Annotated in this window: 102 protein-coding genes, 1 tRNA gene, 1 other RNA gene and 2 pseudogenes (1 of these 106 only partly in view); 40 read left to right on the top strand and 66 right to left on the bottom strand. The window is 67.6% G+C overall.

Annotated features, from left to right (window positions below; all coding sequences use genetic code 11):
- Together V9K91_RS13290 and dbpA are read left to right on the top strand one after the other, a co-directional pair.
- Positions 1–173, top strand: the 3' end of a protein-coding gene (locus V9K91_RS13290) for a YeiH family protein (RefSeq protein WP_095364209.1). Its footprint begins 892 nt before the window's first position; the window shows 173 of its 1065 coding nt (coding positions 893–1065); its start codon lies beyond the left edge, outside the window; it ends in the stop codon at positions 171–173.
- Between the two features lie 16 nt (positions 174–189).
- On the top strand, positions 190–1566 hold the full coding sequence (gene dbpA, locus V9K91_RS13285) for an ATP-dependent RNA helicase DbpA (RefSeq protein WP_068851234.1): 1377 nt from the start codon (positions 190–192) through the stop codon (positions 1564–1566).
- Here the strand turns inward: dbpA and V9K91_RS13280 are convergent, their stop codons facing one another.
- From V9K91_RS13280 to V9K91_RS13260, 5 genes are all read right to left on the bottom strand, one after another.
- Positions 1567–2103: an adenine phosphoribosyltransferase gene (locus V9K91_RS13280; RefSeq protein WP_336443370.1), complete on the bottom strand. Its 537-nt coding sequence runs from the start codon at positions 2101–2103 to the stop codon at positions 1567–1569.
- Between the two features lie 40 nt (positions 2104–2143).
- Positions 2144–3709 (bottom strand): protein adenylyltransferase SelO family protein, encoded by a 1566-nt coding sequence (locus V9K91_RS13275; protein WP_336443369.1) that lies wholly within the window; start codon positions 3707–3709, stop codon positions 2144–2146.
- Between the two features lie 37 nt (positions 3710–3746).
- The gene (locus V9K91_RS13270; protein ID WP_095364207.1) at positions 3747–4439 is read right to left on the bottom strand and encodes a glutathione S-transferase; all 693 of its coding nucleotides are present in this window, start codon (positions 4437–4439) and stop codon (positions 3747–3749) included.
- Between the two features lie 103 nt (positions 4440–4542).
- Positions 4543–4752, bottom strand: coding sequence for a cold-shock protein (locus V9K91_RS13265; RefSeq protein WP_068851222.1), 210 nt, complete (start codon positions 4750–4752; stop codon positions 4543–4545).
- Positions 4753–5073: 321 nt separating this feature from the next.
- Complete coding sequence (locus V9K91_RS13260) at positions 5074–5958, bottom strand: pseudouridine synthase (protein ID WP_249834102.1); 885 nt, start codon at positions 5956–5958, stop codon at positions 5074–5076.
- A 42-nt stretch (positions 5959–6000) separates the two neighbouring features.
- Here V9K91_RS13260 and V9K91_RS13255 point away from each other — a divergent pair, with 42 nt between their 5' ends.
- From V9K91_RS13255 to V9K91_RS13245, 3 genes are all read left to right on the top strand, one after another.
- Positions 6001–6555, top strand: coding sequence for a YaeQ family protein (locus V9K91_RS13255; protein ID WP_093534369.1), 555 nt, complete (start codon positions 6001–6003; stop codon positions 6553–6555).
- Positions 6556–6565: 10 nt separating this feature from the next.
- Positions 6566–7750, top strand: coding sequence for an NAD(P)/FAD-dependent oxidoreductase (locus V9K91_RS13250; RefSeq protein ID WP_095364205.1), 1185 nt, complete (start codon positions 6566–6568; stop codon positions 7748–7750).
- Between the two features lie 90 nt (positions 7751–7840).
- The gene (locus tag V9K91_RS13245) at positions 7841–9910 is read left to right on the top strand and encodes an EAL domain-containing protein (RefSeq protein WP_336443368.1); all 2070 of its coding nucleotides are present in this window, start codon (positions 7841–7843) and stop codon (positions 9908–9910) included.
- A 472-nt stretch (positions 9911–10382) separates the two neighbouring features.
- On the opposite strand, the gene fabV is transcribed toward V9K91_RS13245, so the two are convergent.
- The 6 genes from fabV to queA form a co-directional block, all read right to left on the bottom strand.
- On the bottom strand, positions 10383–11639 hold the full coding sequence (fabV, locus tag V9K91_RS13240) for an enoyl-ACP reductase FabV (RefSeq protein ID WP_336443367.1): 1257 nt from the start codon (positions 11637–11639) through the stop codon (positions 10383–10385).
- Positions 11640–11811: 172 nt separating this feature from the next.
- Positions 11812–12792 carry a protein translocase subunit SecF gene (gene secF / locus V9K91_RS13235; protein WP_249834098.1) on the bottom strand — a complete coding sequence of 327 codons (981 nt, stop codon included), beginning with the start codon at positions 12790–12792 and terminating at the stop codon, positions 11812–11814.
- 16 nt (positions 12793–12808) lie between these two features.
- Positions 12809–14665, bottom strand: a complete 1857-nt coding sequence (gene secD / locus V9K91_RS13230) for a protein translocase subunit SecD (RefSeq protein WP_093534361.1) — start codon at positions 14663–14665, stop codon at positions 12809–12811.
- Between the two features lie 61 nt (positions 14666–14726).
- Positions 14727–15071: a preprotein translocase subunit YajC gene (yajC, locus tag V9K91_RS13225; RefSeq protein ID WP_068851197.1), complete on the bottom strand. Its 345-nt coding sequence runs from the start codon at positions 15069–15071 to the stop codon at positions 14727–14729.
- 153 nt (positions 15072–15224) lie between these two features.
- On the bottom strand, positions 15225–16355 hold the full coding sequence (gene tgt, locus V9K91_RS13220; RefSeq protein ID WP_093534359.1) for a tRNA guanosine(34) transglycosylase Tgt: 1131 nt from the start codon (positions 16353–16355) through the stop codon (positions 15225–15227).
- 58 nt (positions 16356–16413) lie between these two features.
- Positions 16414–17445 (bottom strand): tRNA preQ1(34) S-adenosylmethionine ribosyltransferase-isomerase QueA, encoded by a 1032-nt coding sequence (gene queA, locus V9K91_RS13215; RefSeq protein ID WP_337308192.1) that lies wholly within the window; start codon positions 17443–17445, stop codon positions 16414–16416.
- Between the two features lie 248 nt (positions 17446–17693).
- On the opposite strand from queA, the gene V9K91_RS13210 reads away from it, so the two are divergent.
- Both V9K91_RS13210 and V9K91_RS13205 read left to right on the top strand, forming a co-directional pair.
- Complete coding sequence (locus V9K91_RS13210) at positions 17694–19190, top strand: aminotransferase class III-fold pyridoxal phosphate-dependent enzyme (RefSeq protein ID WP_336443365.1); 1497 nt, start codon at positions 17694–17696, stop codon at positions 19188–19190.
- 41 nt (positions 19191–19231) lie between these two features.
- On the top strand, positions 19232–19831 hold the full coding sequence (locus V9K91_RS13205) for a TIGR00730 family Rossman fold protein (RefSeq protein ID WP_068851186.1): 600 nt from the start codon (positions 19232–19234) through the stop codon (positions 19829–19831).
- Here the strand turns inward: V9K91_RS13205 and V9K91_RS13200 are convergent.
- Positions 19821–22706, bottom strand: a complete 2886-nt coding sequence (locus tag V9K91_RS13200) for an EAL domain-containing protein (protein WP_095364202.1) — start codon at positions 22704–22706, stop codon at positions 19821–19823. The genes V9K91_RS13205 and V9K91_RS13200 overlap by 11 nt on opposite strands.
- Before the next feature lie 205 nt (positions 22707–22911).
- Between V9K91_RS13200 and V9K91_RS13195 the strand changes: the two genes are divergently transcribed.
- The 5 genes from V9K91_RS13195 (at position 22912) to V9K91_RS13175 (ending at position 27030) form a co-directional block, all read left to right on the top strand.
- Positions 22912–23466 carry an RNA polymerase sigma factor gene (locus V9K91_RS13195; RefSeq protein WP_068851180.1) on the top strand — a complete coding sequence of 185 codons (555 nt, stop codon included), beginning with the start codon at positions 22912–22914 and terminating at the stop codon, positions 23464–23466.
- Positions 23463–24395: a hypothetical protein gene (locus tag V9K91_RS13190; protein ID WP_306989009.1), complete on the top strand. Its 933-nt coding sequence runs from the start codon at positions 23463–23465 to the stop codon at positions 24393–24395. Before V9K91_RS13195 ends, V9K91_RS13190 begins: the two co-directional genes overlap by 4 nt.
- Before the next feature lie 10 nt (positions 24396–24405).
- Positions 24406–25014, top strand: coding sequence for a YigZ family protein (locus tag V9K91_RS13185; RefSeq protein WP_249834095.1), 609 nt, complete (start codon positions 24406–24408; stop codon positions 25012–25014).
- Positions 25007–26773, top strand: a complete 1767-nt coding sequence (locus tag V9K91_RS13180) for an ABC transporter transmembrane domain-containing protein (RefSeq protein ID WP_306989011.1) — start codon at positions 25007–25009, stop codon at positions 26771–26773. Before V9K91_RS13185 ends, V9K91_RS13180 begins: the two co-directional genes overlap by 8 nt.
- Positions 26774–26841: 68 nt before the next feature.
- Positions 26842–27030 carry a hypothetical protein gene (locus tag V9K91_RS13175; RefSeq protein WP_095364199.1) on the top strand — a complete coding sequence of 63 codons (189 nt, stop codon included), beginning with the start codon at positions 26842–26844 and terminating at the stop codon, positions 27028–27030.
- A gap of 116 nt (positions 27031–27146) precedes the next feature.
- On the opposite strand, the gene V9K91_RS13170 is transcribed toward V9K91_RS13175, so the two are convergent.
- The 6 genes from V9K91_RS13170 to hrcA form a co-directional block, all read right to left on the bottom strand.
- Positions 27147–28259: a prephenate dehydrogenase gene (locus tag V9K91_RS13170; protein ID WP_336443364.1), complete on the bottom strand. Its 1113-nt coding sequence runs from the start codon at positions 28257–28259 to the stop codon at positions 27147–27149.
- Positions 28256–29164, bottom strand: a complete 909-nt coding sequence (pdxY, locus tag V9K91_RS13165; RefSeq protein ID WP_336443363.1) for a pyridoxal kinase — start codon at positions 29162–29164, stop codon at positions 28256–28258. The genes V9K91_RS13170 and pdxY overlap by 4 nt, the downstream gene beginning before the upstream one ends.
- A gap of 108 nt (positions 29165–29272) precedes the next feature.
- The gene (gene dnaJ, locus V9K91_RS13160; protein WP_068851162.1) at positions 29273–30400 is read right to left on the bottom strand and encodes a molecular chaperone DnaJ; all 1128 of its coding nucleotides are present in this window, start codon (positions 30398–30400) and stop codon (positions 29273–29275) included.
- Between the two features lie 160 nt (positions 30401–30560).
- Positions 30561–32495: a molecular chaperone DnaK gene (gene dnaK, locus V9K91_RS13155; protein ID WP_336443362.1), complete on the bottom strand. Its 1935-nt coding sequence runs from the start codon at positions 32493–32495 to the stop codon at positions 30561–30563.
- 130 nt (positions 32496–32625) lie between these two features.
- Positions 32626–33141 (bottom strand): nucleotide exchange factor GrpE, encoded by a 516-nt coding sequence (gene grpE / locus V9K91_RS13150; RefSeq protein ID WP_068851157.1) that lies wholly within the window; start codon positions 33139–33141, stop codon positions 32626–32628.
- Between the two features lie 82 nt (positions 33142–33223).
- Entirely contained in the window at positions 33224–34291 is a 1068-nt protein-coding gene (gene hrcA, locus V9K91_RS13145) for a heat-inducible transcriptional repressor HrcA (protein WP_068851154.1), read from the bottom strand.
- Between the two features lie 92 nt (positions 34292–34383).
- Here hrcA and recN point away from each other — a divergent pair, with 92 nt between their 5' ends.
- Positions 34384–36048 carry a DNA repair protein RecN gene (recN, locus tag V9K91_RS13140; protein ID WP_336443361.1) on the top strand — a complete coding sequence of 555 codons (1665 nt, stop codon included), beginning with the start codon at positions 34384–34386 and terminating at the stop codon, positions 36046–36048.
- 45 nt (positions 36049–36093) lie between these two features.
- On the opposite strand, the gene V9K91_RS13135 is transcribed toward recN, so the two are convergent.
- Positions 36094–37011: a LysR family transcriptional regulator gene (locus V9K91_RS13135; protein ID WP_336443360.1), complete on the bottom strand. Its 918-nt coding sequence runs from the start codon at positions 37009–37011 to the stop codon at positions 36094–36096.
- A gap of 96 nt (positions 37012–37107) precedes the next feature.
- On the opposite strand from V9K91_RS13135, the gene V9K91_RS13130 reads away from it, so the two are divergent.
- Positions 37108–38340, top strand: a complete 1233-nt coding sequence (locus V9K91_RS13130) for an SGNH/GDSL hydrolase family protein (protein ID WP_336443359.1) — start codon at positions 37108–37110, stop codon at positions 38338–38340.
- Positions 38341–38391: 51 nt separating this feature from the next.
- Here the strand turns inward: V9K91_RS13130 and fur are convergent, their stop codons facing one another.
- Positions 38392–38808: a ferric iron uptake transcriptional regulator gene (gene fur, locus V9K91_RS13125; protein ID WP_068851145.1), complete on the bottom strand. Its 417-nt coding sequence runs from the start codon at positions 38806–38808 to the stop codon at positions 38392–38394.
- A gap of 104 nt (positions 38809–38912) precedes the next feature.
- On the opposite strand from fur, the gene bamE reads away from it, so the two are divergent.
- A complete protein-coding gene (gene bamE, locus V9K91_RS13120) occupies positions 38913–39308 on the top strand; it encodes an outer membrane protein assembly factor BamE (protein WP_068851142.1) in 396 nt (131 codons plus the stop codon).
- A gap of 50 nt (positions 39309–39358) precedes the next feature.
- Here the strand turns inward: bamE and V9K91_RS13115 are convergent, their stop codons facing one another.
- A complete protein-coding gene (locus tag V9K91_RS13115) occupies positions 39359–39616 on the bottom strand; it encodes an RnfH family protein (RefSeq protein WP_336443358.1) in 258 nt (85 codons plus the stop codon).
- 3 nt (positions 39617–39619) lie between these two features.
- Complete coding sequence (locus V9K91_RS13110; RefSeq protein WP_336443357.1) at positions 39620–40048, bottom strand: type II toxin-antitoxin system RatA family toxin; 429 nt, start codon at positions 40046–40048, stop codon at positions 39620–39622.
- A gap of 56 nt (positions 40049–40104) precedes the next feature.
- Here V9K91_RS13110 and smpB point away from each other — a divergent pair, with 56 nt between their 5' ends.
- The 3 genes from smpB (at position 40105) to ssrA (ending at position 41538) form a co-directional block, all read left to right on the top strand.
- Positions 40105–40608: an SsrA-binding protein SmpB gene (gene smpB, locus V9K91_RS13105; RefSeq protein WP_068851133.1), complete on the top strand. Its 504-nt coding sequence runs from the start codon at positions 40105–40107 to the stop codon at positions 40606–40608.
- 69 nt (positions 40609–40677) lie between these two features.
- A complete protein-coding gene (locus tag V9K91_RS13100; RefSeq protein ID WP_210132311.1) occupies positions 40678–41034 on the top strand; it encodes a hypothetical protein in 357 nt (118 codons plus the stop codon).
- A gap of 111 nt (positions 41035–41145) precedes the next feature.
- Positions 41146–41538, top strand: a transfer-messenger RNA (tmRNA) gene (gene ssrA / locus V9K91_RS13095).
- A 67-nt stretch (positions 41539–41605) separates the two neighbouring features.
- Here the strand turns inward: ssrA and V9K91_RS13090 are convergent.
- Positions 41606–41917, bottom strand: a complete 312-nt coding sequence (locus tag V9K91_RS13090) for a hypothetical protein (RefSeq protein WP_095364192.1) — start codon at positions 41915–41917, stop codon at positions 41606–41608.
- 407 nt (positions 41918–42324) lie between these two features.
- Here V9K91_RS13090 and V9K91_RS13085 point away from each other — a divergent pair, with 407 nt between their 5' ends.
- The 4 genes from V9K91_RS13085 (at position 42325) to V9K91_RS13070 (ending at position 51602) form a co-directional block, all read left to right on the top strand.
- Positions 42325–45228: a hypothetical protein gene (locus V9K91_RS13085; protein ID WP_336443356.1), complete on the top strand. Its 2904-nt coding sequence runs from the start codon at positions 42325–42327 to the stop codon at positions 45226–45228.
- Between the two features lie 71 nt (positions 45229–45299).
- Positions 45300–49898 carry a deaminase domain-containing protein gene (locus tag V9K91_RS13080; protein WP_336443355.1) on the top strand — a complete coding sequence of 1533 codons (4599 nt, stop codon included), beginning with the start codon at positions 45300–45302 and terminating at the stop codon, positions 49896–49898.
- Between the two features lie 73 nt (positions 49899–49971).
- Positions 49972–50640: a hypothetical protein gene (locus V9K91_RS13075; RefSeq protein ID WP_336443354.1), complete on the top strand. Its 669-nt coding sequence runs from the start codon at positions 49972–49974 to the stop codon at positions 50638–50640.
- A 95-nt stretch (positions 50641–50735) separates the two neighbouring features.
- Positions 50736–51602 carry an endonuclease/exonuclease/phosphatase family protein gene (locus V9K91_RS13070; RefSeq protein ID WP_336443353.1) on the top strand — a complete coding sequence of 289 codons (867 nt, stop codon included), beginning with the start codon at positions 50736–50738 and terminating at the stop codon, positions 51600–51602.
- 73 nt (positions 51603–51675) lie between these two features.
- Here the strand turns inward: V9K91_RS13070 and V9K91_RS13065 are convergent, their stop codons facing one another.
- The 7 genes from V9K91_RS13065 to V9K91_RS13035 form a co-directional block, all read right to left on the bottom strand.
- Complete coding sequence (locus V9K91_RS13065; RefSeq protein WP_306298147.1) at positions 51676–51861, bottom strand: hypothetical protein; 186 nt, start codon at positions 51859–51861, stop codon at positions 51676–51678.
- 229 nt (positions 51862–52090) lie between these two features.
- Positions 52091–53521 (bottom strand): efflux transporter outer membrane subunit, encoded by a 1431-nt coding sequence (locus V9K91_RS13060; RefSeq protein WP_068851111.1) that lies wholly within the window; start codon positions 53519–53521, stop codon positions 52091–52093.
- Entirely contained in the window at positions 53515–54252 is a 738-nt protein-coding gene (locus tag V9K91_RS13055; RefSeq protein WP_068851108.1) for an SDR family oxidoreductase, read from the bottom strand. Before V9K91_RS13055 ends, V9K91_RS13060 begins: the two co-directional genes overlap by 7 nt.
- Positions 54253–54277: 25 nt before the next feature.
- Positions 54278–57448, bottom strand: a complete 3171-nt coding sequence (locus tag V9K91_RS13050) for a multidrug efflux RND transporter permease subunit (protein ID WP_336443352.1) — start codon at positions 57446–57448, stop codon at positions 54278–54280.
- Between the two features lie 128 nt (positions 57449–57576).
- Complete coding sequence (locus V9K91_RS13045) at positions 57577–58785, bottom strand: efflux RND transporter periplasmic adaptor subunit (RefSeq protein WP_336443351.1); 1209 nt, start codon at positions 58783–58785, stop codon at positions 57577–57579.
- Positions 58786–58878: 93 nt separating this feature from the next.
- On the bottom strand, positions 58879–59649 hold the full coding sequence (locus V9K91_RS13040) for an SDR family NAD(P)-dependent oxidoreductase (RefSeq protein ID WP_184124008.1): 771 nt from the start codon (positions 59647–59649) through the stop codon (positions 58879–58881).
- The gene (locus V9K91_RS13035) at positions 59646–59873 is read right to left on the bottom strand and encodes a hypothetical protein (protein WP_068851096.1); all 228 of its coding nucleotides are present in this window, start codon (positions 59871–59873) and stop codon (positions 59646–59648) included. Before V9K91_RS13035 ends, V9K91_RS13040 begins: the two co-directional genes overlap by 4 nt.
- A 141-nt stretch (positions 59874–60014) precedes the next feature.
- Between V9K91_RS13035 and V9K91_RS13030 the strand changes: the two genes are divergently transcribed.
- Positions 60015–61034: a LysR family transcriptional regulator gene (locus tag V9K91_RS13030; RefSeq protein WP_068854629.1), complete on the top strand. Its 1020-nt coding sequence runs from the start codon at positions 60015–60017 to the stop codon at positions 61032–61034.
- Between the two features lie 224 nt (positions 61035–61258).
- Here the strand turns inward: V9K91_RS13030 and V9K91_RS13025 are convergent, their stop codons facing one another.
- Both V9K91_RS13025 and V9K91_RS13020 read right to left on the bottom strand, forming a co-directional pair.
- A complete protein-coding gene (locus V9K91_RS13025; RefSeq protein ID WP_184124011.1) occupies positions 61259–61954 on the bottom strand; it encodes an OmpA family protein in 696 nt (231 codons plus the stop codon).
- A gap of 118 nt (positions 61955–62072) precedes the next feature.
- Positions 62073–63482: a deoxyribodipyrimidine photo-lyase gene (locus V9K91_RS13020; protein WP_336443350.1), complete on the bottom strand. Its 1410-nt coding sequence runs from the start codon at positions 63480–63482 to the stop codon at positions 62073–62075.
- 203 nt (positions 63483–63685) lie between these two features.
- On the opposite strand from V9K91_RS13020, the gene V9K91_RS13015 reads away from it, so the two are divergent.
- Positions 63686–64774 (top strand): catalase family protein, encoded by a 1089-nt coding sequence (locus V9K91_RS13015; protein ID WP_336443349.1) that lies wholly within the window; start codon positions 63686–63688, stop codon positions 64772–64774.
- 22 nt (positions 64775–64796) lie between these two features.
- Here V9K91_RS13015 and V9K91_RS13010 read toward each other — a convergent pair whose 3' ends face one another.
- The 3 genes from V9K91_RS13010 to V9K91_RS13000 all read right to left on the bottom strand — a co-directional run bounded on the left by V9K91_RS13010 (position 64797) and on the right by V9K91_RS13000 (position 67379).
- Positions 64797–65792: an NAD-dependent epimerase/dehydratase family protein gene (locus tag V9K91_RS13010; protein WP_336443348.1), complete on the bottom strand. Its 996-nt coding sequence runs from the start codon at positions 65790–65792 to the stop codon at positions 64797–64799.
- 83 nt (positions 65793–65875) lie between these two features.
- Positions 65876–66433: a TetR/AcrR family transcriptional regulator gene (locus V9K91_RS13005; protein ID WP_336443347.1), complete on the bottom strand. Its 558-nt coding sequence runs from the start codon at positions 66431–66433 to the stop codon at positions 65876–65878.
- A 55-nt stretch (positions 66434–66488) separates the two neighbouring features.
- A complete protein-coding gene (locus tag V9K91_RS13000; RefSeq protein ID WP_336443346.1) occupies positions 66489–67379 on the bottom strand; it encodes an AraC family transcriptional regulator in 891 nt (296 codons plus the stop codon).
- Between the two features lie 113 nt (positions 67380–67492).
- Here V9K91_RS13000 and V9K91_RS12995 point away from each other — a divergent pair, with 113 nt between their 5' ends.
- A complete protein-coding gene (locus tag V9K91_RS12995; RefSeq protein ID WP_336443345.1) occupies positions 67493–68272 on the top strand; it encodes an SDR family oxidoreductase in 780 nt (259 codons plus the stop codon).
- Positions 68273–68291: 19 nt separating this feature from the next.
- On the opposite strand, the gene V9K91_RS12990 is transcribed toward V9K91_RS12995, so the two are convergent.
- From V9K91_RS12990 to V9K91_RS12975, 4 genes and pseudogenes are all read right to left on the bottom strand, one after another.
- The gene (locus V9K91_RS12990; protein WP_095364181.1) at positions 68292–68927 is read right to left on the bottom strand and encodes an inorganic diphosphatase; all 636 of its coding nucleotides are present in this window, start codon (positions 68925–68927) and stop codon (positions 68292–68294) included.
- A gap of 8 nt (positions 68928–68935) precedes the next feature.
- Positions 68936–70228: pseudogene (locus V9K91_RS12985) on the bottom strand (metallophosphoesterase family protein); the annotation flags it as partial.
- Positions 70229–70311: 83 nt separating this feature from the next.
- Positions 70312–71424, bottom strand: a complete 1113-nt coding sequence (locus tag V9K91_RS12980; protein WP_336443344.1) for a phytase — start codon at positions 71422–71424, stop codon at positions 70312–70314.
- Positions 71424–73973, bottom strand: a complete 2550-nt coding sequence (locus tag V9K91_RS12975) for a TonB-dependent receptor (protein WP_336443343.1) — start codon at positions 73971–73973, stop codon at positions 71424–71426. Before V9K91_RS12975 ends, V9K91_RS12980 begins: the two co-directional genes overlap by 1 nt.
- A gap of 157 nt (positions 73974–74130) precedes the next feature.
- On the opposite strand from V9K91_RS12975, the gene upp reads away from it, so the two are divergent.
- Positions 74131–74766, top strand: a complete 636-nt coding sequence (upp, locus tag V9K91_RS12970) for a uracil phosphoribosyltransferase (RefSeq protein WP_068851060.1) — start codon at positions 74131–74133, stop codon at positions 74764–74766.
- A gap of 11 nt (positions 74767–74777) precedes the next feature.
- Here the strand turns inward: upp and V9K91_RS12965 are convergent, their stop codons facing one another.
- The 6 genes from V9K91_RS12965 to rsmD all read right to left on the bottom strand — a co-directional run bounded on the left by V9K91_RS12965 (position 74778) and on the right by rsmD (position 79555).
- Positions 74778–75665, bottom strand: coding sequence for an MBL fold metallo-hydrolase (locus tag V9K91_RS12965; protein ID WP_068851057.1), 888 nt, complete (start codon positions 75663–75665; stop codon positions 74778–74780).
- Between the two features lie 79 nt (positions 75666–75744).
- A complete protein-coding gene (gene ggt, locus V9K91_RS12960) occupies positions 75745–77490 on the bottom strand; it encodes a gamma-glutamyltransferase (RefSeq protein WP_249834075.1) in 1746 nt (581 codons plus the stop codon).
- On the bottom strand, positions 77487–77768 hold the full coding sequence (locus V9K91_RS12955) for a YfhL family 4Fe-4S dicluster ferredoxin (RefSeq protein WP_068851051.1): 282 nt from the start codon (positions 77766–77768) through the stop codon (positions 77487–77489). The genes ggt and V9K91_RS12955 overlap by 4 nt, the downstream gene beginning before the upstream one ends.
- A gap of 127 nt (positions 77769–77895) precedes the next feature.
- Positions 77896–78387, bottom strand: coding sequence for a hypothetical protein (locus V9K91_RS12950; RefSeq protein WP_068851048.1), 492 nt, complete (start codon positions 78385–78387; stop codon positions 77896–77898).
- A gap of 45 nt (positions 78388–78432) precedes the next feature.
- Entirely contained in the window at positions 78433–78942 is a 510-nt protein-coding gene (coaD, locus tag V9K91_RS12945) for a pantetheine-phosphate adenylyltransferase (protein ID WP_093534179.1), read from the bottom strand.
- Positions 78943–78949: 7 nt separating this feature from the next.
- A complete protein-coding gene (rsmD, locus tag V9K91_RS12940; protein ID WP_095364176.1) occupies positions 78950–79555 on the bottom strand; it encodes a 16S rRNA (guanine(966)-N(2))-methyltransferase RsmD in 606 nt (201 codons plus the stop codon).
- Between the two features lie 117 nt (positions 79556–79672).
- Here rsmD and htpG point away from each other — a divergent pair, with 117 nt between their 5' ends.
- The 4 genes from htpG (at position 79673) to V9K91_RS12920 (ending at position 84475) form a co-directional block, all read left to right on the top strand.
- Positions 79673–81571 carry a molecular chaperone HtpG gene (gene htpG, locus V9K91_RS12935; RefSeq protein WP_249834073.1) on the top strand — a complete coding sequence of 633 codons (1899 nt, stop codon included), beginning with the start codon at positions 79673–79675 and terminating at the stop codon, positions 81569–81571.
- A 229-nt stretch (positions 81572–81800) separates the two neighbouring features.
- On the top strand, positions 81801–83105 hold the full coding sequence (gene ftsY / locus V9K91_RS12930) for a signal recognition particle-docking protein FtsY (RefSeq protein ID WP_093534173.1): 1305 nt from the start codon (positions 81801–81803) through the stop codon (positions 83103–83105).
- Positions 83105–84202: an A/G-specific adenine glycosylase gene (mutY, locus tag V9K91_RS12925; protein WP_336443342.1), complete on the top strand. Its 1098-nt coding sequence runs from the start codon at positions 83105–83107 to the stop codon at positions 84200–84202. The genes ftsY and mutY overlap by 1 nt, the downstream gene beginning before the upstream one ends.
- 3 nt (positions 84203–84205) lie before the next feature.
- A complete protein-coding gene (locus V9K91_RS12920; protein ID WP_249834071.1) occupies positions 84206–84475 on the top strand; it encodes an oxidative damage protection protein in 270 nt (89 codons plus the stop codon).
- Between the two features lie 14 nt (positions 84476–84489).
- Here the strand turns inward: V9K91_RS12920 and V9K91_RS12915 are convergent, their stop codons facing one another.
- The 10 genes from V9K91_RS12915 to V9K91_RS12870 all read right to left on the bottom strand — a co-directional run bounded on the left by V9K91_RS12915 (position 84490) and on the right by V9K91_RS12870 (position 91500).
- On the bottom strand, positions 84490–84948 hold the full coding sequence (locus V9K91_RS12915; protein WP_093534169.1) for a DUF6491 family protein: 459 nt from the start codon (positions 84946–84948) through the stop codon (positions 84490–84492).
- 86 nt (positions 84949–85034) lie between these two features.
- The gene (lolD, locus tag V9K91_RS12910; RefSeq protein ID WP_068851023.1) at positions 85035–85748 is read right to left on the bottom strand and encodes a lipoprotein-releasing ABC transporter ATP-binding protein LolD; all 714 of its coding nucleotides are present in this window, start codon (positions 85746–85748) and stop codon (positions 85035–85037) included.
- A complete protein-coding gene (locus V9K91_RS12905; protein WP_184124046.1) occupies positions 85741–86982 on the bottom strand; it encodes a lipoprotein-releasing ABC transporter permease subunit in 1242 nt (413 codons plus the stop codon). Before V9K91_RS12905 ends, lolD begins: the two co-directional genes overlap by 8 nt.
- A gap of 34 nt (positions 86983–87016) precedes the next feature.
- Positions 87017–87352: a hypothetical protein gene (locus V9K91_RS12900; RefSeq protein ID WP_249834070.1), complete on the bottom strand. Its 336-nt coding sequence runs from the start codon at positions 87350–87352 to the stop codon at positions 87017–87019.
- 52 nt (positions 87353–87404) lie between these two features.
- Positions 87405–87653: a succinate dehydrogenase assembly factor 2 gene (locus V9K91_RS12895; protein WP_095364171.1), complete on the bottom strand. Its 249-nt coding sequence runs from the start codon at positions 87651–87653 to the stop codon at positions 87405–87407.
- 149 nt (positions 87654–87802) lie between these two features.
- A complete protein-coding gene (locus V9K91_RS12890) occupies positions 87803–88588 on the bottom strand; it encodes a succinate dehydrogenase iron-sulfur subunit (RefSeq protein ID WP_093534163.1) in 786 nt (261 codons plus the stop codon).
- An 84-nt stretch (positions 88589–88672) separates the two neighbouring features.
- On the bottom strand, positions 88673–90463 hold the full coding sequence (gene sdhA / locus V9K91_RS12885; RefSeq protein ID WP_249834069.1) for a succinate dehydrogenase flavoprotein subunit: 1791 nt from the start codon (positions 90461–90463) through the stop codon (positions 88673–88675).
- A gap of 30 nt (positions 90464–90493) precedes the next feature.
- Positions 90494–90880, bottom strand: a complete 387-nt coding sequence (gene sdhD, locus V9K91_RS12880; RefSeq protein WP_068851005.1) for a succinate dehydrogenase, hydrophobic membrane anchor protein — start codon at positions 90878–90880, stop codon at positions 90494–90496.
- Positions 90877–91269: a succinate dehydrogenase, cytochrome b556 subunit gene (sdhC, locus tag V9K91_RS12875; RefSeq protein ID WP_068851002.1), complete on the bottom strand. Its 393-nt coding sequence runs from the start codon at positions 91267–91269 to the stop codon at positions 90877–90879. The genes sdhD and sdhC overlap by 4 nt, the downstream gene beginning before the upstream one ends.
- Before the next feature lie 57 nt (positions 91270–91326).
- Positions 91327–91500: a DUF1674 domain-containing protein gene (locus V9K91_RS12870; protein WP_210132290.1), complete on the bottom strand. Its 174-nt coding sequence runs from the start codon at positions 91498–91500 to the stop codon at positions 91327–91329.
- Between the two features lie 39 nt (positions 91501–91539).
- Between V9K91_RS12870 and V9K91_RS12865 the strand changes: the two genes are divergently transcribed.
- The gene (locus tag V9K91_RS12865; RefSeq protein ID WP_249834068.1) at positions 91540–92403 is read left to right on the top strand and encodes a folate-binding protein; all 864 of its coding nucleotides are present in this window, start codon (positions 91540–91542) and stop codon (positions 92401–92403) included.
- An 80-nt stretch (positions 92404–92483) separates the two neighbouring features.
- On the opposite strand, the gene ugpC is transcribed toward V9K91_RS12865, so the two are convergent.
- Positions 92484–93578, bottom strand: a complete 1095-nt coding sequence (gene ugpC, locus V9K91_RS12860) for a sn-glycerol-3-phosphate ABC transporter ATP-binding protein UgpC (RefSeq protein WP_093534519.1) — start codon at positions 93576–93578, stop codon at positions 92484–92486.
- Between the two features lie 332 nt (positions 93579–93910).
- On the opposite strand from ugpC, the gene zwf reads away from it, so the two are divergent.
- From zwf to V9K91_RS12835, 5 genes are all read left to right on the top strand, one after another.
- Positions 93911–95350 carry a glucose-6-phosphate dehydrogenase gene (gene zwf, locus V9K91_RS12855; RefSeq protein ID WP_093534159.1) on the top strand — a complete coding sequence of 480 codons (1440 nt, stop codon included), beginning with the start codon at positions 93911–93913 and terminating at the stop codon, positions 95348–95350.
- Positions 95347–96354: a glucokinase gene (glk, locus tag V9K91_RS12850; protein ID WP_249834067.1), complete on the top strand. Its 1008-nt coding sequence runs from the start codon at positions 95347–95349 to the stop codon at positions 96352–96354. Before zwf ends, glk begins: the two co-directional genes overlap by 4 nt.
- Positions 96351–97076: a 6-phosphogluconolactonase gene (gene pgl, locus V9K91_RS12845; protein ID WP_068850990.1), complete on the top strand. Its 726-nt coding sequence runs from the start codon at positions 96351–96353 to the stop codon at positions 97074–97076. Before glk ends, pgl begins: the two co-directional genes overlap by 4 nt.
- Positions 97077–97122: 46 nt before the next feature.
- On the top strand, positions 97123–99039 hold the full coding sequence (gene edd / locus V9K91_RS12840) for a phosphogluconate dehydratase (protein ID WP_210132286.1): 1917 nt from the start codon (positions 97123–97125) through the stop codon (positions 99037–99039).
- Between the two features lie 311 nt (positions 99040–99350).
- The gene (locus tag V9K91_RS12835; protein WP_249834065.1) at positions 99351–100010 is read left to right on the top strand and encodes a bifunctional 4-hydroxy-2-oxoglutarate aldolase/2-dehydro-3-deoxy-phosphogluconate aldolase; all 660 of its coding nucleotides are present in this window, start codon (positions 99351–99353) and stop codon (positions 100008–100010) included.
- 54 nt (positions 100011–100064) lie between these two features.
- Here V9K91_RS12835 and V9K91_RS12830 read toward each other — a convergent pair.
- From V9K91_RS12830 to ispG, 3 genes and pseudogenes are all read right to left on the bottom strand, one after another.
- Positions 100065–100712 (bottom strand): annotated as a pseudogene (locus tag V9K91_RS12830) (response regulator).
- A 223-nt stretch (positions 100713–100935) separates the two neighbouring features.
- Positions 100936–101643, bottom strand: coding sequence for a phosphatase PAP2 family protein (locus V9K91_RS12825; protein ID WP_093534152.1), 708 nt, complete (start codon positions 101641–101643; stop codon positions 100936–100938).
- Positions 101624–102889: a flavodoxin-dependent (E)-4-hydroxy-3-methylbut-2-enyl-diphosphate synthase gene (gene ispG, locus V9K91_RS12820; RefSeq protein WP_093534150.1), complete on the bottom strand. Its 1266-nt coding sequence runs from the start codon at positions 102887–102889 to the stop codon at positions 101624–101626. The genes V9K91_RS12825 and ispG overlap by 20 nt, the downstream gene beginning before the upstream one ends.
- A gap of 84 nt (positions 102890–102973) precedes the next feature.
- On the opposite strand from ispG, the gene V9K91_RS12815 reads away from it, so the two are divergent.
- Both V9K91_RS12815 and V9K91_RS12810 read left to right on the top strand, forming a co-directional pair.
- The gene (locus V9K91_RS12815; protein WP_068850973.1) at positions 102974–104200 is read left to right on the top strand and encodes an ATP-binding protein; all 1227 of its coding nucleotides are present in this window, start codon (positions 102974–102976) and stop codon (positions 104198–104200) included.
- Entirely contained in the window at positions 104197–104784 is a 588-nt protein-coding gene (locus tag V9K91_RS12810) for a response regulator transcription factor (protein ID WP_068850970.1), read from the top strand. The genes V9K91_RS12815 and V9K91_RS12810 overlap by 4 nt, the downstream gene beginning before the upstream one ends.
- 63 nt (positions 104785–104847) lie before the next feature.
- Here V9K91_RS12810 and pgi read toward each other — a convergent pair whose 3' ends face one another.
- The 6 genes from pgi to pcnB form a co-directional block, all read right to left on the bottom strand.
- Entirely contained in the window at positions 104848–106362 is a 1515-nt protein-coding gene (pgi, locus tag V9K91_RS12805; RefSeq protein ID WP_336443341.1) for a glucose-6-phosphate isomerase, read from the bottom strand.
- Positions 106359–106739: an aspartate 1-decarboxylase gene (gene panD / locus V9K91_RS12800; RefSeq protein WP_068850963.1), complete on the bottom strand. Its 381-nt coding sequence runs from the start codon at positions 106737–106739 to the stop codon at positions 106359–106361. The genes pgi and panD overlap by 4 nt, the downstream gene beginning before the upstream one ends.
- A 745-nt stretch (positions 106740–107484) precedes the next feature.
- Complete coding sequence (gene panC, locus V9K91_RS12795) at positions 107485–108327, bottom strand: pantoate--beta-alanine ligase (protein ID WP_068850960.1); 843 nt, start codon at positions 108325–108327, stop codon at positions 107485–107487.
- A complete protein-coding gene (panB, locus tag V9K91_RS12790) occupies positions 108324–109139 on the bottom strand; it encodes a 3-methyl-2-oxobutanoate hydroxymethyltransferase (RefSeq protein ID WP_068850957.1) in 816 nt (271 codons plus the stop codon). The genes panC and panB overlap by 4 nt, the downstream gene beginning before the upstream one ends.
- A 31-nt stretch (positions 109140–109170) precedes the next feature.
- On the bottom strand, positions 109171–109659 hold the full coding sequence (gene folK, locus V9K91_RS12785; RefSeq protein WP_210132281.1) for a 2-amino-4-hydroxy-6-hydroxymethyldihydropteridine diphosphokinase: 489 nt from the start codon (positions 109657–109659) through the stop codon (positions 109171–109173).
- Between the two features lie 3 nt (positions 109660–109662).
- Positions 109663–111033, bottom strand: coding sequence for a polynucleotide adenylyltransferase PcnB (pcnB, locus tag V9K91_RS12780; protein WP_068850951.1), 1371 nt, complete (start codon positions 111031–111033; stop codon positions 109663–109665).
- Positions 111034–111083: 50 nt separating this feature from the next.
- Here pcnB and V9K91_RS12775 point away from each other — a divergent pair.
- Positions 111084–111158 (top strand) — tRNA-Glu (locus tag V9K91_RS12775).
- A 63-nt stretch (positions 111159–111221) separates the two neighbouring features.
- Here V9K91_RS12775 and V9K91_RS12770 read toward each other — a convergent pair.
- Complete coding sequence (locus V9K91_RS12770; RefSeq protein ID WP_068850948.1) at positions 111222–112643, bottom strand: sugar porter family MFS transporter; 1422 nt, start codon at positions 112641–112643, stop codon at positions 111222–111224.
- Positions 112644–112892: 249 nt separating this feature from the next.
- Here V9K91_RS12770 and fdxA point away from each other — a divergent pair, with 249 nt between their 5' ends.
- Positions 112893–113216, top strand: a complete 324-nt coding sequence (fdxA, locus tag V9K91_RS12765) for a ferredoxin FdxA (RefSeq protein ID WP_184124067.1) — start codon at positions 112893–112895, stop codon at positions 113214–113216.
- Positions 113217–113727: the final 511 nt, after the last annotated feature.

Below are 113727 nucleotides of genomic sequence, written 5' to 3'. Positions count from 1 at the left end.
ACCTGGATACCGTGCTGCTGGCCATGGCGATGGCCGCGCTGGGCCTGACCACCCACGTGTCCGCCCTGCGCCGGGCGGGGCCGAAGCCACTGCTGCTGGCGCTGCTGCTGTTTGCATGGCTGCTCGGCGGTGGGTTGGGGATCAACCTGGCGGTTCACTGGCTGATCGGCTGAGCGGGTAGAATGTGGCATGAACGAATTCTCCGAACTGCCCCTGTCGGCCTCGCTGGCGGCGGGCATCGACGCGCTGGGCTATACCCAGATGACTCCCGTGCAGGCGCAGGCGCTGCCCGCCATCCTCGCCCGTCGCGACCTGATCGCCCAGGCGCCCACCGGCAGCGGCAAGACCGCGGCCTTCGGTCTGGGGCTGCTGCAGGCGCTGGACCCGGCGGTGATCCGCGCGCAGGCGCTGGTGCTGTGCCCCACCCGCGAACTGGCCGACCAGGTCGGCAAGCAGATCCGCAAGCTGGCCACCGGCATTCCCAACCTCAAGCTGGTGGTGCTGACCGGTGGCATGCCGCTGGCGCCCCAGCTGGCGTCGCTGGAAGCACACGACCCGCACGTGGTGGTCGGCACGCCCGGCCGCATCCAGGAACTGGGCCGCAAGCGCGCCCTGAAGCTGGGCGGGGTGACCACGCTGGTGCTGGACGAAGCCGACCGCATGCTCGACATGGGCTTTGAAGAACCGATCCGCGAAATCGCCGGGCGCACCAGCAAGGACCGCCAGACGCTGCTGTTCTCGGCCACCTACCCCGACGAGATCCGCGAGATCGCGCGCGTGCTGCTGCGCGATCCGGTGGAAGTGACCGTGGAAGGCGCCGACCACGCCCCGGCGATCCGCCACCTGTTCTGCGAAGTGGACCTGGCCAGCAAGCAGAAGGCGCTGGCCGGCCTGCTGCTGAAGTACACGCCGGAATCGACCGTGGTGTTCTGCAACACCCGCCGCGACGTGGATGACGTGGCCGTATCGCTGCAGCAGTTCGGCTTCTCCGCGTTGCCGCTGCATGGCGAAATGGAACAGCGCGACCGTGACGAAGTGCTGGTGCGCTTCGCCAACCGCAGCTGCAACGTGTTGGTAGCCAGCGACGTGGCCGCGCGCGGGCTGGACGTGCAGGACCTGGCGGCGGTGATCAATTACGAGCTGCCCACCGACATTGAAACCTACGAACACCGCGTGGGCCGCACCGGCCGCGCCGGCGCCACCGGGCTGGCGATCAGCCTGGTGACCCACCGCGAGCGCAACCGCGCCGACGCGCTGGAAGCGGCGCAGGGCAAGCCGCTGGACTGGCAGAAGACCCCGCTGGCCACGGCGCGCCCGGCGGTCCTGCCGCAGGCGGCGATGGAAACGCTGCGCATCGACGGCGGCAAGACCGACAAGCTGCGCCCCGGCGACATCCTGGGGGCATTGACCGGCGATGCCGGGCTGTCGGCCAAGGTGATCGGCAAGATCGACATCTACGCCACCCGTTCCTACGTGGCGATCGCCCGCGAACACGTGGGCAAGGCCATCGCCCGCCTGGAAGCGGGCAAGATCAAGGGCCGGCGTTTCCGCGTGCGGAAGATGTAATCAGTACACCAGGTTCGCGACCAGCGGCACATCGCTGGTCCAGCGTTCGCGGCCGCAGAGGCCAGCCAGTTCGACCAGCACGGCGGCGCCGAGCACCTCCACCTGCAGCTGCCTGGCCAGCGACAGCGCGGCCAGCAGCGTGCCGCCGGTGGCGAGCACGTCGTCCACGACCAGCACGCGCGCGCCCGGCGGCAATGCATCGGCATGCACTTCGATGCTGTCGGTGCGGTATTCCAGCGTGTAGTCCTGCTTCAGCGTGCGACCGGGCAGCTTGCCCGGCTTGCGCACGGGCACGAAGCCAACGCCCAGTACGCGGGCCATCGCCGCGCCGAGGATGAAGCCGCGCGACTCGATGCCCATCACCGCATCCAGCCGTGCCTCGCGCCACGGCGCGACCATCGCGTCGATGGCAGCGGCGAAATCATCGCCATCGGCCAGCAGCGGCATGATGTCCTTGAACAGGATGCCCGGCTTGGGGAAATCAGCGACGTCGCGCAGGCGGCTGGCCCATGCGGGCGTGGCGGGAAGATCGGTCATGGCGGGAGACAACGAATGGGTGGCATAGGGTAACCCGGCCTCATGAACTGCAGGACAGCATCGAGCAGCCGGCCTTGTTGCGCGCCCACTCCGGCCGCTTGGCCGCATAGTGTTCACGCCCGGGCTGGACCTCATACGGACGACGCAGCACCTCCTGCAGCGTGTGCACGCCACTGAGGTCGCCCTGCCCCGCCAGCTCGATGGCTTCCTGCGCCAGCCAGTTGCGCAGCACGTACAGCGGATTGGCCGCGGCCATGCGCTCCCGGCGCTGCACGGGGTCGAGGGCGTCTGCCTGCAGCCTGGCCGCATACCGCTGCAACCACTGCTGGAGCGCAGGCAGCACGGCCTCACGTCGTGCCTCGCTGTAGAACGCCTCTTCCAGTACGGCGAGCCGGGGCGCCTGCGGATCGAGGTCGATCAGGCCACGGAACGCGAGCGTCATGTCCATCTCGCCATCGTGCAGGAGCGTCAGCCAGTCCGCCATCAACGCCAGGTCCGCGTCCTGGCACTCGGCAAGGCCCAGCTTGGCGGCAATGTCGTCACGCTCGCAGCGCGCATGCACGGCCTGGAAACGCGCCAGGCCGTCGTGCAGCGGGGCCACGTCCTCGAACAGCGGCGACAGCGCCTGCGCCAGCCGGGTCAGGTTCCAGTACGCCACCTGCGGCTGGGTGCCGAAGCGGTAACGGCGGCCCTGCGCATCGGTGGTGTTGGGGGTCCAGTCCGGATCGTAGTCGTCCACCCAGCCATACGGACCGCAATCGATGGTGAGGCCGAGGATGGACAGGTTGTCGGTGTTCATCACCCCGTGCACGAAGCCGACGCGCATCCAGTGCGCCACCAGCTCCGCCGTGCGCTCGCAGACCTGCGCGAACCAGGCGGCGTACCGTTGTTCGCCGGCATCGTCCAGTTCGGGAAAATCGCGCGCGATGCACAGGTTTACCAGCTGCCGCAGCAACGCCACGTCACCGCGCGACGCCGGCAGCTCGAAGCTGCCAAAGCGCAGGAACGAGGGCGCCACCCGGCACACCACCGCACCCGGTTCCGCTTCGGGATGGCCGTCGTAGAACATGTCGCGCACCACGCTGTCACCCGTGGCCACCAGGCTGAGCGCGCGCGTGGTCGGCACGCCCAGGTGATGCATTGCTTCGCTGCAGAGGAATTCGCGGATCGACGAGCGCAACACGGCACGACCATCGGCCCCGCGCGAATAAGGTGTGCGCCCTGCCCCCTTCAGCTGCAGCTCCCAGCGCGCACCCTCCGGCGCCAGCAGCTCGCCCAGTGAAATGGCACGGCCGTCGCCCAGCTGGCCGGCCCAGTGCCCGAACTGGTGCCCGCCATAGTTGGCGGCCCAGGGCTGCATGCCGTCATACAGGGCGTTGCCGCCGAACACGCGGGCAAAATCCGGGCTGTCCAGCAGATCCTGGCCCAGGCCCAACTGCTCCGCGAGTTCAGGTGAGTACGCCAGCAGCCTGGGCGCGGCTACCGGCGTGGGCATCACTGCCGACCACGCCGCGCCGCGCACCTCGCGCACGCGGGGGCCGGTTTCGTCGTCGCCGGGCAGCTCCCGGATGAATCGGTTGTCGAAGCGCAGCGGTTCAGTGCTCATCACGACAAGGTGGGGGCGTCGGAACGCCCCCGCAAGCTCAGGCCGCGCCCGCGCCCAGGTCGAGCGGGCCACCGCGCTCCACGGCACGCTGGAACGCGGGGCGCTGTGCGATCCGGGCCAGGAATGCCTGCAGCTTGGGGTAGCGCTCCATGCTGCCGGCGCGCGAGGCCGCGGCCTGGATCGGGAAGCTCATCTGGATGTCGGCGGCGGTGAAGCGCTCACCCGCGAACCAGGGCGAGCTGGCCAGTTCGCGCTCCATCCAGTCCAGGTGCAGCTTCAACTGCGGGCCAACGAAGCCCTTCATCACCTTGTCGGCGATTCCGCGTGCGATGGGTTTGGCAAAGAACGGCATCGGCGCCTTGCGTACCCGCGCGAACACCAGGCTCATCAGCAGCGGTGGCATCGCCGACCCTTCCGCGTAATGCATCCAGTAGCGGTAGCGCACGCGCTCGGCGGCCTGCGCCGGCATCGGCTCGGGCGACAGCTGGCGGCCACTGTCGTAGCGGTCAGCGAGGTATTCCAGGATCGCGCCGGATTCGGCCAGGACCAGGGCATCGTCCTGCAGCACGGGCGATTTGCCCAGCGGATGGATGTCGCGCAGCGCCTGCGGGGCCAGCCAGGTTTTCGGGTCACGCTGGTAGGTAACCAGCTGGTATGGCAGGTTCAGCTCTTCAAGCATCCACAGCACGCGCTGTGAGCGCGAGTGGTCCAGATGGTGCACCTTGATCATCGGCAGGTCCGCAGGGGGGCAAACGCCCATGCTACCCGCAATAAAAAACGCCGGGAGCTTTCGCTTCCGGCGTTTATTGGCACCTTGCGGTGGCAGGAGCCTATTAGGCGGCCTGCACCTGGTCAGCCTGCATGCCCTTCTGGCCCTGCACGGCGACGAAGGTCACCTTCTGGCCTTCCTGCAGCGACTTGAAGCCGGTGCCCTGGATGGCACGGAAGTGCACGAACAGGTCCGGGCCGCTTTCCGGGGTGATGAAGCCGAAGCCCTTGGCATCGTTGAACCACTTGACGGTACCGCTCTGACGATCAGACATGTAACTAACTCCTGAAACATAAGTTGAAATAATCGCGACCACCGGATTTCCGGAGCCGAGACTGAGTTGCAGGCGTTGGTAAAGCGGATCGATGAGCGGATCGTGAGATCAACCGCATCAGGCCACGATTCACGGTGACCCTAGCAAACACAGTGTGGGGGACGATACGCGTCTTTTACCGAAAAAGCGATAGCTGGGTTATTCAGCCACCTCCCCCCTCCCGCCTGACAGGACAAGGGATTGGGGAATCCTACACGAATTCCGACACCCTATTCATGTATTTACCGCCTTAATTTCAGCCAAACGGCAGGCCCACCGGGCCTAAAGGTTCAGACCGCTGCTGAAGTGTCTTGGCTCGCCGGTCAACGGATCCTCGAAGGCGAGGGCTTTGGCCAGCAGTTGAAGCGCAGGTGCGGCAGCGCCCTGCCCGGCAGGGTTCAGTTCCGGATACAGGTCATCCCCGCAGATCGGCGCCCCCAGCGCGGCCATATGCACCCGCAGCTGGTGCTTGCGGCCGGTCTCCGGATGCAGGCGATAGCGCCAGAACGGGCCCGCCGCGTCGATCACCTCGACCCGCGTCCGCGCATTCGGCTCGCCCGGGGCCTCGGTCATGCGGAAGAACGGCTCGCCCGGCACCAGCCGGCTGCGCCGCTCCAGCGGAAACGCCAGCCCGGGCAGTCCCGGCGCGAGGGCCTCATAGGTCTTCACGATGCGCCGCTCACGGAACAACCGCTGGTACGCATCGCGCGTCTCAGGGCGAGTAGAGAACAGCACCAGACCCGCCGTCAGCCGGTCCAGCCTATGCAACGGCACCAGGTCGGGATTGCCGGTCCGGGCCACCAGCCGCGCCAGCAGGGTCTGCTGCACGTACCCGCCGGCCGGGGTCACCGGCAGGAAATGCGGCTTGTCGGCCACCAGCAGGTGCGCGTCGACATGCACGATGGCCTCCTGGTGCGGAATCACCGGCTCGTCCGCCACCTCACGGAAGTAGTGGATCTCCAGCCCCACCTGCCAGGGGTGGTCGGCCGCCAGCGCCCTGCCCTGCGCATCGCGCACCCGGCCGCGGGCGAACCGGTCCTGCCATTGGCCACGGTCGATGCGCGGGAACCGCGCGCACAGCCCATCCAACAGGCAGCGCCAGTCCCCCGGGGGCAACTGCAGGCGGCTGGCGGCAACGTGGCCGGTAATCGGATCGGACGGGTGCATAGCCCACGCATTATCATGGTGCTCTTTGTTTACGGTACCCCCATGGCCCTCACCGCCACCATCCGCAAGGCCGAACTGCAGATCAGCGACATGGATCGCGGCTACTACGCCACCCATAACCTGACCCTGGCCCAGCACCCGTCGGAAACCGATGAGCGCCTGATGGTGCGCATGCTGACCTTTGCCCTGAACGCCGACGAACGGCTGGAATTCGGTCGCGGACTGAGCGTGGACGACGAGCCGGACCTGTGGCGCCGGGACTACACCGGCGACATCGAGCTGTGGATCGACCTGGGCCAACCGGACGAATCCCGCCTGCGCAAGGCAAGTGGGCGTGCCCGCGCGGTGCAGCTGGTGATGTACGGCAGCAGCAACCTCACCGACACCTGGTGGAAGCGCAACAGCGCGGCGTTGAACAAGCTGTCGTCGTTGGAGGTCATGGACCTGCCGGGCGACCTCGTCACCGAGCTTGGCGAGCAGATCGAGCGCACCATGCGCTGGGACGTGATGATCCAGGACGGCGAAGTGCGGCTGATCTCGGACAAGAAGGAACTGACCTTCACCCCGACCTGGCGCAAGCAGAAGCCGCAGGCCTGATCCAGCGCCGATGAGTACGATCCGCTGCGATGTCCTGGTGATCGGTGCCGGCGCTGCCGGGCTGATGTGCGCGCTCACCGCCGGCCGGCGCGGGCGCATGGTGCAGGTGATCGACCATGCCAACAAGGTCGGCAAGAAGATCCTGATGTCCGGCGGTGGCCGCTGCAACTTCACCAACACCGGCACCACCCCGGCCAACTTCCTGTCGGCCAACCCGCACTTCTGCAAGTCCGCGCTGGCGCGCTACACGCCATGGGACTTCATCGACATGGTCGAGCGGCACGGCATCGCCTACCACGAGAAGGAGCTGGGCCAGCTGTTCTGCGACATCTCGTCCAAGCAGATCGTGCGCATGCTGGTGGACGAATGCACGGCCGCCGGCGCGCAGATCCGGACCGACTGCGCAGTGGAGAAGGTCGAGCGCGGTGCCGACGGCTTCCACGTGCAGACCGCGCAGGGCCGCTTCCATGCCGCCTCGCTGGTGGTCGCCACCGGCGGGCTGTCCATCCCCAGCCTGGGGGCCACCGGCTTCGGCTATGAACTGGCCCGCCAGTTCGGCCACGAAGTGCTGCCGACCCGTGCCGGGCTGGTGCCGCTGACCCTGAGCGGCAAGCACCAGGAGCGCTTCCATGACCTGAGCGGGGTCGCGCTGCCGATCGCGGCGCGCTGCAACGACGTGGAGTTCCGCAACTCGATGCTGATCACCCATCGCGGCATCAGCGGCCCGGCGATCCTGCAGATCTCCTCGTTCTGGCAGCCGGGCGACGACCTGCGCCTGGACCTGCTGCCCGGACAGGATGCCGAAGACTGGCTGCGCACCATGAAACGCGACCGGAGCGCGGCCGAGCTGCGCACGGTATTGTCCGAGGTGTTGCCACGCCGGTTGGCGCTGCGCCTGTGCGAACACTGGCTGCCGGACCGCCCGGTGCGCCAGATCGACGAGCGCGAACTGCGCCAGGCCGCCGCCCTGCTGCAGGATTTCCCACTGGTGGCCAGCGGCACCGAAGGGTACCGTACCGCGGAGGTCACGCTGGGGGGCGTGGACACCCGCAAGGTGTCGTCCAGCACGTTCGAGTCGCAGCTGGTGCCGGGGCTCCATTTCGTCGGCGAAGTGCTGGATGTCACCGGCTGGCTGGGGGGATACAACTTCCAGTGGGCCTGGGCCAGCGGCCATGCCGCCGGCCAGGTTGTGTAGCGGCCCTTTCATTCCGTGATCGGCGCCCGCCGCCGGCATGGACGAAGTCACATGCATCGTGTATCAAGTTTGCAGTCCGGGGAGTAGTGAATGCAGAACGCGAATGACATCACCGTCCGCCTGCTGATCGTGGATGACAGCGGGGAGAACGCCGAAACCATCGTCAGCATGCTGCGCAACAGCGGCATTGCCGTGCGCCCGGCGCGCCCGCAGAACGCCGAGGAGCTGGGCCAGATCATCGGCGGCCAGCCGATCGACCTGGTGCTGGCTGCGCCCGCGCAGAGCATCCCGCTGCTGCAGGTGACCCAGCAGATCGCGGCCAGCGGCAAGGACATTCCGATGATCCTGCTGGCCGAGACCATCAACGAAACCGAATGGGTGGAAGCCAGTGCCAACGGCATCCGCGCGGTAGCCCTGCGCAGCCGCCCCGAGCACCTGCTGGCGGTGGTGCGCAACGAGTGGACCGACCTGCACGCGCGCCGTGGCCTGCGCCGCATCGAGGCGCAGATGCGCGAGACCGAGCGCCGCTGCGACGCGCTGATCTCTTCCTCGCGCGACCCGATCGCCTACGTCCATGAAGGCATGCACATCCGCGCCAACGAGGCGTACCTGGAGATGTTCGGGTTCGAATCGTTCGACGACGTGGAAGGCATTTCGCTGCTGGACATGGTCGCCCCGCAGCACGTGGACGGCTTCAAGCAGCTGCTCAAGTCGCTGAGCAAGGGCGAAGCGCCGCCGCCGCAGTACCAGGTGGACGCGCGCAACCAGGACGGGGCGGTGTTCGCGGCCACGATGGAATTCACCCCGGCCACCTATGAAGGCGAAAGCTGCCTGCAGGTGGTGTTCCGCCGCCGCATGGAATTCGACCCGGAGCTGGCCCGCGAGGTGGAGGACCTGCGCCAGCGCGACCAGGTCACCGGCCTGCTCAACCGCCAGACCTTCATGCTGCACGTGGAAAACGCGGTGGCCCAGGCCGGCCGCAGCGAGGGCCGGTTCGGCCTGCTGCTGATTGAACCGGACCACTACGCGCGCCTGCTGCCGGATATCGGGCTGGACTCGGCCGATGCCCTGATCGCAGCGCTGGCGCGGGTGCTGGCCGACACCGTCGGCGACACCGCGCAGCTGGCCCGCTTCGGCGAGCACAGCCTGGCGGTACTGACCGAAGGGGCGTTCGCCCAGACCGAGGCACTGGCGGACCGGATCCGCGAGGCGTTCGCGGCGCAGGTGTTCAGCATCGGCGAGCGTTCGGCCACGGTCACGGTCAGCATCGGCGGTGTGCAGGTCGGCGAGAAGATCGCGAGCATCGGCCAGGTGCTGGCGCGCGCCACCGAATGCCAGCAGGCTGCATCGGAGCTGGGCAACACCAGCCGGATCTTCGATCCGGCGGCAGTGGACCGCGTGGAAGAAGAACGCATCCAGCGCTGGGTGGCCCGGATCAACGAGGCGCTGGCCGGCGACGGCTTCCAGCTGCATTACCAGCCGGTGCTCAACCTGGGCGGCGAACCGCTGGAGCTGTACGAGGCGTACCTGCGCCTGGACAACAACGGCGAGCTGCTCAGCCCGACCGCTTTCCTGGGCATTGCCGAGGAACATGGGCTGCTGGCAGACATCAACCGCTGGGTGGTGGCGCATGCGATCAGCGTGCTGGGCGAGCGCGAGCGCGCGGGCCATGCCACGCACATGATGGTGAAGATCACGCCGGAGTCGTTCAACGACCCGCAGATGGTGGCCACCATCCGCCGCGAGCTGCAGGCGCAGGGCGTACCGGGCGAGCGGCTGTGGCTGCATGCGCCGGAAGCAAAGGTGTTCACCCACCTGCGCAACGCGCAGCAGTTCCTGGCCGACGTGGCACCGCTGGGCTGCCGGATCGGCTTGGAGCAGTTCGGCTCGGGCCTGGATTCGTTCCAGCTGCTGGCGCACTTCCAGCCGCAGTTCCTCAAGCTGGACCGCGACTTCACCAGCGACTTCGCCCGCACCCGCGAGAACAGCGAGAAGATCGCCGAAATCACCACGCGCGCGCAGGAAGCCAACATCCGCACCATCGCCGAGTTCGTCGCCGACAACGGCTCGATGAGCCTGCTGTTCAGCGCAGGCGTTGATTACGTGCAGGGTGAGTTCGTTGGGCCGGCTGCGCCAGTGATGAATTTTGAGTTTGGGTGAGGTAGTGCGGTAAATCAAAACCGGCGGCCTGCGGTTTCACTGTGTTGGGCCGGCGGGGGTGGGTTTGCGGGACACGCCGTGAACCCATCCATGGGGGCTTGTAGAAAACATCCATGTTTTCTACAGTCCCGCAAACCCACCCCCGCCGACCCATTGACGGTTGGCTGGTGGCCAATGATGTAGAGCAACGCCCTGCGTCGCTGCTGCTGATCTTGATCTTGATGTTCCAACCGCACGTGGCCATCTGTCGGGGTCGGTTGGCGGGCAGCCCTCGTAGGGACTGTCAAAAACATGGATGTTTTTGCCAAGCCCCCATGGATGGGTTTACGGCGTGTCCCGTAGAGGGCTGCCCGCCAGCCGACCCACCCGCGGGGATCGAGACGCTGCTCTACGCGGAAGCCACAAACGAAAATGCCGCCCAGACCGGGCGGCATTTTGCTTTTCAGCTTTTCAGCTTTTGAGCAGACCAGACTCAGGTCAGATCAACCAGATTCGGAATGGCCACATCGGTAGCGACGTCCGCCTCGTAATCCACGCCTTCCACGCCGAAGCCGAACAGGCGCAGGAAGTCGGCCTTGTAGCCGGCCAGGTCGCTGATCTCGTACAGGTTCTCGTTGGTGACCTGCGGCCACAGCGCCACCACTTCGGCCTGCACGTCCGGCGCCATTTCCTTGTAGTCCGCACGCAGGCGTCCGGCTTCGTCGACCAGCTCCACCGTGCGGCCATCGGCCAGCAGCTGGTGGCGAAGGCGATCGGCCGCCGCGCCGCTTTCCTTGCCGCCGTAGATGATGTCGTAGAGCGTGTCGAGCTGCTCGATGCAGCCCTCGTGCGTGCCGCGCTCCTTCATCACCTTGAACAGCAGCGACAGGTACAGCGGCATGGTCGGGATCGCCGAGCTGGCCTGGGTCACCACCGCCTTGAGCACCGACACGCGCGCGTCGCCGTTGATCGGCGCCAGCTTGGCGCGGATGCCCTGCACCTTCTGGTCCAGGTCCTTCTTGGCCGCACCGATCGAACCGTTCCAGTAGATCGCCTGGGTGATCTCTTCGCCCACGTAGGTGAAGGCCGTGGTGGTGGCGCCGTCCGCCAGTACGCCGGCTTCCAGCAGCGCGTCGATCCACATCTGCCAGTCTTCGCCGCCCATCACCGCCACCGTGCCGGCGATCTCTTCCGGCGTGGCCGGCTCGATCGTGGTTTCGGTGATCACTTCCTTGTCCGTATCCAGCCCGCGCAGCGTGATCGGCGCGCCGATCGGCTTGAGCGTGGAACTGATCACTTCGCCGGTCTTCGGGTGCTTGCGGCGCGGCGCCGCCAGGCTGTACACCACCTGGTCGACCTGGCCCAGGTCCTGCTTGATCAGCTCGATCACCTTGGCCTTGACCTCGTCCGAGAACGCGTCGCCGTTCACGCTGCGCGCGTACAGGCCCGCCTGCTCGGCGTACTTCTGGAACGCGGCCGAGTTGTACCAGCCTGCCGTACCCGGCTTGGTTTCGGTGCCCGGACGCTCGAAGAACACGCCCAGCGTGGCCGCACCGCTGCCGAACGCGGCAGTGATGCGCGCGGCCAGGCCATAACCGGTGGACGCACCCAGCACCAGCACCCGCTTGGGACCGTTCGGCACCTTCGGCTGGGCCTGGATGTAATCGATCTGCTGCTTTACGGCTGCGTCGCAGCCGACCGGATGGGTGGTGACGCAGATGAAGCCGCGCACACGCGGTTTGATGACCATGATGACCTCGATGGGAATGGTGGGCCTCGGGAACGGCCGCACGCAACCCGGGAATCGTAGTGCGCACGGCCAGACAGCACAACCGACGCCCCGGTACGGTAGACATGAAAAAACCGCGCAGCGCGCGGTTTCTTCAGGTGCCATCAGAGTTGCCGGCTTGGGCCGGCAACCGTTACGGCCGGCGTTCCAGGGCCTCGATGTCCTTGGCCTTGGGCAGCAGGTCCTGCTTGCTCACCCGCAGGAAGCCGATGGTCAGCATCGGCACGGCCACCAGGATCGAGGACAGCACCACGATCACCGCACCCACCATGTGGGTTTCGGCCAGGCCTTCCAGCGAGGCACCGCCGTACATGTACAGGGCGAGTGCCGACAGGAAGAACATCACCGCGGTGATCACCGTACGCGACAGCGTCTGGTTGATCGAGCGGTTCAGCACTTCCAGCGGGTCGGCACGCAGGCTGCGGAAGTTTTCGCGGACGCGGTCGAACACCACGATGATGTCGTTGATGGCAAAGCCCATCACCGACAGCAGGCCGGCCAGCAGGTTCAGGTCGAACTCGCGGCCCATCAGCGACATGTAGGCCAGCGTCACCAGCAGGTCGAACAGCGCCACGATGCTCGCGGTAACCGCGAACTTCCATTCGAAGCGGAAGCCGATGTAGATCAGGAAGCCGGCCAGCATGAAGATCGTCGCGTACAGGCCGTTCAACGCCAGGTCCTTGCCGATCTGCGGGCCCACGAACTCGTTGCGCAGGATCGTGGCCGGGTTCTCGCTGGTGGTGATCGCCTTGAGTACGGCGTCACCGGTGGCCTTGTCTTCGGCGCTGGCCGCACCGGTACCCGGTGCGTGTTCGCCGTGCGGGGCCAGGCGGATCAGCACGTCGGTGTTGCCACCGAAGCTCTGCACCTGGGTGCCCTCGAAGCCATTGGCTTCCAGGCGCGAGCGGACCTCCTCGACGTCCATCTGGCGATCGAAGCGCGCTTCGATCAGGGTGCCGCCGGTGAAGTCCAGTGCGAAGGTGAAGCCCTTGATGCCGATGATGGCAACCGAGGCCAGGAACAACGCGATCGTGACTGCCATGGCGACATGGCGCCAACGCATGAAGTCGATCTTGGTGTCGTTCGGGAGGATGTGCAGCGGAAACAGTTTCATTGTGCGTGTCGTCCCGTCAGATGGCCACGTTCTGGAGCTTCTTGCGACGGCCGTAGATCAGCGTCGCAAGTGCGCGCGATACGGTGATCGCGGTGAACATCGAGGCGAAGATACCGATGATCATCGTCAGGGCGAAGCCCTTCAGCGGACCGGTGCCGAAGGCGAACAGCGCCACGCCGACGATCAGGCCGGTCAGGTTGGCGTCGAGGATGGTGCCGCTGGCGCGTTCATAACCGGTCACGATCGCGGTCTTGCCCGGCATGCCCGCACGCAGTTCCTCGCGGATGCGCTCGTTGATCAGCACGTTGGCGTCGACCGACAGGCCCACCGACAACGCCAGGCCGGCAAAGCCCGGCAGGGTCATGGTGGCACCGAACAACGACATCACCGCCACCACGATCAGCAGGTTGAACAGCATCGCCACCGAGGTGATCAGGCCAAACATGCGGTAGTAGATGGTGAAGAAGACCAGGGTGAACATGAAGGCGTAAACCACCGCGGTGATGCCGCGCTCCACGTTCTCCGCACCCAGGCTCGGGCCGACCACGCGCTCTTCCACGAAGTCCATCGGCGCGGCCAGCGAGCCGGACTTCAGCAGCTTGGCCAGGTCTTCCGATTCCTTCTTCTCCAGGCCGGTGGTCTGGAAGTTCTTGCCGAACACGCCGTTGATGTTGGCCACCGAGATCACTTCCTCGTTGACGCGGAAGCTGCGCACTTCCTTGCCATCAACCATGGTCACGGTCGGCACGCGCTCGGTGTACACCACCGCCATCGGCTTGCCGACATTGGCGCTGGTGAAATCGAACATGCGCTGGCCGCCGACGCTGTTGAGCGTCACGCTCACCGACGGGGTGCCGGTGGTGGCGTCGTTGACCGCCTGCGCGGCCACCATCTGGTCACCGGTGACGATCACGCGCTTGTTCAGCAGGATCGGGACGCCGCTGTCGCGACGCTTGTAGACCTTGGCTTCCGGCGGAATGCGGCCGGTGTCGATGGCGTCCTGCGCGTTGCCATCGACCACCGCGCGGTATTCGAGCGTTGCGGTCGCGCCGATCATGCGCTTGGCTTCGGCGGTGTCCTGCACGCCCGGCAGCTGCACGACCACGCGGTCGGCACCCTGGCGCTGGATGATCGGTTCGGCCACGCCCAGCTGGTTGACGCGGTTGCGCAGCGTGTTGATGTTCTGCTCGATCGCACCGTTGGTGATCTGGCTCAGCTCGGCGTCCGGCACGGTCACCGTCAGGCGCTTGCCCGACACGTCATAACCGAGGGTCGGCTGTGCCTTTACCAGCGCCAGCCGTGCACGCTCGGCGGCGGCATCGTCGGTCGACGGGCTCAGCGTGGCGACGATCGAATTGTCCGGGCGGCGCTCCACCGACTGGAACGGAACGCGCGCTTCGCGCAGCGTGCCGCGCACGTCTTCGGCGTAGGCATCCATGCGCTTGTCGATGGCCGCCTTCTGGTCCACCTGCAGCACGAAGTGCACGCCACCCTGCAGGTCCAGGCCCAGCACCATCGGGCGACCGCCCAGGCGCTGCAGCCAGTCCGGCACGGTCGAGGCCAGGTTCAGGGCCACCGTGTAGTTCTCGCCCACGCTGTCGCGCAGCTTGGCGCTGGCCGCCGCCTGCGCCTGCAGGTCCGGCAGGCGCACGATCAGGCTCTCGCCTTCCTTGTCCGCGCCGATGGTGTTGATCCCGGCCTGCTTCAGGTCGGCCAGCACGCGGGTGCGAAGGGCGTCATCGACCTGGCCGCCACGGTTGGCGGTGATCTGGACGGCGGGGTCCTTCTGGTAGATGTTGGGCAGCGCGTACAGCGCGCTGAGCGCCAGTACGATCAGGATGACGACGTACTTCCAGCGTGGAAATTCAAGCATTGCCAGGTTCCTGCGCGGCGCCAGTCCCGGCGCCGCGGTTGTGCTTCGGAAAGGGAGTGGCTTAGTTGGCCGACTTCAGGGTGCCGGTCGGCAGCACGTTGCCCACGGCGCCCTTCTGCACGCGGATGTTCACGTTGTCGGACACTTCGATGGTGACGAAGTTGTCGCCGATGGCCTTGACGGTGCCGGCAATGCCGCCGTTGGTCAGCACTTCGTCGCCGATCTTGATCTTCTCCAGCATCGCCTTGTGTTCCTTCTGGCGCTTCATCTGCGGGCGGATCATCAGGAAGTACATGATCGCGATCAGGATGATCGGGAACAGCAGCGTGGTCAGGCCCATGCCCTGCGGCTGGCCACCAGCGGCTTGGGCGTGGGCGGCGGGAATCAGGAAGGCGATCAGGTTCATGGTGTGTCCTTGGGTTGGGAGGCGCCCTACCCTTTATGGGGTCGGGTGTCGCCGCGAAACAGGGGTCAGCCGCGAAGTATGCCACGGCCCCGGGAGTTCGTCCTTGGGCCGTTTGGCAGGGTCCGCGCGCCGGATCGGGGCCGGGCCGGCCGCTTACAGCGGCGGCGTGGCCATGCCCCGGGCCGCATAGAAGGACTCGCGGAAGGCCTCGAAGGTTCCCGCCGCGATGGCCGCGCGCATGTCGGCCATCAGCTTCTCGTAGTAGTACAGGTTGTGGAGGGTGCCCAGCATCGGCGCCAGCATTTCGTTGCAGCGGTCCAGGTGGCGCAGGTACGAGCGGGTGTAGCCACTGGTGCAGGCATGGCAGCCGCAGCCCGGCTCGATGGTGTCCATGTCGCGCTCATAGCGGGCGTTGCGGATGCGCACGGTGCCGAACGAGGTGAAATAGTGGCCGTTGCGCGCGTTGCGGGTCGGCATCACGCAATCGAACATGTCCACCCCGCGGGCGACGCCTTCGACCAGGTCTTCCGGCCGGCCCACACCCATCAGGTAACGCGGGCGGTCGGCGGGCAGGATCGGGTGCATGTGGTCGAGCATCGCGTTGCGCTCGTGCTCGGGCTCGCCCACGGCCAGGCCACCGATGGCGTAGCCGTCGAAGCCGATCTGCTGCAGGCCTTCGGCCGAGCGGCTGCGCAGGTCGTGGTGGACCCCGCCCTGGACGATGCCGAACAGCGCCGCGTCATTGCCCAGTTCGTCGTGCGCGTTGCGGCTGCGCTGGGCCCAGCGCAGGCTCAGCTCCATCGAGGTGCGCGCCACCGGCTCGGTGGCCGGGTACGGCGTGCACTCGTCGAAGATCATCACGATGTCCGAATCGAGCACCTTCTGGATCTTCATGCTCTCTTCCGGGCCCAGGAACACCCGGGCACCGTCGGTCGGCGAGGCGAAGGTGACGCCCTGTTCGGTGATCTTGCGGCGGTGCGCCAGCGAAAACACCTGGAAACCGCCCGAATCGGTCAGGATCGGCCCGTTCCAGCGCGCGAACCCGTGCAGCCCGCCGTGGTCGGCGATCACGTCCAGGCCCGGGCGCAGGTACAGATGGAAGGTGTTGCCCAGGATGATCTCGGCGCCCAGGGCGCGGATCTGCTCCGGCAGGATGCCCTTGACCGTCCCATAGGTACCCACCGGCATGAAGGCCGGGGTTTCCACCGTCCCGCGCGGGAAGGTCAGGCGGCCACGGCGGGCGCGCCCGTCGGTGGTCTGGAGCTGGAACTGGAGTCGGGACATGGAGCGGGCATTCGGGCAAATAATTGCCGATTATCGCCGAAAACCGCCGCCGACGCGCTCAATCCGCCTGCGGGAACAACAACATGGCGTCGCCATAGCTGAAGAAGCGGTACTTTTCCTCGATCGCGGCGCGGTAGGCCTCGAACACCCGCGCCTGCCCGGCGAAGGCGGAAATCATCATCAGCAGCGTGCTTTCGGGCAGGTGGAAGTTGGTGACCATCGCGTCCACGCTGCGGATCCGGTAGCCCGGGGTGATGAAGATCTGGGTTTCGCCTGCGTATGGCAGCAGCTCGCCGTCGCGCATGGCGCTTTCCAGCGCGCGCACCACGGTGGTCCCCACGCCGATCACCCGGCCACCGGCGGCGCGCGTGCGGCGCACCTGCTGGACCAGTTCGGGCCCCACGTTCAGCCACTCGCGGTGCATCACGTGGTCCTTCAGGTCGTCGGCACGGACCGGCTGGAAGGTACCCGCGCCCACATGCAGGGTCACGTGGCCGAAGCCCACGCCCTGCGCGGCCAGCGCCGCAAGCAGGCCTTCGTCGAAGTGCAGGCCGGCCGTCGGTGCGGCCACCGCGCCCACTTCGCGCGCGAACACGGTCTGGTAGCGCTCGCGGTCGTCCAGCCCCGGTTCGCGCTGGATGTAGGGCGGCAACGGCAGCCTCCCCGCGTGGAGCAGCCACTGTTCCAGCGGCTCGGGCACGTGGAACCGCAGCACGTAGAACTCGCCATCGCGGCCCAGCACCTCGGCCTCGCCGCCGGCATCGAGCGCGATCCGGCTGCCGGGCTTCGGCGATTTGCTGGCGCCCACCTGGGCCCGGGCCTGCTGCGCGCCAAGCAGCCGTTCGATCAGGATTTCCACGCGGCCGCCGCTGGCCTTCTGGCCGAACAGGCGCGCCGGGATCACCCGGGTATCGTTGAATACCAGCAGGTCGCCGGCCTGCAGCAGCGACGGCAGGTCGCGCACCTGGCGGTGTTCGAACGCGGCCGGGGCCTGCGGCACCACCATCAGGCGGCTGGCCGAGCGCTCGGCGAGCGGGGCCTGGGCAATCAGTTCAGCGGGAAGGTCGTAATGGAAGTCGGACTTCTTCAAGGGAGCGCACGGCAACGTGTAGACAATGTCGGGCATTGTACGACTGGCCCCCGGTGGCAACGCGAGAAGCGCTGAACGTCGCGCAAAATGCTGCTTTGCAACAGTTTTTTGCGGGGTTATCGCGCGAAAAACCGCGTGATAGCATCGAACCGGAAGTCTGATGCATGAGCCGCATTGCCCCAGGCGCGCGCCCCCGGTCGCGCGTTTTGCATTTGCGCCATGCCGCCAATCGTTTCAGGAGATCTGCAATGAGCTTCATCGAACGCCTCGCCCCCCTTCGCGCCCAGCCCGGCACCCGCCTCACCGCCGGCCTGGATGACGCCACCCTTGAACGCTTGGCTGCCGGCCACCCGCAGCTGGTGGCCGCCGTTGACGCCGCCGCGGCCGAATTCGAGCGCGTCCGCGCCGACCTGGACGAGGTGCTGGCGCTGGATGAGCGTGCCCAGATCGATGCGATGCAGGACGGTTTCGTCAATTTCTACGCCGATGACGCCGTGACCCCGTACGTCGCCCTCGCCGCCCGCGGTGCCTGGGTGGTGACCCTCAAGGGTGCGGTGCTGTACGACGCCGGCGGCTACGGCATGCTCGGCTTCGGGCACACCCCGGAGGCGGTGCTGGAGGCGATGGCCGCCCCGCAGGTCATGGCCAACGTGATGACGCCGAGCCTGTCGCAGCAGCGCTTCATCAAGGCGCTGCGTGCCGAGATCGGGCACCGCCGTGGCGGCTGCCCGTATGCGCGGTTCATGTGCCTGAACTCCGGGTCCGAAGCGGTCGGCCTGGCAGCGCGCATCGCCGACGTCAACGCCAAGCTGCAGACCGACCCGGGTGCGCGCCACGCCGGCGCGAAGATCAAGCGGGTGGTGGTCAAGGGCAGCTTCCACGGCCGTACCGACCGCCCCGGCCTGTACTCCGATTCCAGCCGCAGGACCTACCTGCAGCACCTGGCCAGCTACCGCGGCGAGGACACGGTGATCGCGATCGCGCCGTACGACGAGGAGGCCCTGAAGCGGGTCTTCGCCGATGCCGAGCAGAACCACTGGTTCATCGAAGCGATCTTCCTGGAACCGGTGATGGGCGAAGGCGACCCGGGCCGTGCGGTGCCGCCGTCGTTCTATGCGCTGGCGCGTGAACTGACCCGCCAGCACGGCAGCCTGCTGCTGCTGGATTCGATCCAGGCCGGCCTGCGCGCGCACGGCGTGCTGTCGATCGTGGATTACCCCGGCTTCGAAGGCCTGGACGTGCCGGACATGGAGACCTATTCCAAGGCCCTGAACGCCGCGCAGTTCCCGCTGTCGGTGCTGGCGGTGACCGAGCATGCCGCGCAGCTGTACCGCAAGGGCATCTATGGCAACACGATGACCAGCAACCCGCGTGCGCTGGACGTGGCCTGCGCGACGCTGTCGTTGCTGACCCCGCAGGTGCGCGACAACATCCGCCAGCGCGGCGAAGAGGCCGTGCGCAAGCTGGAGCAGCTCAAGGCCGAGCTGGGCGGACTGATCACCAAGGTGCAGGGCACGGGCCTGCTGTTCTCCTGCGAGCTGGCCCCGCAGTTCAAGTGCTACGGCACCCATTCCACCGAGGAATGGCTGCGCAACCATGGCATCAACGTGATCCATGGCGGCGAGAACTCGCTGCGCTTCACCCCGCATTTCGGGATGGACAGCGACGAACTGGACCTGCTTGTAAACCTGGTCGGCCGCGCCCTGAAAGAGGGCCCGCGCCGGGAACAATCGCAGGCCGCCTGACGGCCGTGCGAGAATGGGAGGTTTCCAGCGGAAACCTCCCCATGAAATCCATCTGCGTCTACTGCGGCTCCAACGCCGGCAGCAAGCCCATCTACACCGAACGCGCCATCGCACTGGGCGACCGCATCGCCCGCGATGGCCTGCGCCTGGTCTACGGCGGCGGCAACGTCGGCCTGATGGGCACCGTCGCCAATGCGGTGCTGGCCGGCGGCGGCGAAGTCACCGGGGTGATCCCGCAGCAGCTGGCGGACTGGGAAGTGGCCCACCGCGGCCTGACCGAACTGGAAATCGTCGGCTCCATGCATGAGCGCAAGTCGCGCATGTTCGAACTGTCCGACGCGTTCGTGGCCCTGCCCGGCGGCTTCGGCACCATGGAAGAAATCTTCGAGATGCTCACCTGGCGCCAGCTCGGCATCGGCAACAAGCCGTGCGCCTTCCTCGACGTGGATGGCTTCTACGCGCCCTTGATCGGCATGATCGACCGCATGGTCGAAGAACGCTTCCTGCACCCGGACCAGCGCGCGGACCTGTGGTACGGCTCGGACATCGACGCCATGCTGGACTGGATGCGCGCCTATGAGCCGGCGCAGGCCTCGAAGTGGATCGACGAGAAGCGCCGTACCGCGCTGATCAACCCGTAACGAACGTGTCCATCGGCGCGGGGCGACCCAGCAGGTAGCCCTGGCCGTAGTCACAGCCCAGCTGCAGCAGGGTCTGCCGCTGGGCCATGTTCTCGATGCCCTCGCCCACTGTTTCGATGCCCAGCGTGCGCGCCAGTGACAGCACGCCCTGCACCAGCGCGTAGGTGCTCTGCAGGTCCTGCCCATGCAGGCCGGCGATGAAGCTCTGGTCGATCTTGAGCGTGGAGATCGGGAAGCGGTGCAGGTAGGACAGCGCCGAGAAGCCGGTGCCGAAATCATCCAGCTGCACCAGCACGCCGCGTTCGCGCAGCGTCTGCAGGATCCGCAGGGTACGCGGACCGTCGTCCAGCAGCGCCACCTCGGTGATTTCCAGCCGCAACCGGCGCGGGTCGGCACCCGCCGCTTCGATCAGCCCGAACAGGCGTGAGCTGAAATCGGCCGAACGGAAATGCCGCGGCGACACGTTCACCGACAGGTAGCCCTCGCCCCCGCGTGCGAGCTGGCCAATCACGTCTTCGTAGAGCAGCCAGTCGACCTGCTCGATCAGCCCGCTTTCCTCGCCCAGGTCCAGGAACGCGCTGGGCAGCAGCAGCCCGCGGCGTTCGTGGCGCCAGCGCAACAGTGCTTCATAGCCCACCACCTGGCCATCGGCCAGGCGCACGATCGGCTGGTAATACGGCAGGAAATCGCGGTTGTTGATCGCCCGGCGCAGGTCCGCTTCCAGGTCCAGGCTGCGCAGCGCCTCTTCCCGCATGGCTTCGTCGAACACCGCGAAGCGGTCCTTGCCCTGGGCCTTGGCCCGGTACATCGCCGCGTCGGCGTCGCGCACCATTTCCTCGCCGTTGCGGTAGCGTGGGCTCCACATCGCAATGCCCAGGCTGCCGGAGGGGAACAGCTCGCGGCCCTGCACCCACATCGATTCTTCCAGCGCCATCAGCATCCGCTGCGAGAACTCGCGCGCCGAGGCCAGCCCCTGCTCGCATTCGAGCAGGATCGCGAATTCGTCGCCGCCCAGCCGCGCGACCACGTCATCGCTTCCCACCATCGAGACGATGCGCTTGGCCACTTCCACCAGCATCTGGTCGCCGGCGGCGTGGCCGATGCTGTCGTTGACCAGCTTGAAGCGGTCCAGGTCCAGGAACAGCACGGCAAAGCGCAAGCCGTCACGCGAACGTGCGCGGGCAATGGCATCTTCCAGCCGGTCCAGCAGGTGCGCACGGTTCGGCAACCCGGTCAGCGCGTCATGCAGCGCCTGGTGGGTGAGCCGCTGTTCGGCGCGCAGGCGCTCGCCGATCTGGCCCAGCAGCTTGCCGTTGACGTCGGCCAGCTCGCGGGTGCGTTCCTCCACCCGTTTCTCCAGCTCGGCATGCGCGTTGCGCAGGCGCTCCTGGTCGCGCTGGCGGGCCAGCCCGTTGCCGATGTTCTGGGCCACGAAGGTGAGCAGGCGCTGGTCGTGGGCGGTGAAGCTGATCTCCGGCGAATAGCTCTGCACCACGATCACGCCGACCACGTCGTCATCGCTCAGCAGCGGCACCCCCAGCCAGCAGTGCGAACGTGCACCGAACTCGTTCACCGTGCCCGACGCGCGCAGTGCATCGATGTGCTCGCGCGAGGCCAGCAGCGGCTGCCGGTTGCGCACGATGTATTCGGTAAGGCCCTTGCTGAACGGTCGTGGCGCACGCGCCGGGTTGTACTCGTCCACAGAGTAGACGAACTCCAGGCCTTCGCCGGATTCATCGACCAGGGCGATGTAGAAATTGCGCGCATCGAGCAGCGTGCCCACCACCCCATGCACCTGCACGTAGAACTGGGCCAGGCTTTCAGCGCTCATCGCCATCTCGGCGATGTTGAACAGGGCCAGCTGCAGCTTCTCGGCGCGGCGGCGTTCGATCACCTCGTCCTGCAGGCTGTGGTTGGCCCGCTGCAGTTCCAGCGTGCGTCGCTCCACCTGGCGCTCCAGCTGCACCTGCGCCTGGCGCCGGTCCATCGCGGTGAGGATGTGCTGGGCCACGTAGCCCAGCAGCGTGCGGTCGGCTTCGTTGTAGCGCACCCGGTGTTCGTAGCTCTGCACCACGATCGCACCGCACACGCGACCCTCGCGCAGCATCGGAACGCCCAGCCAGTCCAGGCTCTCCGGCCCGCGGCTGGGGTCGTATTCGTCGCTCATCGCCGCCAGCAGTTCATTGGACGGCCCGCTCAGCGGCTGCCCATGGCGCAGCAGCGCGAAGGTCAGGCTGCGCGGCATTTCGTGTTCTTCGTAGCTGCGATCGGGATCGGCCACGAAGCTGTCGCGCTGGTCGGCGAAATACAGGAAGCGGATCCGGCGGCGTACATCGTCGTACTCGACGATGTAGCAGTTCTGCGCGTACATCAGGGTATTGAGCACGCGATGGAAGTGCCGCAGCATCTCGGCCATTTCCAGATCGGCACCGGCCAGGTCGGCGATCTCGTACAGCGCCTGCTGCAACCGCTTTGACGTTTCCAGCGAACGGATCTGCTCACGTTGCCGGGCCAGCGCCAGGGCGTCCTGCAGGCCGGTGCGGGCCGCCGCCCACCAGGCGCCATGGGGCGCGGCGCCGTCGGGCAGCGCCACGCGGATGGCGAGCTCGCCGCCCTGGTGCTGCCAGCGGTACAGCGCAGCGGTGTCCGGCGCTGGCGGCGTGCCCAGCAGCGCTTCCAGCAGCGCGTGCTCCGGTTGGGCCGACGGCGGGTGGCTGATGCAGCCCTCGCCCAGCGCGGCGTCGGACCAGCCCAAGGTGAGCTGCGCCCCCTCGGGCAGCAACGCGCACAGCGTCCGCGCAAGCGCGGTGGACACCACCGCGCCACGGTCCGGATGCCCCGAGGTCGTCACTACCTGGCTGGACAACATGTTCATCTCTTCTGGCACCGGAGAACCGGCACCTCCCCTGTACCCCGAGCATAACGCGCTCCCCGGGGGGCAATGGAAGCCCTTGACCCCATTGCCTGCCCTGGGCCGTTGTTCGCTGTGTCTTCCGGCCGGGTCCACCCTTGTGATTTCCGCTGCAGCCCCCGCTCCGCGCCGCTATGCGCAGGCCCATTCAGCGCTTACTCTGTGCGCCGTGGATGCCGCCGCCCTGCCAACCGATGAATCGCTGATGCTGGCCTGGGCCGGCGGCGACCTGCCTGCGTTCGAGGCCTTGTACGCCCGCCACCGCAACCGCCTGTACAGCTTCCTGCTGCGCCAACTGCGCGATGCGGCGCTGGCCGACGAAATGTTCCAGGACGTGTGGCAGCGGGTGATCGCGGCGCGTGCCGGCTGGCAGCCCGAAGCGGCCTTCACCACCTGGCTGTTCCGCATTGCCCATAATCGGCTCAATGATCATTGGCGGGCGTCACGCCATCGCCCCACGGCGCCCGGCGATGCCGAGGAGCGTGTGGCGCGGATGAGCGACACCCGCACCCCGGAGAGCCAGCTCTCTGATTTCGAACAGCGGCGCCGGCTGCAGCTGGCCATGGAGCAGCTGCCCGATGACCAGCGAACGGTGCTGCAGCTGCGGCTGGAGCAGGAACTGAGCCTGGAGGAGATCGCGCAGATCACCGGTGTCGGCCGTGAAACGGTCAAATCGCGGCTGCGCTACGCGATGGACAAGCTGCGCGCGGAGTTGAGCCCATGAACCGCCCTGATCCACTGACGCCGGAAGAACGCGAGCTGGCCCGCCTGCTCGGTCGCCCTGCGCCGGCGGCGCCGCCTGCGGCCGTGGACGAGGCGGTGCTGGCCGCCGCCCGCGCGGCAGTGCGCCCCGCCGCCGCCGCGGATGCCCCCGCGGCCGCCGCCCCGATGCGCAGCGCGACCCGCCCGCGCTCGCGCCTGCCTGCGGTGTTCGGCCTGGCGGCATCGTTGGTGTTCGCGGTGGGCATCGCCTGGCAGCTCAAACCCGAGGCGCCGCCGCCCGCTGCCCCGGTACCCGCGGCTGCGCAAGCCGCTGCGGATGCGCCTGCCCGTGCCCCGGCAGCTGCCGGTGCAGACGCCGCTGCCGCAGCCACGGCTGAAGCCGCCGCGCCGGTGAGTGCCGAGCCGGCACCGCCCGCTGCCGCGGCGAAACCACGGGCCGCGCGCGCCGCGCCAGCGCCGAACGCCGTGCCAGCGCCCTTGCCGCCGCCTCCGCCCGCACCGCCGGTTGCGCTTCGGGCCGAGGCGCCCGCACCGCCGGCTCCCATGGCGGCGCCGATGGCAGCGCCCAGTCCGCCCGATGCCAGCGTGCAGGCCGATCAAGCCTCCGCACTCGACCGCGTGGTGGTGACCAGCAGCCGCGTCGACGAATCACGTGAACGTGCGCAGGCCAAGGGCGCCCCGGGTGTCATGCGGCGCGCTGCACCGACCCCCGCTGCGGCGCCGGGCTACAGCCCGCTGTCGGCCAGCGCGATCACCGTGGCGGTGGATGCCGACGCAGCGTTGCCCCGCCGGCAGTGGATCAAGCGCATCCGCGAGCGCCGCGACGACCGCGACCTGGATACCGCGCGGGCCAGCCTGGAGCGTTACCTGCAGCAGTATCCGGAAGCGCGTATTCCCGAGGATCTGCGCGAGCTGCTCGACCCCCACTAGAATGGCGGGGATGCCCGATACACTCGCCACCGCCGTCAACCACAGCCTGGAAATCAAACACAGCCGTTTCGTCGCGCATGCCGCGCCGATCGGCTCTGCCGAAGACGGACTGGCGTTCCTGCAGCAGGTCGCGGTGCCCGATGCCACGCACAACTGCTGGGCCTACCGGCACGGCAACGAGTACCGTTCCAGCGACGACGGGGAACCGGCCGGCACCGCCGGCCGCCCGATCCTGGCGGCGATCGACGGCCAGGGCTTTGATCGCGTCATGGTGGTGGTGATCCGCTGGTACGGCGGCATCAAGCTGGGCGCGGGCGGGCTGGTGCGGGCCTATGGCGGCACTGCCGCCGAGTGCCTGCGCACCGCGCCACGGCTGCCGCTGGTGGCGCTGGCCGAGTTGACCGTGCAGGCCGCGTTCGAGGACCTGGGCGCGCTGCATGCCGCCCTGGCAGCGCACCTGGCCGAAAAACTGGACGAAACGTTCACCGCCTCGGGCGTGGAACTGCACGTCCGCCTTCCCGCCGATCAGGCCGACCCGTTGAAAACCCGCCTGCGCGACGCCACTCGTGATCGTATCCGCGTGCAACCGCGCACCGAACCAGGCCTTGTCCATGACTGAACCCTCTTCCGCGCCGGAACCGGCGCTGCGCCGGCTTGGCAGCCTGGGCACGCTGTGGCCGTTCGTGCGCCGGCACGGTGGGCTGTTCTCGGCTTGGCTGGTGGCGCTTGCCGTCTCTTCCACCGCCACGCTGAGCCTGCCCCCGGCGGTGAAGCTGATGATCGACCACGGGTTCAGCGGCAACGGGCAGATCAACCGCGCGTTCGCCCTGCTGTTGCTGGTGGCGGTGGTGCTGGGGCTGGCCACGGCCGCGCGCTTCTTCTTCGTTTCGCTGCTGGGCGAGAAGGTGGTGGCCGACCTGCGCAGCCGCCTGTATGCGCACCTGATCTCACTGGGCGCCGGCTTCCACGACCGCAGCCGCAGCGGCGAGCTGGTCTCGCGGCTGACCGCCGACAGCGAGCTGCTGCGCAGCGTGATTGGTTCCACCATGTCGGTCGCGCTGCGCAGCAGCGTCACCGTGGTCGGCAGCCTGGTGATGCTGTTCGTGACCAGCCCGCGCCTGGCCGCATGGTCGCTGGTCGGCATTCCGCTGGCGGTGCTGCCGATCGTCATCGGGGCGCGGCGCGTGCGCGGCATTTCGCGCGCCAGCCAGGACCGCATCGCCGATGCCAACAGCCTGGCCGCCGAAACGCTGGGCGCGGTGCGCACGGTGCAGGCGCACGCGCGCGAACCGTATGAACGCAACCGTTTCAACGAAGCACTGGCCGAATCGATCCGCGCCGCGCGGCGCCGCATCGGCGCGCAGTCGCTGGTGACGGCCACCGCCATCGTGCTGGTGTTCGGTGCCATCGTGGGCGTGCTGTGGCTGGGTGCGCATGACGTCAACGATGGCCGGATGACGGCCGGCACCCTGGGCCAGTTCGTGTTGTACGCGCTGATCGGCGGCGGCTCGGTCGGTGCGCTGGCCGAAGTATGGAATGAACTGCAGCGCGCGTCCGGCGGCATGGGCCGCATCGCCGAGCTGCTACACGAAGACATCGAAATCACCGCACCGACCGACCCGCTGCCGCTGCCCACCCCGCTGCGTGGTGAGATCCGCTTCCAGGACGTGGTCTTCCACTACCCGCAGCGCCCTGACACCGCGGCACTGGCCCATTTCGACCTGCATGTGCGCCCGGGCGAAACCGTGGCGCTGGTCGGGCCCTCCGGCGCCGGCAAGAGCACGGTGCTGTCGATGCTGCTGCGCTTCCATGATCCTGCCGCCGGCAGCGTGCTGGTGGATGGCGTGGACGTGCGCCAGGTCGATCCGGCGCAGCTGCGCGCACAGATGGCGCTGGTGCCGCAGCAGCCCACGCTGTTTGCCAGCAGCGCGCTGGAGAACATCCGCTACGGCCGGCTGGAAGCCAGCAACGAGGAAGTGCAGCGTGCCGCGGAAGCCGCCGAAGCCGATGAGTTCCTGCAGGCGCTGCCCGATGGCTACCTGAGCGAGCTGGGCGAGCGCGGTGCGCGCCTGTCAGGTGGCCAGCAGCAACGCATCGCGATCGCGCGTGCGCTGCTCAAGGACGCGCCGATCCTGCTGCTGGACGAGGCCACCAGCGCGCTGGACGCGCAAAGCGAGCGTGCGGTGCAGCAGGCGCTGGAGCGCCTGATGGCGGGGCGCACCACGCTGGTGATCGCACACCGGCTGGCCACGGTGCTCAAGGCCGACCGCATCGTGGTGATGGACCATGGGCGGATCGTCGCGCAGGGCACCCACGCCGAGCTGCTGGCCGAAGGTGGACTGTACGCTGAACTGGCCAAGCTGCAGTTCATCGATTGATGACGCACCGATAACGCGGCAGGTTGCATGGTGGCAGCGCCCCATGAACCTGCTGCAGGAGGTGTTTGATGTCGTTCCGTCAGTTTCCCGCGACCGATGCCAATGGCGAAGACCATGTGGTCATCGAATTCAAGGACGAGGCCGGCGATACCGCTGCCGACCCGCACGTCCGTTACGAATTGGCCGATGGCCGTCACCTGGTGCGCGAGGGCCGGGTGTTCCGGACCAGCGGTGGCGAGCTCACCCTGACCACCTGACTGGTCAATTATTCGCCACCCATCTTGACAGCGTTGCCCCACGGGGGCTGCGCACGGTTATCCACATGCTTGTCCGCATTTCATCCACACCCCCTGTGGATGAATGCGACAGGCTGTCAGCGCGGCAGTACCCGCCCGATGCTGGTGGCGTCGATTTCCACCGCCGCCCGCTGCAGCGCATCCAGGTCACTGCCGGCCACGAACCCCATCCGGAAATGCACTTCTCCGCCTGGCGTGCGCGACGAATGGATCGACGCCAGACTGACCCCATGCCGCTCGAACACATGCAGCAGCTCGCGCAATGAGCCGGGGCGATCCTCCGGCAGGTGCACGCTGATCGCGTTGCGCTCGGTCAGGTCGGCCAGCAGGTACCCCACGCGTTCGAAGGTGTAATTGCCCGCCTCCAGCAGAGCCTTGCCCTGGTGCTCACGGTTGTCCTGCAGCAGCTGCTCACGGAACGCGGCGCGCGCGGCATCATCGCCCTGCGCCACTTGCCCGCGCAGAGCGTGCAACTGGCCCAGCAGGCGGTCCAGCATTGGCGCAACGTGCGGGTTGCCGAACTGGATGTCTTCGTAGATGGCGGGATTGAGCGAGAGGATGCGCGCGATGATCGCGGTATCCAGTTCGAATGAAGCCGACCGGTACGGCATCAGTTCCGACAGCGGCCCCAGCAGCGGCGCGTATTCGCGCAGCACGCCCGCCTGGGCCAGATGGGTGGCATGCACCATGGCCTGCACCAGCGCCATCACCTGGTCGTGGTGTTCGGGCGTGGCGCGCACGCATTCGGCTTCCAGCGCCGCGCACAGCCCGCTTACCCACGGCTGCCATTGCGACAAGCGCGCTTCGCACACCACCATCACCCTGCCTTTCAGCGTGGGTGCCTTGGGCGGTGCGGTCATCGGGTGCAGCCCGACCACCTCGGCCCGCGAGGCCAGCATCGCAGCCACCGGCTCGCTCTTCACCGAGGTCACATCCAGCCACAACCGGCCGGCTTCGCGGCCGGCCGAACGCCTCACGTAATCGGCAATCAAGGCGGGCGTGTGCCGGATCGGCGCGGAGAACACCAGCACGTCCGCGCGCTCCAGCAGTGTTTCCGGATCGTCCGACTGCGGATCGGCCGGATCATGCCCGATCACTTCCAGCCCCAGGCGCTGCTCAAGGAACGTGCGCAGCCAGCGCCCATACGCGCCGGCGCTGCCGACGATGCCGACAACCGGGCGCAGGCTCACGCCAGCCGCTCGGCGCGGAAGCGGTGCGGCTGCGCCAGCGCGGCCGGTGCGGCGGCCAGCACGTCGAATTCCTCGTGGTCGTTGGCCAGGGTGGCCTCCAGCGCGGCGTGCACGCCCGAGATCGACCGCGACAGCGCCTGCTCGAAGCGCTCACCGCGCAGCAGGAACGCCACCAGCAGCGACATCAGCACGTCGCCGGTGCCGGCCACGTCCACCGGCAGGTGCGGCGAGGACCAGCGCCAGATCGCATCGCGGCTGACCGCCAGCGTGACCAGCTCACCCGGGTCGCCGCCGACGCTGTGCGCCAGCACCCATTCCGGCCCGCGTGCCAGCAGCGCCTGCGCGGCGGCAATCGCATCGGCCTCGGCCAGGCTGGGCATGCCGGTCAGCCGGCCCAGCTCGAACGCGTTCGGGGTGACCAGCCAGGCATGCGGCAGCAGGCGCTCGGCGAAGATGGTTTCCAGGCCCGGCTCCACGTAAGGACCGGTGTGGGTATCGCCGATCACCGGGTCCAGGCAGTAGCGCAGCTGCGGCGACGCCGGCAGCACCGTGTCAAGCCAGTCGGCGAACGCCGCGCCATTGCCGACGCTGCCGAAGTAGCCCGAAACCAGCATCTTCGCGCGTGCCGGCAGGCCGCGCTCGCTGGCGCCCAACAGCAGGTCGGCGAACCAGTCGGCCGGCAGCACGCGGCCGCGCGTGGTCGGATAGAACGGCGCATTGCTCAGCAGCGTGGTCGGCACTTCGGCCACGCGCACGCCCAGCGCACGCAGCGGCGGCACCGCCGCGCTGTTGCCGGCGTGGCCGTAGACCAGCTGCGACTGGACCGAGATGACGTCGACCGGCGACGGACCGTCCGGGCGCTGGCGGCGCCCATGGACCAGATGGCTTTCGAGGGTATCGTTCATGGCCCATTTTAGAGCGTACCGACCAACGGCCGGTACCTGCCCGCTGAATCGCAGGCACAAAAAAGCCGGGACGTGCCCGGCGTTTTCGTTACCGATGGAACCAACCGCTTACGAGGTCATGCGATCCCAGAAGCCCTTCACACCATCGATGAAGGTCGCCGACTTCGGCGAATGCTTGCGCGCTTCTTCGCCGGTGAAGGTGGTTTCGAACTGTTCCAGCAGCTTGCGCTGCTCGGCGGTCAGGTTGACCGGGGTTTCCACCACCACGCGGCAGTACAGGTCGCCTTCGCTGCGGCTGCGCACCGAACGCACGCCCTTGCCGCGCAGGCGGAACAGCTTGCCGGTCTGGGTTTCGGCCGGGATGCGGATTTCCGCATAGCCGCCCAGGGTGGCCACGCGCACGGTGTCGCCCAGCGCGGCCTGCGAAATGCGGATCGGCACTTCGCAGTGCAGGTCGTCGCCATCGCGCTGGAAGATGGCGTGCTCGCGCACCCGCACTTCCACGTACAGGTCGCCCGGCGGCGTGCCGGCCGGACCGGCCTCGCCCTCGCCCGCCAGGCGGATGCGGTCGCCGGTGTCGACGCCCGCGGGCACCTTGACCGACAACACCTTGTCTTCCTCTACCCGGCCATTGCCGTGGCAGGTCTTGCAGGGGTTCTGGATGATCTGGCCGCGGCCGTTGCAGTTATGGCAGGCCTGCTGCATGGCGAAGATGCCACGCTGGATGCGCACCTGGCCCTGCCCACGGCACACGCTGCAGGTTTCCACCTTGCCATCGTCCGAGCCGCTGCCGTGGCAGTCGTCGCACTCGGCCAGGGTCGGAATCTCGATGCGGCGCTCGATGCCACGCACCGCTTCTTCCAGGTCCAGCTCCATCACGTAGCCGATGTCGGCACCGCGACGCGCCTGGCGCGGACCGCCGCCGGCACCGCCAAAGATGTTGCCGAAGATGTCGCCGAAGATGTCGCCCATGTCCGGTCCACCGGGGCCGCCGCCACCGCCCATGCCGTGCTCGAAGGCCGCGTGGCCGTGTGCATCGTACATGCGACGCTTGTTGGCATCGGACAGGGTTTCGTAGGCTTCCTTGCACTCCTTGAAGGCCGCTTCGGCGGCGCTGTCGCCGGGGTTGCGGTCAGGGTGGTGCTTCATCGCGCAACGGCGATAGGCCTTCTTCAGTTCTTCTTCGGTCGCCGTGCGGGTAACACCCAGCACTTCGTAGTAATCGCGCTTGCTCATGGTGTGAATCAGTATCCGGAAGTCGGGATTCGTCAAAGCGGAAGAGCGGAACCAGGTCCGCTCTTTCGTCGGGCGCCCCGGCACACCGGGGTACGGCGGTCAGGACCCAGTGGAATGACAACGGGACGTTGCCTGCGCAACGTCCCGCGTCGTGTCCGGATCAGGACTTCTTGTCGTCCTTGACTTCGGTGAACTCGGCGTCGACCACATCGTCGTGCGCGCCGCCATTGTTGCCGGCGCCGGCATCGGCACCCGGTGCGGCACCGCCCTGCTCGGCCGCGGCCGATGCAGCGAACAGCGACTGGCCGGCTTCTTCCATCACCTTCGACTTGGCTTCGATCTGGGCCTTGTCGTCACCCTTCATCGCGGTTTCCAGGTCGGCCAGGGCCGATTCGACCTTGCCGATGACATCGCCACCGACCTTGCTGCCGTGTTCGTTGATCGCGGTACGGGTACCGTGGATCAGCGCGTCGGCCTGGTTGCGGGCCTGGACCAGCTCGTGGAACTTCTTGTCTTCTTCGCGGTTGGCTTCCGCGTCGGCGACCATGCGCGCGATCTCGTCCTCGGACAGACCCGAACCGGCCTTGATCTCGACCTTCTGTTCCTTGTTGGTCTTCTTGTCCTTGGCCGACACGTGCAGGATGCCGTTGGCGTCGATGTCGAAGGACACTTCCACCTGCGGCAGGCCGCGCGGGGCCGGCTCGATGCCGGAGAGGTCGAACTTGGCCAGCGACTTGTTGTAGCGGGCCTGTTCGCGCTCACCCTGCAGCACGTGCACGGTCACCGCCGACTGGTTGTCCTCGGCGGTGGAGAACACCTGCGAGGCCTTGGTCGGGATGGTGGTGTTCTTCTCGATGATCTTGGTGAACACACCGCCCATGGTTTCGATGCCCAGCGACAGCGGGGTCACGTCCAGCAGCAGCACGTCCTTGACGTCGCCGCCAAGCACGCCGCCCTGGATCGCGGCACCCAGTGCCACGGCTTCGTCCGGGTTGACGTCCTTGCGCGGTTCCTTGCCGAAGAACTCGGTCACGGCCTGCTGCACCTTCGGCATGCGGGTCTGGCCGCCGACCAGGATCACTTCGCTGATGTCGCTCGAACGCAGGCCGGCATCGTTCAGGGCGATGCGGCACGGCTCGATCGACTTCTTGATCAGGTCTTCCACCAGCGCTTCCAGCTTGGCGCGGGTCAGCTTGATGTTCAGGTGCTTCGGACCGGAGGCATCGGCGGTGACGTACGGCAGGTTCACTTCGGTCTGCTGGCTGGTCGACAGCTCGATCTTGGCGCGCTCGGCAGCATCCTTCAGGCGCTGCAGGGCCAGCGGATCCTTGCGCAGGTCGATGCCCTGGTCCTTGTTGAACTCGTCCACCAGGTATTCGATGACGCGGTTGTCGAAGTCTTCGCCGCCCAGGAAGGTGTCGCCATTGGTGGCCAGCACTTCGAACTGCTTCTCACCGTCGACGTTGGCGATTTCGATGATCGACACGTCGAAGGTGCCGCCGCCCAGGTCGTACACCACGATCTTGCGGTCCTTGCCGTCACCCTTGTCCAGGCCATAGGCCAGGGCAGCAGCGGTCGGCTCGTTGATGATGCGCTTGACTTCCAGGCCCGCGATGCGGCCGGCGTCCTTGGTCGCCTGGCGCTGGCTGTCGTTGAAGTAGGCCGGCACGGTGATGACCGCTTCGGTCACGGTCTCGCCGAGGAAGGCTTCGGCGGTCTTCTTCATCTTCTCCAGCACGCGCGCGGAGATTTCCTGCGGCGCCATCTTCTTGGCATCGCTGGTCTGCACCCAGGCATCGCCGTTGTCGTGGGCCAGGATGCCGTAAGGCACGTGCGCGATGTCCTTCTGGACTTCAGCGTCGGTGAACTTGCGGCCGATCAGGCGCTTGACGGCGTAGAAGGTGTTCTTCGGGTTGGTGACGGCCTGGCGCTTGGCCGAGGCGCCGACCAGCACTTCGCCATCCTTGGTGTAGGCGACGATGGACGGCGTGGTGCGGTCGCCTTCCGCGTTTTCGATGACGCGGGCCTTGCCGCCGTCCATGATCGCCACACACGAGTTGGTGGTGCCGAGGTCGATACCAATGATCTTGCCCATGAGGGAGACTCCTGAAAATTTGGGGAACATCCGGCAGCTGCCGGGTTATGAATGGGATGTGTGGGACGCTGCTGACACTTTCAACCCATCCATCGAACGCTGTGTCCGATGGCGGCCAAACGCGTTCAGGTCAGTCCCGGGCGACCACGACCAGGGCCGGCCGCAGCAGGCGATCGTTGAGCAGGTAGCCCTTCTGGAACACCTGGACCACGCTGCCCGGCGCCGCGCCGGGGGCGTCGACCTGGCTGATGGCCTGGTGGTGTTCGGGGTTGAAGGTCTGGCCGGTGGGGTCCAGCAGGGTCAGGCCGTTGTCGGCGGCGACCTTGAGCAGCTGCTTGTAGGTCAGCTCCAGGCCTTCGCGCAGCGGGCTGGGTTCGGCGCCGGCGGCATTGAGCCCGGCGTCCAGGCTGTCGAACACCGGCAGCAGCTCGCCCAGCAGCTTTTCGTTGGCGAAGCGGCGCGCCTGTTCAACGTCGCGGGCCACGCGCTTGCGCTGGTTGTCCAGGTCGGCGCGCTCACGCAGCGACTCGGACCGGAGCAGCGCCACTTCGTTGTGCAGGGCGTCGAGCTGCTGCTGCAGGGTATCGCCCGTGGCGGCGTCGCCGGCCGGGGTCTGGGATGCGATATCAGGCTGATCTTGGTTCATTTCCGGATCCTTGGCGGTGACTCTCCGCCTCCACCCACCCCAATGTGGGCGGCCGGACCCGATTCAAGAGCTGGGGGCGTGTTTAGGTGCGATCCCGGGACAATCCGCCGCCGGCCGGGGCATCCAGGGCCGCGCCGAGCACCTGGGCGGTGGCCTCCACCAGCGGAATCATGCGGTCGTAGGCCATCCGCTTGGGCCCGATCACCCCCAGCACGCCCAGCACCTGGCCGCCGGCCGAGTACGGGGCGGTCACCAGCGAGACGTTCTCCAGCGGCATCACCCCGGTTTCCTCGCCGATGAAGATGCGCACGCCGGGGGCCTGGATGGTGCGCTCAAGCAGCTGCAGGATCTCGCGTTTGCTGGCGAACAGGTCGAACAGCTCGCGCAGGCGGTCCAGGTCGGACAGGTCCTGCACCCCCATCAGCCGGGTCTGCCCGGCCAGCACCATGTCGTCGGCCGGCGGCGCCATCGCCTGTTCGGCCAGCTCCACGCTGTGCGCCAGCAGCTGCTCCATTTCCGTGCGCGCCTGGCGCAGCTCCACCAGCAGGGTGGCGCGGATCTCGGCCAGGGGGCGGCCGGCGCAATGGGCATTGAGGTAATTGGCCACCTTCTCCAGCTCGGCCGGCTCCCAGCTGCGCTTGGGCTCGATCACCCGGTTCTGCACCTCGTTGTCGGCGAACACCAGGATGGCCAGCACCCGGCGCGCATCCAACGCCACGAAATCGATGTGGCGGAACGCAAACTGTTCGCGCCGCGGCGCGCCGACCACGCCGACGAAATGGCTCATCGCCGACAGCAGCTCCGAGGCACTGCCGAGCAGCGCCTGGGTGCCTGCCCCGGTGGACAGCTCGCTGCGCAGGCGGCTCAGCTCGCTTTCGCCGGGCGGCTGCATCTTGACCAGGCTGTCGACGAACACCCGGTAGCCGTGCGCGGTGGGCACCCGCCCGGCCGAGACGTGCGCCGAGCTGAGCAGGCCCAGGTCTTCCAGGTCACCCAGGATGTTGCGGATGGTGGCCGGGCTGACGTCCAACCCGGCCAGCCGCGCCAGCGTCTGCGAGCCGACCGGCTCGCCGTCCTGGATGTGGCGCGCGATCAGCGTCCGCAGCAGATGGCGGGCGCGCGGCGCTAGATGGGGCGCGGAAGGGTGCATGGAATCAACCTGTGAGACGCGACGTTGGATAATGGCAGGAACACTGCCTGCCCCACCCATGCTAGCGTTGCGCGGCTCAAGAACCCAATACCATGCTCAGACATCTATCGATCAAGGATTTTGCCGTTGTCCGCGCCACCGAACTGGAATTCGGCGCAGGCATGACCGTGGTTTCCGGCGAGACTGGCGCAGGCAAGTCGCTGATGGTTGACGCCTTGGGCTTCCTGTCCGGGCTGCGCGCCGACAGCGGCGTGGTCCGCCACGGCGCGGCGCGCGCGGAGCTGTCGGCCGAGTTCGCGCCGGGCGAACACGCCCCGGCCCGGCAATGGCTGCGCGACAACGAACTGGATGACGAGGAGCAGTGCCAGTTGCGCCGGATCATCCGTGCCGACGGCGGCTCGCGCGCCTGGATCAACGGCCGCCCGGTGACCCTGTCCCAGCTCACCGAGCTCGCCGGCAAGCTGGTGGAAATCCACGGCCAGCACGAACAGCAGGCGCTGCTGGCACGGCCCTCGCAGCTGGCGCTGCTGGACGCCTACGCCCGCAACGAGGCCGAGCGCGTCCAGGTGCGCCAGGCCGCTGGCCGTTGGCAGGCCCTGGTCGACGAAGCCGAGTCGCTGTCGCGACAAGGCGATGTCAGCGACCGCATCGGCTTCCTGGAACACCAGCTGGGCGAACTGCAGCGCGAAGACCTGGAGCCGGCCTCGATCGCCGCCCTGGGCAGCAGCCACCGCCGCCAGGCCCACGCCGGGGCGCTGGTCAGCGCCTGCGACGTGGCCGCCGCCCGGCTCAATGGCGACGATGAGGTATCGGTGCTGCAGCTGCTGCAGCAGACCCGGCATGACCTGGCCCGCGTGGCCGAACACGACACCCGCCTGGGCGAGGTGGACGCGCTGCTGGACAGCGCGGTCATCCAGCTGCACGAAGCGCTGGCCCTGCTCGACCGGGTCCACGACGATCTCGACGCCGACCCGGAGCAGTTCGAGGACATCGAACGCCGCCTCGGCCGCCTGCACGACCTGGCGCGCAAGCACCGCGTGCCGATGGAAGGCCTGGCCGAACACCGCGATGCGATGGAAGCCGAAGTCGAGCAGCTGCGCGGTGCCGATACCCGCCTGCAGGCGCTGGCCGGCGAGATCGACCGCGCGGCCGCGCAATGGCAGGCCGTGGCAGACACGCTCACTGCCAGCCGCGCCACCGCGGCCAAGGCGCTGTCGGAGACCACCACCACGCTGATCGGCGAGCTGGGCATGGGCGGGGGCCAGTTCCTGATCGAGATCGAACCGCACGCGGCCGCCAGGCCGGACCCGAACGGCGCCGAGCGCGTTGAATTCCTGGTGGCGGCCAACGCCGGCCAGCCGCCGCGCGCCCTGCGCAAGGTGGCCTCGGGCGGCGAACTCTCACGCATCTCGCTGGCCATTGAAGTGGCCGCACTGGGCCTGGATGCGGTGCCGACCATGGTGTTCGACGAAGTCGATTCCGGCATCGGCGGCGCGGTGGCCGATATCGTCGGCCAGAAGCTGCGCGCGCTCGGCGAGAAACGGCAGGTGTTGTGCGTCACCCACCTGCCGCAGGTCGCCTCCAAGGGCCACGCCCATTACCGGGTCAGCAAGGCACCGGTGGAAGGCATGACCCAGAGCGCGGTGGAGAAGCTGGATGCCAAGGCCCGCGAGGAAGAGCTGGCGCGCATGCTTGGCGGCGTGGAAGTCAGCAAGGAAGCCCGCGCGGCCGCGCGGAAACTCCTGCAGGAGACCTGACGGCGTACCCACCAACGGTGGGTATCTGCCGATGGCCTGACCGGGTTACGCCAACGGCTTGGCCAGGTCCACCTGTTCCACCAGGAAATCCAGGAACGCCCGAACCCGCAGGGGCAGGTAACCGCCCTGCCCCACGAACACCGCGTGCACATCTTCCAGGTCGCCCGGGTTGGCCTGTTCCAGTACCGGCAACAGCCGTCCGGCGGCGACATCGGCCTGCACCTGGAACGCGGCCAGCCGCGCAATGCCCGCGCCGCCCAGCACCAGCCGCCGCAACGCCTCGCCATCGCTGGCACGTGCGTTGCCGCCGGTCGGCACCGTCAGCACCTGCCCGTGTTCGCGCACCGGCCAGCCGGTCTGCGCACGTGCATGACCGATATCCAGCCGGTTGTGCGCCAACAGCGCCGCCGCATCGCCGGGCAGCCCATGCCTGGCTGCATATGCCGGCGCCGCCACGATCATCATCCGGGTACTGCCCAGCCGCCGCGCAACCAGGCTGGAGCTCTTCAACGGGCCGGCGCGTACCGCCACATCGGTACGCTGCTCCAGCAGGTCGATCACCTCATCGGTCAGCATGAGGTCCACCCCCACCTGCGGGTGCCGCTCCAGGAAGGCCGGCAGCAGCGGCAGCAGGAAATGGTGGGCAAACGGCACGTTGCTGTTCACCCGCAGCCGCCCACGCGGTTCGGCATGCGCGCTGGCGCAGCGTTCGGCCTCGTCCAGGTCGGCGAGCACGCGCAGGCCACGCTCATAGAACGCGCAGCCTTCCGGGGTCAGCTGCAGCTGGCGGGTGGAGCGCTGCAGCAGGCGCGTGCCCAGCCGTTGTTCCAGCCGCGCTACCAGCTTGCTGACCGCCGATGGACTCATGTCCAGCGCGCGGGCCGCCGCCGAGAAACTGCCGGCTTCGATCACCCGCACGAAGATCTCCAGCTGGCCGGAGCGATTGATGTCGGGCGTGGGCATTGGATGAATTCAGTTCACAGATGATTGTCCACGGCCAGTCTATTTCACAGATGGTCCGCCGCGCACCATGGCCTCCTCTTCCACGGGATGGCCCGCATGAACCGCTTGATTCGCTTTGCCACCGGCACTCTGCTCACCATTTCAGCCGCGACGTCCGGCACGGCGTCTAGTGCCCCCGCGTCGCCGCACTGGGTTGCGAGCTGGCAGGCCAGCCCGCAGCCGGTCTGGGGCGACGACTTCCTGTTTCCGACCGGTATCCCGCAGGTGCTGGACAACCACACCTTCCGCCAGACCGCGCGGATCAGCCTGGGCGGGCCACGGCTGCGCGTGCGCTTGAGCAATGCCTACGGCACCACGCCCCTGCGGATCGACGCAGCCAGCGTGGCCGGCAGCGCCGGGGCAGCGCCGGTAGCGCTGTCCTTTGACGGACACCCGGGCACGGACATCCCGCCCGGCCAGGACCGTCTGAGCGACCCGCTTGCCCTGCCCATTGCCGCCCAGCAGGCCGTGCAGGTCGACGTGTACGTTGCGGGTCCCACGCCACTGCAGACCTTCCACTGGGATGGCCGGCAGACCAGTGCGATCGCCCCGGGCGACCAGACTGGATGCGTTGCGCTGCGCGGCAGCACCCCCACCACCGCGCGGCTGTTCCTGACCGGGATCGAAGTGGAGGCGCCGGCGGCGGCGCGCACCGTGGTGGTGATCGGCGATTCGATCACCGACGGCGCCACCGCCAGTCTCGACCGCGACCAGCGCTGGACCGACCACCTGGCTGCCCGGCTGGCGCCGCAGGGCATGGCAGTGGTCAACGCCGGCATTTCCGGCGGGCGGCTGCTGCGTGACGGGATGGGCGACTCGGCACTGGCCCGGTTCCAGCGCGACGTGCTGGGCGTGCCCGGCGTGGCCAGCGTGGTGGTGCTGGTCGGCATCAATGACATCAGCTGGCCCGGTACCGCCTTCGCCCGCGAGCAGCCGCGACCGTCGCTGGCTGAACTCCAGGCCGGCTACCGCCAGCTGGTCGAACGCGCGCATGCCCAGGGCGTGCGGATCATCGGCGCCACCCTGACCCCGTTTGCCGGGGCGCTGCCGGGCACCCCGCTGGACGACTATTACGCCGTGGACAAGGACGCCCTGCGCCAGCAGCTCAATACTTGGCTGCGCGAGGAGGCCCTGTTCGATGCCGTGATCGACCTGGACGCCGCCCTGCGCGATCCGGTCGACCCGGCCCGGATGGCACCCGCGTTCGACTCCGGCGACCACCTGCACCCGGGCGATGCCGGCAACCGGGCGATGGCCGAGGCGGTGGACCTGGCGGTGTTCGGGCAATAAAAAACCCGGGCGCGGCCCGGGTTTTCAGATCGGAAGGCAACGGCGAAGCCGTTACTTCCTTTTCTTGCGCACGTAGAGCACCAGCGAGTGCTCTTCCAGCTCGTAGCCGTGGTCGGCGGCGATCTTGCGCTGAAGTTCTTCGATCTCGTGGCTTTCGAACTCGATGATCTTGCCCGAGTCCACGTCCACCATATGGTCGTGGTGGCCGCCCCGGTCCAGTTCGTAAACGGCCTGGCCGCCTTCGAAATTGTGCTTCAGCACCAGGCCGGCGGCCTCGAACTGGGTCAGCACGCGGTAAACCGTCGCCAGGCCGATCTCGTCACCGTGCTCCAGGAGCTGGCGGTAGATGTCTTCGGCCGTCATGTGGTGCTGGTGCTTCTGGGCGTCGCGCTGCTCAAGCAGGGCAAGGATCCGCATACGCGGATGGGTCACCTTCAGGCCAACTTTGCGCAGGTCGTGGGTTTCCATAAGTCTCCGTTCATTGGCGATTTAGCGCCAGCTGCCTCGGATTGGGTCGCGGCGACACGTTCGGAGTGTATCATCGACTGGATTTCCCAAAACGCCATTCCCCGATGCGCAATCTCCTGCTGGTCGCCGCCGTTGCCCTGTCCACCACGGGCTGCGGCATCATCTATAAGCAACCCATCTATCAGGGCAACCTGATCCGGGAGCAGGCCGTCGGTCAGCTGCAGGTGGGCCAGAGCAAGCAGCAGGTCAACGCGCTGCTCGGCACCCCCTCCATTGACGACCCCTTCCACGCCCAGCGCTGGGACTACACCGCCAGCCAGCGGCTCGACCGCCTCGGCCGCACCGAAGTGAAGAACTTCGTGGTGTTCTTCGAAGGCGACCAGGTCACCCGTTGGGAAGGCGACTACTTCCCCAACAACGATGCCCAGCTGGCCCGGGACCAGGTGCGCCAGTTCGGCCGCAACCTGGCCAAGGACAAGAAGAAGCAGCGCAGCCGCTGATCCGGCGCACCGCCCGGCACTTCACTGACCGGGCGGGTGGCGACGCGGCATCAGCGCGCGCGGGCCCGCTTGCGCCGGTTGTCCTTCGGATCGGCCAGCAGGGGCCGCAGCAATTCCACGCGGTCCCCGTCGTTGAGCACCTGGCTGGCCTTGGCCAGCAGCCCATGCACGGCCACGGCCGGGCAGGCCGCGCTGCCCTCGATGGCGGCGGCGGCAACGGCGTCGGCTACGGTGGCGCCTTCAGCCAGTTCCAACGGGCGCGACTCGGCCCGGTCGGGCCAGGCCAACACCACTTCCACCCGGATCACGGCTCAGTCCTGCTCGTCGGCGACGCGGACGAAGTCATTGACCATGCGGTCGGCCAGGCCCTGGAAGCCCAGTGCCAGCGCCGGCCCCAACAGGCGTGAGTTGGGTTCGAACTCGAGCGTGAGGGTGACCTTGCAGGCATCTTCGGCCAGCGCATGGAATTCCCAGCGGCCGTGCAGGCACTTGAACGGGCCATCGCGCAGCTGCATGTCGATGTGGTGCGGACGCTGGAGGGTGTTTTCGGTCATGAACCAGGTGGAAAACGACCCCAACCCCAGGTCCAGCCGCGCCACCAGCCGGTCCGGACCGGATTCCAGGATCTGCGACGCCGAGCACCACCGGAAGCGGTGCGGGTAGGCCTCGATATCATTGACCAGGTCGAACATGCGGGCAGCCGAATGTTCGACCAGGGCACTACGTTTGATGGTTGGCATGCGAAGGCTTGGCTGGCGAATCGACCGCGGGGGCCCGAATCGGAGACAATAGGTAAATGAGCAAGAACAGCGGCAAGGATAAAGCAAAGAACGCGACGGCCAACAAAACCATCGCGCTCAACAAGCGTGCCCGCCACGAATACACCCTCGAGGACCGTTTCGAGGCCGGCCTGGCCCTGCAGGGCTGGGAAGTGAAATCGATCCGCGCCGGGCGCGGCAACATCATCGACGCCTACGCCTACGTCAAAAGCGGCGAGATCTTCCTGATCGGCGCCCAGATCACCCCGTTGATCCAGGCCTCCACCCACGTGGTGGCCAACGACCGCCGCGAGCGCAAGCTGCTGCTCCACCGCAGCGAGATCGACAAGCTGGTCGGCAAGGTCGAACGTGACGGCTACACCATCGTCCCCACGGCGATGTACTGGAGCAAGAACAAGATCAAGCTGGAAGTGGCGCTGGCCAAGGGCAAGCAGACCCACGACAAGCGCGACGCCGAAAAGGACCGCGACTGGGCCCGCGAAAAGCAGCGCACCATGCGCCGCCACAACCGCGACGCCTGAGATTCACCCCATCCGTAGAGCCGGGCCCTGCCCGGCTGCCCTACCCGCCCCAACTGTCCGGAGCACCGCGTGACCCAGGAAATCCCCCAGGAGACCGCCCCGAGCGCGGACTCCATCGCCACGCTGCAGGCCGACGTCGCCGCCTACGAGACCATCTTCGGCGAACTGGCCCGCGCCATGGACCCGGCCGCCCTGCTCAAGGTGCTGACCTACACCCTGCGCAACGCCAAGCGCGTGGCCTCGGAGGCCCAAAGCTACGACTCGCTCGAGCACCGCCGCCTGGTCGCCCGGATCGAAGCCCTGATGGCCCGGGCCGAACCCGAAGCCCGCAAGCAGGCCATGACCCAGCGCAACGCGCAGAACCACGACCGCAAGGTCCGGGCCAAGCACCAGGCCGACAGCAAGCGCCAGCGCGAAGGCCGGTAGATCCGACAGGGCCGTGACGTTTTCAGGTGACTGTTCAGCTGAATCGGAGTAGGATCAGTCCCATCAAGTAACGTCTGGGTCGCCAGACGCCTTGCAGTTCTTGAAGAAACCGGGGGTGCATTGGTTTCGACGGGGGTTGTGAAGTCACTTGGTGCATGCCGAGGGGGCAGCTTTCCTCGTTAATCCAGCAGCAAACTTCTAGTTGCCAACGACGACAACTACGCTCCGGTCGCTCTCGCAGCCTAAAAGCTGTTTGAGTTACCTTCTGCCGACTTAGGCGGAGCCCCGAACCCACTTGTGTCCATGCTCGTCGGTGTAGGGTCATTATCATGGAATCGGTCGTGATGGCTGCCTGTCAGTCGCGACCTAACCTAAAGCAGGCTGATCCTGGGGTGCGTTTCGCACACCGTACTGCCACAGGACGACACCAAACGGTGAGCTAAGCATGTAGAACTGGGGATGGAGTGCCTTCGGACGGCGGTTCAATTCCGCCCACCTCCACCAATGCGGGGTCTGAGAAGACCCTGGAAAGCCGAGAGATCCTTTGGGACTCTCGGCTTTTTTATTGCCTTCAGGGCAGCGTGAACTTCCGCGCCATGCGGGTCGGCCACAGCGAGGTGAACTGCGCACCGCCCTCCAGCCGGTAGGCGGCCGACACGCTGTGCAGCACGCCCAGCCGTTCCAGCACATCCTTGGCGCGACGGAAGGCCGGGCGCGGGTCGGCCGTGAACATGAAGAGGTTGATCTCCTTGGCGCTGACGTCATAACCGTCCAGCTTGGCCGCGCTGCCTAGGGCGGTGCCCAGTTCGGCCTCGAGCGTGGCCAGGAACGCTTCGTCGTCCAGCGACTTTCTCCAGAACTTGATGATCAGCTGGTAATCCATGCGGCGGGCCCGGGGTTGGCAATGAGGACTGCCCAGAGTACCCCTGTTCCTGCACCCGGGTATTGCTGTTCGGGAACAGCGAACCTGCCCGGCGACCGGGGCAGTTGAATGCGATGTCCGCCGCGTCTGCCCAGGTTGGCACGTCACTACAACAATTCCGATCCCGACACCGCGGCCCGATGGCGCACGGGTGATGATGGCCTGCCGGGATCCCGCGCCCTGCAACGACTTCGAAGCAGCGCTTGAATGCTTTGGTCAGGTTCGATTGATGTAGTCGATTGCAGCAGCAGAGCCCGTGCGTAGGATCGGCGCCCTTCCGCGCCCCCTGCGCCTGCCGCGACGCCCTGCCTGTGCCCACGATGTCTCCCTCCCCCGTCCTCTCCACTCTTTCAGCTGCGGTGGCATGCGTGCCCGCCATCCCGTCGCCGCCAACGCGCATGCCCAGCCCGGGCCAGGTGCACAACCGCACGGTGATGGGATCAGTGATCACGCTGCCGCTGCGTGGAGTACCCCACACGCAGCTGCGCGCGCTCGCCGACCGCCTGGCTGCGGCACCGATCGACACCACGCTGTTGCAGGCGCTGATCGAGGGGGGGTTACCGGGCACGCCACTTGGGGATGGCATCGCCGACTGGCTTGCAGGGCGCTGCGTGCTGCCAGTGTGCGCGAAAGAAGAAACACTGGCATGGCGATGCGTGCTGCTGCATGCGCTTCGACTGTCAGCTGCCCACTGGGAGGTTGAATGCATCACCGAACGGCAGCGGCTGACGGCGGCCACCGCCGCTGCAGACCCGTTTCTGCAGCGACTGCGCGATGCGCTATACCGCCCGATGCACGTCACACCCGTACAGTGGCAGGCACTGCTGCTTGAACGTCGCCAGCAGGACGGGAAGGCAGACGCGCGCGCGGTGGCGCTGGATGTTCAGAAGGACCGTCTCGGCGGAAAGAATGACAACCTCCGCTGGGCCTGGGCCCTTGCCCAGCTTCAAGCGGTGGCACCGGAAGCATCGCCGCGAACGCTGCAGCGGGCACTACGGCATGTGCGCCAGCAGCGCGATGCCGGTCTGGTCGAGCCGCGCGCCGGCCTGCCCCAGGTGTTCGACACGCTGGATGCGTCCTCGATCAAGGCGATTTACGCGCGCCTGGCGGCGCTTCATGGGGGTGCAACCGATGAAGGCCACGCATCGTCCGCAGGTGTCACACCCCACGCGCTGGCCCTGGAGCTGCTGGCGGTATCCCATCAATCCAGCCTCGACTGCCAGGCACAGGTAATGCCGCTGGGCCGCTATGACGGCGTCGCCCGCGCGTTGGTCAGCCTGTTGAGCGTGCCGTTGCAGTTGCCGCAGATGCTGGGCACCGGCTTCGGCGTGGCGTATGCCGGTGCGGTGGGTGCGCGCCTGCTGGGTCACACCGCACGGGCAGCGGATGCGGTTGTCGATGCCGCGCGGACGCTGGACCTCGATGGCGCCTGGATGCTTCCGTTGCAGACCGTCGCCTGTACACCGGCAGCTGGCGCCGCCACGCCTGCATCGAACAGCGATGCGCTGCTCGGTCGGCAGCGCCCCGGCACCGCGCTCGCGCAACCGGGCCAGTGCTGGGAAGAACGGCGCACCGTGCCAGGCCTGTTGCGCGCGCAGGCGGCGGCGATGGGTGCGCTGCTGGCACGCCAAGCACAACCTGCTGCAACTTCACAGCGGACGCCAATGCAGGCGATGGTACCCACTGCAGAGGCGCGCGCTGTGCATCATCCCGCTGTGCTGCCACTGGCACTGTCCGGTGCACTCACCGACATGGGCGTGCCGGCGTTCGTCCCGACTGGCACGCCGTCGCTGCTCGGCAGCGCAGCCGCCCAAGCCATGGTGCCGATGCAAGGTGCGCTGCCATTGGCGGTACTGGTCCCGCTGATGGACCGCATTCCGCCGCGGGACTGGTGGAGGGCGCTGGACTGGCAGGTCCCGCGCACGCCGGCCGGGCTGCATGCCGCCGTGACCGATGCGTTCGCTGCTGCCGGGCTCGACCTGCAGCAGCGCACGCCGACGCCGGCGGCGTTGGCAGCCTTCTTCGATACCGCTCCCGCGCGCGCATGGTATGCCGCGCTGCAGGATTTCGCGCTGCTGCCCGAAGGCGCCAAGCGCACGCTTGCAGGCGGCGACAGTGCTGCCGCCCGCGCCTATGCCTTTACCCGCATGCTGGACGTGCTGACCCACGGCCCGCACGAGGACGCTGATGCTGCCGCGCTGCATCGGCTGGCCCGCATCGGCAGCGCTGCCGTCGGCCATCTGCAGGCGCAGGAGGATGTCCCGCTGGCTGCAGCGCACGCGTATTTCGATGCGCTGGCCTGGCAGACCGATACCGTCGCCGGACGCCTGGCGCTGCCGATGACCGCGCCTAAGCTGGACGCCCACCATCGTCGCATGCGCCAAGCGTACGGCATGCCGGTCCCGCATCCTGGGGACCCGGCACAGACCCGGCGCTGGCTGGTCGAGGCAGAGCCCGCGTTGCTGGATGCCGCCGGCTTCGAGGTGCTGGATGCCGCCGACGCGCTGCTGGCCGACCTGTTGGTCAGCCTGCGCGGCATGGTCGATCCGTTGCGGTTCGGCGAAGGCTGGGAGTGGCGCGGCAGTGCCCCCGCGGTTGCCGACTGGCGTGATCATCTGGAACGCCGCGCGGCGATGGCGGGCACGCACTGGGCGACCGAACTGGGCGCGCTGTTCCATCACATTGCCGCGTCGTTGGCGCGCTACGACGACCTGGAACCGGCGCTGCAGTCGGTCATCGATCCGCGCCGCAGCGATCTGCGCGTGCTGACCCGGGAGCTCATCGCACCGGTGGTGCAGCTGTATGCCGGACTGGACATGCCGATGGATCGTGCCGATCCCTGGTACCCGGTGGCGTACAGCACCTGCGCGGCGTTCTTTGCGTGGGTGGGCGACACCCGTTCGTCGCCGGCACTGGACCTGCTCGAACGCATGGATCTGGGCGGCAACCCAATGCCGCTGCGCCGGCTGCTGCCGCCGATCAGCATCGGCCGGCCGCTGCCTGGTGCGGTGATCCGCCATCTACTGGTCAGCGAGCGCTACCCGGCCACGGCAGCGGAGCAGGAGCGCGCCCTGCTGCGGCTCATGCGCGGCGATGAAAGCCGCGAGCTGATCGCCTCGACGCTGGGCATTGCCAGGGAAGCGGTCACGCCGGAGCTTGCACACGGCTTCTTCCGCACCCTGGCGGCGTTGCCGGTGGTGAAACGCTGGGCGGCTGGCGAACTGCATTCGAGCGCGGTTCGACCTGGCACCTGTCACCCGCCGAATGGCTGACGCTGCAACCGGCCAGTGCGCTGGCCGCGTTATGGCGCGCCCCGGACGGCTACGACAACCGGCGCGGCCTGGTGAACGTGGTGAACCGCGCCAGCGCCTCGCGCGTGCAGACGCGCCAGGCGCAGGGCGTGCCGGAATTGTGGACGCGGATCATGGAAGGACCCGCTGCGCTCGATGACTGGTGCGGCAGCGACGACGCGCGCCGCACGGTCTGGCGCCATCTGCTGCGCCCGCTGCCGGGCGGCACCGCGCCGTCGCGACTGGACCATGCCGCTCCGCTGACGGCCGCCACCTGTACCGCGCTGCTGTCGGCCTCGGCACAGGCCCAGCTCGCACTGCCTGCGGAACTGGGCGGATGGGGCGAGCGCACGGCTGCCGACGACGGCGCACCGGTATTGTCGTTGGCGATCGCGCTGCGTGCACGTTACCCGGCATTGACCACCGACGAGGCCATCGCCTTCAGTACCGTGCTGCTGCCGCCCGGTGCGCGTGGAGCAAGCGGGCCGGACGCACACCTGCAGTTCCCGCTGCTGGCGACGCGCCACGATCTTCCCGCACCCGTCGATGCCATCGAGCGGGCGCTGCCGGAGTACGCACTGCGCGAAACGCCAACGCGCGCACCGGCCAAGTCCGGCCTCGACCCGGCCCGCCTGCCCGAACTGGATACCCTGCTCGACCGTTTTGGGCTTTCGCTGCTGCACCCACGCAGTGAGCGCGACAGCGATGCGGCGCCATTGGCGGCCGTGGACGCGTGGGCGCTGATGAGCCGTACCCGCCAGTTCGCCGAGTTCTGCCGGCCGCTGCTGGCCGAGGCCGGCTGGTACGGCGGCAGCGTGGGAGAGACAGCGTCGCCGCGCGGCGCGCAGTCGATGCTGGCAAGGTTGATGCTGGAACGCTATGTGGGCCTTGATCGGATCGACGTCCTGCGTGATCGATTCGCCTCGCCCAGCGTGGTCGATGCGCGCTTTACCGAGCTCGCCCGGGAACTGCGCGATGCGGTGCTGCAGACCAACCCGGGCGCATCGCCGGCGGCACTGGAGATCGTGTACTGGCTGCTGGCCAGCGAGCTGGAGCAGCTCGCGCTGCTGGTCAGCGGCATTCCGGAGTGGCTGGGCTATGCAAGCTCGCCCCTGAGCGTGTCGCTGCTGCATGCCGCGACGTTCGTGAATGCCATGCAGCCCGGTGCCTGCGGTCGACTCGACTTCGACACGGTCACCGCCCTGCCCGCGCAGCTGGCGAAGCCCGCGGATGCCGCAGGCGAGCACGATGCACTGCATGTGGCGTGGGCACGCACGCTGGTGCCGGCGGCGGTGGCCTATGCGAGCGCGCATGGCGCCATTCCCTCCGCCACCCGGCTAGATGCGGTAAGCGGGCAGCAGATCAGCGACGCACTCGACTTCCTGCAGGCGCAGCAGGGCCAGCACGCGTTGCATGTGGAGCAGCTGGGAAGCCCCGCACCGCGACGCATGGACGTTGCGGCACAAACGCTGCGCGAAGCCGGCGTGCCGCCAGCGCTGTGGTCGCAGCGCCCGGCGGATATCGGCGAGGACTACCTGGCGCAGCATGGCATCGTGCCGTCGCACCTGGTGGCATTCGAATCGCATCTCTACGCGTTGGGCAAACCCTCGGCTGCGGGCGGTGATCCGCCCGACGATCCGCAGCAGCGGATCCTGGTCACCAACGATGATTCACTGCAGGCACTGCTGGTGGCGGATGCCTATCTGTCCACCTCCGGACCCACCACCGCAGACCGCTACGCTGCCGAATTCGATACCTACCAGCGGCGCGTGGAGTCCGGCCTGGCCGGCCTGATCACCACGGCACTGGAAGGCCTGCCGGCGGAGGACCGCCAGCTGCTGCAGGAGGCGACGTGCAGCACGCTGCGGGTCAGCTGCGATGGCCGCCAGGCCGACCAGGGCCTGCTGTTGCGCTGCGATCCGGCCGGTAGCGATGACGCACCGGTGTATTACGAAATCGTGCCGCAGGCCGGCATGGCACGCCGGGCATGGGCGGACCCGGTGCTCGGGCAGCTGATCGATTTTGAAGGACTGATCAGCGGCGCGGTGCGGCGCACCCGCGATGGCAACGGCCTCAACCCGCTGCCGGGTCTGTCGCTGGTGTCCTCCGGCGTGGCCATCCGCGGCAGCGATGCGCAGAAGCTGGCCGGCATCGCCAAACTGGCCGCCACGCATCTGTGGCAGCCGGTGCTGGACCGCGTCCGCAGCGAGGAGCTGGCCCACCTGACCGGGCTGGAACAACGGCGGAAGCGCGAGCTGCATGTACTGAACGAGCTGGCCGAATTCGCCGTGCCAGGGTACGGCTGCGCCGAGCAGCTGCAGGCCGGTGACCTGTCAATGGGCACGCTAGCCAAGTGTGCGATGGACGCACCCGTGCTGGAGGTGGGCAGGTTCGTCGCCTGCACCGTGCGCATCGCGGAAGCGGCCGGCGAGCGCACCATCCAGTCGATTGCCGCCGAGGCCGGCAGCGCGCTGGTGACGCTGGGCAAGGACGTCGCGCGCAAGGGCGGCCTGGGCACGATCGAAACAGTTGGCAAGGGCGCGCTGTGGGCAGGCAGCCACGCCTGGAACAGTGCGCTGGAGGGCGCAGGTTGGCTGCGCCGGGCGCTGCGCAGCGGCACCGCGCTGGACGGATCAGCGCTGGCCGTGGAGCGCGCTGTTTCGCAGGGCGCTGCGCCGGCAGGCGCGGTGCAGGCCCTGAAGACCCGAACGCCATCGCTGGCCGAGGCCCGGCTGGCCGACGGCAGCGTGGCGCTGGTTGTCGCGCAGCGCACGTCCTGGCACCGCTTCGACCTGATCACAGGTCACGCCTATGGGCCGCCACTGGAGGAATTCACCTTCGAAGACGAGCTGCCGTCCACGATTCCGGCACGCCGCACGGAACAGGGCCTGCAGGTATCGGTGGGCGATACGCCCGTGCAGTTCCTCGCACACGGGGATGACGAGTGGGACGTGCTGCTGCAAGGCCAACGCTACCGCCTCAACACCGATGGCGACGCACTGGAAGCCCTGCCTGCCAACGCGCGGCCCACCGGGCCCGGTCACTGGCAGCCGCTGCCGGCCAGCTGCCGCCCGCGGCGTTCGCTGGAGATGCTGCCGTGTGCGCGGCAGTCGCGACTGCGCTTCGTCCCGGATGCGGCCAGCGACCTGGACGTCGGCACCCTTCCACCGGAGCGCATGGACGCCCTTGCCGCTGCCACCCGCGAGTTCACCCTGGACCTTGGCCACGTCTCCCCCGACACCGGTGAAACGCTGCGCCTGATGGTGCACAAGGGCGACATCTGCGCGTGGACCCCGTCGGCGAAGGGCGCACCGCCGACGTTGCCCCCGCTGCCGGCGGCGCTGCGCGATGCGCTCGGCCTGCCCGCCAGCGTGAGCTATCCCGACACGCTGCGCGGCACGCTGGTGGATGCGCCGGACTTCGGCCTGGGTGCGTCGGTGCATGCGGCAGATCTGACGCGCCTGCGGCAGGCGCTGCCGGTGGTCGACCTCGGCGCACTGGTTCCCGGTATCGCGGATGCGCGCCGCCTGCGCGCGATCCGGGTGGAAACACCCTTCCTGCGCGGGTTGTGCATCGAGCCCGATGATGGGGTGTTCTACCAGGCCGCGCTGCCGGATACCCTCGAGGCCGGCGCCGAAGTGCAGTTCACCCGCCTGCAGAACGAGCGCGACGCGGCAGCCATCCATGCCTACCTGCGCACCTCAGAAGGCTACCGGATGAACCTGCTGCGCCCGTACCTGGAACAGGACCGGGAAAACATCGCGCGCCTGGCGTACAGCTTCGTCCGCCCCGGCCTGAGCGAGGACCAGCTGGCACAGTTCCCCACCTACGACGCGTACGTCGACTACTTCGCCGCGCGCGGGCGCCCGGATGTGCTCAAGCGCTACGCTGACAGTGTGCTGACCGGCGAGCGCGAACAGCTCGGCTTCGTCCAGATCGCGCGTCGCCGCATCCCTGACTGGAAGGCGATGGGCAGCGCCACGGAAGAAGAACGCGGCCAGGTTGCCGACGTCCTCAATGCGCTGCTGCCGGCGACCGGTGGCAAGGGCACCTGGCAGCCGGTGGACGCGGCCGCGCTGGCCCTGCCGGATACCGGCCGGTTGATCCAGGCACACCTGAAGGGCGCCAACCTGGCGTTTGCCGAGATCATCGACGATGACGGCAAGCGGACCATCGAGTACGCGCTCTCCGGTGGGAAGCGGGGCCGCAACGTTCAATTGCGGCAAGACGCATCGCTCGGTGACGGCACCCGCTTCGTCGATGCCCGCCAGGCGATGCAGGGCGTAGCACCCTTGAAGACGATCACCAGCCTGCCGGTGGTGCGCAACCTCGACGATCTCGAAGGGCGTCCGTTCAGCCGCAAGCTGGATTCCGAGGCGCTGATCGCCAGCGCCATGAAGGACCACCCGCGCGCGATCTCGTTCAAGCTGTGGACGCTGCAGGACACCTGCCGCTCATGCGGCGGGGTAGTGATGCAACAGCTCCGCAACCGGTTCCCGGACGCCGAACCCTTCTCGGTGCGCTACATGGTGGACTACGGAGCCCCCGCGCGCGTGCCCGAACCACCGCCGGCCGCTGCGGAGCGGCTGGAGCCCGACGCAGGGTTGGTCACCTATTTCGACCAGTGGCGGCAGGACGCTGGCATGAGATAGCGCCTTGGGCCATGCTGGTATCGGCGGCGCCGCGTCCTGCGGCGTCGCACCCTGCCCCGCGCCCGAGGCCTGCATGGATTTCCTCAAGCTGCTGCGTTCGCTCGAAGAGTTCCTGTACGAGCTCTGCACCTGGTTCCTGTTTTTCCCGCGCACGCTGTACCGGGTGATCGTCCACCCGCGGCGGATGGCCCAGTACGTGAACACCGAACTGACCCAGAAGCTGGAGCGCCAGTTCGACGATGCGATCAGCCCGCCGATGTTCCTGATGCTGGCGGTGCTGGTCGCGCACGGGGTGGAGCTGCTGATGCACCAGACCGTGGCCGGCACCAGCGAGCTGTCGCGCACGGTGATGGGCAACGAGGAAAGCCTGCTGCTGTACCGCTCCATCACCTTCGCGATCTGGCCGCTGATCGCCACCGTGCACCTCCTGCGCCGCAAGCGCGTGCCGATGACCCGCGAATCGCTGCGCCGCCCGTTCTTCATGCAGTGCTACCTGACCGCGCCGTTCGCGGTGGCACTGTCCACCAGCATGGTGTTCGTGCGCCTGCCTGGCGAGCTCTCCACCACGCTCGGGATCGCCACCGGCGTGATCTCGGCCGGCTGGTACCTGGTGGTCCAGGCCGGCTGGCTGAAGGTCGCCCTGCAGCGCTCCTGGCTGAACTCGGTACTGTCGGCGCTGTGGGTGTTCGCGCTGGGGACGGCGATCAACATGACGGTCGGGATCGTGCTGCTGGGCAGCTGAGCCGCTGCCCGCCGCTGCCGCCAACGTCCGCATAGTCGGGCCCGGTCATTCCATGGCACCCTCTGCAAACGATTTCACGGAATGGAGGGATTCCCATGCTGTCTGCTTTTCGTCGTCCGGCCCTGCTGGCCCTGATCGCGCTGGCGTTGCCGCTCGGCTCCGCCCTGGCCAAGGCGCCCGAGCCGCTGCGGGTGATGTCATTCAATGTCCGCACCCCGGTGGACACCGAGCCGAACAAGCGCTGGGAGGACCGTCGCGATGCGATGGTGGCGCTGCTGCGCGAGCAGCACCCGGTGGTGTTCGGCACCCAGGAGCTCAAGACCAACCAGGCCGACTACCTGGTGCAGCAGCTGCCCGGCTACCGGTGGTTCGGCGAGCCGCGTGGGCCCGGCGACAATGAGGAGCACATGGGCGTGTTCTACGACAGCGCCGCATTGAAGGTGGTCGAATCGGGCAATTTCTGGCTGTCCGATACACCGGAGGTGGCCGGCAGCATCACCTGGGGCAACCTGATGCCGCGCATGGTGACCTGGGCGCTGTTCGAACGTGCCGCCGACGGCAAGCGCTTCTACCTGTACAACACCCACCTGCCCTACCGCGATGAAGACGAGCCGCGCCGCGTACTGGGCGCCAAGCTGATCACCCAGCGCCTGGCCGCGCTGCCGAAGGACATTCCGGTGGTGGTCACCGGCGACTTCAACAGCGAACCGGGCAGCACCACGTATGCCGCGTTCACCGCCTCGCTGGGCGATGCACGCAAGCTGGCACGCAAGGTCGAAGGCCCGCGCCTGACCTTCCAGAACTTCAGCGATACGCCCACCGCCGAGATCGACTGGATCCTGGTCCGCGGCTTTGGTGTGAACCGATTCGCCACGCTGGACCAGAAACCGGGCGGCGTGGTGCCGTCGGACCACTACCCGGTCCTGGCAGAACTGGTGTTCCCGGCCGCGTCCACGCCTTGACCGGCAACGCGTGACGCTCAACGGAGCACAGGCGGTTCCCGGAAACCCAACGGCAGTCGATCGGGATGCGAAGCTACCCCCGGCGCAGGCCCTCGAGTGCTTTGCACAGGGCCTGATGCTGTTCGCGGGCCTGGCAGATCCGGGCGCTGATGGCCAGGAATACGCCGACGCCCACTACGCCGATGCCGAGCAGGCTGTCGGGCAAGCGCGCGAAGCCAAGGCTCACGGTGAGGGCGGCGACAACCAGCAACACAATCACGCCTGGGGACAGTCCAGAGGACGCCGATGCCTGTTCTTCCTTTCCCGCACGTGGCGGCTTCCAGCAATTCCGTTGCATTACACATATCCCCGGGCAGGGACTGTTTTTAGCACCGGGTCGCTCCTACCCGGCAGAGGCAAAGCCGTCAGCGCGGGGTTCTCCGGTACGCCATTGCGGCGAACCATTACAAAAGGTGCAGGGGGCGACTGTTGCCGCCCCCCGCGTTCCTTCACCGCATCGTGCCGGCCACCGCCGGCGGGGTTGCATCCTGCTGCTGGCCCCAACCGCCCAGCGCCTTGTACACACCGACCACGCTGACGTTCACCGTCGACTCGGCGGCCGCCAACGCGTCATCAGCCGCCAGCTGGGTGCGCTGTGCATCCAGCAGGGTCAGGAAATCTTCCGACCCTTCGCGGTAGCGGATCTGCGCCAGCTGTTCGGCACGCCGCGCGGCCTGCGCCTGCTCGGCGACGATGGCCAGGCGAGCCTGCTGCTTGGCATAACGGGTCAACGCGTTTTCGGTGTCTTCCAGCGCCAACAGCACCGCCTTCTCATACTCGGCCGCCGCGCCGTCAGCCTGGGCCTTGCTGGCTCGCAGCCGCGCCTTCACGGTACCGAAGTCGAACGCGGCCCAGCTGATCGACGGGGTCACCGACCACGCCTTGTTGTTGCCGTTGACCAGCCCGCTGGCATCGCCGGACAGGAAGCCGACAAACCCGCTCAGGCTGATCCGCGGGAACAGATCGGCGGTGGCCACGCCCACCCGCGCCGTGGCGGCGGCCAGGCGACGCTCGGCGACGCGCACGTCGGCACGCTGGCGCAGCAGGTCGGTGGTATCGCCGAGCGGCAATGCCTTGGCATACGGTGCGGCATCACGCGGTTCCAGCAGCGTGTCCAACGCGTCCGGGCGCTGCCCCAGCAGCACCGCCAAGCGATGCCGCGACTGCACTTCGGCCACTTCCAGCAGCGGAATGTCGGCCTCGATCGCCTTCAACCGCGCCCGGCTGCTCTGCACGTCCAGTTCGCTGCCCGCCCCCAGGTCCCACCGGGTTTCGGTGAGCTTCTGGGTGTCGCGCAGGTTCACCAGCGTGCGCTTCGCTACTTCGATGCGCTTCTGGGTGCCGCGCAGTTCGAAGTAGTTGCGCGCCACTTCGGCGGCCACCGTGACCTGGGCGTCGGCCAGGTTGTCCTGCTCGGCGCCCAGGTCCGCACGCGCCGCTTCGGCGGCACGGCGCTGGCGACCGAACAGATCCAGCTCCCAGCCGGCGTCAAAACCAAGCTGGTAGGTTTCGCTGAAGACACGCTCGCCACCGGCGGTCAGGTCCGGCTGCTTGCGGCGGTCGTAGCTGCCGCCGCTGGTCACGTGCGGCAGCTGGTCCAGGCGCTGCTCGACGAACACCGCACGGGCTTCACGCACGCGCGCCATCGCAATGCGCAGGTCCAGGTTGTCGCCCAGTGCGTCGTGCACCAGTTGTTCCAGCACCGGGTCATCGAACTGCGCCCACCAGCTGGCCACCGGCGAGGTGGTGCTGAACACCGGCGCGGCGGCGCCCTGCAGGACCACCGGCTGCGCCGGTGGTGCCTGGTAGTTGGGGCCGACGCTGACGCAGCCGGCCAGCAGCGCGCTGGCAACGGCGGCGGTCAACACACGGATCACCATGGCAGCACCTCGCCCAGGTAGGTGAAGCTGCCGTTGGGGCCGTCGGCGCCGATAAGCGCCATGCCCACGCTGGAGCGCGCGCCATCGGCGATCTCGATCTCGCCTTCGCCCCGGTTCATGTCGGTTTTCACGTAGCCCGGGTGCACGGTGTTGACCTTGGTGGTGCCCTCGCGCAACTCATAGGCCAGCTGCACGGTCCAGGCGTTCACCGCGCTCTTGGACGCGTTGTAGGCCGGCACCGCGAAACCGTAGATCGGCGAACCCGGCTGGCTGTGCAGGGTCAGCGAGCCCAGGATGCTGGACACGTTGACGATACGCCCGGCCGGCGATGCCTTGATCAGCGGCAGGAACGCCTGGGTGACCGCAATCACAGCGAACACGTTGGTGTCGAAGGTCTGCCGCCAGGTGTCCAGGGTCTGCGCCGACGGCGCCAGCGCGGGGTCGTCGAGCAGGATGCCGGCGTTGTTGACCAGGATGTCCAGCCGGCCATGGCGGTCGGTGACCTCCTGTACGGCGGCGGCGATGCTGGCGGCATCACCGACGTCCAGCTGGATCGCCTCCACCGGCAGGCCTTCGGCCTGCAGCTTCAGCGCTTCTGCCACGGCGGTGTCGCGCTTGCGGCCGGCCAGCAGCGTGTGCACGCCGGCCTGGGCCAGCTGGCGGACGGTTTCCAGGCCGATGCCACGGGTGGCACCGGTGACCAGGGCGATCTTGGAAGTAGCGGTATTCATGGGTGATTCCTCGTAGGGGTCGGGATCAGTGATGCAGGGTGGATTCGCCATGGGTGACCAGCTTGCCGCCGCCATTGCGGCTGACGAACTTGCGCAGCGCCACGTAGAACACCGGGGTCAGGAACAGGCCGAACAGGGTCACACCGAGCATGCCGGCGAACACGGTGATACCGGTCACCGAGCGCACCTCCGCACCGGCGCCGTGCGACACCACCAGCGGGATGGTGCCGGCGATGAACGCGATGGAGGTCATCACGATCGGACGCAGACGCAGGCGGCACGCTTCCAGCGCGGCTTCCACGATCCCCTTGCCGCCCATTTCCAGCTCGCGGGCGAATTCGACGATCAGGATCGCGTTCTTGCACGCCAGGCCCATCAGCACCACCAGGCCCACCTGCACGAACACGTTGTTGTCACCGCCGGTCAACCATACGCCGAACAGGGCCGACAGCAGCGTCATCGGCACGATCAGGATCACCGCCAGCGGCAGCGACCAGCTCTCGTACAGGGCGGCCAGCACCAGGAACGCCAGCAGGATCGCCACCGGGAACACGATGAAGGCGGCCTTGCCCTGGGTGGCCTGCTGGTAGCTCAGGTCGGTCCATTCGGTGGTCATGCCCACCGGCAGCACCTTGGCGGCGATTTCGGTCAGGTTGTTCATCGCTTCGGCCGACGACAGCAGGCGCGGGTCGGCTTCGCCGGCCAGGTCCGCGGCCGGGTAGCCGTTGAAGCGCAGCACCGGGTCGGGGCCGTAAGTTTCCTTGACGGTCACCATCGAACCGATCGGCACCATCTCGCCACGGTCGTTGCGGGTACGCAGCTTGCCGATGTCTTCCACGCTGTTGCGGAACTGGCCGTCGGCCTGGGCGATCACCTGCCAGGTACGACCGAACTCGTTGAAGTCGTTGACGTAGGACGAACCCAGGTAGGTCTGCAGGGTGTCGAACAGCTCGGTGAGCTGCACGCCCTGCGCCTTGGCCTTGACCCGGTCCACTTCGGCATCCAGCTGCGGCACGTTGGCCTGGTAGCTGGTGATCGGGAAGGCCATGCCCGGGGTCTGCGCCACCGCACCCTGCATCTGGCTCACCGCCGTCTGCAACGCACCGTAGCCCAGGTTGCCGCGGTCTTCGATGAACATCTGGTAGCCGTTGCCGTTGCCCAGGCCCAGGATCGGCGGCGGCATCATCGCGAAGGCGAAGCCTTCCTGCAGCCCGGCGATCTTCTGGTTGATCTCGGCGTTGATCTCGGCAGCGGTCCGACCATGGCGCTCGTTGAACGGCTTGAGCGGAATGAACGCCACGCCGGTGTTGGGCGTGTTGGTGAACTGCAGCGCGTTCAGGCCCGGGAACGAAATGGTGTGCGCCACGCCTTCGGTTTCCTGGGCGATCTTGGCCACCTTGCGCAGCATTTCATCGGTACGGGCAATGGACGAACCTTCCGGCAGTTTCACACCGGCGATCAGGTACAGCTTGTCCTGGGTCGGGATGAAGCCCGGCGGCACCACCTTGAAGATGAAACCGGTGGCGACCAGCAGCACCGCATACACCACGAACACCGCGCCACGACGACCGAGGATCTTCGACACGCCGCGCTCGTACTTTTCCGAGCTGGACTTGAAGAAGCGGTTGAACGGACGGAATACCCAGCCGAAAAGGCGGTCGATGATGCGGGTCGGCGCATCCTTGGGCGCGTCATGCGGCTTGAGCAGGCGCGCGGCCAGGGCCGGCGACAGGGTCAGCGAGTTGATCGCCGAGATCACCGTGGAGATGGCGATGGTGACCGCGAACTGCTTGTAGAACTGGCCGGTCACACCGGACAGGAACGCCATCGGCACGAACACCGCGCACAGCACCAGCGCGATCGCGACGATCGGCCCGGACACTTCCTTCATGGCCTGGTGCGCAGCGGCAAGCGGGGTCAGGCCCTCTTCGATGTTGCGTTCGACGTTTTCCACCACCACGATCGCGTCATCGACCACGATGCCGATCGCCAGCACCAGCCCGAACAGGCTCAGCGTGTTGATCGAGAAGCCCAGCACGTACAGCGCGGCAAACGTACCCACGATGGACACCGGCACGGCGATCAGCGGAATGATCGAGGCGCGCCAGGTCTGCAGGAACAGGATCACCACCAGCACCACCAGCGCGATGGCTTCCAGCAGCGTGGAGACCACCGCCTTGATCGAGTCGCGCACGAAGATGGTGGTGTCGTACACCGCTTCGTACTTGACGTCGTCCGGGAAGGTCTTCTGCATCTCGTCCATCGTGCCGATCACCGCATCGCGGATTTCCAGCGCGTTGGCACCCGGGGCCTGGAAGATACCGATGCCCACCGCGTTCTTGCCATCCAGCTGCGAACGCAGGGTGTAATCGCCGGCACCCAGTTCCACCCGGGCGACGTCGGACAACCGCACCACTTCGCCGTCGGTACCGGCCTTGAGCACGATGTCACCGAACTCCTGCTCGCTGCGCAGGCGGCCCTGGGCATTGATCAGGGTCAGGAACTGGCTGTTGGGCATCGGCTCGGCGCCGAGCTGGCCGGCCGAGACCTGCACGTTCTGCTCGCGCATGGCGCGCACCACGTCGCTGGCGGTCAGGCCGCGCGCAGCCACCTTGTCCGGGTCCAGCCAGGCACGCATGGCGTAGTCGCCGCCACCGAAGATCTGCGCGTCGCCCACGCCCTGGATGCGCGCCAGCGCGTCCTTGACGTGCAGGCGGGCGTAGTTGCGCAGGTACAGGGTGTCGTACTTGCCCTTCGGCGAGGTCAGGTGCACCACCATCAGGAAGGTGGGCGACTGCTTCTGAGTGGTCACACCCTGCCGCCGCACATCTTCCGGCAGGCGTGCCTGGGCCTGGGCCACGCGGTTCTGCACCTTCACCGCCGCATCGTCCGGGTCGGTGCCCGGGCGGAAGGTGACGGTCATCTGCAGCACGCCGTCCGAACCGGCCACCGACTTGAGGTACATCATGCCCTCAACGCCGTTGATCGCCTCTTCCAGCGGGGTGGCCACGGTTTCGGCGATCACCTTCGGGTTCGCCCCCGGGTACACGGTGCGCACCACCACCGACGGCGGCACCACTTCGGGGTACTCGCCGATCGGCAGCATGGGTATGGAGATCAGGCCGGCGGCGAAGATCACGATCGACAGCACCGCCGCGAAAATCGGCCTGTCGATGAAGAAACGGGAAAAGTCCATTAGGGGATTCCTGGGTTTTCACCAACGCCGACGTGCAGCACCCCTGCCGCTGTCGAAGACGACAGCGGGAGCAGTGCCCCACGGGGCGTTGAAAGACACGGTAGAGCCGACCGTTGGTCGGCTGCTCTTCAATTCAATGCAACAGGCGCAGCCGCCGCAGCCGCAGCCGGCTGCATCGCAACCGCCTTGGCCTGCACCGGCATCCCCGGCATGAACACCTTCTGCACGCCATCGATGATCACCCGGTCGCCGGCCGCCAGCCCCTGCTGCACGATGCGCAGGCCTTCGGCGGTGCGGCCCAGCTGGATGTCGCGGCGCTGCGCCTTGCCTTCCTTGTCGACCACGTACACGTACTTGCGGTCCTGGTCGGTGAGCACGGCCTTGTCGTCGATCAGCATGGCCTGGAACTCGCCACTGCCGAGCAGCTGTACGCGGGCGAACAGCCCCGGGGTGAAGGCGCGGTCGGCGTTGTCCAGCAGTGCACGCACGCGGATGGTGCCGGTGCTCCGGGTGACCTGGTTGTCCAGGAAGTCGACCTTGCCTGCATGCGGGAAGCCCTCTTCACCGGACAGGCCCACCTTCACCGGCAGCTCGCTGTCACGCTCGCTCGGGCGCTCGCCCTTGCGTGCCATCTGCGCGTACCGCAGGAAGGTACCCTCGTCGGCATCGAAGTACACGAACACGGTATCCAGCGAGACCAGCGTGGTCAGCACGCTCGCGCTGTCGCCCGCGGTGACCAGATTGCCGGCGGTGACCATCGCGCGGCCGGCGCGGCCGTTGATGGGGGCGCGCACCTTGGTGAATTCCAGGTTCAGTGCCGCCGCATCCAACGCGGCCTGCGCGGCCTGCACGTTGGCACCGGCCTGGTCGGCGGCGGCGCGGCGCTGCTCCCAGGATTCGGTGGAGATGGCCTGCTGGTCGGACAGTTTCTTGGCGCGCTCGGACTCGCTGCGGGCCAGGGTGGACTGGGTACGGGCGCGGGTGAGTTCGGCGCGGGCACGGTCGTACTCGGCCTGGTAGCTGCGCGCGTCGATGGTGAAGAGCACATCGCCCTTCTTCACTTCGTCGCCTTCGACGTAGTTGACCTTGTCGATGTAGCCGGACACGCGCGGGCGCAGTTCGACGCTCTGCACCGCCTCGACGCGGCCGCTGAAGTCGTCCCACTGGCTGACCGGCTTGACCAGCACCGGCGCGGCGCTGACCTGCGGCGGCGGCGGGCCGGCGGTTTCGGCCTGGCTGCCGCTGCACGCGGTCAGCACAGCGGCGGCCAGGATCGACACGCCGGCCATGGCCAGCCGTCGGGAGAAGCGATGCGGAGTGGAATTGGAGGAAGTCATGAAAGGCATCCGTACGTAGGGGTGGTCAAAGAAAAACAAAAATCACGTGGTACTGCTGGGGGCGGTAGCCTGGGACCTGAACCTAGGTAAAGGTCAAGCGACGCCGGCGATGTCGCGCCAGGCGGGAGGTCGGTCCAGTTGCAGCAGTCCACGCGGAAGTTCCGCATCGCGGGTGTCGCAGCGCACGATGGCGCGGTTGTCGACGCAGTTGTCGAGCAGGGAAACCACGCGACGGCCGACCAGCAGCGCGCTCGGCCATTCGATGCACGCGTTGGCGGCGTTGCTCGGCGTGCACACCGGGTTGCAAACCTCCAGCATCTGCGCGCGAACGCCCAGGGCCTGCGCTTCCTGGTGCAGCACCTGCGCGTACATGCGCGTGGCGGCGCCGGTGATGGAGCTTTCGCCATAGCCGGCCCACGGCTTGAAGCCGGCCGGGCTGCCGACCAGCACATAGCGGCGCGGGTGGCCTTCACTCTGCAGCAGCGGCAGCAGGCGGCGGCCGGCGTGCACGTGCGGCATCACGTCGGCCTGCAGCGCCTGCAGCAGCGCATCGCCGCTGCGGTCGATGACACGGCCGCGGTTATAGGGGCCGCCCATTGCATCGATGACCGCAGCAAGCGTGCGCGGCCGCTGCGCAATGCGTTCGGCCAGGGCCAGCGCCGAGCCATCGTCGGCGAGCGAGCCCAACAGCGTTTCCAGCCCCGGCTCGTCGGCAAACTGCTCGCGCAGCGCTGCAAGCCGGCCCGGGTCGCGGCCAACCACCAGGACCGGGCTGCCGGCCTCCAGCAGCGCAGCCACGATGCCCTGCCCGACGCTGCCGGTGCCGCCAAGCACCAGCACTTCGGGGGCCAGTGTCCCGTTCATGGGACTTTAACTCCCGTCGCCGGGATAATCCCAATTCGGCCCAGTCGGCCGCCGCTGCGGGCACCCAGGCGCAGGCTGCCGCCGCGCTGCAGGTTGGCGGGCGGGGTGAACTCGCGGAAAGCCTTGCCGGAGAAGGCCGAGGGGCGCTTTTCAACGGTCAGGGCCAGGTCCAGCGAGGGCGTGCGGCCGCCGATGACGCGGCCTAGAATGTTCTGCAACCACATGGTTGGCGTCCTCCAATTCGGGAATGGCGCCAGATTAGTCCTCGAACTCCCCCTTGATTAGTCCGAATTAAGGGGAATAATCGTCCCGTACCCGGCACAATCTTTCGGGCACCCTACCCATCCCCCGATATGGACTCCGTCATGGCCCACGATCTCAACGACACGCTGATCTTCGTCAAGGTGGTCGAGCAAGGCAGTTTCATCGCCGCTGCCAACGCGCTCGGCCTGCCCAAGACCACCGTCAGCCGCAAGGTGCAGGAACTGGAAACGCGCCTGGGCGCACGCCTGCTGCACCGGACCACGCGCCGGCTGGGCCTGACCGAGGCCGGCTCGGTGTACCACGAACATTGCCAGCGCATCGCGCGCGAGCTGGAAGAGGCCGAAGGCGCGGTCAACCAGCTGCAGTCCGGCCCACGCGGCTGGCTGCGCTTCACCGTGCCCTATTCGATCGGCATCACCTGGATCGCGCCGCTGCTGGGGCAGTTCCACGCCCAGTACCCGGAGATCCAGCTGGACATGCACCTGGGCAACGAAAAGCTCGACCTCATCGCGGGTGAAGCGGACCTGGCGCTGCGCGTGGGCGCCCTGCCCGATTCCAACCTGGTGGCGCGCAAGCTGGGCAGCCTGCGCACGCAGGTGTTTGCCAGCCCCGCCTACATCGAACGCTACGGCGAGCCGCTGCACCCGGACGAACTGCAGTTCCACCGCATCCTGGCGATGCGCAAGGCCCGCAACCTCAACAACAACCGGTTCTTCTGGCAGCTGGGCGAGAACGGCGGCGACCTGCGCGATTTCCCGGTCAATCCGCTGCTGGTAGCCAATGATCCGTCGGCGCTGAATGGCGCGCTGGTCTGCGGTGAGGGGCTGCTGCTCACCGGCGATGTGATGGCCAAGCCGTTCATCGAGTCGGGCATGGTGCGCCGTGTGCTGGCGGGCTGGACCGGCCCGGAAGTGGACTTCAACGCGGTGTTCGCCGGCGGCCGGCTGGTGTCGCCGAAGGTGCGCGCGTTCGTCGATTTCCTGGTCGAAAAGCTCAACTTCGACGCCAACTACATGCTGGCCCAGTGCCCGGCGGCGAAGCTGGCCAAGCAGCAGCAGAAGGAAGCCGAAGCGGAGTTGCAGGAGACTGGCAAGCGGATCCTGGAGACGGTGACCGCCTGATCGTCGCGGTGGTGCGGCAGGCGGAGCCGGCAGGTAGAGCCGACTGGTAGAGCCGACTGTTAGTCGGCTACGCGCGAAGCGCGGCTTCCTGCATGCCGACGGCGCGGCGGACGGTGCAGCCGACTAACAGTCGGCGCTACAGAAAATGCCGCCCGTTGGGGCGGCATTTTTGCGTTGCATCGGCATGGCCGATGCAACGCAGCAATAAAAGGCGCTTGCGCCTTTTATTGCTGCAACGGAATCACGCGGATTTCCACGCGGCGGTTCTTGGCGCGACCGGCGTCGGTGCTGTTATCGGCGATCGGGTAGGCCTTGCCGGCACCCAGCGTCTCGATACGCACGCTCTGCACGCCCTGGGCGGTCAGGTACTGCGCCACCGAATCGGCGCGTTCCTTGGACAGCTTGTTGTTGACCGCGTCACTGCCAATGCTGTCCGTGTGGCCAACCACTTCGATCATGGTCTGGTTGTATTCGTTCAGCGTGCTCGCCACGCCGTTGAGCGCACCGTAGAACTGCGGCTTCAGCTGCGACTTGCCGAAGTCGAAGGTCACGCCATCGGGCAGGTTGAGCACGATGTTGTCGCCCTGACGCTGCACGTCAATACCAGTGTTGGCGGTGCGCTCGCGCAGCTCACGTTCCTGCTTGTTCTGATACGCACCCACGCCGGCGCCGGCAAGCGCGCCAATACCCGCACCCACCATCGCGTGCTGGCGACGTTCGGTCGCGCTGTCACCGGTCAGCAGGCCGGCGGCCACGCCGATGGCGGTACCGATCAGCGCGTTGCGGCCGGTGCGGCTCTGCTGCTCGACCGGGTTGCCGTACTGGTCGCTCTGCACGTAGGAACCACCGGTGGCGCAGGCCGACAGGGCGGCAGCGGTCATCAGGGCCAGGGCCACGTTGCGGGGTGCGGATCGGATCATGTGTTTTCTCCTGAAGTGCCGGCGGTCGGCGTGCGAACGGCCAGAAGCATAAACACGCCGACGCGATGCCGGCATGATGAACACGCACGGATTCGGCATTTCGTTCAGCTTTGGGGCATCAGCCGGTGTGCCGATACGCGGCCAATGCCGCCTCGCGGCCGGCCGCCAGATCCACCAGTGGCACCGCTGGATAGCCCGGCGCCAGCTCTGCCAGCAACGACGGCGACTGCCACGGTGCGAAGCGTGCCTTCACTGGCAACGGCGCCAGCTCGGGCACCCAGCGGGTGATGTAGCGCGCACGCGGGTCGAACTTCTGCGACTGCGTGACCGGGTTGAATATCCGGAAATACGGTGCCGCATCCGCACCGGTGCCGGCCACCCACTGCCAGCCCATGGTGTTGTTGGCCAGGTCCGCATCCACCAGCGTGGCCCAGAACCAGCGCGCGCCGTGCAGCCAGTGCTGGCGCATGTGCTTGCACAGGAAGCTGGCCACGATCATCCGCACGCGGTTGTGCATGTAGCCGGTGGCCCACAGCTCGCGCAGCCCCGCATCGACGATCGGCACGCCGGTCCGGCCCTGCTGCCACGCCTGCAACTGTGTCGCATTCGGCTTGGCCCAGCTGAAGTTCGCGAACCGCGGGTTGAGGTTCTGTTCGGGGGTCTGCGGGAAGTGGTGCAGCAGGTGGTAGGAGAACTCACGCCAGCCCAGCTCGCGTATGTAGCCATCGATATCGGCATCGCGGCTGGCGCTGCGCTCTGCTTCCAGCCGTCGCACGATCTGCCACGGCGAGACTTCGCCGAAGTGCAGGTGCGGCGACAGCAGCGAAGTGCCTACCCGGTCAGGCAGGTCGCGCTGCTGGCGGTAGCCGTTCAACGCACCGTCGATGAACACCGACAGCGCTTCCTGCGCGCCGGTTTCGCCGGGTTGCCAGTGCTCCCAGAACTGCTTGTCCCAGTCCAGCGTCGGCGCCAGTCCCAAGGTGTTCAGTGCCACGCCTTTTGCAGCGTGCGGCGGCAGGGTCTGCGGCAGCCGGGTGGCCGCCGGAATATTCATGCGGGTCAGCGCGTTGCGCCAGAACGGAGTGAATACCTTGTAGGGCCCGCCCTGCAGCGTGGCGATATCCCACGGCTCGAACATCAGGCTTCCGTTGCAGCTGTTCGCCTCGATGCCCTGCTCGCGCAGTTCGCGCTTGATCCGGGCATCGCGCGGTTGCGTGGCCGGTTCGTACTTCCGGCTCCAGTACACCGCCTCGGCGCCGGTTTCTTCGATCAGCGCCTGCAGCTGCGCCCGGCTGTCGCCCTGGCGCAGCACCAGCGCCGACCCGCGCGCGCGCAGGTCCGCATCCAGCGCGGCAAGCGAGCGGTGCAGCCAGGCGTTCGACGCACCGCCCGGCGCCCATTCGCCCTCCTCATCCGGCGCATGGATGTAAACCGGCACCGGGGTATGCCCGGCCTCCAGCGCGGCCTGCAATGCCGGGTTGTCCTGAAGACGCAGATCACGGCGGAACCAGACCAGAGCTACCGACACAAGCACTGCCTACGCTGAAAGAGAGCCACATGATAGCCATCTGGAGTGAAGGCATTGCACGCGCCCTTCGCGCCACGGCGATGTCCCCTGCACCGCTCGTGCACGGCTCAAGCGGGAAGGTGGGCACATGCCCCAGCCGGTCCCTGCCAAGGCAGCACCTCGTGGTCGCCGGCGCCTTCTCTCCACTTTCCGGAACCACGCCCATGACGCCGATCCAGCCTGCTGTTGTTTATTCCGCTGACGTGGAACAGCGCGCGCCTGACGAAGACGCCACCATCGCCGAACTGGTGGAGGTATTCATCCGCATGGCCGGCGTGGTTGCCGAGCATGAAGGCCATGCGCACCGTGCGGTGCACGCCAAGGGGCACGCGCTGCTGCGCGGACGCTTCCAGGTACTCGACGGCCTCCCGCCAGAACTGCGCCACGGCCTCTTCAGCAGCCCTGCCGGCTACGATGCGCTGGTGCGGTTGTCCTCGCCCCCGGCCGAACAGCTGCCCGACACGGTGTCCACGCCGCGCGCGATGGCGGTGAAGATCCTGGATGTTCCCGGCGCGCGCGTGGAAGGCGGCGACGAGCAGCACAGCCAGGATTTCCTGATGGTCAACGGCCCGGCCTTCAACACGCCGGGCATCAGCGGCTTCCTGCGTTCGGCCAAGCTGCTGGCCGCCACCACCGAGCGCATGCCGCGGACCAAGCAGGTGCTCTCGGCCACGCTGCGCGGTACCGAGGCGGCGCTGGAGGCGGTGGGTGGCCAGAGCGCATCACTGAAGGCGCTCGGTGGCGAACCGCAGCATCATCCGCTCGGCGAAACGTTCTTCACCCAGGTCCCGTTCCGCTACGGGCCGTACATGGCCAAGTTCTCGTGGGTGCCGGTGTCACCGGCACTGGTCGCGCTGGCCGGGCAGAAGCTGCCTTCCGAAGCCGATACGCAGCGTGAGGCGGTGGCCGCGTTCTTCGCCCAGCCCGGCGCCGTGGCTGAGTGGGAGCTGCGCGTGCAGCTCTGCCGCGATCTTGAAAAGATGCCGATCGAAGACGCCTCGGTGGTCTGGCCGGAGGAACTCAGCCCGTTCCAGCCGGTAGGTCGGCTGGTGGTGAGCGAGCAGTCTTCCTGGAACGCCGACGCCGAGGCCAGCGAAGACCGCCTCGCCTTCGCTCCCTGGCACGCGCTGGCGGCCCATCAACCGCTGGGCAACATCAACCGCGCACGCCGGATCGTGATGGCCGCCTCGCGCGACTTCCGCGCCCGGTTCAACCGTTGCCCCATCCACGAGCCTTCGGCACCCAACGTTTAGTGCCGCGCCCTGCGTGGCAGCTTCACACGCGCACGCCAGAGCGCACGAGCCGAAGCTCATCCAACCCCTGCTCGCGCGTGATCGCGTCGCGCAAGTGCAGCTCACGCCGCGCCTTGCGCGTATCCAGCGTCACTTCAACCGCCGAGGCAGCGAACTGCTGCCGGGTCAGCGGACCGCGTACCCGTCCACCACTCACTGCCGCCAGTGCATCGCCCAGCGATGCCAGTGCCCACAGCAACGCGCGCGGGACCGACTTTTCCGGCGCGGCGATCCCCTGCGTTTCCAGCAGCGCGGTGATGAAGGCACGGAACTGGACAGGCTGCTCGTCGGCGATGAAATAGACCTCGCCCGGTCGTGCATGGCGCAGCGCTGCCGAGACAGCCGCGCACAGGGTCGCGATATGGGTGGTGGAGGTCAGGTAGTTGCCGCCCGAAATCCAGGCCAGCTGTCCGCTCCGCGCCGCGTCGCACAGCTGTGGCAGTGCGGTGGTGTCGTCGCGGCCCCACACGAACCGTGGGCGCAGCACGCTGACCGCAAGGTGTTCGCTGTTGGCCGCCAACGCAACCCGCTCCGCCTCGGCCTTGCTGCGCGAGTAGCCACCGATGGAGCAGCGTGGCAGTGGCGTGCGCTCGTCCACGCCTGGCAACGCGCGCCCGCTGGCCAGCACCGACTCGGTGCTGAGCAGGAGCACGCGGGCGACGCCCGCCTGTCCGGCGGCGTCGATCACCCGGCGCGTGCCATCGACGTTGACACGATGCTGGCGCCCCCCACCGGCCACATGGTCGGTATCGGCGGCCGCATGGACAACGGCGTGGCAGCCCTGCATGCCCGTGGCCAGGTCACCCGAGAGCAGGTCGGCGCGGAATGCCCGTGCGCCGCGCTGTTCGACTGCGCGCGCCGCTGCTTCGCTGCGCGCCAAGGCCACCACGGCGTGGCCCTGGGAGACCAGTGAGGTGATGAGGTTGCGACCGACATAGCCACTGCCGCCGGTAAGGAAAATCCGCTGGAGAGAAGACATGGGGGGTCCTGCAGCCGCTGCCGGGCCGCATTGATGGGTGGGAGAGAAGACAGGTGGGCGTAACGTCGCCCCAAACCGATGGATCAGTCAGGCGGTACCTGCTCCACCAGCCACGCGATGTCCCGCAGCAGCTGTTCCCGCTGTTGCACGGGCCAGCGGTGGTAGTCGAGCGCTTCGAGAAGTTTCAGTCCTTCCAGCGCCAGGTACGCCAGCGTCGCGCCACGAGGCTGCTGCGAGGTGGTTTCGACCGCCTCGATCACCTCGCGCTGGTGTTGCTGGAACGGCCCGCGCAGGCTCGAGTCGCCGGCCATGGCCGCCACCAGGCTCAGGGCGACCGGTCGGAAGGCGTCCGGCAGCGGCTGTGCAGCGGCCGCCAGCCGACCCTTGATGACCGGACTGTCATGCGCGGGCACCGCGTCAATCGCGGCCTGGTTCTGGGCACGGTCCCGCTGCAGCGCGCGCACCAGTACGGCCTGCACCAGTGCGGTCTTGCTGCCATGGTCGTACAGCACGCTGGCCTTGCTGATCCCGGCCTCGGCTGCAACGGCCTCCAGGGTAAGCCCGGGAACGCCATGGCGGGCCACCACCCGTTCGGCGGCGTCCAGCAGGTGATTCGGGTCGATGGAGCGCGGTCGGGCCATGCCTTTACCAATTAATATCCGTCCGGATGGATATTAATTGGTCGCGAACCAGGGGTCAATCCACGGAAAGCGCGGACCCCTGCAGGCTTTCCCGCGCGGTGTGGCCGAAGCAGCGCTGGTACTCGCGGCTGAACTGCGACAGGCTCTCGTACCCGACGGCAAGCGCCGCCGAGGTCACGTTGACGGCCTGGGTTTCGAGCAGCCGCCGTGCTTCGAGCAGACGCAGCTGCTTCTGGAACTGTAGTGGCGAGACCCCGGTGACCGCGCGGAAGCGCCGGTAGAACAGTGACACGGACATGTTGCTGGCCGCCGCCAGCGACTCCACCTGCAGCGGCTGACGGAAATGCCGGCGGAGGTGCACCACCGCTTCGGCAATCCGGTGCAGCGTGCCTTCCGGGCGCGCCATTGCCGCAACCTCCGGGCCGGTTGGCCCGGTCAACAGCCAGTAGCTGAGTTCGCGCAACAAGGTGGGCACCAGCACCGCCGCCGCATCGTCGATACGCACCGCTTCAACGATGCGTGCCACGCAGTCCAGCAGCGGCGCTGGCAGGGTATGTACGCTGAGGCCGGAGGCTGCGGCGAGGGCTGACGGCCCCGGATCCAGCCCGGCCATCACCTGCTGCAGCACTCCCGTGTCCAGCTCGATCGAGACGCCCATGAACGGCTGTGCCCTGCTGGCCGTCAGCACGCGCCCAGTTGCCGGCATCGCGATCCCGGTCACCAGTCCCTGTCCGGCACGGTAATCGAGGCTGCGTCTTCCGGCCAGAACCTGCTTTGCCCCCTGCACGACCACACCCAACGCAGGCCGGTACAGCGCATGTGAGGGCATCCGGGCACGGCGGGTGGTCGAAACGATCACGCCCGGCAGCGGCGACAGTACACGGTCGCCCTCTCCGGCCGAACGGCTCAGGAGGCTCTCCACTGCGTCATGCAGACGCGTCAGCATGCCACCCCCGCGCGGAGGGGTGCAGGATCAGGCAAATGCCTGCGCGTAACTTGCAAGAGCGCGGCGCGGCACCCCGCGATCATGCCTGCTCGTTCCACTCGTCTGGTTATCGCATGCACACTGGCTCTCCACTTCTCCCCGCCCGCGTGGCCCTGGTCACCGGCGGCAACAAGGGCATTGGCCGCAGCATCGCGCTGCAGTTGGCCACGCGCGGTTGGGATGTGATCTTAACGTACCGCAGCGACCCCGCCGCCGCCCGCAGTGTGGCCGCGGACATCGCACGTCAGGGCCGCGACGTGATGACCCTGGCGCTGGACGTCACCGACAGCGGGAGCTTCCCGGCATGCCTGGCCGCGATGACCGGTTGGCTGCAGTCCCGAGGCCAGGGCCGGAAGCTCGACGCGCTCATCAACAATGCCGGCGCGCACGCACCGGCACCGTTCGGTGCAATCACCGCCGATGACATCGACCTTCTGCATGCGCTGCACTTCAAGGGGCCGCTGCTGCTGACCCAGGCGCTGTCACCGCTGCTGGCCGACGGGGCGCGCATTGTGAACCTGTCCAGCAGCCTCACCCGCCACACCGCCGCCGGCAGCCTCGTCTACGCCGCCATGAAGGGCGCGCTGGAGGTGATGACCCGCTACCTGGCGCTGGAACTGGGTCCGCGCGGCATCACCGTCAATGCGGTGGCACCCGGCCCCACGCAGACGGATTTCTTCGGCGGCGCGGTGCGCGACAACCCCGACGTGCAGCGTTATGTCAGCGACCACACCGCACTCGGGCGCCCGGGCCACGCCGAGGATATCGGGGCGATGGTGGCCGCGCTGGTCGGGCCCGACAACCACTGGGTGACCGCGCAGCGGATCGAGGTGGGCGGCGGGATCCTGCTGTAGGCCCGCGCGGTGCTGAAGCTCAATCGCCCTTGGCGCGGCGCTGCTGCGCGTCGAAGCGCTGCATTGATTCGCGGATCAGCACCTTCGCTTCGGCCGCGTTGCCCCAGCCGCTGAGTTCCACCGGATTGCGACCTTCGGGCAGGTCCTTGTAGACGCGGAAGAACGCTTCGATGCGCTGGCGTTCGATCAGCGGCAGGTCCTGCAGGTCGCGGATGTTGGCGTAGGTCGGGTCGATCTTGTCAGTGGGCACGCCGATCACCTTCTCGTCGTGCTCGCCCTTGTCGACCATCTTCAGGTAGCCGATCGGGCGGAAGCGCACGATCACGCCCGGATGCAGCGGCTCGCGGGTCAATACCAGTGCATCCAGCGGGTCGTTGTCGCCGGCCAGGGTGCGCGGCATGGAGCCGTAGTTGGCCGGGTACGCGACCGGCATCGACTGGAAGCGGTCGACGTGGACCAGGCCGTCCTCCTTGATTTCGTACTTGGTGAAGCTGCCGGCCGGGATTTCCACGGCCAGGTTGGCTTCCTCCGGCGCTTCCTTCGGCTGGGCGGCCAGGAACGGGTGCAGCACCGCGTTGCTGGCGAGGCTGGCGCCGGTGAGCAGCAGCAGTGCGGCAGCCAGGGCGATCAGGGCAAGCTTGGGTTGCGGGTTCATGGCAGTCCTTATTCCCAGCAGCGGTCGGCGCGACCCTTCAGGGTCTGGGTGCGCGTGCAGTCGCGGGGGGCGATGCGGCCCTCGGTGAGTTCGGTCTTGCGCTTGCTGCCGTCGGCCCCGCGGTTGAGCTCGAAGCCGTCGTACAGGCGGCCGGTGACCGTGCGTGCTTCATAGCGCAGGTGCCGTGGATCGATCGTGAGCACCTGGTACAGCTGGGTGTCCTCACCGACCGGCGCCATGGTGGCGCGCGCTTCATCGGAGAGGCGGTACTGCTTGGGGCCGGCCACGGTGACGATGTACTGCGGCGTGGCGGCCTGCCCTTCCCCACGGCGGCCGTAGGCGTGGTCGTGTCCCTGCAGCACCAGGTCCACGTTGTGGCGGCGCACCACCGGCAGCAGCACATCGCGCAGCTCGGCGTTCTCGCGTCCTTCGCGCGGCGAATAGAACGGCTGGTGCAGCAGCACGATGCTCCACGGGTGTGGGTTGTCGGCCAGCACCTTGTCCAGCCACGCCGCCTGCGCCTGGGCCGTGCCCAGGTCCAGCGCCGAGGTGCCGTCCAGCACGGCGATGCGCACGCCCTGGTAGTCGAACCAGTAGGTGCTGGTGGCCGCGGCATCCACGCCGTTGCGCGGCAGGGCGAAGGTCACCGGCCAGTGCCGGCCCAGCACGCGGCGTTCCTGCGGGGTGTCTTCGAATTCCTCGAAGTACTCATGGTTGCCGATCGCCGGTGCCACTGCGGTTTCCTGCGGCAGCCAGCCGGCGGCAGCGAACCACTCGCCCCACTCGCTGTCGTCCACGCCGTCACCGCCACTTACGAGGTCACCGGCAAACAGGGTCAGGCGCGCATCCGGTGCGGCCTTGATGCCGGCACGCAGCACGCGCGAGACGTGGCTGACGTTCTTGTTCTGGGTGTCGCCGAAGTACAGCAGGGTCAATGGCTGGTCGGCCCGCCCGGCGGTGCGCAGCTGGTTCCAGGCGCTCCAGGTGCCGTTGCCCTGCACCCGCCACAGGTACAGCGTATCCGGCGCCAGGCCAGCGACGTCGGCACGGTGATGGTGCGAAGGGCCCAGTTCGGTGTCCAGCGCCGTGGTCACGGCGGTAACGCGCCGGGGCGTGCCGACATCGGGCGAGTCGCCGGCAACCACCCATTCCAGCAGCGGCGTGCTGACGCTGGTATCGGTACGCCACGCCACGGCGAAGCCGCGCGATGCGTCCTGCGCCGGCGATGCCACGATGCGGTCCGGGAAGCCGGTCGCCGCGTAATGCCGGTTTCCGGCCGGCACCTGGGTGTTCGGCTCGGCCTTGCCCTCCGGCCTGGCCCAGCTGGACGCGCTGCCCAGCAGCAGCACTACCGCGAGCGCGCGGGCGCATGCATGGATACCGCTCACTTTGCACACTCCAGCGGCAACGACAGCTGTTTGGCCACGCTGGCCCAGTCGAAGGCGACCACGCCCTGGTCGTCATGCACGGCGTACAGCGCGCCATGCGCGAAGCGCGGCGAGGCGGCCGTGCTCAGCCAGATGCCATCGGTGTTGGCCACGGTGTTGCCCTGGAACGCGCCGACATGCTTCAGCGTGTGGCGGTCGAACAGATGGAACACGCTGCGATCCTTGCCCTGTTCGGTGGTGATCCACCAGCCGTCCTTGCCGCAGGTGCGCAGCATCACGCCTTCGGCCTGCGCCTTGAACGCATCGCGGCCGAAGGTGGTGCCGCTGAATTTCCCTTGCAGCGAGTACACCTTGATTTCGCTGGCATAGGTTTCGTCTTCTTCGGCGATCAGCAGGCGGTCGTTGGCCGGATCGCCCCAGATCGATTCGACCACGCGCAGGGCGCCCTTCTCGCTGGTGTCGCCGATGCTGCCGACCAGGCTGGCCTGCGCCTTGCCATTCGCCACCTGCAGTGCGTAACGACGAACACGCTTGTCCAGCTCGGCCAGCGGCGGCAGCACGTCATTGCCCTGCGCATCTTCGCCGGCATCGTAGGAATCGGTCACGTACACGTCGTAGCCGCTGGCCTGCTTGTTGACCCACAGTCCATACGGCTTGCGCAGGTCATCGGCCGCGAACGTCCCCAGCGGGGTGAACGACGGCAGCTGCAGCACCTGCACGCGGTGGTTGTCACGCTCCACGATCAGCACCAGGTCATCGACCACGGCGATGCCGTTGGGGCGGACGAACTGGCCCGGCGCGGTGCCGGTGCTGCCGACATCGCGCAGGTGCGCGCCGGTCTGGCCGTCATAGACCACCAGCTTGTCGGTGGCCTTGGCGGTGGCGATCAGCCACACCTGCCCGTCCGGGCTGGTCCAGCTGGCCGGCGAGTCGATGTTGTCGGCAGGCGTCATCGGCGTGAGGAAGGCCTCGGCCACGGTAGCCACGTTACGGCCGGTGGTGGCTGCGGCGGCGTCCACGGCGGGCGCGGTCGGCGCGGGGGCGGCAGCCGGCTTGCAGCCGGCCAGCAGCGCCAGCGCAAGCAGGCCCAGTGCGGGGCGTGCGCGCATCACAGGGCCACCTTCAGGCCCAGCGCGTAGGTGCGGCCGTACTCTTCGTTCTGCAGCGTGCGCGAACGCACGCCCTGGTACAGCTCGAGCGGCTTGTCCAGCAGGTTCTGCGCTTCGACGTACACGCTCACGTTGGCGGTGATCTTGTAGTCCAGGCTGAAGTCGAGCTGGGTATTGGGGGCCACGAAGATGTCGTAGGCGCGGCTGTCGCCCAGCGTATCCAGGTACTCGCTGCGGTAGACGGCGGCAAGGCGGGTGCTGAAGCCGGCCTTCTCGTAACCCAGGTGTGCGCTGTACACGTGCTTGGAGGCACGCGGCAGGGTGAAGTCCTCGTCGGCACGGCCGTCCAGGCCCGGGTCGAAATCGGTGTCCAGCCAGGTGCCGCTGGCACCGACCAGCAGGCCATCCCAACCGGCCGGCAGGAAGCTGAGCTGCTGCTGCCAGTTGAACTCGGCGCCGTAGACCTTGGCCTTGTCGCCGTTGATCACGCGGGTGACGTCGAAGCCGGGGTATTCGGGATCGCTGTCGCTGACGGTGTTGACGATGTAGCCGTCGATGGATTTATGGAACAGGCCCAGCGAGAGGATGCCGGTGCTGCCGATGTAATGCTCGAAGGACAGGTCCACGTTCTTCGATTCGTACGGATCCAGTTCCGGGTTGCCCAGCCGCACTTCCTCGTCGCCGCGGTTGTAGCCGATGCGCGGGGCGATGTCGCCGAACGACGGGCGCGACACGGTCTTGTTGGCGGCTGCGCGCAGCACCCAGTCGCTGCCGGCATCGTAACGCAGGTGCAGGCCGGGCAGCACGTTGGTGTAGCTGCGGTCGGCGGTGAGCGGGGTCACGGTGTAGCTGCGGCCGTTGGCGGCCACGTCCACCTGGTTGCCGGTGCCCTGGAACTGGGTGTTTTCCACGCGCACGCCGCCGATGACGCGCAGGTTTCCGACGTCCCAGGTGCCCATGGCGTAGGTGGCGAAGATGTCTTCGCTGGCGGTGTAGTCCTCTTCCAGCGAGGTCATCGCGTTGGCGCCGACGTCCTGCGGGCGGGCGCTGTACTGGCTGCCGAACCGGGCCCAGTAGCGACGCATCGCGTCCGAACTCATGCCCTGCCCCAGGCTGCCACCACGGTGCTCGGGGGTGCTGGTGGTCCAGTCGGACAACGCCACGTCCGGGCCGACCCGCAGCTCGCGCTCGTCGGTATCCACGTCGCGGTCGCGCCAGCGGCCCAGCAGGCCGAACTTGTAACTGCTGTTGTCGCCGTCGAAGCGGATGTTGACCTGGGCGCTGTGCTCCTTGTCGTCCACGCGCTTGGGCGAGACCACGAAACGGTCGAAGTCGTAGTTGCCGTTGTCCATCCAGCTGGCATCGCTGAGCGTGTAGCGCGGGATCCCGCTGTTCTGGTCCACGGTGGCGGCCAGGTCATCGCCGTTGTACTCGAAGCGCGCTTCCATCTCGTCGTTGACGCGTTCTTCGGTACGGGTGTAACCGACCTTGTAATCCAGCACGGCGTTGGTCAGGCGGTTCTCGCCGCCCAGGCTGGTGGCGAAGGTGTTTTCCTTCTTGGTGCGGTAGCGCATGCGCTTCTGGATCGCATCGGCCGGCAGGTCGTCGACCCGGAACTGGTTGTTGCCCAGCGCGGTGACCTCGCCATCGCCGAAGTTGAAAATGGTGCGCTGGCGGGTTTCAGCGTCGTCGAACTGGCTGTACAGGGTGCGCAGGTAGTACTGGCTGTCTTCGCTGGGGCGCCAGTCGAAGTTGAGGTTGGCGCCGATGCGCTTGCGCTCGATCTCGTACTTGCGGTGCTGCAGGCTGTTGGCGAACAGCTCGTCTTCGCTGCCGCCGTCGAATTCGCCGTACTCCACTTCGCTGTTGTCGGACTCGAACCTGCGGTTCTGGTAGTTCACGCCCAGCGCCACGCCGAAGGTATCGGCGAACACTTCGCTGTAATTGAACGCGGCCTTGGGGCTGGTGTGCCCGGACAGCTCCTGGTGGCTGGCTTCGATCTTGCCGCGCAGGCTGCGCCCGTCGCGGTCAAAGGCCGAGGCGGACTCGACCAGGATCGCGCCGCCGATGGCATCGCCCGGCATGTCCGGGGTCGGCGACTTGACCACGCGCAGGCGTTCGGTCGAGTCGGAGGGGATCACGTCCAGCGGTGCGGCGCGGCTGGAGTCTTCCGGCGTGCCCACGGCGACGCCGTCGATGCTGACGCTGTTGAGGTTGGCATCCAGGCCCCGCACCACCACGAAACGGCCCTCACCCTGGTCGCGGGTCACGCTGACGCCGGGCAGGCGCTGCAGCGATTCGGCCACGTTCTTGTCCGGGTAGACGCCCATGGCATCGGACGATACCGCGTCCTGGATGGCATCGCTGCTGCGCTTGAGGTCGACCGCGCGGGTCTGCGATTCCAGCTGCGGGCGCACTTCCACCCGGTCCAGCTCGGTGGCTGCGGCAGCGCCGGCGAGCTCCCCGCTCGCGGCGGCCACGGCAGGCGCGGTGGACAGGACCAGCAACGACAGGCTGATGGCCAGCCCCAACGGCGATTTGTTCTGCACGGCTTCCCCAACGGTGTAAAGGTTGGGTCAGCACGGTATGTCCGGGAGGTTGCATGAACGTGACACCGGTGGCGATTGTGACGCTCGGGGGCGGGCTATGGCCGGCCATGGCACCGGTGCGGCAAAATGGCGTTCTCCCCGTTTTGTTGGCATTCCCATGAAAATCGTCGAAGTTCGCCACCCGCTGGTGCAGCACAAGATCGGCCTGATGCGCGATGCGTCCCTGAGCACCAAGGACTTCCGCGAGCTGGCCAACGAGCTGGGCGGCCTGCTGGCCTACGAGGCCACTGCCGACCTGGACACCGAAGCGCACACCCTTTCCGGCTGGGCCGGCCCGGTGACCGTGCAGCGCATCGCGGGGGCGAAAATCACCGTGGTGCCGATCCTGCGCGCCGGGCTGGGCATGCTCAGCGGCGTGCTGTCGCTGATTCCGGCGGCGCGGGTCAGCGTGGTCGGCCTGCAGCGTGATGAGGAAACCCTGCAGCCGGTGCCCTACTTCGAGCGCCTCACCGGCCGCCTGGAAGAACGCGATGCGCTGATCCTGGACCCTATGTTGGCCACTGGCGGCACCCTGATCGCCACCATCGACATGCTCAAGCGCGCCGGGGCGCGGCGGATCAAGGGTATTTTCCTGGTGGCCGCGCCGGAAGGCATCGCGGCCGTGCAGGCGGCGCACCCCGATGTGGAGATCTTCACTGCCGCGATCGATGCGCGGCTCAACGAGAAGGGCTACATCCTGCCGGGCCTGGGCGATGCCGGTGACCGCATCTTCGGGACCCGCGTGGCCGGTTGATCCGCGCGCCGTCAGGCCAGCGCGCGGGCCTTCAATTCACCCTGTTCGTGGGCGGTACCGAACCGCCCTTTCTCATCGCGGGTGACCTGGGCCAGCGCGCATTCGGGGTCATGGGTAAAGAACAGGTGCACGTTGCGCGCCAGCTTGTCTTCCAGGAAGCTGCGCTTCTCGTCGATCAGCAGTTCGGCGTTGCGGTCGTAGCCCATGGTGATCGGCACGTGCACCCATGAACGCCCGGGAATCAGGTCGGCACAGAACACCACGCCACCGCGCGGCTCGCCCTGCACCTGTTCGGGGCCGACGATCTCGGCCAGCATCAGGCCCGGGGTGTGCCCGTCGCTGAAGCTGAAACGCACGCTTGTGCCCAGCGTGCGCGAATACGGTCCCTGCACGATCTCCAGCCGCCCACTGTCGCGCAGCAGCTGCGGCAGTTCGGGAATGAAGCTGGCGCGGTCGCGCGGGTGCGGATCCAGCGCGCGTTCCCAGTGCTCGGCACCGACCAGGAAGGTCGCGTTGGGGAACAGCAGCTCCGGCGCGCGGCCTTCGCTCCACGGCGCCAGCAGGCCGCCAGCGTGGTCGAAATGCAGGTGGCTGAGCACCACCACGTCGATGTCCTCATGCTCGAAGCCGGCTTCGCGCAACGATTCGATCAGCACGTGGCTGGGTTCCTGCACGCCATAACGGTCGCGCAGCTTCGGCTCGAAGAACGCGCCGATACCGGTTTCGAACAGCACGGTCCTGCCGGCCAACGGGCTGGCCAGCAGCGCACGGCAGGCCAGTTCGATCCGGTTGAGATCGTCCGGTGCCGCCCATTTTTCCCAGACCGCACGCGGCGCATTGCCGAACATCGCGCCGCCATCGAGCTTCTGTGAGTTACCGCGGATGGACCATAGTTTCATCGGTAAATTATCCGGCGGGCTGCGTTAATAATTCGCTATCCGCCGGCATGAAAAACCCCGCCGTGGCGGGGTTTCTGGTTTACCGTGCCGCCGCAGGAGCGACCGCTCCCGAACCGACCGGGTTGCGCGGGTCGCTGCCCACGCTGAGCTGGTTGCTGCGGCGGTTCCACTCCACCGTCTGCAGGTTGCCCCACACATGGCTGGAGCCGCGCCCGCCTTCGGCGCTGTCGCCGGGCAGGTCGATCTTGTGGCCCATCGCCTGCAGCTGCTGGATGGTGCCCGCATCGAACGCACCGGTTTCAGCCTCGATCACGTCCGGCAGCCACTGGTGGTGGAAGCGCGGTAACGCCGCAACCTGCTGGGCGTCGAGGCCATCGTCGTAGCCCAGCACGCCCAGCAGCACCATGGTGATGATGCGGCTGCCGCCCGGGGTGCCGAGCACCACGACCTTGTCGGCCGATTCCATGAAGGTCGGGGTCATCGAGCTGAGCATGCGCTTGCCCGGCTTGGGCGCGTTGGCCGCATAGCCCATCACGCCGAACGCGTTGGGCGTGCCCGGCTTGAGCGCGAAGTCGTCCATCTCGTTGTTGAGCAGCACGCCGGTGCCCGACGGAATCAGGCCCGAGCCGTACAGCAGGTTCACGGTCTGGGTGGCGCCCACGCGGTTGCCCTGTTGGTCGATGATCGAGAAGTGGGTGGTCTCGTCGTCTTCCAGCGGGGTCGGGTTGCCCGACAGCAGGTCGCTGGGGGTGGCCTTTTCCGGGTGGATGGTGGCGCGCAGGCCCTGGGCGTAGTCGCGGCTGGTCAGTACTTTCTGCGGAATCTGCACGAAGTCCGGATCGCCCAGGAAGAAGGTGCGGTCACGGAACGCGCGGCGCATCGATTCCACCACCAGGTGGGTACGGTGGGCCGGATCCATCGCCTTCAGGTCCCACCCTTCCAGGATCTGCAGCATCGAGGCCAGTGCGATGCCACCGGACGACGGCGGCGAGGCGGTGGTGATCTTCCAGTCGCGGTAATTGAACACGATCGGTTCGCGCTGCTTGACCCGGTAGCCGGCCAGCTCGTCGGCCGTCCACTTGCCACCGGCCTGCTTCACCCCGGCCAGCAGGAGCTTGCCGGTCTGGCCCTTGTAGAAGCCATCGAACCCGCCTGCGGCCAGGCGCTCCAGCGTCTGCGCCAGCTCCGGCTGCTTGAACACATCACCTTCGGCGATCGGCTTGCCATTGCGCAGGTACACCTCGCGCGTGCCGGGGTAGCGCTCCATCACTTCACGGCGCGAGGCATAGCCCTTGGCCATGCGCGCATACACCGGGAAACCCTCGCGGGCGATGCGGATCGCCGGGGCCAGCGACGCCTGCAGCGGCAGCTTGCCGTGCTTGGCCGACAGCTCCACCAGCGCCGCCGGCAGGCCGGGAATGCCGGCCGACCACGGACCGTTCACCGACCGGTCGCGGTCCAGCTCGCCCTTCCCGTCCAGGAATGCTTCGGGGGTCGCGGCGGCCGGCGCGGTCTCGCGCGCGTCCAGCATCACGTCCTTGCCGGTCTTCGCGTCGTGCAGCAGGAAGAAGCCACCGCCGCCCAGGCCGGAGCTGATCGGTTCAACCACTGCGAGGGTGGACGACACCGCTACTGCGGCGTCAAACGCGTTGCCGCCCTTGGCCAGGATCTCCATGCCCGCTTCGGTGGCCAGGTGATGGCCACTAGCGATGGCGGCGCCTTCAGGATGCGCGGCCAGCGTGGCCTGCGGCGCAGGCTCGGCGGCCCACAGGGCCGATGTCCACAGCAGGAGCAGCAGCAACCAGCGACGGGAGGGGGTGTTCATTCGGGCGCAGACTCCACATAGAGTTCGGGATGATCGCGCTGGAGCCCATGCAGCTTGGCCAGCAGCGCTTCCTGGGTTTCGGGAATGTCCGGATCGGGATCGATGCATTCCACCGGGCAGACGACCACGCACTGCGGTTCGTCGAAATGCCCCACGCATTCGGTGCAGCGTGCAGGGTCGATCACGTAGATGGTTTCACCCATCGAGATGGCCTGGTTGGGACAGGCGGGCTCGCATACGTCACAGTTGACGCAGAGCTCATTGATTTTCAGCGACATGGCGTTACTCCACGCCAGTGCCGGCAGAGGAAAACCGGCCTGCGCAGCTGCGCGGGCCGGTCAACGGCGGCGTCCACGAAGGACGCCGCCCGGGCCGCGCACACGTGCGCGGCCGCCATGGCACGGCTTACTTGGCTTCGACGAAGATGTACTCGGCGCCGGTCGGCTGGACGATCGACTGGACGCGGGCGTTGTCGGCCGCCTGGCCGATGAACACCACGCGCACACCCTTCATCGAGTCGGCGGACACGTCCTTGAACACGGCCTGGATCATGTCGGCCATCTTGCCCGAGGCGGACGAACCGAAGGCCAGCATGTTGCCCGGCTGCACGCCACGGGCGACAGCAGCGGTGGCGCTCTCGACCTGGCGGTCGTACTTGGCCTGGAACTCCGGATCCGATTCCGGCGAGAGGTAGTACAGGAACGGGCTGTTGGTGATGTTGCCCATGTTCTGCACGGCGACGGACTGCAGGTACTTCTTCCAGCCCGCATCGTCATCCTTGGCCGGGGCGACGAGCGCCTGCTGGGCATCGGCGACCGGTGCGGCTTCTTCCTTCTTGCAGGCGGTGAACGCCAGCGCGAACGACGCGATCAACATGGCACGCATGGTGTTGTTCATGGAGTCTCCCTCTTGGTGATGCTTGGTATGTGTGGGTCTTGGGGTTTACGTGGGGCCAGACTTCGCTTCGCGGACTTTGCGCAGCGCCTCGAGCACCGAGGCCGGCACGAAGCCGGACACGTCGCCGCCAAGACGGGCGATCTCGCGGACCAGCGAGGACGAAATGAAGCTGTGCTGCTCGGCCGGGGTCAGGAACAACGTCTCGACCTCCGGAATCAGGTGGCGGTTCATGCTGGCCATCTGGAATTCGTATTCAAAATCGGAGACCGCGCGCAGGCCGCGCAGCAGCACCCCGCCCTGCTCGGAGCGCACGAAGTGTGCCAGCAGGGTGTCGAAACCGCGCACTTCCACGTTGCGGTGGTGGGCCAGCGCATCGCGCGCCAGCGACACCCGCAGCTCCAGCGGCAGCGAAGGACCCTTGGACGGGCTCTGCGCCACGCCGACCACCAGCTTCTCGAACAACGGCGCGGCCCGGTTCACCAGGTCGATGTGACCGTTGGTGATCGGATCGAAGGTGCCCGGGTATACGGCGATGCGGCGGTTGGCTGCGGTCATGCGGAAGCTACGCGTTCTGATCTGGTGAAAGTGTAGCAGTGGCGCGCCTGTACAGGGCAAAGCGGACCTCGCGGGTACCGCCCTCCCGGTGCAGCAGCCAGCCCGGCGGCAGGCGCAGGGTCTGCCCGGCCGGCGACTCCAGGTACAGCCAGGCATCGGTCGCCAGGTGCGGCCCCAGCCCCGCCAGCACGGCCTCCCACAGCCCGTCGGCGAACGGCGGGTCGATGAAGGCGATGTCGGCCAGCCCCGACGGCCGCTGGCCCAGCCAGTGCAGCGCATCGCCCTGGACCACCTCGATCTGGCCCTGGGCGCCCAGTCTGGCCACCGATTCGCGCAGCTGGCGGGCCAGCGCGGCATCGCGCTCCACCAGCGTGGCCTGGGCCGCCCCGCGCGACACCGCTTCCAGTCCCAGCGCGCCGCTGCCGGCGAACAGGTCCAGCACCCGGGCCCCGCCCAGGCGCGGCATCAGCCAGTTGAACAGGGTTTCCCGGACCCGGTCGCTGCTGGGCCGCAGGCCCGGCGCCAGCGGCACCGGCAGCTTGGTATTGCGCCATTTGCCGCCAATGATGCGGACCTGGCCTACGGGGTGGGATGCGGGGGAACGTGAATTCATCCGCCAAGAATACCGTGACCCCATTGAAACGCTGCCATCTTGAAATCGGGACAATCCGTCCTTACCCCTTGTGCAGCCGCCGCGCCGGGCGCGGCACCGTCCAAGGAGCACTCCCCGATGACCGAGCAGACCCACAAAGAAACCCTGGGCTTCCAGACCGAAGTGAAGCAGCTGCTGCAGCTGATGATCCACTCGCTGTACTCCAACAAGGAAATCTTCCTTCGCGAGCTCATCTCCAACGCCGCCGATGCCTCGGACAAACTGCGCTTCGAAGCGCTGACCCAGCCGGGCCTGCTCGAAAGCGATGGTGAACTGCGCATCCAGGTCAGCGTCGACCCGCAGGCGCATACCCTGACCATCGACGACAACGGCATCGGCATGAGCCGCGACGAGGCCGTCGCCCACCTGGGCACCATCGCCAAGTCGGGCACCGGCGACTTCCTGCGCCAGCTGTCCGGCGACCAGAAGAAGGACTCGCAGCTGATCGGCCAGTTCGGCGTCGGCTTCTACAGCGCCTTCATCGTGGCCGACCAGGTCGACGTGTACTCGCGCCGCGCCGGCCTGCCGGCCAGCGAAGGCGTGCACTGGTCCTCGCGTGGCGAGGGCGAGTTCGACGTGGAAACCATCGACAAACCGGAACGCGGCACCCGCATCGTGCTGCACCTCAAGGATGACCAGCAGGACTTCGCCGATGCCTGGCGCCTGCGCGGCATCATCAAGAAGTACTCCGACCACATCGGCCTGCCGATCCAGATGGCCAGGGAACACCACGGCGACGACGCCCCGGCCGAAGTCGAGTGGGAGACCGTCAACCGCGCCAGTGCGCTGTGGACCCGCCCGCGCACCGAGATCAGCGACGCCGAGTACCAGGAGTTCTACAAGCACGCCGCGCACGACCACCAGGACCCGCTGGCATGGAGCCACAACAAGGTCGAAGGCAAGCTCGAGTACACCTCGCTGCTGTACGTGCCCGGCCACGCGCCGTTCGACCTGTACCACCGCGACGCGCCCAAGGGCCTGAAGCTGTACGTGCAGCGCGTGTTCGTGATGGACCAGGCCGAGCAGTTCCTGCCGCTGTACCTGCGTTTCATCAAGGGCGTGGTCGATTCCAACGACCTGTCGCTCAATGTGTCGCGCGAAATCCTGCAGTCCGGCCCGGTCATCGATTCGATGAAGTCGGCGCTGACCAAGCGCTCGCTGGACATGCTGGAAAAGCTGGCCGCCGACAAGCCCGAGGTGTATGCCGGGTTCTGGAAGCAGTTCGGCCAGGTGCTGAAGGAAGGCCCCGCCGAAGACTTCAACAACCGCGAGAAGATCGCCGGCCTGCTGCGCTTCGCCTCCACCCATGACGCCAGCGGCGAGCAGAACGTGTCGCTGGCCGATTACATCGGCCGCATGATCGAAGGCCAGGACAAGATCTACTTCCTGACCGGCGACAGCCACACCCAGGTGAAGGACAGCCCGCACCTGGAAGTGTTCCGCAAGAAGGGCATCGAAGTGCTGCTGCTCACCGACCGCATCGACGAGTGGCTGATGGGCTACCTGACCGAGTTCGCCGGCAAGTCGTTCGTGGATGTGGCGCGTGGCGACCTCGACCTGGGCGCGCTGGAAACGGCCGAAGACAAGCAGGCGCAGGAAGAGGCCGCCAAGGACAAGCAGGGCCTGGTCGAGCGGATCAAGGGCGCGCTGGGCGATGACGTGGCCGATGTACGAGTGTCGCACCGCCTGACCGATTCGCCGGCCATCCTCGCCATCGGCGAACAGGACCTGGGCCTGCAGATGCGCCAGATCCTGGAGGCCAGCGGCCAGAAGGTGCCCGACAGCAAGCCGGTGTTCGAGTTCAACCCGGCCCACCCGCTGATCGGCAAGCTGGACCAGGAAGCCGATGCCGCCCGCTTCGGCGACCTGAGCCGGGTGCTGTTCGACCAGGCCGCGCTGGCTGCGGGCGATACGCTGAAGGATCCGGCGGCTTATGTGCGCCGGTTGAACAAGCTGTTGCTGGAATTGTCGGTTTAACGCGGTACGTGGTGGCCGGCACCGCTTGGGCCGGCCAACGGCCGGCGCTACGAATTGCTGCGTGGCCTTTGGGGTCGCGGTTAACCAACCCTGGGCTTCGGATGCGTCTCGGTAGCGCCGGCCGTTGGCCGGCCCAGGCGGTCCGTCACCGTGCGACCCGTCCGCCGCTCCACGCGGGCCTTACGGGCCCGGGTGGTAGCATATCCCCCTGATTTCAGCGCCGAATCCCATGCTCAGTTTCTTCCGTCGCAAAAAGCCCCAGGACGCTCCGCAGGACGCGCCCAAGACCCAGCACTACACCGCTGAGGAACTGGCCGCCGCGTTCCCGTCCGCCGCCACTGAGGCCGAGCCGGTCGTACCGGCTGCCGCGCCCGCCGTCGAGCCCACGCCCATCGCAGCACCGGCAGCACCGGTGGCGACGCCCGGCGTCGACGCAGTCGCTCCCGTGAGCACGCCAGCGGCCCAGGTCGATGCACCCCGCATCGAAGCCGTGCAGGCGGCACCCACCCCGCTCTATCCGCCCGCGCCGGTCGTGGTAGCCACCGATATCGTGCAGGAAGCGGTGCAGCCGCTGGCCGCCCCGACCGCCTTCGATGAAGCGGCACCCGCCGCGCCCGGCAAGACCGGTTGGCGAGACCGCCTGCGCAACAGCGTCATCGCGCGCAGCTTCGGCGGCCTGTTCTCGCGCAACCCCAAGCTCGACGACGACCTGCTCGATGAGCTGGAAACCGCCTTGATCACGGCTGATGTCGGCGTGGGTGCCACCACCGCACTGGTGGAAGGCCTGCGCAAGCGCATGAAGGCGCGCGAATTCACCGACGCCAACGCGTTGTTGAGGGCGCTGCGCGCCGACCTGATCGCGATCCTGCAGCCGGTCTCCCGCCCGTTGGTGATCGACCGCAGCGCAAAGCCGTTCGTGATCCTCACCGTCGGCGTCAACGGCGTCGGCAAGACCACCACCATCGGCAAGCTGGCCAAGCGCTTCAAGGACGATGGCCACAGCCTGATGCTGGCCGCCGGCGATACCTTCCGCGCCGCCGCCGTGGCGCAGCTGCAGGCCTGGGGCGAGCGCAACGGCGTGGCCGTGGTCGCCCAGGGCCAGAACGCCGATGCCGCCTCGGTGGCATTCGATGCGCTGCAGGCCGGCAAGGCACGCGGCACCGAGGTGCTGATCGCCGATACCGCCGGCCGCCTGCATACCCAGGGCGGGCTGATGAACGAGCTGGGCAAGATCCGCCGCGTGCTGGGCAAGATCGATGAAAGCGCGCCGCACGAGGTGCTGATGGTCATTGACGGCACCACCGGCCAGAACGCGCTCTCGCAGCTGCGCCAGTTCCATGCCGCAGTCAATGTGACCGGCCTGGTGGTGACCAAGCTGGATGGCACCGCCAAGGGCGGCGTGGTGTTCGCGCTGGCGCGCGAATTCGGCATTCCGATCCGCTTCGCCGGCATCGGCGAGCGCCCCGAAGACCTGCGCGTGTTTGATCCGGAAGCGTTCGTGGATGCGTTGCTGCCGGAAGCGCTGGGCGGTTGATGTCGCCCGCCATCGCCGATGCGTTCGTCGATCGGCTGCTGCCGTGGTTCGACGGCCATGGCCGGCATGACCTGCCCTGGCAGCATCCGCGCATGCCGTACCGGGTGTGGTTGTCGGAAATCATGCTCCAGCAGACCCAGGTCGCCACGGTCATCCCGTACTTCCTGAAGTTTCTTGCCGTGTTCCCCACCCTGCCCGACCTCGCCGCCGCCAGCAACGACGCGGTGATGGCGCAGTGGGCCGGCTTGGGCTACTACGCCCGCGCGCGCAACCTGCATGCCGCCGCGCAGCGCTGTGTCGAACTGCACGGCGGCGAGCTGCCGCGCGACGTCGATGCACTGCATGCACTGCCGGGCATCGGCCGCAGCACCGCCGGTGCGATCCTCAGCCAGGCCTGGAACGACCGCTTCGCGATCCTCGATGGCAACGTCAAGCGTGTGCTCACCCGCTACCACGGCATCGAAGGATTCCCCGGCCTGCCGGCGGTGGAAAAGATGTTGTGGGCGCTGGCAGAGCTGCACGTGGAGCATGTTCCCGGCGGCCGTTTGGCCGATTACACCCAGGCGCAGATGGACCTGGGCGCCACGGTCTGCACCCGCAGCCGGCCAGCCTGCGTGATCTGCCCGCTGCAGGACGACTGCGTGGCGCGCCGCGAAGGCCGCAGCGACCAGCTGCCCACCCCGAAGCCCAGCAAGATCCTGCCCGAACGCGAGGCGGTGGCGCTGCTGCTGCGCGATGCACAGGGCCGCGTGCTGCTGCAGAAGCGCCCGGACACCGGCATCTGGGCGCAACTGTGGACGCTGCCGCAGGCCGACAGCGGCACCGCGCTGCAGGACTGGTTCGATGCGCATGTGCTGGGCTCGCTGGAAGATGCCGAAGAGCTGCCGGTGCTGCAGCACACCTTCAGCCACTATCGCCTGCACCTGCAGATCCTGTCGCGGCAGGTGGATGGCCTGCGCAATGACATTCCCGGCCTGCGCTGGGTCCCGGCGCAGGAGCTGCCCAGTCTGGGCCTGCCCGCGCCGATCCGAAAACTGCTGGAAAATGGAACTAGCCGTAAACTACGCGCTGCAACGACTTTGAAGAGGATCGAGTAGCCCATGGCCCGCACCGTTTTCTGCCAGTACGAACAACGCGACACCGATGGGCTGGATTTCGTGCCCTATCCCGGCGAGCTGGGCCAGCGCATCTTCAACGGCATCGGCAAGACCGCCTGGGCCGCGTGGCTGGCGCACCAGACGATGCTGATCAACGAGAACCGGTTGTCGCCGCGCGATCCGAAGCATCGCGCGTTCCTGGAAGAAGAGCTGGTGAAGTACCTCTTCAGCGGTGGCGCCGAGAAGCCGGCCGGGTTCGTCCCCGAGGCCTGACAGCAGCGACCGACCTATTCCGCCGGCGGCGTTTGCCCCGCTTCGCGCTCCTGCACCTGGGCCTGCCGCATTTCCTGCTCCGATGAGCGCAGCGCCTTGACGTCCAGCGGGCGGATCGCGCCGATGAAGCACGGGACGCTCGGGCCGTGGTTGGGATCACGGACCAGCACCCGGTCGAAGCGCGATGACACCTGCCCGGTCTGGCTGGTCAGCCCGATCGCGGTAGCGTAACTGAGCCCGTAGCACGGGCCGCGCAGTTCAATGAGATAGGCCTCGCTGGGGCGGGTCCACACCGCCAGCGCGCTGTCGCCCAGTTCGGTCCAGCCATTGAGCGAGCCGAAGTACCGCATGGACGGTTGCGGCGGGCCGGCGTGCGCGCGGTACAGCTCCAGGCGTTCGGCGCTGCTCAGGCGGCCGGTGGCACAACCGGCCAGTACCAGGCCCATTGCAACGATGGCGACAAGCGTTTTCATGGCACCTCCGCAGTAGGGAACAAGGCGATCATGCACCCGCTGCCGCCGGCCCGCAGGTTCGGGCGGGCGGCTGTTCAGCTGCCAGCTCAGACCTCGGCGTGGGCCAGGGCGTGCAGCCGGCCTTCGCGCAGTTCCAGCACGCGGTCCAGCTTGCGCGCCAGGCTGCGGTCGTGGGTCACCAGCACCAGGCTGGTGTGGTGGGCGCGGTTGAGGTCCAGCATCAGCTCGAACACGGTTGCGGCGGTCTTGTCGTCCAGGTTGCCGGTCGGTTCGTCGCCCAGCACGCAGGCCGGGCGGTTGACCAGCGCACGGGCCACGGCGGCCCGCTGGCGCTCGCCACCGGACAGCTCGCCCGGCTTGTGCTCCAGGCGGTGGCCCAGGCCCACCGATTCCAGCAGTGCCTTTGCGCGTGACCGGGCATCGGCCACCTCCTCGCCGCCGAGCAGCACCGGCATCATCACGTTTTCCAGCGCGGTGAATTCGGGCAGCAGGTGGTGGAACTGGTACACGAAGCCCAGCGCGCGGTTGCGCAGGCGGCCGCGCTGGCTGTCGGACAGCGACGACATCTGGTTGCCGGCCACGAACACTTCGCCGGCGGTCGGCGTGTCCAGCCCGCCCAGCAGGTGCAGCAGCGTGCTCTTGCCGGCGCCGGAGGCACCGATGATGGCGACCGTCTCGCCGGCGGCCACGCTCAGGTCCAGGCCGTTGAACACCGGGGTCTGCATGCGGCCTTCGGCGTAGGTCTTGGCCAGCCCCTGCGCGCGGATCACTTCGTCGCCGCGGTTGATCGGCTCATTCATAGCGCAGGGCCTCCGCCGGCTGGGTGCGGGCAGCGCGCCACGCGGGGTACAGGGTGGCCAGGAAGCTCATGACCAGCGCAATGACCGTGATGATGACGATGTCCGGGGTCTGCATGTCGGTCGGCAGGCCGGTGATGTAATAAACGTCTTCGGGCAGCAGCTTGACGTTGAACAGGGTCTCGATCGCACCAAGGATGCGCTCCAGGTTCAAGGTCAGGGTGATGCCGCCGACCACGCCGAGCACGGTGCCGAAGATGCCGATCAGCGAGCCCTGCACCATGAAGACCTGCATCACCCCGCCCGGGGTCAGGCCCAGGGTGCGCAGGATCGCGATGTCGGCCTGCTTGTCGGTGACCAGCATCACCTGCGAGGAGACCAGGTTGAACGCGCCCATGGCGATGATCAGCGAGAGCAGGATGCCCATCACCACTTTTTCCATGCGCAGCGAGTGGTACAGGTTGGCGTTCTGCTGGGTCCAGTCGCTGACCCGGTAGCCGCCGCGGAGGTTGTGGGCCAGGTCCACGCCCACGTCCAGCGCCTTGTCCATGTCATGCAGCTTCAGGCGCACGCCGGTGACCCCGTCCATGCGCAGCACGCGCTCGAGGTCGGCCATGTTGGCGTAGGCCACGCCGCGGTCGATTTCGTTGTAGCCGGCCTCGAAGATGCCGCTGACGGTGAAGCGCTTCAGCCGGGGCATCGCGCCCATCGGGGTGCCCTGCACTTCAGCCAGGGTCACCAGCACGGTGTCGCCGACATCCACGCCCAGCCAGATCGCCAGTTCCTGGCCGACCAGCAGGTTGTAGCTGCCTTCCTTCAGGCTGTCGAAGCTGCCCTTCTTGAGCTTGGTGTTGATCACCGACACTGCCGGCTCCAGCGCCGGGTCGATGCCCTGCACGATCGCACCCTGCACGCGGGCGCCGCTGAGCATGGCCTGGATCTCGATGTACGGCGCGGCACCGGCCACGCGCGGATCCTTGTGGGCCACCTCTACCGCATGCTGCCAGTCCGCCATGGGCGCGCCGTCGGCGGTGATCGTGGTATGCGCGGTCATCTGCAGCAGGCGGTCGCGGATTTCCTTCTGGAAACCGCTCATTACCGCCAGCGTGGTGATCAGCACGGTCACGCCCAGCGCGATGCCGAGGATCGAGGCCATGGAGATGAAGGAGATGAAGCCGTTGCGGCGCTTGGCCCGCAGGTAACGCAGGCCGATGGCTACTGGTATGGGTTTGAACATGCAGGTACGCCGGACAATTCACCCTATGGTGCCATCACGGAGGTGAACGCGGAATGGGACGGGCCCGGATCGCCAGTCGCAGTTCACGTCGGCGCCGCGGCGGCAGGGTGTCGGGCCAGAACAGACAGGCCTGCCGGCGGCCGTGCCGGCGCCAGCTGAGCTGCAGGAGCGGGCCGCGGTCATGCAGGGAGATCCCTTCCACCGGTTCGCCATCGACCTGGGCCGGGCTGTCGCCGGGCGGAATCACGAAGGCTTGCGGCCGTCGGCGGGCATGGCGCCAGCCCTGCCAGGCGGTCCCCGCCCCGGCCGCCAGGCCCAGCGGCCACTGCGCGGCGGACGGCAGCGCGCTGGCCGTGGCTACCCAAGGCATCAGCAGCGCAAACAGAACGTGCGCGGCAACCTGCCAGCGCGAGGGGCGCCACTCAAGCCGGCAGGGCGCGGATCCGGGCGATGAGGTCGGTGAGCTCGGCATCCGGGCATACCTCGTAACCCATGAACCAGCGCCACAACTTATCGTCTTCGCAGTCGAGAAGCCGCAGGAAAACCTCGCGCTCTTCGGTGGGTGCAGTGGCCCATTCGCGGTCGAGGTAACGCTCGAAAAGCTGGTCGAGCTCGCGCATGCCGCGGCGGCAGCGCCAGCGGAGTTTCTTGAGGAGGGTGGCTTCGTCCATTTCGGTCATTCCAGACTGGAGCACGTCATCCGGGTGCGCGGCAGTACACGGGCGCGTGGCGACGCGCTCAAAACAAAGGCGCCCCCTATGTCAAGGGGGCGCGGCTCCGCCGTCATGCCTTGGCAGCCACGCGGGGCGTGGCTCTACGATCAGGCGCGGCGCGCCATCATGAGCTTCTTGATCTCGGCGATCGCCAGCGCCGGGTTCAGGCCCTTCGGGCAGGTCCGGGCGCAGTTCATGATGGTGTGGCAGCGGTACAGCTTGAACGGGTCTTCCAGGTCGTCCAGGCGCGCACCGGTGTCTTCGTCGCGCGAGTCGACGATCCAGCGGTAGGCCTGCAGCAGGATCGCCGGGCCCAGGTAACGCTCGCCGTTCCACCAGTAGCTCGGGCAGCTGGTCGAGCAGCACGCGCACAGGATGCACTCGTACAGGCCGTCCAGCTTCTTGCGGTCTTCCGGCGACTGCAGGCGCTCACGGTCCGGCGGCGGCGGGGTCTGGGTGCGGATCCACGGCTTGATCGAGGCGTACTGCGCGTAGAAGTGGGTCAGGTCCGGTACCAGGTCCTTGATCACGCTCATGTGCGGCAGCGGGTAGATCGGCACTTCGGCCTTGCCGCAGTCGGCGATGGCACGGGTGCAGGCCAGCGTGTTGGTGCCGTCGATGTTCATCGCGCACGAACCGCAGATGCCCTCGCGGCACGAACGGCGGAAGGTCAGGGTCGGGTCGATCTCGTTCTTGATCTTGATCAGCGCGTCCAGGACCATCGGGCCGCAGGCGTCCAGATCGATCTCGTACGTATCGGTCCGCGGGTTGCTGTCGTCGTCTGGACTCCAGCGGTAGATCTTGAAGGTACGGGTGTTCTTCGCACCGCTCTTGGCGGGGAAGTGCTTGCCCTTTCCGATCTTGGAATTCTTTGGGAGGGAAAACTCGGCCATGGCTGTTCTCGTTGGCTCAGGCGGCTCGCGCTGCAATGCAGGCGCGGCTGGCTCGGAAGGTGAGGAAGTCGATCCGCATGGCGCTTAGTAGACGCGCGGCTTGGGCGGGACCACGTCCACGTCCTTGCTCAGCGTGTACATGTGCACCGGGCGGTAATCGAAGCTGCACTTGCCGTTGTCGTCGACATTGACCAGCGTGTGCTTCTGCCAGTTGACGTCGTCGCGGTCCGGGAAGTCCTCGTGCGCGTGTGCGCCACGGCTTTCCTTGCGCTGTTCGGCCGAGTTGATCGTCGCCACCGCGTTGAGCAGCAGGTTGTTCAGCTCGTAGGTTTCGATCAGGTCCGAGTTCCACACCAGCGAACGGTCCGACACCTTGACGTCCTGGAAGGAGTCGAAGATCTCCGACATCTTGGCGCAGCCCTCTTCCAGCGTCTTGCTGGTACGGAACACCGCCGCGTCGTTCTGCATGGTGCGCTGCATGCGGTCGCGGATGACCGAGGTCGGGGTGTCGCCGTTGGCGTAACGCAGCTTGTCCAGCAGGCCCAGCGCCTTGTCGCACGAATCCGACGCCAGCGTCTTGTGCGGCTGGCCCGGCTTGATGGTGTCGGCGCAGCGGTTGGCCACCGCACGACCGAACACGACCAGGTCGAGCAGCGAGTTGGAGCCCAGGCGGTTGGCGCCGTGCACCGACACGCAGGCCGCTTCGCCGATGGCGTACAGGCCCGGCACCACGGCATCGGGGTTGTCGCCGACCTTGCGCACCACTTCACCGTGGTAGTTGGTCGGGATGCCACCCATGTTGTAGTGCACGGTCGGGATGACCGGGATCGGCTGCTTGTGCACGTCCACGCCGGCGAAGATCCGCGCGCTTTCGGCAATGCCGGGCAGCTTGTCGTCGATCACGCCCGGGCCGAGGTGGGTCAGGTCGAGCAGGATGTGGTCCTTGTGCTCGCCGACGCCGCGGCCTTCGCGGATTTCGATGGTCATCGAACGCGACACCACGTCGCGCGAGGCCAGGTCCTTGTAATGCGGTGCGTAGCGCTCCATGAAGCGCTCGCCGTTGCTGTTGCGCAGGATGCCGCCTTCGCCGCGCACGCCTTCGGTGATCAGGCAGCCCGCACCATAGATGCCGGTGGGGTGGAACTGCACGAACTCCATGTCCTGCATCGGCAGGCCGGCACGCATGACCAGACCGCCGCCGTCGCCGGTGCAGGTGTGGGCCGAGGTGGCGCTGAAGTAGGCACGGCCGTAGCCGCCGGTGGCCAGCACCACGCCGTGGGCGCGGAACAGGTGCAGCGAGCCGTCGGCCATGTCCAGCGCGAGCACGCCGCGGCACACGCCTTCCTCATCGAAGATCAGGTCGAGCGCGAAGTACTCGATCATGAAGCGCGCGTTGTGCGCCAGCGACTGCTGGTACAGCGTGTGCAGCATGGCGTGGCCGGTACGGTCGGCGGCGGCGCAGGTGCGCTGCGCGGACGGGCCTTCGCCGTACTTGGTGGTCATGCCGCCGAACGGGCGCTGGTAGATCTTGCCGTCTTCGGTGCGGCTGAACGGCACACCGTAGTGTTCCAGTTCGATGATGGCCGGAATCGCTTCGCGGCACATGTATTCGATCGCGTCCTGGTCGCCCAGCCAATCCGACCCCTTGATGGTGTCGAAGAAGTGGTAACGCCAGTCGTCTTCACCCATGTTGCCCAGCGCGGCGGAAATACCGCCCTGCGCGGCCACGGTGTGCGAACGGGTCGGGAAGACCTTGGTCAGGCAGACCGTCTGCAGGCCCTTGGCGGCCAGGCCGAACGTGGCACGCAGGCCGGCGCCGCCGGCCCCCACCACGACCATGTCGTATTTGTGTTCCGTAATCTTGTAAGCGGACATCTACTCTGGATTCCTGTCTTGGTGCCTGACTCAGGCAACGCCGAGCGCAATGCGGGCGACCGCAAAAACACTGACGATCGCGCCCAGCACGGCAATGAACTTCACCGTGGTCTGCAGCGCCAGGGCCAGCAACGAATTATGGATGTAGTCTTCCAGCACGACCTGCAGGCCCAGCTGGGCGTGCCAGAACATGGCCACCAGGAAGCCCACCAGCAGCACCGCGTTCCACGGCTTGGACACCGCGTCGGCGGCGGTCACGTAATCGGCGTTGACCAGGCTCAGCACGAAGATGAGGAACCAGATGGTCAGCGGGACCAGCGCGGTGGCGGTCAGGCGCTGCAGCACGAAGTGCTCGGTGCCGGTCTTGGCCGCGCCAAGGCCACGCACGTTCTTCAACGGGGTACGGAACTTGTTCATGCGGTCGCTCCCATGAAGACATAGGCCCAGACCAGCGCGGTGATCACCAGGCTGGCGATGACCGACATCCAGCTGCTGCGCACGAAGGCCGGAATGCTGAAGCCGATCGCGAAGTCCTGCACGATATGGCGGATGCCATTGCACAGGTGGTAGGCGAAGGACCAGGTCCAGGCGAACAGGAACAGCTTTCCGTACCAGCTGCCGGCGTGGCCGGTGAAGCAGTTCCAGGATTCAGGACCCATCATCAGGGCGAGCAGGCCGCCAGCGATGATCAGGGCTCCAACAGACAGAAAGATGCCGGTGGCTCGATGCAGGATCGAGGTGGCCATCTGAATCTGCCAGCGATACACCTGAAGGTGCGGGGAAAGGGGACGTTCTCTGGCGGCCATTCGCTGGGCTCGTTGTCTCGGCTGGGCGGCACAATTGCCGCGTTGGCTCAATGCTGATCAGAAATCGATGCAGCGTCCGTTTTTCTCCCAATCGCCATACCGCACCGGATCCAGTCCGCCGCGGCCACCGATCTCCACAGGCACCACCGGCGTAACGGCGAGCGGCTGCTCCTCCGGTACCAGCGGGGCTTCAGGATCGATATCGGGAGTGGGGGTTGTTTGGCCTATCATGGGTGGTCTCGCAACGCACAAATTTTAGACCCCGTTCACGTGCCTGACAACCTGCCCTTCGATTTCAGTGGTTTTCCGCGCCTTTCCGGTCACGCGCTGCTCAGCCTGCGCGGTGTGGATGCGGCGGCGTTCGCCCATGCCCAGTTCGCCAGCGATGTCACCGCCCTGCCCGTGCGGCACTGGCAGTGGAGCGCCTGGCTGAGCGCCAAGGGCCGCACCCTTGCTGTGTTTCAGCTGTTGAAGCTGGACCAGGAGCACGTGCTGCTGGTGCTGGCCGACGGCGACGCCGATGCGATTGCGTCGCAGTTACAGCGCTTCGTGTTCCGTCGCAAGGTCAAGATCGAGGTGCGCACCGATCTGGCCGTGGCCGGCAGCTTCACCGCGCCGGAAGCGGCGTCTGGCGCGGCAATTGCGCTGGAGGGTGACGCGCTGGAGCTGGATGTGGGCAGCGATGCGTTGCCGCGCACCCTGAAGATCGCACCCGCGCCCGCGGATGCATCGCCGGCCGATGCCGCGTTCGAACTGGCCTGGCGCCAGTCCGACCTGCGCTACGGCGTGCCGCGCCTGGACGCCGACCAGCGCGAAACCTGGACCCCGCAGCAGCTGGGGCTGGACCGCCTGAACGGCTACAGCGTCAAGAAGGGCTGCTACCCGGGCCAGGAAATCGTGGCCCGCACCCATTTCCTGGGCAAGGCAAAGCGCGCCCTGCAGCTGCTGCGCGTGGCCGACGGCACCGCCAGTGGCGCGAAGGTCGAGCAGAACGGCGCCGCCGTTGGCACGGTGGCGAGCGTGGCCGGAGACCTGGCCCTGGCGGTGCTGCCGCTGGAGATGGCCGAGGGGGCATTGAGCGTTGGCGGCGCCGAAGCCCACGGCGTTCCGTTGCTGGAAGGCCTCGCCCGCTGACGGGCGACACGACCAACGGTCGTGTCCTACCAACTGTCCATTTCCCGGTAGGTCACGACCGTTGGTCGTGACCGGATCCATCACGCGTCGTGGTTCAACCGCTCGCCGGAATCCGCATCGAAGAAATGCAGCCCCTGCGGCTGGATCGCCACGCGGATCGTGCCACCCACCGCCGGCAATGCCTGCGGCGCCACGCGCATCACCAGCGCCTGGTCGCCATGGGTCATGTTGACGAAGATCTCGTTGCCCACCGGCTCGATGCCGTCGATGGTCGCTTCAAACGCGCCGGCATCGCCCGGCACGGCCGGCTGCAGATGCTCCGGCCGGACCCCGACCGCCAACGTCCGCCCGATCCAGGACGGGTCGATGGTCGCAGCGCCCAGCGGCGCGCGCAGCGTGCCTTCCTGCACTACTACCCCGCCATCCACGCGCTGAAGCGTGCCGCGAAGCACGTTCATCGCCGGGCTGCCGAGGAAGCCGGCCACGAACAGGTTGGCCGGGCGGTCGTACAGCGCCATCGGCGTGTCGATCTGCTGGATCACCCCGTCCTTGAGCACCACGATCCGCTGGCCCAGGGTCATCGCTTCCACCTGGTCGTGGGTCACGTAGATCATCGTGGTGCCCAGCTTGCGGTGCAGCTGCGCGATCTCGGTGCGCACGCTGTGGCGCAGCTTGGCATCCAGGTTCGACAGCGGCTCATCGAGCAGGAACACCGCCGGTTCGCGCACCAGCGCACGCCCCAGCGCCACGCGCTGGCGTTGGCCGCCGGACATCGCCTTGGGCAGTTTGTCGAGCATCTCGGTCAGGCCCAGCGTCTGCGCCGCTTCGTTCACGCGCTTGGCGATGGTCGCCTTGTCGTGGCCGCGCAGCTTCAGGCCGAAGGCCAGGTTCTCGGCCACGGTCATGTGCGGATACAGCGCATAGCTCTGGAACACCATGGCGATATCACGGTCCTTCGGCGCCACGTCGTTGACCACGCGGTCGCCGATGCTCAGCGTGCCACCGCTGATTTCCTCAAGGCCGGCGACCATGCGCAGCAGGGTCGACTTGCCACACCCCGACGGCCCCACCAGGACCATCAATTCCCCATCGGCCACTTCAAAGGTCGCGCCCTGGACGGCCACCTGGCCGTTGTCGTACACCTTGCGCACGCCCTGCAACTGCACTTTTGCCATATCACCCATTCCAGTCCGCCCGCTGCCGGGCTGTTGATGCGGAACTGCCTTCGGCCCTCCCGATGGCAGGTCGATGGCGTGGTGCCGCATGACGGCGACCACTGCAATCGAATACAGTCTGCTCATTCTGCCATGTAAACGTTTTCACGTGGCAGTATCCAATGGTCGGTCATGACCGCGTCGCCGTCAGGACGTGACATGCCCCATGATGGGCGGGCCCGCACCTGTTCATGTTGCGATTGCAGCAACCGGACACCGCGGCCAGCTTGACCCCCGAGAACATAGACGAGAAGCGATTGACAACGATGTCACCCGGATCTGAAACTCGAGCGATGCACGATACCCTCTTCCTGTTTGGCGCCACCGGCGACCTCGCCCAGCGCTACCTGTTCCCTTCGTTGCTGCGCCTGCTGGGTGACGGCCTGCTGCCGGAAGACTTCAAGGTCCGCGCACTGGCACTGTCCCCGCACGACACCGACGCGTTCCGCCAGATCCTGCGCCCGCGCCTGCAGCAGGCGATGCCGGCGGCCAGCCTGGATGACATCCAGTCGCTGCTGGACCGCATCGACTACCGTTCGGTGGACCTTCGCGATCCGCAGTCGGTGGCCGCCTCGGTCAGCGACCTGGTCGACCGCAAGTGCGTGAGCTACCTGGCCATTCCGCCGGGCCTGTACATCTCCACCTGCGAGGGCCTGGCCCTGGGTGGCGCGCTGGCCGCGCCGGCACGCCTGATGCTGGAAAAGCCGATCGGCAGCGACAGCGCCAGCGCCGAACAGATCCTGACCACCATCGGCCAGTGGATCGACGAAGACCGCGTGTTCCGTCTGGACCACTACCTGGGCAAGGCGGCGGTGCAGAACCTGATCGCCCTGCGCTTCGGCAACACGCTGCTTGAGGCGGTGTGGAACCGCAACTACATCGAATCGGTGCACATCCTGGTCGCCGAAAGCGAAGGCGTGGATGGCCGCGATGCCTACTACGCGCGTTCGGGCGCGCTGCGCGACATGGTCCAGAGCCACATCCTGCAGCTGCTGTGCCTGGTGGCGATGGAACCGCCGGCGTCGCTGGAAGCCGACCGCATCCGCGATGAGAAGGTCAAGGTGCTGCGTGCGCTGCGACCGCTGGATGCCAAGCATGCCGCGCGTGACAGCGTGCGCGGCCGCTACACCGCCGGCACCATCAACGGCCAGCCCGCGCAGGCCTACCAGCCGCCGGAAGGCAGCGATGTGGAAACCTTCGCCGGGGTCACCGCGCATATCGACAACTGGCGCTGGTCCGGGGTGCCGTTCCACCTGGTCACCGGCAAGCGCCTGGCCGAGCGCACCACCCGCGTGGTGGTCAACCTCAAGCCGGTCACGCATTGGCTGTTCGAACGGCCCGACCGCGCCAACGCCACGCCCAACCGCATCACCTTCCAGCTGCAGCCGCAGGAAAACATCGAGCTGGGCCTGATGAGCAGCCTGGCCGGCCCGGAGTGGGGCGCGCTGGAACTGCACCCGCTGGAACTGGAACTGTCCGTGCCGACCGGCCTGCACCGCCGCATCGCCTACGAGCGCCTGTTCCTGGATGCCTTCAACGGCAACCATGCGCTGTTCGTGCGCGACGATGAAGTGCGTGCCGCCTGGGCCTGGATCGACAGCGTCAGCGATGCCTGGAAGGAAGCGCAGCTGCCGCTGCAGCCCTACCCGGCCGGCGAATGGGGCCCGGAACAGGCGTTCGGCTTCCTGCCGGCCGATGTGGATGCCGAGGCCAACCGCAAGGATCGCGCATGACGGTGTCGATCCAACCGGCGCTGGTGGCCGATATCGGGGGCACCAACGCCCGCTTCGCGCTGGCCGACACCAGCCTGGCCGCGCCGCTGCTCAAGGACAGCATCCGCGAATTCGTGGTCGCTGATTTCCCGTCGCTGGGCGATGCCGCACGGCATTACCTGGAGCAGATCGGCGCCGAAGCACGCCGCGGCGTGTTCGCCGTGGCCGGCCGCGTGGATGGTGACGAGGCGCGCATCACCAACCATCCGTGGGTGATCTCGCGCATGCGCACCGCGCACATGCTCGGCTTCGATGGCCTGCACCTGATCAACGACTTCGCCGCGCAGGCGATGGCGATCTCGCTGCTGCAGCCGCAGGACGTGGTCCAGGTCGGCGGCGCGGCGTGGGTACCGGGCCAGCCCGGCCAGCCGCGCAACTACGCGGTGATCGGGCCGGGCACCGGGCTGGGCGTGGGCGGGCTGATCCTGCGCCACGGCCGCTGCTACCCGCTGGAAACCGAAGGTGGCCACGTCAGCTTCCCGCCCGGCACGCCGGAGGAGATCCGCATCCTGGAGATCCTGTCCGAGCAGTTCGGCCGGGTCTCGAATGAACGCCTGATCTGCGGGCCGGGCCTGGTCAACATCCATCGCGCGGTGTGCGAGATGGCCGATGTCGACCCGGGCCAGCTGCAGCCGGTGGACGTCACCGCGCGCGCCCTGCATGGCGACCCGCAGGCGATGCGCACGGTGGATCTGTTCTGCGCGGTGTTCGGCGCCATTGCCGGCGACCTGGTGCTGATCCAGGGTGCCTGGGACGGCGTGTTCCTGACCGGCGGACTGGTGCCGAAGATGCTCGATTCCCTTCAGCATTCCGGCTTCCGCCAGCGCTTCGAGCACAAGGGCCGGTTCTCGTCGATCATGGCCCGGGTGCCGTCGCTGGCGGTGATGCACCCGCACGCGGGCCTGCTGGGCGCGGCCGCCTACGCAGCCGACCTCGAACGCGACCTGCCAGGAGGCGCCGCATGAACGCACTTGAAGATTCCAACCGCTTCACCCTGATCCGGCACACCGACGCCGATGCGTGGATCGAGACGATCGCAGCCGAAATGGCGCAGATCCTCAACCATGACATCGACGCTGCCGGCCGGGCCCGGATGCTGCTCTCCGGCGGCACCACGCCGGCACCGGTGTACCAGGCGCTGGCCGAACTGGACGTGCAGTGGGACCGGGTCGAAGTCAGCCTGGTCGACGAGCGCTGGCTGTCGCCGCAGGACCGCGACAGCAATGCCTGGCTGGTTCGCCAGAGCCTGCTCAACCGCGCCGAGGGCGCACACTTCGATCCGCTGGTGCGGGTGGGCAAGCCGTTGCCGGAATGTGTCTACACCGCCAACCTGCAGGCGCAGCACACCGAGGCACCGTCGCTGGCGGTGTTCGGCATGGGCAATGACGGGCATACGGCATCGCTGTTCCCCGGCTCGAAGGACCTGGCCCGCGCGCTGGAAAGCACCCTGCCCTACGCCGCGCTGGATGCCACGGGTTGCCCGGGATCGAACCAGTGGCCGCTGCGCATCACGCTGACGCCGCACGGTATGCGCCAGTGCCGCCAGCGGCTGCTGCTGCTGCGTGGCAAGCAGAAGCTGGAAGTGCTCAAGCAGGCGCTGGAAAGCAACAACGCAGCGCTGTATCCCATTCTCAACGCGATCGATCTCGATGGCCGCCCGACGCTGCGCATCCACTGGTGCGACTGATTCGATGCCGCTGTCATTCCGTTCGCCCTCTCATAGCCGGTAGCCAATGAGCCTGCACCCCAAACTCCATGCCATCACCGAGCGCATCGTCCAGCGCAGTGCCGCGTCGCGCGCTGCGTACCTGGCGGGCATCGACGCCGCGCTGCGCGACGGTCCGTTCCGTTCGCGCCTGAGCTGCGGCAACCTGGCCCACGGCTTTGCGGCCTGTGGCCCGACCGACAAGAGCCGCCTGCGCGGCGGGGTCACGCCGAACCTGGGCATCATCACTGCCTACAACGACATGCTGTCGGCGCACCAGCCGTTCGAGCATTACCCTGAAATCCTGCGCGAGACCGCGCGTTCGGTAGGCGCGACGGCGCAGGTCGCCGGCGGCGTGCCGGCGATGTGCGACGGGGTCACGCAGGGCCGTGGCGGCATGGAGCTGTCGCTGTTCTCGCGCGATGTGATCGCGCAGTCCACGGCGATCGGGTTGAGCCATGACATGTTCGACAGCACCGTCTACCTGGGCGTGTGCGACAAGATCGTGCCGGGGCTGTTGATCGGTGCGCTGGCGTTCGGCCACCTGCCGGCGATCTTCCTGCCGGCCGGGCCGATGACGCCGGGCATTCCGAACAAGCAGAAGGCCGAGGTGCGCGAGCGCTACGCGGCGGGCCTGGCCACGCGCGAGGAGCTGCTGGAAGCCGAAGCGGCGTCGTACCACGGGGTGGGCACGTGCACGTTCTACGGCACGGCCAATTCGAACCAGACGCTGCTGGAAGCGATGGGCGTGCAGCTGCCGGGCGCGTCGTTCGTGAATCCGGAAACGCCGCTGCGCGATGCGCTGACGCGGCATGCGGCGGTGCGTGCGCTGGAAATCTGTGCGCTGGGCGATGATTTCCGGCCGTTGGGCCGGTTGATCGATGAGCGCGCAATCGTCAATGCGGTGGTCACGCTGATGGCCACGGGCGGTTCGACCAACCACACGATCCACTGGATCGCGGTGGCGCGGGCGGCGGGCATCGTGCTGACGTGGGACGACATGGACCAGCTGTCGCAGCTGGTGCCGCTGCTGGCGCGGGTGTACCCGAACGGCGAGGCGGACGTGAACCGCTTCGCGGCGGCAGGCGGCACGGCGTTCGTGTTCCGCGAGCTGATGGACGCGGGGCTGATGCACGCGGACCTGGTGACGGTGGCCGAAGGCGGCATGCGCCAGTACACGCAGGATCCGGCGCTGCGCGACGGTGCGCTGACGTGGATCGAGGGCATTGCCGAGAGCGCGGACCGTGAGGTGGTGCGCGGGGTGGCCGAGCCGTTCGAGGCACAGGGCGGGCTGCGGCTGCTGCGCGGCAACCTGGGCCGTTCGCTGATCAAGCTGTCGGCGGTGAAGCCGCAGTACCGGACGATCGAGGCACCGGCGGTGGTGGTGGACGCGCCGCAGGTGCTGAACAAGCTGCATGCGGCGGGAATGTTGCCGCAGGATTTCGTGGCGGTGGTGCGTTACCAGGGCCCGCGTGCGAACGGGATGCCGGAGCTGCATTCGCTGGCGCCATTGCTGGGGCTGCTGCAGAACCAGGGCCGGCGTGTTGCGCTGGTGACGGATGGTCGCTTGTCGGGCGCGTCGGGCAAGTTCCCGGCGGCAATCCACATGACACCGGAAGCCTCGCGCGGTGGTCCGCTGGGGCGGGTGCGCGAGGGCGACATCATCCGGCTGGATGGTGAGGCGGGCACGCTGGAGGTGCTGGTGGACGCGGCCGAATGGGCAGCGCGCGAGCAGGCACCGAACACGGCACCGGCGGCGAACGATCTGGGCCGCAACCTGTTCGCGATGAACCGCCGCCTGGTGGGTCCGGCTGACCAGGGCGCGATTTCGATTTCGTGCGGGCCGGCTGCTGACGACGGCGACATGTGGAATTACGACGCGGAGTATGAGCTGGGGCACGATGCTGCTGCTGCGCTCGCACCGCATGAGTCCAAGGACGCCTGACGGGTTATCGCGTAAGGCGGCGGTTGGGTCTGCGTGGGTGAGGCAGCGGCGGGGGTCCCCTACGGGACACGCCGTGAACCCATCCATGGGGGCTCGTAGAAAACATCCATGTTTTCTACGGTCCCTACGGGGACCCCCGCCGCTGCCTCACGACACATTGCGGCGCCTTCTTATCCCAGGAATCAAACGGCGCACCGCTCCCTCGGTAGCGCCGACCGTTGGTCGGCCCACGGGGTCTACGACAACACACCGGCAATCGGCAGGCGTTGAATCCTGCCATCCAATGCTTCGAACAACCGAAAGGCTTCCCTATGAACATCGCAGATCATCAGAAACGCGCTGAATCCCTGTTGCTTGCCGCCGGCATCCTGCCGGTCGTTACCGTGCATACCCTCGACCAGGCACGTGCGGTCAGCGCGGCGTTGCTGGAAGGTGGGCTGCCGGCGATCGAGCTGACGCTGCGTACGCCGATCGCGATGGAAGCGCTGGGCATGCTCAAGCGCGAGCTGCCGGATGTGGTGGTGGGTGCGGGCACGGTGCTCACGGTTGAGCAGATGCAGCAGGCCATCGACGCGGGCGCGGATTTCCTGGTGACGCCGGGCACGCCGGGCTTCATGGCCGATGCGCTGGCGGAGGCGCCCTTGCCGGTGGTGCCGGGTGCGGCGTCGCCGACGGAGCTGCTGGCGCTGTATGCGCGCGGGTTCCGGGTGTGCAAGCTGTTCCCGGCCTCGGCGGTCGGCGGATTGGCGATGATCAAGGGCCTGGCCGGTCCGATCCCGGACCTGAAGCTGTGCCCGACCGGCGGCATCACGGAAACCACGGCGGCCGAGTACCTGGAGCAGAAGAACGTGGTCTGCATCGGCGGTTCGTGGATGGTGCCGGGCCCCTGGATCGAGAACGGCGAGTGGGACAAGGTGCGCGACAGCGCGGCGCAGGCGGCGAAGATCGTCGCCCGGGTCCGCTCGCGCTGAACAAAAAAAGCCCGGGAATTCCCGGGCTTTTTTTTTTTGGAGCGCGAGGCGGGCTTACATCGGCCGTGACGGGTCCACCAGGCCGTACTGGCTGGCCATGCGCGCCAGCGCGATGTTGTCGTGGATGCCCATCTTCTCGAACAGGCGCGCCTTGTGGGTGTTGACGGTCTTGGCGCTCAGGCTCAGGCGCTTGGCGATGTCTTCCTGGCGCAGGCCCTGGGTCAGCAGCAACGCCACTTCCAGCTCGCGCGGGGACAGGCTGTCGAACGGCGACTGGCTGCCTTCGACGTTGGACAGGGCCAGGTTCTGGGCGATGCTGCTGCCGAGGTAACGCCGGCCGAGCGCGGCGTCGCGCACGGCGCGCAGCAGTTCCTGGGCATCGCAGGCCTTGCCGATGTAGCCGGAGGCACCGGCTTCGAGCAGGCGTTTGGGCATCGGGCCGTCTTCCAGCACGGACACGATCACCACGCGGGTGCCGTGGTCGCCACGCACCACGCGTTCGGTGACTTCCATTCCGCTTACCCCGGGCAGGTGCAGGTCGCACAGCACCACGTCAGGGCGCAGCTAGCGGATCGCGGGCAGCGCATCTTCGCCGGATTCGGCTTCCCCCACCACTTCGATGTCCGTCTCGTTGGACAGGATCATCTTCATGCCGGTTCGCACCAGCGCGTGGTCGTCCACCAGATACACTCGAATCGTCATCCCACCCACCTTCGTCCAAACGCTGCAAACCGGGGCCAGCCTAGCGACGGGGTCGGACGATAACAAGGAAGTATTTTCCCCATCAGCGCATTCTGATGCCCGCGTCACATCCGTGCCGGGCTACCCCTGCCCCATGCCTATCACCCCAGGCCATATCGGTTTATTGGACCTATGACGGTCCGCGGAAACCCCTGCCGCATCCGGCCCGCTCCCAGCAGGCCGGTCAGTGCCGGCGGCGCCAGGGATGGCGGCGGCGGAACATCACCAGGAAACACCCTACCACCCAAACCAGTGCGGCACACCATCCGGCCAGGATGTCGGAAGGGTAATGCACGCCCAGGTAGATGCGTGACAGGCTGACCGAGCCGGCGAACAGCACGCCGAAGACCAGCGCCGGCCAGCGCCAGCGGGTATTCCAGGCCAGCAGCACCAGCACGGCGGCCAGGGTCATCGAGCCCATGGCGTGGCCGCTGGGGAAGCTGTAGGTACTTTCCGGAGCGATCGACTCCCACAGGGTCGGCCGGTCGCGCTGGAAGAACTGCTTGCTGCCGATGTTGAGCAGGGCCGAGCCGGCGAAGCTGAGCGCGGCAAAGCTGGCTTCACGCCAGCGCCGGCGCAGCAGCAGCACGGCCACGATCAGGATGTCGGCCGGGATCACGCCCCACTGGTAGCCGATCCGGGAAATGAACACGAACGCGGCGTCCAGGCTGGGCCGGGCCACGTCATGCATTTTCCACAACAGCGGGGCGTCGAAGTAGAACGCCTCCAGTTCGTGCACTTCGTCGGCCAGGGCCACGAACCCGGCCAGCGGCAGCAACACGCCGGCAAACAGCAGCACGAAGCGCCAGGCATTGCGCGCCATCCAGTGGCGGACGCCGGCGGCCGGCTCCGGCGCGGCCAGCACCGCGGGCTTATCCGACGCTTCGGACATACTTGCGTTCGACGTACTCGTCGATCAGCGCCACGAATTCCTGGGCGATGTTGTCACCGCGCAGGGTGACCGTCTTTTCGCCGTCGACGAACACGGGTGCGGCCGGGGTTTCACCGGTGCCGGGCAGCGAGATGCCGATGTTGGCGTGGCGCGATTCGCCCGGCCCGTTGACGATGCAGCCCATCACGGCCAGGGTCATGTTTTCCGCGCCGGGATGGCTCACCTTCCATTCGGGCATCTTGCCGCGCACGTGGTTCTGCACGACCTTGGCCAGCTCCTGGAAGAACTCGGAGGTGGTGCGGCCGCAGCCCGGGCACGCAGTGACCAGCGGGGTGAAGGCGCGCTGGCCGGTGGTCTGCAGCAGTTCCTGGGCGACGATCACTTCCTGCGTGCGCGACTGGCCCGGTTCGGGCGTCAGCGAAATGCGGATGGTGTCGCCGATCCCTTCCTGCAGCAGCACGGCCAGCGCCGCCGAGGAAGCGACGATGCCCTTGCTGCCGATGCCGGCTTCGGTCAGGCCCAGGTGCAGGGCGAAGTCCGAACGCTGGGCAAGGTCGCGGTACACGGCGATCAGTTCCTGCACGCCGCTGACCTTGGCCGACAGCACGATGCGGTCGCGCGGCAGGCCCAGTTCCACGGCGGTGTGCGCCGAATCCAGCGCTGAACGGATCAGCGCTTCGCGCAGCACCCGGCCGGCGTCCCAAGGCTGGGCGCGCTGGCTGTTTTCGTCCATCAGGCGCGCGGCCAGCGACTGGTCCAGCGAGCCCCAGTTGGCGCCGATGCGGACCGGCTTGTCGTAGCGGATCGCGAACTCGATGAGCTGCGCGAACTGGGTGTCCTTCTTTTTGCCGAAGCCGACGTTGCCCGGGTTGATCCGGTACTTGGCCAGCGCTTCGGCGCAGGCCGGTTCCTGGGTCAGCAGCTGGTGGCCGTTGTAATGGAAGTCGCCGATCAGCGGGACCTCGATCCCCATCATCCGCAGCTTTTCCACGATGCGCGGAATGGCGGCGGCCGACTCGGGATTGTTCACGGTCAGGCGCACCATTTCCGACCCGGCCCGCCACAGCTCGGCCACCTGCTTGACGCTGGAGGCCACGTCGGCGGTGTCGGTGTTGGTCATCGACTGGACCACCACGGGCTGCCCCCCACCCACGACCACGCCGCCGATGCGGACAGGCTGGGTCTGGCGGCGGGCCCACACGGTGGTGTCGGAAGGTTGGGTCGGTTGGCTGACGGCGTCGTGCATTCCCCATTTTACCGCACCCGCGCGCGCCCGATGCGGCCGATTGTCGCAGGCAGTTAACTGCGCAAGCGCATACGATGGCAGCCGATGACCGGTACCGACGCCCCCTTCCTACGCACCCTGTGCAGCCTGCGCTGGCTGGCCGTGGCCGGCCAGGCCGCGACCATCCTGGTGGCCAGCTGGGTCCTGGGGCTGGAACTGCCGCAGCTGCCGCTGTGGTCCGGGGTGCTGGTGCTGATCCTGTTCAACCTGTACGCGCAGCTGCGCGTGCTGGATGCCGATACCGCGCCGCTGACCGCGTTCTGCCACATCCTGGTGGACGTGGCGGTGCTGACCTGGATGGTGGGCTGGAGCGGCGGGGTCGGCAATCCGTTCGGCTCGCTGTTCCTGATCCTGATCGCGCTGGCCGCGCTGGCCCTGCCGGTGCGCTGGACGCTGGCCGTGGCCGCCGCCTGCCTGATCGGCTATGCGGTCAGCGGCATTTTCGGCAAGCCGCTGCCGCATGGTTACTTCACTGCCATGGACCTGCACCAATGGGGCGTGGTGGCCAACTTCCTGCTGTCGGCGGCGGTGGTGCTGGCCTTCGCCACCCGGCTGGCGATGGCACTGCGCCGGCGCGAACACGAACTGGCCCTGCTGCGCGAACGCTTCGCGCGCAACGAAGGCATCGTGGCGCTGGCCACCCATGCCGCCTCGGTAGCGCATGAACTCAACACCCCGCTGGCGACCATGACCCTGCTGGCCGACGACATCGCCGACCAGACCGACAACCCGGAAGTACGTGACGATGTCGACACGCTGCGCGAGCTGCTGGTGCAGTGCCGCGAACGGGTGCTGGCGCTGGCGCGCCCGGCCGCCGGCCAAGCCCGCGGCAACGCGCCGGTGACCCTGCCGCAGGTGCTGGAGCAGTGGCAGCTGGTGCGCCCGACCATCACCCTCCGGCGCAACGAGGATGCCCCGCTGCAGCAGCCGCTGGACCCGGGCATCGGCCATCTGCTGATGGTACTGCTCAACAACGCCGCCGACGCCGGCGAGCAGGCCGAACGGCCGCAGGTGGACCTGACCCTGCGTATCGAAGGCAGTGACCTGATCGGCGAAGTGCGCGATTACGGGCGCGGCTTCGACGCACGCGATGCGGTGCTGCCCGGCACCCTGTTCAACAGCGGCAAGACCCAGGGCATGGGCGTGGGCCTGGCCCTGTCCCATGCCACCATCGAGCGCCTGGACGGCGAGTTGTGGATGCGGCCGGCGCAGGGCGCCGGCACCCGCGTCGGCTTCCGCCTGCCCCTGGCTGCACCGGAGATTTCGCCATGAATACCCCCACCCTGCCCGCCTCCAGCCACGGCCTGCTGGTCGATGATGACGAACTGTACCTGCGCACGCTGCAGCGCAGCCTGGCCCGCAAGGGCCTGGAAACGGTGACCGCCAGCGACATCGCCTCTGCGTTGGTGCTGGCGCGGCAGCAGCCGCCGGCCTACGCCCTGATCGACCTGAAGCTGGGTTCGGAATCCGGCCTGGCGCTGATCCAGCCGCTGCGGGCACTGCGCGAGGACATGCGCATCCTGCTGGTGACCGGCTACGCCAGCATTGCCACCGCGGTGGAGGCGATCAAGCTGGGTGCCGATGACTACCTGCCCAAGCCGGCCACCGTGCCGATGATCCTGCGTGCGCTGGGCGAGGAAGACGATGGCCCGGCCGACGATGGCGAGATGGAGCCACCGGACGCGATGACCCCGATCAGCCGCCTGCAGTGGGAACACATCCAGCAGGCGATGCATGAAACGGGCGGCAATGTATCGGCGGCGGCGCGCCTGCTCGGCATGCACCGGCGCTCGCTGCAGCGCAAATTGGCCAAGCGGCCCAGCCCGGAGCGCGATCCGTCGCGCGAAGGGCGGTAGCCCCGGCCGTTGGCCGGACCACGGACTACCTGGGCCGGCCAACGGCCGGCGCAACCAAGGTGATCAACCGCGCAGTTTTTCCAACAGCTCCAGCGTCACCGGATCGGTGATGCCATGCGCTTCACCCTGCAGCGCCGGCAACAGCTGGCTGGCCAACTGCTTGCCAAGCTCCACGCCGAACTGGTCGAAGGCGTTGATGTTCCAGATCAGCGACTGCACGTACACGGCATGTTCGTACATCGCGATCAGCGCGCCCAGCGACTGCGGGGTCAACGCGTCCAGCAGGATCAGCGTGCTCGGGCGGCCGCCCGGGTACTCGCGGTGCGGATCGTCGCTGCCCTGGCCGTTGGCCAGTGCTTCGGTCTGCGCCAGCAGGTTGGCCATCAGCGCCTGGTGGTTGATTTCATAGGGGTCGTCGTTGTGCACGCAGCCGATGAAATCGGCCGGGATCACGCTGGTGCCCTGGTGCAGCGCCTGGAAGAAGCTGTGCTGCACGTCGGTGCCCGCCCCGCCCCACCACACCGACACGGTGTCGCTGCCGACCGGGCTGCCGTCGAGCTGCACGCGCTTGCCCAGGCTTTCCATCACCAGCTGCTGCAGGTAGGCCGGCAGCAGCGCCAGGCGCTGGTCGTAGGTCATCACCGCATGCGTGGCATGGCCGAGCAGGTTGCGGTTCCAGATGTCGGTCAGGGCATGCAGGACCGGCAGGTTCTGCGCCAGCGGCGCGTTGAGCGCATGGGCATCCATTTCGGCCGCACCGGCCAGCAGCTGTTCGAAACGCTCGAAGCCGATCGCCAGCGCGATCGGGAAGCCGACCGCCGACCACAGCGAATAGCGCCCGCCAACCCAATCCCACATCGGCAGCACGCGGCCGGCGGCGATCGAGAACGCCTTGGCGGCACGCTCGGGGTTGGCGCTGACGGCGTACAGGCGCTCGCTGCCGCCCAGCCAGTCATGCAGGATCTGCCCGTTGAGCAGGGTTTCCTGGGTGCCGAAGGTCTTGGAAATCAGGATGCCGGCGGTGGTGGCCGGGTCCAGCGTGGCCAGCGTGCGCTGCATGGCGGCGCCGTCCACGTTGGAAACGAAATGCACGCGGAAGCGCGCGCCGGTGACCGGACGCAGCGCGTCGGCGACCAGGCGCGGACCGAGGTCCGAACCGCCGATGCCGACGCTGACGATGTCGGTGACAGGGGTCTTTTCCAGCGCGGCGATCAGTTCGCCCATCTGCGCACGCACCTTGGCGGCGGTGGCGAAGGCGTCAGCGGCAACCGGCGCACCACTCACATCGCCACGCAGGGCGGTGTGCAGCGCGGCACGGCCTTCGGTGACGTTGACCGTCTCACCGCGGAACAGGCGCTGGAAGCCGCCGGCGACATCGCGCTCGGCGGCCAGCTGCAGCAGCGCATCCAACGCCGCGCGGTCGTACTTCTGCCGCGCGAAGTTGGCATACAACGGACCGACCCGCAGCCCCAGCGATTGTGCGCGCCCGGGTTCGGCGGCGATCAGTGCGGGGATGCTCGCGCCACGCAGGCGCTGGGCATGGGAGTGAAGCGGGTCGAATCCGTTGGTCTGTGTCATGCGGCCTGGGTCGGGATGCTGTCGTTGGTGTGGGAGATCTGGTTGTTGCCGTCCACATATACCAACTTCGGCCGGAAGCTGTCAGCTTCTTCTTCACTCATGCTGGCGAAGGCGGCAATGATGATGATGTCGCCGACCTGCACGTGGCGCGCGGCGCCGCCGTTGAGCGAGACCACGCCGCTGCCCGCTTCGGCGCGGATGGCATAGGTCGAGAAGCGCGCACCGTTGGTGACGTCCCAGATGTGCACCTGTTCGAACTCGCGGATGCCGGTGGCCAGCAGCAGGTTGTCATCGATGGCGATGGACCCTTCGTAGTTCAGCTCCGAATGGGTCACGGTGGCGCGGTGGATCTTGGTCTTGAGCAGGGAGAGGTGCATGGCACGGGACGACGTAAAGGAAAGGGAAATTCTAGCACCCGGGCACCGGGCGGCAGGGGTTTCCACCCGCCCGCTGCCGGCGGTTCAGGCAGATGAGGGTCGCTGCCGCCAGTGCTGACTTTTTTGCGGCATTCGACGGCTGGCTGATTTGCCGGGCTTCGCCCGGCAGCTGACGATTTATGGCGAACAGCTGGTTGCCAGCAGTTTCCCTGGCTTGGCGGGACGGTGCGGGTTTGCGGGGGACGCCGTGAACCCATCCTTGGGGGCTTGGTCGCGGCATCCATGCCGCTCACACCCCCGCAAACCCGCCCCGACCCGCCTTTTGACAGTGTGTCGTTGCCGCGGGAAAGGCGGAGGACGGCCGTTGGCCGTCAACGGGCCTCGATTTGGGTCATGCGTAACCGAGCGTTGATCCGTTCACGGCGGTTGTTTGGGAACCAACCCTACCGGGGTCGCGGCGCCCGACTGTTGCCGACCAACGGTCTGCATTCCGCGTTTCCCGTGGCCTAAAGCCAACTGTCGGAGGGTCGGCCGGGGCGGGTTTGCGGGACCGTAGAAAACATGGATGTTTTCTACGAGCCCCCATGGACGGGTTCACGGCGTGTCCCGCAAACCCGCACCGGTCGGCCCAGCTCAGGCCAAGGCTCAGCTATCGGCTGTTTGCCAGATTGCGTGAAGCAGTCGGCCTCAGGGCCGACTGCCAGGGATCCAGCGCAGTCCCTTGCGGGCGCTCACCCAATCGCTATCAGAACTCGAGGTTGTCGATCAGGCGGGTGTTGCCGATGCGCGCGGCGATCAGGGCGACGCGGTTGCCGTCTTCGCTGTCGGCCGGCTCGGACAGGTCCGGCTTGCGGACCACGGCGTAGTCGACCTGGAAGCCGGCGGCCTGCAGGGCCGCGGCGGCTTCGGCTTCGATCAGGCTGCGGGTCTTGCCGGTGATGAAGCCTTCGCGCATGCCCAGCAGCACCTGGTGGATGGTGGTCGAGACCGGGCGCTGTTCGGCGTTGAGGTACTGGTTGCGCGAGCTCATGGCCAGGCCGTCGGTTTCGCGCACGATGTCGCCGCCCACGATCTGGATCGGGAAGGCCAGGTCTTCCACCATCTGGCGGATCACCGCCAGCTGCTGGTAATCCTTCTTGCCGAAGGCAGCCACGTCCGGCTGGACCTGGTTGAACAGGCGCGAGACCACGGTGCACACGCCGTCGAAGTGGCCCGGGCGGTGGGCGCCTTCGAGCAGGCTGGAAATGCCCGGCACGTTCACGCTGGCCGCCAGCTCCACGCCGAACGGGTACATCGATTCGACCGTGGGCAGCCACAGCACGTCACAGCCGGCCTGCTCCAGTCCGGTGGTGTCGGCTTCCGGGGTGCGCGGGTAGCGGGTGAAGTCTTCGTTCGGGCCGAACTGGGTCGGGTTGACGAACACGCTGGAGACCACGCGATCAGCGTATTGCTTTGCCAGGGTGACCAGTGAGTAATGGCCGGCGTGCAGGTTGCCCATGGTGGGGACCAGCGCGACGCGCAGGCCCTCGCGCTTCCAGCCGTTGACGACGGCGCGCAGGCGGGACAGTTCGGTGACGGTGTCGATCATGAGGCGTAGGCGTGTTCTGCGTCGGGGAAGGAGCCGTCGCGCACGGCGTCGGCATAGGCACGGACCGCGCCGGCGACCGACCCGCCTTCGGCAAGGAAATCCTTGACGAACTTGGGACGGCGGTGGCCGCTGTCCAGGCCGAGGAAATCGTGCAGCACCAGCACCTGGCCGTCGCACTGCGGGCCGGCGCCGATGCCGATGGTGGGCACCGACACCGCGGCGGTGACCTCTGCAGCCACCGGCGACGGCAGGCATTCGAGCACCATCATGCTGGCGCCGGCCTCGACAACGGCCTTGGCGTCTTCAACCAGCTGGCGGGCCGCATCGCCGCGGCCCTGCACGCGGTACCCGCCCAGGCGCAGCACCGACTGCGGGGTCAGGCCGAGATGCGAGCAGACCGGAATCTCGCGATCCACCAGGTAACGAATGACGTCCAGCTTGAAGCCGGCGCCTTCGATCTTGACCATCTCCGCGCCGGCCTGGAGCAGGCGCAGCGAGGCCTCGAAGGCGCGCTCAGGGGTGGCGTCGGCGCCGAACGGCAGATCGGCGATCAGCAGCGCGCGGGTCAGCACCCGGGCCACGCAGGCGGTGTGGTAGACCATGTCGTCGGTGGTCACCGGCAGGGTCGAATCGTGCCCCTGCACCACCATGCCCAGCGAATCGCCGATCAGGATCAGGTCGACGCCATTGGCGTCGAACGCACGCGCGAAGCCGGCGTCGTAGGCGGTCAGCATGACCAGCTTCTGGCCGTTGCGCTTGGCCTCGGCCAGTGCGGGGACGGTCCAGGGCTTGCTGTCTGCGTGGGTACTCATGAGCTGATAACCGGTGGCGATAAGCCCCGCATTATCCTCCTATTGGCGCGATCCCGCAGGCCTCGATACGCATCGCAGCGTCCCGCACGCGGCCCTGCCCCGGAATCATCGCCTCCGGGGCGATCTCGGCCAGCGGCAGCAACGCGAACGCGCGCACGTGCAGGTAGGGGTGCGGCACCTTCAGCTGCGGCAGGTCGATCACCGCCTCGCCGTACAGCAGCAGGTCCAGGTCGAGCGTGCGCGGGCCCCAGTGCACGGCCGCATCGCGGACCCGGCCGAAGTCGCGCTCGATGCCCAGCAGGGCCTCGAGCAGCGCGGTCGGTTCCAGCCCCGTCTCGAGCAGCGCAGCGGCATTGACGAACGCCGGCTGGTCTTCATTGCCCCAGGCCGGCGTGCTGTACAGCTGCGAGCGCGCCTGCAGCGTGGTCAGCGGCAGCGCGGCCATGGCCGCGAACGCCGCGCGCAGGGTCTGCGCGGCGTCGCCGAGGTTGGCGCCCAGTCCAATACAGGCCAGGGTCACGGCTTACTCGCCTGCAGCGCCACCGGGACGACGACGACGGCGGCGGCGCTTGCGCGGTGCCCCGTTTTCGTCCAGCTCACCTTCGGCCTGCGCGGCGTCCAGCGTGGAATCCAGCTCGGGCCCGGACTGCAGCTGGGCTTCGCGCCAGAACTCCACATCGGCCTGGTGCTCGCTGGAGGCCACCTGGCGCAGCGCCAGGAAATCGAACGCGGCACGGAAGCGCGGGTGGGTCAGGGTGCGCACCACGCGCTTGCGCTGGCGCGAGCTGAAACGGCCCTGCAGCAACCAGATTTCCTGCATCGGCAGCGAGAACCGGCGCGGCAGGGCGATGGTGGTCAACTGGTGCAGGGTGACCCGGTCGGCGGCACGGCGCTGCGCTTCTTCCAGCTGCACGCCCTGCTTCTGCAGGGTCGCCAGCGCGCGGCAGAACGCCGGCCACAGCAGCAGCGCGAACAGGAACGAGGGCGAGACCGGCTCGTCGTTGGCCACGCGCTGGTCGGTGTTGTGCAGGCCTTCGATGACCATGCGGCGCAGCGCGCCACTGCGGTTGCTGCGCAGCGCGGCGGCACTTTCCGGGAACAGCACGTCGAGCAGGCCGTAACGCTCCAGCCCCTCGAAGCTGGCCACGCCGTGGCCGGACAGGAACAGCTTGAGCACTTCTTCGAACAGGCGGGCCGGCGCGGCTTCGCCCAGCAGGCTGGCCAGGCGCGGCAGCGGTTCGGCGCTGGCGTCGTCGATCTGGAAGCCCAGCTTGGCGGCCAGGCGCACCGCGCGCAGCATGCGCACGGGATCTTCCTGGTAGCGCTTTTCGGGATCGCCGATGAGTTTCATCAGGCGCGCCTGCACGTCTTCGAAGCCGCCGGTGTAATCGCGCACCGAGAAATCCTCGATGGCGTAGTACAGGGCATTGCAGGTGAAGTCGCGGCGCACCGCATCGTCTTCGATGCTGCCGTACACGTTGTCGCGCACCAGCATGCCGTTTTCCATCTCGCGGTCGCCGCTGCCATCGTCGATGTTGGCGCGGAAGGTGGCCACTTCGATGATTTCACGGCCGAACACCACGTGCGCCAGGCGGAAGCGGCGCCCGATCAGGCGGCAGTTGCGGAACAGCGACTTGACCTGCTCCGGCGTGGCATCGGTGGCCACGTCGAAATCCTTGGGGTTGCCGCCGACCAGCAGGTCGCGCACGGCGCCACCCACCAGGTAGGCGCCAAAGCCCGAGTCGCGCAGCCGGTACAGGACGCGCAACGCGTTGGGGCTGATGTCCTTGCGGGAGATGTTGTGCTGGTCGCGGGGGATCACGCGCAGACTGAACGGTGATGTAGCGGAGGAATTGATGTTGGCGCTTCCGGTTGAAGTTTCGGGATTGCCCAATGGCATCGAGGTCCATATACTAGCGCGCTGCGCAGTTCGCGACAAAGCATGCTCCCTTCGTCTAGAGGTTAGGACGTGGCCCTCTCAAGGCTAAAACAGGGGTTCGAGTCCCCTAGGGAGCACCATTTGCCGCGCCAGCCGACGAAAAACCCCGCCTTGGCGGGGTTTTTGCGTTGTGGGGCCGGGCCTCAACCCTCCATCTGCTCCAGCTCCTTGCCCTTGGTCTCGCGCACGTAGCGCAGCACGAAGAAGATCGAAGCCACCGCCGCCACCGTATAGATGCCGTAGGCGCCGGCCAGGCCGATGCCGGCCAGCAGGATCGGGAAGGTCACGGTGATGGCGAAGTTCGAGGTCCACTGGGCCGCGCCGGCCACCGCCAGGCCCGAACCGCGGATCTGGTTGGGGAACATCTCGCCCAGCATCACCCACATGACCGGGCCCCAGGACATGTTGAAGAACACCACGTAGACGTTGGCCGCCACCAGCGCCAGCCGTCCCATGCCGTCGGACAGCTGCAGGTGGCCATCGGCCAGGGTGCCGCTGGCAAAAGCCACCACCATCAGCGCCAGCGCCACCGACATGCCGACCGAGCCGACCCACAGCAGCGGCTTGCGGCCGACCCGGTCGATCAGCACCACGGTCAGCAGGCAGGCGCCGATGCTGAGCGCGCCGGACAGCACATTGATCAGCAGTGCGTCGTTTTCGGAGAAGCCGACCGCCTGCCACAGCACCGCGCCGTAGTAGAACACCACGTTGATGCCGACCAGCTGCTGGAACACGGCCAGGCCGATGCCGACCCAGACGATGGTCCGCAGCTTGCCGGTGCCCTTGTCGACCAGGTCCGACAGCCGCGGGCGATGCTGGTCCTGGGCCAGCGAGCCTTCGATCTCGGCAATCTTGGCCTGGGCCTCGGCCGCGCCGTACAGGCGGGTCATCACGGCCAGCGCATCGGCGCGACGCCCCTTCACCACCAGGTAGCGCGGGCTTTCCGGGATCCCCAGCAGCAGCACCAGGAACAGGGCCGACGGAATGGCCTGCATCCAGAACATCCAGCGCCAGGCTTCCTGGCCCAGCCACAGCGGCTCGGTGGAGGCGCCGGCAGCGCGGGCCAGCAGGAAGTTGCTCAGGAAGGCGCAGAACAGGCCGCTGATGATGGCGATCTGCTGCACGGTGGCCAACCGCCCGCGGTACCGGGCCGAGGCGACCTCAGCGATGTACGCCGGCGACATCACGCTGGCGGCGCCCACCGCGAAGCCGCCGATCACGCGCGCGATCACGAACGCAAGCGAGCTGTGCGCCGAACCGGCGCCCAGTGCCGACAGCAGGAACATGACGGCGGCGATGATCAGCACCCCGCGCCGGCCGAGGCGGTCGCCCAGACGGCCGGCGAAGAAGGCGCCAATCGCGCAGCCCAGCAGCATGGAGGCGACCTCGAAGCCGATCCCGGCCTCGCTGGACTGGAAGGTCTGCTTGAGGCCATCGACGGTGCCGTTGATGACGCCGCTGTCGAAGCCGAACAGGAAGCCGCCGATGGTGGCGACGCAGCTGATCAGCACGATGAAGGAGGTGTTCTCGCCGCGGGCGGCGTTGGCTGCAAGTGTGGTGGACATGAAGGGTCCTGGCAGGAGTGGGACAGCAACGGGTCAGCGCAGCGGGGTCTCGTCCGGCAGGTTCTCACACGCCCCTGCCCGCCCACAAAGGGCTGCCGGGGCCTGATCTGCCTGCCTCTGGGCCGCCCGGGTGTCTACCGGTAGGCATCGGCATCTAACCGCACCGACCGGCTTCGGCGCATCGTGCACTGCGACAAAGCCGCAACTGTTCTAGAATTGTCCGGCTTACTGTCGGATCCAGATCCAGCCATGCCCTTTGTCGTCACTGAAAACTGCATCAAGTGCAAACACACCGATTGCGTGGAAGTGTGCCCCGTGGATTGCTTCCACGAAGGCCCGAACTTCCTGGTGATCGACCCGGATGAGTGCATCGACTGCACCCTGTGCGAGCCCGAATGCCCGGTCAACGCGATCTTCCCCGAAGACGACGTGCCCGCCGGCCAGGAAAAGTTCGTGGAACTCAACGCCGAGCTGGCCAAGGCCTGGCCGGTACTGACCGTGCGCAAGGACCCGCCCGCCGACGCCGGCGAGTGGGACGGCAAGCCGGACAAGCTCCAGTATCTGGAGCGGTGATAGGCAAAAAGGCGCCGTTGGCGCCTTTTTTGTTGGTTGCTTGGGAAGCAACAGCAACAGCAACAGCGAGAGCGGCATTTCATTGTCCCGTGCCGGGGAGGCCGACGGGCAGCCCCGCTCCGGGACACGCCGTAAACCCATCCATGGGGGCTTGGCAAAAACATCCATGTTTTTGACAGTCCCTCCGGGGGCTACCCGCCGGCCGCCCCCGACAGTGGGTCGCGTGCGGAAGCAAAAATCAGCCACGCAGGGCGTGGCTCTACATGGTGCCGCTGGTAGGTTCGGTTCCCGAACGAATGCACGGAACGCACCAACGCCCGGCAACGCATGACAATGATCGGCGCTGCCGTTGATCTCCCGCGGCCACCAACACACTGTGGAGGGTCGGCGGGGGTGGGTTTGCGGGACTGTAGAAAACATGGATGTTTTCTACAAGCCTTATCTGTTCGGAATCTGGCAGCGTAGGCGTCGAGAGCCGGCGTGGGCCGCCGTAAGAGCCTGGATCTCGACG

Source organism: Stenotrophomonas sp. CCNWLW57, assembly GCF_037203925.1.
GTDB lineage: Bacteria > Pseudomonadota > Gammaproteobacteria > Xanthomonadales > Xanthomonadaceae > Stenotrophomonas > Stenotrophomonas rhizophila_A.
This window is presented reverse-complemented; position numbering and strand designations above follow the sequence as displayed.

Coding starts and splice junctions, on each gene's coding strand:
- secF (WP_249834098.1), bottom strand. CDS start 12,792: ATGAAACTGTTTCCGCTGCACATCCTCCCGAACGACACCAAGATCGAC.
- V9K91_RS13060 (WP_068851111.1), bottom strand. CDS start 53,521: ATGGTGATCCGTGTGTTGACCGCCGCCGTTGCCAGCGCGCTGCTGGCC.
- V9K91_RS13280 (WP_336443370.1), bottom strand. CDS start 2,103: ATGACCGATCTTCCCGCCACGCCCGCATGGGCCAGCCGCCTGCGCGAC.
- htpG (WP_249834073.1), top strand. CDS start 79,673: ATGACCGAGCAGACCCACAAAGAAACCCTGGGCTTCCAGACCGAAGTG.
- V9K91_RS12835 (WP_249834065.1), top strand. CDS start 99,351: ATGAACATCGCAGATCATCAGAAACGCGCTGAATCCCTGTTGCTTGCC.
- pgl (WP_068850990.1), top strand. CDS start 96,351: ATGAACGCACTTGAAGATTCCAACCGCTTCACCCTGATCCGGCACACC.
- coaD (WP_093534179.1), bottom strand. CDS start 78,942: ATGACCGCAGCCAACCGCCGCATCGCCGTATACCCGGGCACCTTCGAT.
- mutY (WP_336443342.1), top strand. CDS start 83,105: ATGTCGCCCGCCATCGCCGATGCGTTCGTCGATCGGCTGCTGCCGTGG.
- V9K91_RS12955 (WP_068851051.1), bottom strand. CDS start 77,768: ATGTCGCTGAAAATCAATGAGCTCTGCGTCAACTGTGACGTATGCGAG.
- V9K91_RS12980 (WP_336443344.1), bottom strand. CDS start 71,424: ATGCGCGCACGCCCCGCACTGGGCCTGCTTGCGCTGGCGCTGCTGGCC.
- V9K91_RS13180 (WP_306989011.1), top strand. CDS start 25,007: ATGACTGAACCCTCTTCCGCGCCGGAACCGGCGCTGCGCCGGCTTGGC.
- V9K91_RS12965 (WP_068851057.1), bottom strand. CDS start 75,665: ATGAAACTATGGTCCATCCGCGGTAACTCACAGAAGCTCGATGGCGGC.
- fur (WP_068851145.1), bottom strand. CDS start 38,808: ATGGAAACCCACGACCTGCGCAAAGTTGGCCTGAAGGTGACCCATCCG.
- V9K91_RS12920 (WP_249834071.1), top strand. CDS start 84,206: ATGGCCCGCACCGTTTTCTGCCAGTACGAACAACGCGACACCGATGGG.
- V9K91_RS13040 (WP_184124008.1), bottom strand. CDS start 59,649: ATGAACGGGACACTGGCCCCCGAAGTGCTGGTGCTTGGCGGCACCGGC.
- V9K91_RS12825 (WP_093534152.1), bottom strand. CDS start 101,643: ATGTCCGAAGCGTCGGATAAGCCCGCGGTGCTGGCCGCGCCGGAGCCG.
- V9K91_RS12915 (WP_093534169.1), bottom strand. CDS start 84,948: ATGAAAACGCTTGTCGCCATCGTTGCAATGGGCCTGGTACTGGCCGGT.
- V9K91_RS12900 (WP_249834070.1), bottom strand. CDS start 87,352: ATGCCTTGGGTAGCCACGGCCAGCGCGCTGCCGTCCGCCGCGCAGTGG.
- upp (WP_068851060.1), top strand. CDS start 74,131: ATGAAAATCGTCGAAGTTCGCCACCCGCTGGTGCAGCACAAGATCGGC.
- secD (WP_093534361.1), bottom strand. CDS start 14,665: ATGCTTGAATTTCCACGCTGGAAGTACGTCGTCATCCTGATCGTACTG.
- bamE (WP_068851142.1), top strand. CDS start 38,913: ATGCGCAATCTCCTGCTGGTCGCCGCCGTTGCCCTGTCCACCACGGGC.
- V9K91_RS12995 (WP_336443345.1), top strand. CDS start 67,493: ATGCACACTGGCTCTCCACTTCTCCCCGCCCGCGTGGCCCTGGTCACC.
- V9K91_RS13090 (WP_095364192.1), bottom strand. CDS start 41,917: ATGGATTACCAGCTGATCATCAAGTTCTGGAGAAAGTCGCTGGACGAC.
- panD (WP_068850963.1), bottom strand. CDS start 106,739: ATGCACCTCTCCCTGCTCAAGACCAAGATCCACCGCGCCACCGTGACC.
- V9K91_RS13270 (WP_095364207.1), bottom strand. CDS start 4,439: ATGATCAAGGTGCACCATCTGGACCACTCGCGCTCACAGCGCGTGCTG.
- V9K91_RS13000 (WP_336443346.1), bottom strand. CDS start 67,379: ATGCTGACGCGTCTGCATGACGCAGTGGAGAGCCTCCTGAGCCGTTCG.
- ggt (WP_249834075.1), bottom strand. CDS start 77,490: ATGAACACCCCCTCCCGTCGCTGGTTGCTGCTGCTCCTGCTGTGGACA.
- V9K91_RS13190 (WP_306989009.1), top strand. CDS start 23,463: ATGAACCGCCCTGATCCACTGACGCCGGAAGAACGCGAGCTGGCCCGC.
- sdhC (WP_068851002.1), bottom strand. CDS start 91,269: ATGGCCGCCAGAGAACGTCCCCTTTCCCCGCACCTTCAGGTGTATCGC.
- tgt (WP_093534359.1), bottom strand. CDS start 16,355: ATGTCCCGACTCCAGTTCCAGCTCCAGACCACCGACGGGCGCGCCCGC.
- V9K91_RS13255 (WP_093534369.1), top strand. CDS start 6,001: ATGGCCCTCACCGCCACCATCCGCAAGGCCGAACTGCAGATCAGCGAC.
- V9K91_RS13025 (WP_184124011.1), bottom strand. CDS start 61,954: ATGATCCGATCCGCACCCCGCAACGTGGCCCTGGCCCTGATGACCGCT.
- V9K91_RS13045 (WP_336443351.1), bottom strand. CDS start 58,785: ATGACTTCCTCCAATTCCACTCCGCATCGCTTCTCCCGACGGCTGGCC.
- V9K91_RS13185 (WP_249834095.1), top strand. CDS start 24,406: ATGCCCGATACACTCGCCACCGCCGTCAACCACAGCCTGGAAATCAAA.
- V9K91_RS13130 (WP_336443359.1), top strand. CDS start 37,108: ATGAACCGCTTGATTCGCTTTGCCACCGGCACTCTGCTCACCATTTCA.
- hrcA (WP_068851154.1), bottom strand. CDS start 34,291: ATGCACCCTTCCGCGCCCCATCTAGCGCCGCGCGCCCGCCATCTGCTG.
- smpB (WP_068851133.1), top strand. CDS start 40,105: ATGAGCAAGAACAGCGGCAAGGATAAAGCAAAGAACGCGACGGCCAAC.
- ugpC (WP_093534519.1), bottom strand. CDS start 93,578: ATGGCAAAAGTGCAGTTGCAGGGCGTGCGCAAGGTGTACGACAACGGC.
- V9K91_RS13035 (WP_068851096.1), bottom strand. CDS start 59,873: ATGTGGTTGCAGAACATTCTAGGCCGCGTCATCGGCGGCCGCACGCCC.
- pgi (WP_336443341.1), bottom strand. CDS start 106,362: ATGACACAGACCAACGGATTCGACCCGCTTCACTCCCATGCCCAGCGC.
- V9K91_RS13175 (WP_095364199.1), top strand. CDS start 26,842: ATGTCGTTCCGTCAGTTTCCCGCGACCGATGCCAATGGCGAAGACCAT.
- V9K91_RS13200 (WP_095364202.1), bottom strand. CDS start 22,706: ATGAACATGTTGTCCAGCCAGGTAGTGACGACCTCGGGGCATCCGGAC.
- fdxA (WP_184124067.1), top strand. CDS start 112,893: ATGCCCTTTGTCGTCACTGAAAACTGCATCAAGTGCAAACACACCGAT.
- V9K91_RS13030 (WP_068854629.1), top strand. CDS start 60,015: ATGGCCCACGATCTCAACGACACGCTGATCTTCGTCAAGGTGGTCGAG.
- panB (WP_068850957.1), bottom strand. CDS start 109,139: ATGAGTACCCACGCAGACAGCAAGCCCTGGACCGTCCCCGCACTGGCC.
- sdhD (WP_068851005.1), bottom strand. CDS start 90,880: ATGAACAAGTTCCGTACCCCGTTGAAGAACGTGCGTGGCCTTGGCGCG.
- yajC (WP_068851197.1), bottom strand. CDS start 15,071: ATGAACCTGATCGCCTTCCTGATTCCCGCCGCCCACGCCCAAGCCGCT.
- V9K91_RS13070 (WP_336443353.1), top strand. CDS start 50,736: ATGCTGTCTGCTTTTCGTCGTCCGGCCCTGCTGGCCCTGATCGCGCTG.
- lolD (WP_068851023.1), bottom strand. CDS start 85,748: ATGAATGAGCCGATCAACCGCGGCGACGAAGTGATCCGCGCGCAGGGG.
- V9K91_RS12990 (WP_095364181.1), bottom strand. CDS start 68,927: ATGAACCCGCAACCCAAGCTTGCCCTGATCGCCCTGGCTGCCGCACTG.
- V9K91_RS13010 (WP_336443348.1), bottom strand. CDS start 65,792: ATGTCTTCTCTCCAGCGGATTTTCCTTACCGGCGGCAGTGGCTATGTC.
- V9K91_RS12810 (WP_068850970.1), top strand. CDS start 104,197: ATGAATACCCCCACCCTGCCCGCCTCCAGCCACGGCCTGCTGGTCGAT.
- V9K91_RS13205 (WP_068851186.1), top strand. CDS start 19,232: ATGAAATCCATCTGCGTCTACTGCGGCTCCAACGCCGGCAGCAAGCCC.
- V9K91_RS13055 (WP_068851108.1), bottom strand. CDS start 54,252: ATGAATACCGCTACTTCCAAGATCGCCCTGGTCACCGGTGCCACCCGT.
- dnaJ (WP_068851162.1), bottom strand. CDS start 30,400: ATGAGCAAGCGCGATTACTACGAAGTGCTGGGTGTTACCCGCACGGCG.
- dbpA (WP_068851234.1), top strand. CDS start 190: ATGAACGAATTCTCCGAACTGCCCCTGTCGGCCTCGCTGGCGGCGGGC.
- V9K91_RS13075 (WP_336443354.1), top strand. CDS start 49,972: ATGGATTTCCTCAAGCTGCTGCGTTCGCTCGAAGAGTTCCTGTACGAG.
- V9K91_RS13245 (WP_336443368.1), top strand. CDS start 7,841: ATGCAGAACGCGAATGACATCACCGTCCGCCTGCTGATCGTGGATGAC.
- grpE (WP_068851157.1), bottom strand. CDS start 33,141: ATGAACCAAGATCAGCCTGATATCGCATCCCAGACCCCGGCCGGCGAC.
- V9K91_RS13050 (WP_336443352.1), bottom strand. CDS start 57,448: ATGGACTTTTCCCGTTTCTTCATCGACAGGCCGATTTTCGCGGCGGTG.
- zwf (WP_093534159.1), top strand. CDS start 93,911: ATGCACGATACCCTCTTCCTGTTTGGCGCCACCGGCGACCTCGCCCAG.
- V9K91_RS12890 (WP_093534163.1), bottom strand. CDS start 88,588: ATGGCCGAGTTTTCCCTCCCAAAGAATTCCAAGATCGGAAAGGGCAAG.
- V9K91_RS12770 (WP_068850948.1), bottom strand. CDS start 112,643: ATGTCCACCACACTTGCAGCCAACGCCGCCCGCGGCGAGAACACCTCC.
- fabV (WP_336443367.1), bottom strand. CDS start 11,639: ATGGTCATCAAACCGCGTGTGCGCGGCTTCATCTGCGTCACCACCCAT.
- glk (WP_249834067.1), top strand. CDS start 95,347: ATGACGGTGTCGATCCAACCGGCGCTGGTGGCCGATATCGGGGGCACC.
- V9K91_RS13005 (WP_336443347.1), bottom strand. CDS start 66,433: ATGGCCCGACCGCGCTCCATCGACCCGAATCACCTGCTGGACGCCGCC.
- V9K91_RS12895 (WP_095364171.1), bottom strand. CDS start 87,653: ATGGACGAAGCCACCCTCCTCAAGAAACTCCGCTGGCGCTGCCGCCGC.
- V9K91_RS13260 (WP_249834102.1), bottom strand. CDS start 5,958: ATGCACCCGTCCGATCCGATTACCGGCCACGTTGCCGCCAGCCGCCTG.
- ispG (WP_093534150.1), bottom strand. CDS start 102,889: ATGCACGACGCCGTCAGCCAACCGACCCAACCTTCCGACACCACCGTG.
- V9K91_RS13275 (WP_336443369.1), bottom strand. CDS start 3,709: ATGAGCACTGAACCGCTGCGCTTCGACAACCGATTCATCCGGGAGCTG.
- V9K91_RS13135 (WP_336443360.1), bottom strand. CDS start 37,011: ATGCCCACGCCCGACATCAATCGCTCCGGCCAGCTGGAGATCTTCGTG.
- ftsY (WP_093534173.1), top strand. CDS start 81,801: ATGCTCAGTTTCTTCCGTCGCAAAAAGCCCCAGGACGCTCCGCAGGAC.
- sdhA (WP_249834069.1), bottom strand. CDS start 90,463: ATGTCCGCTTACAAGATTACGGAACACAAATACGACATGGTCGTGGTG.
- V9K91_RS12815 (WP_068850973.1), top strand. CDS start 102,974: ATGACCGGTACCGACGCCCCCTTCCTACGCACCCTGTGCAGCCTGCGC.
- panC (WP_068850960.1), bottom strand. CDS start 108,327: ATGATCGACACCGTCACCGAACTGTCCCGCCTGCGCGCCGTCGTCAAC.
- V9K91_RS13265 (WP_068851222.1), bottom strand. CDS start 4,752: ATGTCTGATCGTCAGAGCGGTACCGTCAAGTGGTTCAACGATGCCAAG.
- V9K91_RS13210 (WP_336443365.1), top strand. CDS start 17,694: ATGAGCTTCATCGAACGCCTCGCCCCCCTTCGCGCCCAGCCCGGCACC.
- V9K91_RS12870 (WP_210132290.1), bottom strand. CDS start 91,500: ATGATAGGCCAAACAACCCCCACTCCCGATATCGATCCTGAAGCCCCG.
- dnaK (WP_336443362.1), bottom strand. CDS start 32,495: ATGGGCAAGATCATTGGTATCGACCTCGGCACCACCAACTCGTGTGTG.
- V9K91_RS13110 (WP_336443357.1), bottom strand. CDS start 40,048: ATGCCAACCATCAAACGTAGTGCCCTGGTCGAACATTCGGCTGCCCGC.
- V9K91_RS13015 (WP_336443349.1), top strand. CDS start 63,686: ATGACGCCGATCCAGCCTGCTGTTGTTTATTCCGCTGACGTGGAACAG.
- V9K91_RS12905 (WP_184124046.1), bottom strand. CDS start 86,982: ATGTTCAAACCCATACCAGTAGCCATCGGCCTGCGTTACCTGCGGGCC.
- pdxY (WP_336443363.1), bottom strand. CDS start 29,164: ATGAACGATACCCTCGAAAGCCATCTGGTCCATGGGCGCCGCCAGCGC.
- recN (WP_336443361.1), top strand. CDS start 34,384: ATGCTCAGACATCTATCGATCAAGGATTTTGCCGTTGTCCGCGCCACC.
- edd (WP_210132286.1), top strand. CDS start 97,123: ATGAGCCTGCACCCCAAACTCCATGCCATCACCGAGCGCATCGTCCAG.
- V9K91_RS13250 (WP_095364205.1), top strand. CDS start 6,566: ATGAGTACGATCCGCTGCGATGTCCTGGTGATCGGTGCCGGCGCTGCC.
- rsmD (WP_095364176.1), bottom strand. CDS start 79,555: ATGAATTCACGTTCCCCCGCATCCCACCCCGTAGGCCAGGTCCGCATC.
- V9K91_RS12950 (WP_068851048.1), bottom strand. CDS start 78,387: ATGAACAACACCATGCGTGCCATGTTGATCGCGTCGTTCGCGCTGGCG.